The sequence below is a fragment of the Candidatus Flexicrinis affinis genome (genome assembly GCA_016716525.1).
GTDB lineage: Bacteria > Chloroflexota > Anaerolineae > Aggregatilineales > Phototrophicaceae > Flexicrinis > Flexicrinis affinis.
The window spans coordinates 1903158-2018500 of the sequence record JADJWE010000001.1; the positions used below are offsets into that span (position 1 = coordinate 1903158).

Here is a 115343-nt window from a genome sequence, read left to right on the forward strand (position 1 = left end):
TCGTTGGGCATGGGGCAATACCCGGTCAACATCCGAGCCGGCCAGTGGGGTGTTCTGCGCGCCGAAGTCGACAACGAGAAGATCCGCACGTTCTTCGACGGGCTGCAGATCAGCGAATACGAGCTGTTCGAGAGCACCTATGCCAACGGCTTCGTCGGGATCGAAGCCTCGCCCGGCACCACCATCTGCCTGAACAACATCACAGTGCGCTCGTTGTACCGCACCGCATCGGCGGTGACCGACGCGGTACCGCGCGGCGAGATGAACACCAACGCGAATATCCGCCTGTTCCCGGGTGCGGGGTTCAGCCGCGTCGGTGCGGCCAGCGCCGGGCAAGAGGTGTACGTGATGGCCGAGGCTGAGGGCGGCGAGTGGGTCTACATCCGCGTCGACCGGCCGCGCAACCCGTTTGAAGGCTGGACGATCGCGTCATCCGTCCGACGATAGCGCGGTCCGCTACGCCGTAGAGAAGACGATCATCTTGAGCGTCGTCATGTCCTCAATCGCGAAGCGTGGGCCTTCGCGCCCGACTCCGCTGTCCTTGTTGCCGCCGTAGGGCATGTGGTCGACCCGGAAGGTCGGGGCGTCGTTGATCATCACGCCGCCGACATCCAGCGCCTGCACGGCACGCATGGCACGGTTCAGGTCGCGGGTAAAGACCCCCGCTTGAAGCCCGAATGGGCTGTCGTTGACCTGCACCAACGCGTCGTCGAAGTCGTCGTAAGGCAGTACGTTAACGACCGGCCCGAACACCTCTTCGCGCATCACCTTCATATCGCGCGTCGCGTTGGTCACGATCGACGGGGCGAGCATGCGGCCCTTGCGCGGTGCGGTCGTCTCCACACGCGCACCGGCCTGTTCGGCCTCGTTCACCCACGCCTCGATACGGTCGGCCGCCTGATCGGTGATGATCGGGCCGATCTCGGTGCCGTCCTCAACCGGATCGCCCAGCTTGAGCCGCTTGGTGCGCGCAGAGAAATCGGCCATGAACGAGTCATAGCGTGACCGATGCACGTAGATGCGCTGCACGCTGATACACACTTGCCCACTGTAGGCGAAGGCGCCGGTCACCAACTTGTCGACCACGCCGTCGAGTTCTATCGTGTCGTCCACAACGACGGCCGCGTTTCCGCCCAGTTCGAACGTTGTCCTGCGCAAGCCGGCAACCTCGCTGATTGCGCGTGCCACCGGCGGGCTGCCGGTGAACGAGATCATGGCGACGCGCGGATCGGTTGTCAGCCACCGGCCAACGTCGGTTCCGCCAACGACAACCGAAAACGCGCCGTCCGGCAGGCCGGCTTCGGAGAACATCTCCGCCAAACGCAGCGCAGTGAGCGGCGTAGCCGGCGCCGGTTTGAGTACGATCGGGCATCCGGCGGCGATCGCCGGCGCGACCTTATGCGCCACGAGATTGAGCGGGAAATTGAACGGTGTAATGGCAGCGACGACGCCGACCGGGACACGTACGTAATATCCCATCTTCCCGACACCGCCTTTGGCCGCGTCGAGGGGCACAGTCTCACCATGTATGCGCTTGGCTTCTTCGGCGGCAAACGCGAACGTCTCCACCGCGCGCGCGACTTCGCCGCGGGCGTAGCGCATCGGCTTGCCGCTTTCGCGCGCCATCATCACGGCGAGGTCACCGGCATTGGCGTCGATCAAGTCGCTTACCCGGCGAAGGATCGCCGACCGACGGTGCGCTGGCATTGCGGCCAGCTTCGGCCGGATCGCTTCGGCGCGCGCAATCGAGTCCTTTACAACCTGCTCGCTGGACTCGAACACGCTCCCAACAACCGAGCCATCGTAAGGGCTATGAATGTCGGTTCGCATCAATATGACCTCCTGTCCCGCGTGTGAAAACGGGGAGCGCGGTTTACAATCAGGATGTTGATTGTAGCGACGCCGCGGTGGCTAGCCAACATCAAGGGAGTATCCCTCATGAGCACGACAGACCACCTTTCGCCAGTTTGGTCGCACCTCACGCACATGGCGCCGGTGCGCGGCGAAGGCATCAACTTATACGATTCGGCGGGCCGGCGCTACGTGGATTTCACGTGCGGAATCGGCGTTACTAATACGGGTCACTGTCACCCGCGGGTCGTCAAGGCGATCCAGACTCAGGCCGAGAAGCTCCTGTTTGCGCAGATGAACGTCGTGATCAATCCGCTTACCGCCGCGCTAGGCGACGCGTTGAATGCGATCACCCCCCCGTCGATCGACTCGTTCTTCTTCTCAAACAGCGGCGCAGAGGCGACCGAAGGCGCGGTAAAGTTGGCACGCCATGCCACGGCGCGTACCAACATCATCGTGTTTCAGGGCAGCTTCCACGGCCGTACCGCGCAAACGATGGCGATGACGACATCCAAGACGGTCTACAAGTACAAGTACCATCCGCTCCCGTCGGGGATCGCCGTCGCGCCGTTTCCGTACAGCTACTACCTCGGCATGAGCGACGATGAGGCGACCGCGTTCTGCCTCAAACAGCTGGACTACGTCCTCAAGGCACAGTCCTCGCCGGACGACACCGCCGCGATCATCATCGAACCGGTGCTGGGCGAAGGCGGCTACGTCCCCGCCCCGGTCGACTTCCTCAAAGAACTGCGCGCGCTGTGTTCGCAGCACGGGATCATGTTCGTCGCAGACGAGGTGCAGACCGGCTTCGGGCGCACGGGCAAGCTGTTCTGCTTCGAGCACGCCGGAATCGAGCCGGATATCGTCATCATGGCGAAAGGACTAGGAAGCGGCCTGCCGATCAGCGGTGTGGCGGCGCCGCGCAGCATCATGGAACGCTGGGTGACCGGCTCGCACGGCGGGACCTACGGCGGCGGATCGGCCGTCGTCATGGCCGCCGCGCTTGAGACGGTCAACGTCATCGTGGAGGAGAAGCTGGCCGACAATGCCGCCGCGCGCGGCGAGACGCTGATGGCAGGTCTCAAGGAACTGCAGGCGGAGTTCCCCGCGATCGGCGATGTGCGCGGGCGCGGGCTGATGATCGGTGTCGAGTTCACAGGTGCGGATGGCAAGCCGGACAAGCTCACGTGCAAGGCGGCGGCGGCAAGCTGCCTCAAACGCGGACTGCTCTTGCTGACGTGCGGCACATACGAAAACGTCGTGCGCTGGATACCGCCGTTGATCGTGACCGATGCGCAGATCGAGGATGCGCTGGCCATCTTCCGTGATGCGCTTGGCGAGGCAGTGGATGCGGCCGCCTCAACGCAGTCATAATCGAAGATGTTTGCCCTCGTGCGCGGGCCAGACCGGCACTGTATAATGATGCGCACGCCTGAAGACCGGGGTCAACCGACCGACTATTCTTGGAAAGGGATGGCGCAATGACGAAACGACTAAAGAACTACATCGGGGGCGAATGGGTCGAGTCAGCGGCGTCTGCCTCGACACCTGTGGTCGATCCCGCGACCTGCGAGGTACTGGCCGAATGCCCGGATTCCACCGTGGCAGACGTCGATCAGGCCGTCAAGGCGGCCCGGGAAGGGTTCGAGGAATGGCGCACTACGCCAGTGATGGTACGCGCGCAATACATGCACCATTTCAAAGTCTTGATGGAAGACAACTTCGACAAGCTGTCCGAAATGGTCGTGCGTGAGAACGGCAAGACGCTCGACGAGGCGCGCGGCGAAGTGCGGCGCGGGATCGAATCGGTCGACTATGCCATCGGCGTGCCCTTCCTGATGCGCACCGATGGCCTGGAAGACGTGTCTAGCGGGATCGACGAGACGACGCTGCGGCAGCCGGCCGGCGTGTTTGCGGCCATCACACCGTTCAACTTCCCCAGCATGGTACCGCTGTGGTTCCTGCCAACCGCCATTACGTGCGGCAACACATTCATCCTCAAGCCCTCTCCGCAGACACCGATCAGTGCCGAGCTGCTGTACGAACTGCTTGAAGAACTCGACCTGCCACCCGGCGTGGTCAACCTCGTACAGGGCGGCGTGACGTCGGCCACGGCGATCATGGAGCACCCCGGCGTCACCGGTGTGAGCTTCGTGGGTAGCACGCCCGTCGCCAAGATCGTGTATGAAACCTGCACCCGGCACGGCAAGCGGGTTCAGGCGCAGGGCGGCGCGAAGAATTACATCGCCGTGATGCCCGATGCGAATATGGAAGCCAGCGTACGCAACATCCTCGGTGCAGCCTATGGCTGCGCAGGCCAGCGTTGCCTCGCCGCGGCGGTCGTCGTCGGCGTCGGCGATGCGTATGACAAGGTGCGTGACGAGTTGGTCAAGCAGGCCAGCAAGCTGCGCGTCGGCTACGGGCTCAACGAGCAGACGCAGATGGGCACGGTCATTAGCCCCGCCGCCCGCGAGCGTATCGAGCGCATGATCGCGCGCGGGGTGGACGAAGGCGCCGAGGTCATCCTCGACGGGCGCAGCCTCAAGGTCGATGGCTACGAGGATGGAACGTTCGTAGGTCCGACGATCCTCGGTGAGGTCAAGCCCGGCACGACGGTCGCCACCGAGGAGATTTTCGGGCCGGTGCTCTCACTGATGCGCGCCGATGACTTCGAGGATGCCGTTGACCTCATCAACAGCAGCCATTACGGAAACGCCGCCAGCATCTTCACCAGCAGCGGCGGGCATGCGCGCGAATTCAAGTACCGCGTCAACGCTGGCAACATCGGTGTGAACATCGGCGTTGCCGCACCGTCGGCGTCGTTCCCGTTCGGCGGGCAGAAAGACTCGTTCTTTGGCGACCTGCACGGTCAGGGCAGCGACAGCATCGAGTTCTACACCGAGCGCAAGATCGTCATCGAACGGTGGCTGTAGATGACCGAACTGAATTCCTTTGGCTCGGTGCTGACGTTCGCCATTGAGCTTGAGGCTAGACTGGTCGACGTGTACGCGGCGGCAGGCAAACCAGACTGGGCCGCAGCGAGCGAGAAGCGCAAGCAGAAAGCTTGAGCGGGTCCGGCGAGAAAACGTCGTCGAGATCACGCTCGAGCCGATCGAGGGACTGAACGCGGCAGACTACACACTGCCGTCGGGCGCGTCCCCGTCCCAAGTCGCCACCATTGCCGCGCGCTTCTACGGAGATGTCGCCCCGAAGATCAACGTTCGGTCTGCGGCACGTTCGCTTGAACAGACCGGCAAGCAGCACGCAGAGTACGCCGCGTCCTAGCTCTACTCCTCACTCCGGCCGCCTGATTGACTCGAGGCGGCCGGTGACTTTCTTCGTGTTTGTTGCAAATCGTATTCCGCAGGAGTATTTTCTACGCATCCGCACGCATTTTTAGGTGTGTGGCATCCGAGGAGATATACCATGAAGAAGTTCTTGCTTTTAGTCGTGGTGGCGGCGTTGTTCGTTATGGCGCCTGCCGCTTTCGCACAGATGACTGAGGTTGGCCCCGGCGAGGGTCAGGTCGACATTATTGCGTGGCCGGGTTATATCGAGCGTGGCGAGACCGATCCCGCGTTCGACTGGGTAACCGGCTTTGAAGAGCAGACGGGCTGCATGGTCAACATCAAGACGGCAGCGACGTCGGACGAGATGGTCGCGCTGATGAACGAGGGCGTATTTGATCTCGTGACGGCCTCTGGCGACGCCAGCTTGCGCCTGATCGCAGGCGAGCGCGTCCAGCCGATCAACACAGATCTCGTCCCGAGCTGGAGTGCGGTCGACGAGCGCCTGCAGAATGCCCCGTGGTTCACGGTCGATGGCGTACATTACGGCGTTCCGTACCAGTGGGGCTCGAATGTACTGGCGTACAATACCGAAGTCTTCGGCGACGTCGTGCCGGATAGCTGGTCGGTGGTCTTCGAAGAGCAGACTCTGCCTGACGGCGAATCGAATGCCGGCCGCGTTCAGGCGTATGACGGCCCGATCTACATCGCGGACGCCGCCCTGTACCTGATGTACCACAACCCCGAACTGGGAATCACCGACCCGTACAGCCTTGACCGCGACCAGTTCAACGCCGTGCTTGACCTGCTGCGCCAACAGCGCGCGCTGGTCGGCCGTTACTGGCACGACGCGTTCATCCAGATTGACGACTTCACCAACGAAGGCGTCGCGGCGAGCAGCACGTGGCCGTTCCAGGTAAATCTGCTCGTTGCCGGCGGCGCTCCGATCGCCAGCACTGTCCCAGTCGAAGGCGCGACGGGCTGGGCGGACACGACCATGATGCATGTGAACGCGCCGCACCCCAACTGCGCGTACATGTGGCTCGAGTGGTCGATCAATCCCAAGCTGCAAGGCGATCTGGCATTCTGGTTCGGCAGCGTTCCAGTGAATTTGTCGGCCTGCGAGGGCAACGAACTGCTGGGTGACGAGGGCTGTTCCACCAACGGGTTGGACAACTTCGAGCGCATCAGTTTCTGGCGCACGCCGACCGCAGCCTGCCAGGATGGCCGCACCGACGTGCAGTGCGTGCCCTACTACGAGTGGGTCACGAGCTACATCGCCGTTATTGGCGGGCGTTAGCTTGCAGCGCCGTTTCGTGTGATAGTTTCGGAGGATGCCCGGTCGCGTGCCGGGCATCCTTTGGTTATTGATTCCCTCTAACTGACAGCCTTTTGGGAGCAAACGATGACGGATTTCAAGCTGTGGATTGACGGGCGCTGGCAGGACGCGGCCGACGGCGCACGCCGGGACATTGAAGACCCGGCATCGGGCAAGACGATTGCGACCGTCTCGGAAGCGGGTCGCGCAGATGTCGACCGTGCCGTACAGGCCGCGCACAACGCATTCTACGACGGGCGCTGGTCGAAGCTGATGCCAAAGGAACGGTCGCTTGCGCTGTTCCGCCTCGGAGACTTGCTGGCGAACCATGCCGAGCAATTCGCTCGCGTAGAATCGGACAACACGGGCAAACCATACGAGTTTGTCAGCATCGGCGCCGACCTGCCGTTTGCTGTCGACAACCTGCGCTTCTTCTCCGCCGCAGCGCGCGACACGCACGGCTACACGGCAGGCGAGTACCTTGCGGGCTACACGTCGATCTACCGCCGCGAGCCGGTGGGTGTCGTCGGCCAAATCGCGCCGTGGAATTACCCGTTGATGATGGCCATCTGGAAGATTGGGCCGGCACTGGCAGCAGGCTGCACGGTCGTGCTCAAACCCGCGCCGACGACCCCGCTCACGTCGCTCATGCTGGCCGAACTGACCAAAGAAGCCGGAATCCCTGACGGCGTGATCAATGTCGTCAGTGGGGGCAACGACGCGGGTCAAGCCATCGTGGAGCATCCGCTGGTGCGCATGGTCAGCCTGACCGGATCGACCGCCACCGGCAAGAAGATCATGAAAACCGCCGCGGACACACTCAAGCGCGTGCACTTGGAACTGGGCGGCAAAGCCCCGTTTATCGTGTTTGACGACGCAGATCTCGAAGCCGCGGTCGGCAACGCCTCGATCATGAGCACGTTTAACACCGGTCAAGACTGCACCGCCGCCACCCGTTTCTACGTGCAGCGCAGCCAGATGAACAACGCCGTCGAGGCGCTGGTCGAAGCCATGCGCGGCATCAAGGTCGGGTCGCAGTACGAAGAGGGCGTGCAGATGGGGCCGCTGATCAGCGCGACCCAGCGCGACCGGGTCGCCGGATTTATCGAACGTGCCAAGGCCAGCGGGGCGAAAGTGCTGACTGGTGGCGGTGTTCCGGCCGGTCGTGAGACCGGCTACTACTTCGAACCGACCGTGATCGTCGACGCCGATCAGAAGTCCGAGATCATCCAACAGGAAGTGTTCGGGCCGGTGCTGACCGTCAGCCCGTTCGATGGAGATGACGACGCCGTGGCGTTCGGCAACGATGTCGCGTACGGCTTGGCCGCGTCGCTGTGGACGAAAGATGTCGGCCGCGCCATGCGCATTGCGGCGGACCTCGAATTCGGCACGATCTGGATCAACGACCACATCCCGCTTACCAGCGAGACGCCGCACGGCGGGTTCAAGCAGTCCGGTTTCGGAAAAGACCTGTCTGCCGAAGCGGTATCCGACTACAAAGTCACCAAACACGTGATGGTCAAGAACGCATGAGCACGACATCCCGGTCGGGCGCCGAGGTCGCTGTCGCGCTAAAGGGCGTGAGCAAGCACTTCGGCGCCGTCAAAGCCCTCGACCACATCGACCTAGAGATCTTCGACGGCGAGTTCTTCTCGATGCTCGGCCCGTCCGGGAGCGGCAAGACGACCAGCTTGCGGATCGTCGCCGGCTTCGAACAGCCGACCGCCGGCTACGTGACGCTGTACGGGCGCGACGTGACCTCGGTGCCGCCGTTCGACCGCGACGTCAACACCGTGTTTCAAGACTATGCGCTCTTTCCGCACATGACGGTCGAGCAGAACGTTGGCTACGGGCTGATGATTCGCAAGATCGACAAGCGCGAGATCAAGCGCCGCGTGGGCGAAATGCTCGAGATGGTGCGCCTGCCGGGTACGCAGGCGCGCAGACCATCGCAGCTTTCTGGCGGGCAGCGCCAGCGCATCGCCCTTGCCCGAGCCTTGATCAACCATCCGCGCGTGCTGCTGCTGGACGAGCCGTTGGGGGCGCTCGACCTCAAGCTGCGCCAGCAGATGCAGATTGAGCTCAAGGCGATTCAGCGCGAAGTCGGCATCACGTTCATCTTCGTGACGCACGATCAAGAAGAGGCGCTGACGATGAGCGACCGCCTTGCGGTCTTCAACCACGGTCGCATCGAGCAGATCGGGACGCCGGCGGACGTCTACGAGCGCCCGCTGACGGCGTTCGTCGCCGGGTTCGTCGGCACGACCAACATCCTCACCGACAGCGTGGCACAGCGCCTCTCCGGACATCCCGCCGCGCTGAGCATCCGGCCGGAGAAGATCAGGCTGCTGCCGCAGGGCACGACGCCCGGACCCGACCAGGTTGGCGCATCCGGCACGGTGCGGGACGTGATTTACATCGGGATGACGACGCGGTACATCGTCGTGCTAGACGGCGGCGGTGAACTCGAGGTCGTCTCGCAGAACCTCGACACGCATGCCGAAGAGGTGTTTGCCGCGCGCGGGACGTCGATTATCGCCGTGTGGCACAGGTCGGCGATGCGCGAGCTTCTGCCGGCGGAGGCGTAACATGTCGGCAGTCACGTTCGAAGGACAGATTCCTCAGCCGCCGCAGTCCCCGCTGCGCCGCGTGAGCGCGTGGTTCTTCCGGCATCCGACCCTTGCCCTGCTCGCCCTGCTGGCAGTGCCGATGGCGTGGATGGTGGTCGTCTATCTCGGCTCGCTGTCGGCGCTTCTGGCCCAGAGCTTCTTCAGGCTGGACGGATTCACCGGTCGGATCATCCGCGAATTCGGTCTCTCGACCTACGAGCAGTTGTTTACCGCGGCGAACATCGACATCGTCGTCCGCACAACCGTCATGGCCGCAGCGGTCACGGTGGCCGGCGCGCTGATCGCGTTTCCGTTGGCGTATTACACCGCGCGGTTTGCGCCGCCGCGGCTCAAGACCTTCCTGTATCTCGCCGTGCTGCTGCCGCTGTGGTCGAGCTATCTCGTCCGCGTGTACACGTGGAAGATCATCCTCGCGCAGGAAGGCATCATCACGTGGGTGTTCGAGGCACTCGGCCTCAGAGGTGTACTGGACGGGATCCTCGCCATACCGGGCATCGGCGGGTCTTCGCTGTCCTTCAGCTACCTCGGCATGTTCCTCGTCTTCGTGTACATCTGGCTTCCCTACATGGTACTGCCGATCATGACGGCGCTTGAGCGGGTGCCGAACTCGCTGGTCGAGGCGTCGAGCGACCTCGGCGCACGGCCGCGCTACACGTTCCGCCGGATTATCCTGCCGTTGGCGTTCCCCGGTGTCGTCGCCGGGAGCATCTTCACGTTCTCGCTGACCCTCGGCGACTACATCATTCCGCAGGTGATCGGCAACAGCAGCTTCTTCATCGGTCAAGTCGTGTACGCGCAGCAGGGTACGGCAGGGAACATCCCGCTGGCCGCCGCGTTCACGGTCGTGCCGGTGGTCATCATGCTGTCGTATCTGCTGCTCGCGCGCCGCTTGGGGGCCTTCGATGCACTCTAGTACGCGTGCTGGCTGGGGGGTCAAGCTCGGCGCCGTCGGCGCGTTCGTGTTCCTGCACTTCCCGCTGTTGATCATCATCCTCTACGCATTTACGACCGAGGAAGCGTCGTTCCGCTTCCCGCCGCCCGGCCTCACCACGCAGTGGATCGGCGAGCTGTTCAACCGCGACGACTTCTGGCGCGCGCTGGGGCTGTCATTGCAGGTCGCCGTGATTGCGACGCTGCTGGCGCTTATCCTCGGGACGCTGATCGCGTTGGCGCTGGCCCGGGCAAACTTCTTCGGCCGCGATTCGATCTCGCTGCTGGTGATTCTGCCGATTGCCCTGCCCGGTATCGTGTCTGGCATCGCGCTGCGCAGCGCCGTCAGCATTCTCGGCGTGCCGTTCAGTACGTGGACGATCATCCTCGGTCATGCAACGTTCTGTATCGTGACGGTTTACAACAACACCGTTGCACGGCTGAGGCGCACGGCACACTCGCAAGTCGAGGCGTCTATGGACCTCGGCGCGTCGTCATTCCAGACGTTCCGCTATATCATCCTGCCGAATATCGCGACGGCGCTGGTCGCCGGGGGCATGTTGGCGTTTGCACTGTCGTTTGACGAGGTCATCGTGACCACGTTCACAGCAGGCAACCAGCAGACGCTTCCGATCTGGATCTTCAGCCAGCTCACGCGCCCGCGCGACCGCCCGGTGACCAACGTCGCTGCGTTGTTTGTGATCGCCGTGACGTTCATCCCGATTATCCTAGCCCATCGGCTCACTCGCGATCAGCGCGATTAGAACCGCAAACGCGGCCTGCGATGGGCTAGCGGCCTGCCTATAACCTGACTATACTTGGCGCGTTTGCCGGCCAAATATCGGGTCTCTCATGCCAAATCCCAAGCTGTTGGTGCTGCTTATCGTCGCGGCAGGAATGCTCATCGCGTGCGGATCGCCCGCCCCTGCTGCTGGAAACACGCCAGTCGCCCCTGAGATTACGGCGGAGCCATCGCCGGAAGTCACGGCGGAGCCTAGCAACGATCTGCTTCCCATCGTCTACGATCAGTCTACGCCGTCCCAGCCCGGGTGGCGACTGCGTCACCCGGACGGCTGGCAGGTGATCGTGGCCGATCCGAACAACATCTTCCTCTACAGCACCCCCAGCGCCGGCGAGAACCTGTTCGGTCAAGGGCTGCAGGCTGGCGAAGTCGTGTTCCAGATCACGCTCGACATCCCCACCCCGCCGGTCGGTACTGCCGCGGATCACCACAGCAGACTCGTGCGCGCGATCCCCGATACGACGATGGGCGCTCCCGCGGCAACAGTCATCAATGCGCTCGAGGGCGTCGCCTCCGAAGGCACCAGCGAACGCTACGGGTTCACTGTGTACGCATCGACGCGCCCCTACTTCTCTTCGACCTTTATCGACCTTCTCACGTACGTGCGTACCGACGAGGTCGATCGGTATCAGCCGCTGATCGAGGCTATTGTGAATTCGATCGAGTATGTGCTTGCCACGGAGTAGGCATTCATGACACCGGTTCGCGTCACCGTTTGGAACGAGTTTCGCCACGAACGTCGGTCTCCGCATGTTCAGTCCATTTATCCGAACGGACTGCATCAACCGATTATCGATCACCTTAACGGCGCGGGCTTCTCGGCCCGTGCCGCCCTATTGGACGATCCAGAGCACGGCCTGACCGACGACGTACTCGCCAGTACCGACGTGCTGACGTGGTGGGGCCACATGGCTCATGGCGACGTCAGCGATGCCGTGGTCGACAAAGTGCAACAGCGCGTGCTGCAAGGTATGGGCTTGATTGTCCTCCACAGCGGCCACTACAGTAAGATTTTCAAGCGGCTGATGGGGACGACCTGCTCGCTCAAATGGCGCGAGGCGCACGAGAAGGAACGCCATTGGATCGTCAACCCGGGCCATCCGATCGTCGACGGCTTGGGCGAGTACATCGAAATCCCCGCGCACGAGATGTACGGCGAGTTCTTCGATGTCCCCGCGCCGGATGAGACTGTCTTCATCGCGTGGTACCCTGGCGGCGAGGTGTTCCGTAGCGGCTTGTGTTACTATCGCGGGCGCGGCAAAGTGTTCTACTTCAGCCCCGGCCACGAAACCTACCCGGTCTACTATCAGCCGGACGTGCTGCGCGTGATCGAGAACGCGGTGCGCTGGGCTGCGCCCTCGGGTTCGAGCTACCGCCTCGATGCGGTCAAGTCGGCCCCGATCGAGCCGATCGCCAGCGCCGAGCCCATCACCGGAGACTGACCGACATGACGACAACACTTAAGGTCGGAGTCATCGGCGTTGGCGGAATCGCTCATACGCACATGCCGGGTTGGGCGGCCTCGCCACACGCAGAAGTCGTGGCAGGCGCAGACGTCAGCCTCGAAGCCCTCGAAGCGTGGGGCGCCAAGTGGGACGTACGGCGGCTTACGCGCCTTCCGCAGGACTTGATCACCGCGCCGGATATCGACATCATCGACATCTGTACGCCCAGCAATTTCCACGCCGAGCTGGCTATCGCTGCCCTAGACGCCGGCAAGCACGTCATCTGCGAGAAACCGCTGGCGCCGACACCGGCCGAGGTTCGCCGTATGATCGCCGCGCGCGACCGTTCGGGCAAGCTTTTGATGACCGCGCAGCACCACCGTTATCAGCCGGCGGCTATCGCCCTCAAGGGCGAGGTCGACAAGGGCGTATTGGGCGACGTGTATCACGCGCGGGCGTGGTATCTGCGCCGCAACAATGTGCCGACCCGCCCGGGTTTCGTGCTCAAGGCGCAGTCCGGCGGAGGCGCCTGCATCGACATCGGCGTGCACGCGTTGGACACGGCGTTTTGGCTGATGGGCAGCCCGCAGCCGATCACTGTGAGCGGGATATCGCGCACGGAACTCTCGAAGCAGCCCGGCGCGTGGTCGCCGTGGGGCGGCGGAACGCCGGTTCCACCCGAGATGGATGTCGAAGAACTGGCCGCGGGGTTCGTCCGCTTCGCCAATGGCGCAACCATGATGATGGAGTTCTCGTGGGCGATGCACGGCCCGCACCATGAAGACTTGCAGGTGTGGCTGTACGGCACCAAAGGCGGCTGTCACTACCCGAAGGCGGAGATCTACACCAGCGGGTCGGATCCCAAACAGCAATACGATATTGCCCTCAAGTACCTGCCTGCGCCGCTCGGCGCGCACGCGCTGGAGTGCATGGACTTCGCCGACGCGATCGTCAACGGTCGGCCATCGCCGGTACCGCCCGAGCACTCGCTGGCGATCATCACCATTCTCGACGCTGTGTATCAGTCGGCCGAATCCGGCCGCGAAATCCGAATGGACGGTAAAGCATGAACATCGGTGTGCAATTGTATTCGCTGCGCGATCAGCTTCAGAACGAGTTTAAGTCGACCATCGCCGCGATCGCAGAGGCCGGCGCTGAGGGCGTCGAGCCATGGGCAGGGCTGCCAATGCCGTTCGAGCAGGCGGCGGCGGTCTTTGCGCGCAGTGGGCTGGCCTGCCCCAGCATCCACCTGCCGCTGCTGGCCGGCGACGATCGCCAGCGCTGGCTCGATGCGTCGGCGGCGCTTGGCGTCAAGACGATCGTTGTTCCCGCAATCTCTCCGGATCAGTACACGTCGCTGGACGGCATCAAGCGCGCGGCGGACGACCTCAATCAATCCGCCGAGATCGCGCGCGCTGCGGGTTTCGGCTATGGGTATCACAACCACTGGTGGGAATTCCAGACAGTTCAGGGACGTCCCGCACTGTATCAGCTCGCCGAGATGACCGCGCCGGACATCATCTTCGAACTCGACCTGTACTGGGCGCAAGTGGGCGGGTTGGACCCGGCACAGGTCGTGCGCGATTTTGGTGCGCGCTCGCCCCTGCTGCACCTGAAAGACGGCCCCGCCGTGTCGAACGAACACGCGATGGTCGCTTGTGGCGAGGGCAACGTCGATCTGCCTGCCGCGATGGCGGCTTCAAGCGCACCTTGGGGCTTTGTCGAGCTTGATCGGTGCGATACGGATATGCTGGAGGCGGTCGTCGCCAGTTTGCGGTACCTGCGTTCGATCTAGTTCATCGGGGAGGGGCATGTCGGACAAGTCACGCGGGTCGGTACGCGAGGTTGCACTCACGTTTCTCCGTCTGGGCGCAACCGCGTTTGGCGGCCCGGCCGCGCATATCGGCATCTTCCGGCATGAACTGGTCGAGCGCAAGAAGTGGCTCGACGACGACCAGTTCCTCGATCTATTGGGCGCGACCAACCTGATTCCCGGCCCGAACTCGACCGAGATGGCGATTCATCTCGGCTACGTCCGGGCCGGCTGGGTTGGATTGCTTGCCGCCGGCGCGTGCTTCATTGCGCCGGCGTTTCTCATGGTGCTGGTGCTGGCAGCGCTGTATGCACAGTACGGGACCACGCCGGCGGCCAACGCACTGCTGTACGGCATCAAGCCGGTCATCATTGCGGTTGTCGCAAACGCCGTCTACATGCTGCTGCCCAAGGCATTCAAGAACCGCCTGCTCTGGCTCACCGGATTTGCCGTCGTCATGTTGTACTTCTTCGGCGTCGACGAGTTGGTGCTGCTGTTCGGCGCCGGCGCGGCGTACGTGTTTGTTCGGCGTTGGCTGGAAAACCGATCGGTGGCTTTGATCGCGCTTTTGCCGCTTCCCAGCCTGATCCCGCTGGCGCAGACGTTCGTGCCGATCTCGCTCGGCACCTTGTTCCTGACATTCCTCAAGATCGGCGCCTTGTTGTACGGCGGCGGTTACGTGCTGCTCGCGTTCCTGCGCGGCGACTTTGTCGACTCGTTCGGGTGGATCACCAGCCAGCAGCTTCTGGACGCTGTCGCTATCGGGCAGTTCACACCGGGGCCGCTGTTCACGACCGCGACGTTCATCGGCTATCTCGTTGCCGACGTACCGGGCGCCGTCGTCGCAACCGTCGGCATCTTCCTACCCAGCTTCATCTTTGTGGCGATCAGTAGTCCGCTCATCCCGCGCATGCGCCGCTCCAAGCTTTTTTCTGCGCTGCTTGACGGCGTCAACGCCGCGGCGGTCGGCCTGATGGCATCTGTCACCGTCGAGCTGGGAATCGCGGCGATTGTCGACCCGTTGACGATCGGGCTTGCAGCAGCGGCGCTCGTACTGCTTGTCCGGTTCAAGGTAAACGCAACGTACGTCATCCTCGCCGGTGGGCTAATCGGCGTGATCGCGTCTGCTGTCGGATTGGTGTCCGTCTAGCGGCGTTCGGCCGAGCCGATCATTTCCAACACGTCTGCGCGCACAACCGCGGACGCGGCCGGATCGCTTATTAGCGCCTGAAACACAGCCAGCACGTCGGCGTTGACCGTCAGGAATCCGGTTTGCAGCGCGCTTGTCGCGCGCGACGCGGCCACGGCTGAATTGTAGTACTCCAACGTGCGTGACGGATCGCCCGTGTCTAGCGGCAGCACCGACTCCCGAGAGAACCGGTCGTCGCCGGCGAACTGCGCAGCGCTGCCAAGGATACCGACCACGTACGCATCGATATTCCAGTTCGGGCCGATCCGCGCCGACGTGACACGAAGAATGGCACGGTCATCGGTACGCGTGAGCTGCACCACGTCATCATTGACCGTGTCGACGACCCACCCATCCGCCACGGTGAAACTGATCAGCCCAGCAGTAATCACTGCCGGGGCGGGGACGACTGCGCCGGGGCTGGCTGCCGCGTTCCCAACAGAAACACTGTCGACGATCGCGTCGAGGCGCTGCGCAACGTCGGCCGGCGGAATGCCAAGCAGCAGTGCAGACAGCGCGATAACTTCGCCGTCGATGCTGCGCAGCATCAGCCGCCCTGCGCCCACACCCGGATAGGCGACCGGCAGCGACAGTACGCCCTTGTCGTTGGTCGACCCGGACAACACGCGCACGCCGGACTGTTCTAGCCCTTGCGTGAGTGCCTGTGCCGCGAATTCCAAATCCGACGGCGCCTGACCGAGCAGCAGTTCAAGGTCTTCATCGGCGTAGATGGTGACGATGATCCCGTCATCGAGGTCGGACAGTCCGATCGAATGCGGGCCTTTCTCCTCGGCCAGGAACTCCGGGCCAAAGCACGCCGCCAATCCACCGGTAGTCGTGAGGGTCAGCGGAAGCGCCTCGCTTCCGCAGCGCGCAGCGGAGACTGTCTTCTCTGGCGCGCGGTAAGCCAAACCCGCTGCGACGACCTGTGCAGTATGTGCTGTTTCGGGCGTCAGCGGTTCGATTCGCAGCATCACAAGTGTGCCGCCTGTATCGACGGCATAAAGCGCACCGAGTACTCCAGCGCGCTCGTAAGAGAGCGCCGACGTGACGCCGGACCCCGCTTCGACCGCAAGACCTTCGTCGAAGGGGCGCGCGCCGATGCGACTCAATGTCTGACCGATGACTCTTGCACCGTCGAGGTCAGTTCCAATCACCTCGACAAGGATCACACCGCCGTTTTCGGGCGCCGTGAGGCCGATTGCACCGGGCCCAAGCTGGGCAAAGACATAGCCCAATGGTACCGGTATGCTCAGACCGTTTGACGACGCCCGCTGGGCCTGAGGCTGCTGGGCGACGGCCGCGCTGTACAAAAGCACGAGGAGAACCACTAAAGCACGCACGCCCGGCGATCTCAATTCTGTACTCCTCACCAAAAGTGTGGCTCCACTATAACATATAGGTTACGCTACAATAGTGCTCGGGCGCTATGCACTCGTCGTTCGCGTGTGTGTGGCGACAGGGAGATGCTTAAGCCGACCGGTCCTTCAATTCAGCGCGGTTGACCGGCCGACCAGAGACGAGAGGTTATGACGGACAACTTGCGCCGTGTCATGATTGTTGACGACGACATCATCATGCACGATGTCATGAAGATGATGCTTCAGCCGAAGTTCGACCTGCGGCTGTGCTTCAACGTCAAGCAGGCCCGCGAAGCGCTGGCGAAGTGGGTCCCGGATGTCGTCTGCGTCGATCTCATGATGCCCGGCGAGAACGGTCTTGTCCTGCTCCGGTACGCCCGCGAGCTTCCCGAACTCGAACATGTCCCGTTTATCGTAATCTCGGCGAGCAGCGACGAAAACTTCTTCAACGAGGCACGCCGCTTGGGGGCGACGTCTCTGCTCTTCAAGCCCTTCAGTCGTATTGATTTGATCCGAGCGATAGAGACCGCCCTCGAGCTTCCCGATGTCTGATCAGCACGAGATTGAGCATCAGCTAACCGGCCTCAGGCCGATTTGGAACGAGCTGTTTGGTGACGTGCTGTACGTGGCCTACGGCGACGATATGCCCACGACGGATGCGTTCGCGGTCTGCCACGAGATGGTGCCCGGCGCGTGGCTCATTGGTCGCATGCGCAGCGCCGACATGCGGACCGCAGCCAATGCCGTGCTGCAAGGCTGGGCGGCGACGCTGCAGACCGCTGCATCGGTCGAAGTCCGAACACAACGCCTAGTCGAGCAATTGGTGACGGCGTGGAACCGGCTCGGGCTAATGCACAAGGCGGCCCTGCTGATGCGGTCGCCATTGGACGCCGAACAAATCTGCATCGAGCTAATGGCGATGGCGTGCGATACCGTCGAACTCGAAGTCGCATTCGTCGGGTTTGGCCGCGATGGCTACGTGCGCTTCATGTGGACTCAAGCCGGGTTTACGAACTTCCAAGAGGCGTCTATTCTGCACGCCCTCATCCGAAGCGACGGGCTGTTGCGCTGCGACACGCCCGACCAGTGCAACCGCATGATTCCCGGCGGCGGTTTCAAGTCGTTCATCGGCCGGCGTCTGCTCACCGATGCAAGCCGCCCGGTCTATATTGGCATGGCCGCGCGCGAATCGGCGCACAATTTCAACGCGGGCGATATCCAGATCTTCGAAAGCCTCGTCGAGCAGTTGACGACCGTCATCGAGATCGACCGCCTGCACGAGCAGCAGGTCGACAGCGAGAGCATCCGCCGCGACATGGAGCTGGCGTCTGAAGTACAGACGGGCATGCTCCCGCTGACCCTGCCCAATCCGGACGGTTTCAGCATCGCCGCGATGCTCAAGCCGGCTTCGAAGGTCGGCGGCGACCTGTACGATGTGTACAGCGGCAACGGCTCGGTAAGCGTCATGGTCTGCGACGTTTCCGGCAAGGGCTTCCCTGCCGCGCTGCTCAGCTTCGAGGTGCGTGCGGCGATCCGGTCGCAGTTCCACAGCGCCAACCACCCCGGCGTGATCCTGCGCAACGCCAACCAGTCCTTGTACGAAGACCTCGTGCGCGTCAACCGTTTCGTGACGGTCACGCTCCTCAGCATCAGGCAGGATGGCAGTTCGGTAGTGTACTCCAACGCCGGGCACCCCTCGGCACTGCACTACCGTGCCAGCGATCATCAGATCCGACATCTCGAAAGCACGACGTTCCCGCTGGGTATCTTCGCCAACATCTCGGCGGCCGTGCAGCCCATCGATATGGAAGCCGGCGACGTCCTGCTGCTGTACTCCGACGGACTTACCGAGGTCGAGGACTACAAGGGACGTCTGCTTGGCCTGACCGGCATTGGTCAGCTCCTGCTCACGTTGAATTCACTGCCGGCGGAAGGCATCCTCGAACGGTTGCAGGCAGTGCACGGGCAGCATCAGGGCGAGTACGCCGTGTCCGACGACATGACGATCGTCGTCATCAAGAAGCTGCCGGAAAATCCGATCGAGCCTGATATTTATCTGCACTGGCGCATCGAAGGCGATCTCTCGCAGCTTGCCTCGGTCTCCGACTCGATGCAGCACTTCGCAGCCAACCTCGCCGTCGAGGTCGACCAGATCTGGTTCGAGGAAGTCCATCTGGCCGTTGCCGAAGCAGCGGCAAACATCATGAAGCACAGTGTCAGCGAAGGCGAAGGGTACATCAGCGGCTTGTATGCGCTGTACCCGACGCACATCGAGGTCATCTTGGTTGACAACGGGCGGCCGTTCAATTGGGACAGCGCGCCGATGAAGTTCGATAAAGACGCGCCGGCTGAGGGAGGCTACGGGATGCACATCATCCGTGATGTGATGGACTCGATCCAGTACCAGCGCCTGCCCGGCCAGTACAACCACTGGCGCATGATCCGCAATCTGCCGACCACCGTGCGCGCCCGCGACTAAGCGCCGTTCGGCAGACTGTGGCAAGCCGCGCCGTTTCGTGTCATGATTCCGGAACACGGCGCGGACCAGACTGTTCTAATACCCGTAGTCGCGCTATTATGTGTACGTGGATAACGCCGGTTGTCACGCGGGGCCACGGACAACCCTTCCGCTGGGAGTCGAGATGCAATACACAGTCGAGCATTTTCCGAACAAGCGCGCGGTCATCCACCTGAGCGGTCGTTTGGATGCCCACACTGCCGGAAACCTGCGCACGCTGCTGCAAGACACAGTCAACAGCGGCTACGTATTCCTGATCGTTGACCTGCAGCAGGTCAATTTCGTCGACTCCAGCGGCCTAAGCGCACTGGTCAGCGGTTTGCGCATCGTCAAGGAACGCAGTGGCAAACTTGTGCTCGCCCATGCCGCCGTCCAAACGCAGGTCGCCCTTAAGCAGACCCGCCTTAATCTCGTATTTCCGCTTTACGACGACCTCAACGACGCGCTGAAGAGTCTGAGCTAGCGGTACATCGCTTCACAACCGAATACTCTGAAACGGTCGCTTCGGCGGCCGTTTTGATTTGAACAGTTTTATCGGAATTGCCCGCCGGCGGACATAAAGCCATGGTACTCGCCTGACCGCCGATTCTTACGTCTCTCTCGCGGTAGGCTTGTCACCGCTATTTGTGACATCCATCACTAACTGCACCGGTTCTCCCCTGCCTACAATCGTCGTAATCCATATTGTAAGGAGGGTTCGCTATGGACGTGCTCGATCTGGCAAGGCTTCAGTTCGGGGTCACGACGGTTTACCACTTCTTCTTCGTGCCGCTCACCCTTGGCCTGTCGATCATGATCGCAGGCATGCAGACGATGTACGTTTGGAAGGGCAACGAGCATTACAAACACATGGCGAAGTTCTGGGGCAAGTTGTTTCTAATCAACTTCGCGATGGGTGTCGTCACTGGCATCGTGCAGGAATTCCAATTCGGCATGAACTGGTCGGAGTATTCGCGCTTCGTCGGCGACATCTTCGGCGCGCCGTTGGCGATCGAAGCGCTGGCGGCGTTCTTCATCGAGTCGGTGTTCCTCGGCGTATGGATCTTCGGCTGGGACAAGCTCGGCAAACGCGTCCATCTCGCGTCGATCTGGCTGGTCGCGTTTGCCGCCAACTTGTCCGCGTACTGGATTCTGGTCGCCAACAGCTTCATGCAGAACCCGGTCGGCTATCAGATGGCCGAAAGCGGCCGCGCGGAGATGACCGACTTTTTCGCGCTCATCACCAATCCCAACGTGCTGCTGCAGTGGCCGCATGTCGTGCTTGGCGGGTTGACCACCGGCGCGTTCTTCGTGCTCGGCATTAGTGCGTACCACCTGCTGCGCGGCCGGCACCCGCAGATGGAAATGTTCCGGACGTCCGCGCGCATCGCGCTGATCGTCGGCACCGTCGCGGTATTTGCGACGATGGGATTCGGTCACGCTCAGGGCCAGCGCATGGCCGACACACAGCCGATGAAGCTGGCCGCCGCCGAAGGGCTGTGGGAGAGCGCCGATCCGGCATCGCTCAGTCTCTTCCAAATCGGTAACGAGGCCGAACGCCGGCCGGAAGCGGAAGTCACCATTCCGTCGCTGCTCAGCTTCCTGACCTACAACACGCCTGACGGGCTCGTACAAGGGATTAACCAGCTTCAAGCGCAGTACGAACAGCAGTATGGTCCGGGCAACTACGTCCCGCCGGCCATCTGGCTGACGTACTGGAGCTTCCGGGCGATGGTCGGCGCCGGGGCTGCAATGTTCGTTATCGGTCTGCTGGGCATCGTGTTCGCGACCCGCCGTACGCTTGAGAAGCGGCGCTGGCTGCTGATACTGGCCGTTCCGGCGCTGTTCCTTCCCTATATCGCGAATACCACCGGCTGGCTGTTGACTGAAATGGGACGACAACCGTGGATCGTGCAAGGCATGATGCGGATCGAAGATGCCGTCTCGCCCAATGTCACGGCAGACATGCTGTTGATCTCGCTGATCGGATTCACCGTGATCTACGGACTGCTGATGATCGTCGACGTCTACCTGCTGTGGAAATACGCGCGAGCCGAGTCCGGTTCGTCGGAGGCGACAGCGTCCGACCTGCCCGAGCTTGGCCGGGTCTACTAGGCGGAGGAGTGAACCGTGGATCTGCAAACGCTTTGGTTCATCTTGATTACCGTCCTCTTCAGCGGGTTCTTCCTGCTCGAGGGCTTCGACTACGGCGTCGGCATCCTGCTGCCGTTCGTCGGCCGTAAGGACACTGAACGGCGCATCGTCATCAACAGCATCGGCCCGGTGTGGGACGGCAACGAGGTCTGGCTGCTCACGGCGGGTGGAGCGATGTTCGCCGCCTTTCCGAACTGGTACGCGACCCTGTTCAGCGGGTTCTATCTCGCGTTGTTCCTGATCTTGGTCGCCCTAATCCTACGCGGCGCCGCCTTCGAGTTCCGCAGCAAAATCAACTCGCCGGCATGGCGCAGGATGTGGGACTACGGCATCTTCATCGGCAGCGCACTACCCGCGCTACTGTGGGGCGTCGCCGTAGCGAACATCGCGCGTGGCGTCGCGATAGACGGCAGCATGACGTTCGTCGGCTCGTTTGGCGACCTTCTCAACCCGTTTGCGCTCGCCGGCGGTGTGGCGACCTTCCTGCTATTCACGCTGCACGGTGCCTTGTTCCTTGAACTCAAGACGGACGGTGTCTTGCGCAAGCGCGCCGAAGGGGTCGCCAAGACTCTCGCGATCCCTACGGCGGTCGTCGTCGTGGCGGCTGTTCTGATCGCCGCGCCGCAGTTGTTCGAACGGCTCAACGTCGTGATGGTCGTCGCGCTGCTCGGGGCGGTCGCCGGGCTTGGCGGCGCCGCGTGGTTCATACGAAGCGGCAGGTTCGGCCGTGCGTTCTTAGGGACGTCGATCGCGCTGGTCAGCGCTGTAGTGCTGCTGTTCAGCTTCCTGTTTCCGCGCGTCATGCCGAGCAGCCTCGGCGAGCAGTTCGACTTGACAATCTACAACGCGTCGTCAAGCGAATACACGCTCGGCGTCATGACTGTGATCGCATTGACGCTCGTCCCCCTCGTCTTGGCCTATCAGGCGTGGACGTACTACGTGTTCAGAAAGCGCCTGACCACGTCGAGCAAGCTCGAATACTAGTCCGTTGACCGTCATCCGGGGAGACGATGGACAAACGACTACTGGCACTTGCGCGGGCCAACCGCCCGCAACTGGCCGCGCTGACCGCTGTACACGCTGTCGGCGCGGCCCTGATCGTCGCGCAAGCAGGCCTGTTTGCGACAATCGTGAGCCATGTGCATCCGCAGCGCGAGACGGCGGCCGGGGTATCCGGGCTGGTCGTGCTGCTCGCAGTCACGGTCATCGGTCGTGCGCTGCTTGCTTACGCTGGCACAAGTCTCTCTGCCGCGCTCGGGCGGGTTACGAAAGCGGCGCTCAGGATGCGTCTAGTGCGCGAGTTTGCGGGCCGCGACCATCGCCTGCGCACAGTCGACCGCACCGGTGACGTCCTCGCAGCGTCCGGCGAAGGCACCGAGGCCATCGAGCCGTTCTTCCGCGACCTACTGCCTGCGATACTTCAGGCCGTTCTAGTGCCTCTCATCGTCCTCGCAGTCGTTGCGCCGATCGACCCGCTGAGCGCGCTCGTCCTTCTTCTGACCGCACCGCTGATCCCCCTGCTGGGCGCGCTGATCGGCAAGGCAGCAGGGGCGCAAGCGCGCCGTCGCTACGCGGATATGTCACGGCTCAGCGCGCACTTCTACGATGTCCTGCAGGGCCTCGTCACGCTCAAGCTGTTCAACCGCAGCCGCCCTCAGCGAAAGATCATCGGCGACGTCACCCGCGCCTTCCGCGAGTCCACCATGGCGGTACTGCGGACGGCGTTTCTGTCCGCGTTCATGCTGGAACTGATCGCTACCCTGAGCATTGCGATGCTTGCCGTGGAGATCGGATTTCGGCTTATGGACGGCGGCATCGACTTTGGACGCGCGCTATTCGTGCTGGTCATCGCGCCGGAGTTCTATCTGCCAATCCGGCAGCTCGCTGCCAAGTTCCACAACTCGGCAAACAGCTCGGCAGCGGCCGACAAGCTGTTTGCGATGCTGCTGTCCGGCGAAAAGGTCGAACGCCCTGCCGGTAAGCCCGCTTCAAAGCCGGCGCGTATGGGGCGCATCACGTTCGACGATGTCTCGTTCGCCTTTCAGCACGGCAGAACGGCGCTTGCGGGCGTAAGTTTCGCGATCGACCGCGGCGAATACGTTGCGATCACTGGGCCGACTGGCGCCGGCAAGTCGACACTTGCCGCAATCGTGATGGGCTTCATCGAGCCGACAAGCGGTGCCGTCACGGTGGACGGGACGCCTATATCGGAGTTCGATTCCGAATCATGGCGCAGATTGATCGCCTACCTCCCGCAACGCCCACACCTATTCAACCTTTCGATAGCTGACAATGTGCGGCTTGGTGAACCTGACGCCTCCGATGACGACGTATGGAATGCGCTGGTGCGTGCGAGCGCAGACGGCTTCGTGCGCGAACTCCCGCACGGGATCAATACGCTGTGTGGTGAACGTGGAACGCGCTTCAGCGGCGGGCAGGCCCATCGGATCGCACTGGCGCGTGCCTTGCTGCGTGGCGCACCGCTGTTGGTACTCGATGAACCGACCGCCCACCTCGACATCGAAACCGAGCGCGCGATCGCCGAGGTACTGAGCGCGCGACCGATCGGCACAACCGTGATCCAAATCGCCCACCGCATGCAGGCCATCGCCGGCGCCGATCGCGTGATCGCGTTGGAGGACGGTCGGCTTGTGACATCGGATCGCGACGAGCCCTTCGCGCAGATGGAGGTAGGTTATGCCCAGCCATAGCTCCACACTCCGGCTCGTCACGCTGCTCAGACCCTATGCGGGGCGTATGCTGATGGCGGCGGTTGTCGGCGCGCTCACGATCGTCAGCAGCATTGGCTTGATGTTCACGTCGTCATGGCTGATCGCAACCGCCGCGCTCCAGCCCACGATCGCCGAACTCGGAGTATCTGTCGTACTCGTGCGCGCGTTCGGCATCGGGCGCGCGGGTTTCCGATACCTTGAGCGAATTGCCGGCCACCAAGCAGCATTCCGCCTCTTGGGCGACCTGCGTGTTGCGTTCTACGATGCCGTCGAGCCGCTCGCGCCAGCGGTCATCCGTCAGTGGCGCACCGGCGACCTGCACCAGCGGGTAATCGCCGACGTCGAGTCGCTGCAGAACGTGTACTTACGCGCCCTCGCGCCCGCCGGATCTGCGCTGGTCGTGACGTTAGCCGCCGTGCTGTTCCTGTCGCTGCTCGACCCATGGATTGGCCTTACGGTGGCGTTGGTCATGGTGCTCACGGGCGTGGGGCATCCGCTGCTCACGTGGCGACTGAGCTGGCTTCCCGGCCGCGAGGCCGCGCAGCTGCGGTCGGCCTACAACGTTCAGATGGCCGACTATACGCTTGGCATGACCGACCTGCTGGCGAACGGCGCACATCTGCGCTGGCAGGCGCGGATCGCGACGACTCTGTCACGGCTCGAAGCGGCCGAACGCCGCAGCGCGCGGGGCGATGCGGTATCGCAGGGTGTCGGCATGCTGCTGAGCGGCGGCGCGATGCTCACAGTGCTGATCATCGCATCCGCACGGTTGGACGGCGTGCTGGTCGCCGCCTGCGCGCTGGCAACCGCCGCCGCATTCGAGGCGTTCACGCCGCTGTCCGCCGCGGCGCACCAATGGGGTCACTCTTCAGAGTCCGCGCGGCGGCTGTTCGAGCTTGAGGCGATGCCGCGCCAAGCCCCTCGCCTACTGGACCCATGCCCAGTTGGCGATCTGGTCTTCGAACACGTCGATTTCAGGCACGGCTCCGATCTGCCGCTGGTCGTTCGGGACTTCAACGCGCGCATACCGTATGGCGCGCACGTGACGATCACAGGGCCAAGCGGCGCAGGCAAGTCGACGCTGGTCAATCTGGTCGCGGGATTCGAGCAGCCGAGCGGCGGACGGATCGCGCTGGGCGGCGTCGACATCACACGGGTCGAACCGGAGGCGCTCCGTACGCGGCTCGGTATTCAGATGCAGCGCGCCGACCTATTCAATACAAGCATTCTAGAGAACATCCGCCTTGCACGGCCGGACGCGTCCGATGAAGACGTAGAGCGCGTGGCCGAGATGGTGCAGCTCGGGCCGTGGATCGAGCGTCTGCCCGACGGTATTCGCACCATTGTGGGCGAAAGTGGCGCGACGATCAGCGGCGGTCAGCGCCAGCGAATCGCGGCTGCACGCGTCATCCTACGCGACGCGCCGATTTGGATACTGGACGAGCCGACCGCCCATTTGGATCGGGCGACCGCCGACGCCTTAATGCGTGCGATCGAGGCGGCGGCAGAGGGGCGCACGTTGATTGTCATGCAGCATGAGGCCGACAAGGCCATCGAACCGGCAGAGGATCAGACACTTGTGCTTGCCGTGTAGCTGTTGTTCGACGATGGGCAAATAGAAAACGGCCAGCGTTTGTGCTGGCCGTCTGTGTCGGGAACGACGGGATTTGAACCCGCGATCTCCACCTTGACAGGGTGGCATGTTAACCGCTACACCACGTCCCCTGAACGAACCGCAGTTTATCATTAGCCACGGGGGGTGTCAAGGCTTTTCGCCTGCTCGCTGCAGAAGATTCGATCGATCGTCGGTTCGGCGTCTTCGGATTGCAGCGCCTCCCACGCCGCGCGTCGCCGCGCCCAGAACTCTCCCTCTGGCCGCCAACCGATCGCAAGCCGTCCGAGGTCGGCTCTCGTGAGCAGCCATACGTCGTCGCGCTTTACAATCAAGCTCTGCTCAACAAGCCAATTCGCGGCTGCCAGCCACGCCTGCCGCGCGGTGTCGAGGTCGCGAGCAAACGCTTCGCCAAGGCGCGACGCCCGCGCCAGCAGCGGCCGCATCAGGACACGCTTCAGGCCGTGCAGACCCTGTGGGCTGGCATCGACTTGGAAGACAACGTCGCGCAGGACACTCGCTGGCTGTTCGTGGTCGCGCATGCACGCAAGTTCGACCTCGTTGTCAGCGCGGATGCCCCAACGCCGTAAGTAGTCCCCCCAGATTACCTGAAACTCCTCTTTCTCGGGAACATCACCAAGATCGATCGACTTCCGTACTGATAGATAATCCGCAGCAAGGTCGCGCATCTTTGCCCGGGCGGCGAGCCGCGTAGGGTCGCCCATTCCTCGTAGGGCTGTGAGTATCGCCGTCTGACCGGCTTCACCAGCGGCCGCGGTCGCCGCGAGCCACAGATGCGACAATCGCCATATCATGATTCCGTACAGGTCCGCGGTCTGGTCGAAGAGATCCACGAGCGCCTGTGCATCGCGGGCAGGCGCGTCCAGAACGAGAAGACGCGGCATGGTCAAGATGGACATAAGGTGCGCCACGAGCAGCCGGAGCGCCGTCCCTCGCCCGAGGGAGCGGACCAGCCGTCCGGTACGGGGCGGAAGCAGGACCCGGTGCGCATCAGGCGCAAAGGGCAGCAGAAGGGTGGTCCCCAGCCCAAATGCTTGAAGCGCGGTGGCTACGTCTGAAGCGTCGACATACAGCCTGCCATGGGCGACACAGGCTGGCGCTGGCATTTCGGACAGCCCGCCCTCGACGTTTGTCGCCCGTGACCATGCCCCAACTTCGGCTTGCCGGCACACATCGGCCACCAGCGGCGTCAGCGGGCCGCCGCCGGACCCCGACACGGGAACGAGCGTCATTGTCGCGGCGCGGGATCGCCCGGATTCGCACGGATGGACGCTCAACAGCCAACATTTCGTACCATCGTCTGCCCATTCCACGTGCCAGTGCTCTCCACCAAGCCAGCGGCGAACATCGCGCAGAAGAGCTTGCACACGCGCCAGAATCGGCTCCAGATCTGGCGGGTTGGGTACGCGCTCCCAGCCGAAGAGCCGCTCTAGTGCTGTCTCGTGGTAGCGTGAGCCGGTCGCAATCGCCACAAGGTCGCGCCCGATGCCGGCAGATGTCCATGCCTGTCCGTGCTGCTCGATTGCGGGCGCGTGTTGGATCAAGACCGGCTGAATAGTGGCGTCGGCATGGACACGGAGGTGGTCCTGCCAAACTGCGACGACTGCGGACAGCACGTCCTCAGGCGAAACTCGCTGCACAACCTTGGGCTGCGCGACTCGCTCCGTGGCGTGGATCGGTTTCACCCACACTGCCGAGCTGGCTCCGCCGGCCCCGTCCAACCAGAGAGCCACCACGGACGGGTCGAGCACCTCGATGCGCCCGCCGTCGATTGACAACGCGCCGTGCAGCACGGCAAGGTCCGCTAGCGCCGGCAGGACGAGGTGACCGCTAGGGACCGGCATTCCGGCACGCACCGCCCGATCGAGTGCCCGAACACCGTCGTGGGCTGGAAGGCTCGCAGTGCCACGCCCACCTAGCGGTACAACGAACTTCTCGATCATGATCCAGCTACCGAACAGTCGTTCATCAGGTTCCGCGTACAGATTCGAATAGACACAATGCACAACACCTTAGTGGTACGAAGTGTACGAAATGAGTCGCGAAATTGCCGCGATTTGCGCCCAGTCTCTTGTTAACCCTTGCTCAGGGCAGTATCCTCAGGCTGGCTGTGTTATAGCCAACATGCAATCAAGGGAGTACTGGCATGATAAGACCAGTCGCAACAGTTCACGTTGTCCCTGTGCTGCCCAAGCCAATCGAACGCCTGAGCGATCTGGCGTACAACTTGCGGTGGTCGTGGGATCAAGCGACGATTGACCTCTTCCGCAGGCTGGATGGCGACCTGTGGGAGGAGACGTATCACAATCCGGTGCTGATGCTGGGCCGGATCGCGCAGGACCGGCTGAATCAGGTGGTGTCCGATCCGGCGTTCATGAACACGTACCACAAGGTCGTAGAAGATCACGACGCCTACATGAATGACAAGGAAACGTGGTATATCACCCACCGGACCGGCGGCAAGACCAAGTCCAGTCCGGTCATCGCGTACTTCTCGATGGAATACGGCCTGTCTGAGTGCCTGCAAACCTATTCCGGTGGCTTGGGCATTCTCAGCGGCGACCACCTCAAGAGCGCCAGCGACCTCGGCTTGCCGCTGGTTGGCATCGGCCTGCTGTATCAAGAGGGATATTTCCAGCAGTACCTGAATGCCGACGGCTATCAGCAGGAAATCTACCCGATCAACGACGTCGCCAACGTGCCGATTACGCTTATGCGCGACAGCAGGGGTGCGCCGCTCAAGGTCGAGGTTCCGCTTCCGGGGCGATCGCTGTACGCGCAGGTCTGGAAGGTGCAGGTCGGGCGCGTGCCGCTCTTCCTGCTCGACAGCAACATCGCGGACAATCCCCGTTCCGACGACCGCAACATAACCGACCGACTGTACGGCGGCGATCGTCGCCAGCGCATCCGGCAGGAACTCCTGCTGGGAATTGGGGGCATCCGCGCGCTTGAAGCGATGGGTATGCGCCCGTCGGTGTGTCACATGAACGAGGGCCACAGCGCGTTCCTTGCGCTGGAGCGCATCCGCATTTTGATGAACGAGGCGGGTATCAACTTCTCTCAAGCGAAGGAGATCCTGCGCACGAGCACGCTGTTCACCACCCACACACCGGTGCCCGCCGGGTTGGAGCGATTCGGCTACGACCTGATCGACGAACACTTTGGCGAGTATTGGGGACAGCTTGGCCTCAATCGCGACCAGTTCCACGACCTCGGCCGAGAGACGATCGACAACTACGACCTGTTCTCCATGGCCGTCCTTGCGATCCGACTTGCTTCGGATGCGAACGGCGTCGCAGAACTGCACGGAGACGTATCGCGCGGGATGTGGGCGTGGCTGTTCCCGAACGTCCCCATTCAGGAAATCCCGATCAACTCGATCACGAACGGCATCCACATTCAGACGTGGGTCAGCCGAGAGATGGCTACGCTGTTCGATCGATATCTCGCCCCGTCGTGGAGATTGGAAGAGCAGCTCGAAGATGCGTGGAGCGCCGTCGACAGCATCCCGGATGCGGAACTGTGGCACACCCACGAACGGCGGCGCGACCGGCTCGTCGGGTTCGTGCGCTCGCGCCTGCAATCGCACTTGCAGCGCCGCGGCGCATCGCAGCGCGAAGTGGAAGCAGCGGCTGAAGTCCTCAACCCGGATGCGCTCACCATCGGGTTTGCGCGCCGGTTTGCCACTTACAAGCGCGCCACGCTCATCTTCCGCGACGTCGACCGCTTGAAGGCGCTGGTCAACAACCCGGAACGCCCTGTGCAGTTTATCTTCTCAGGCAAGGCGCATCCCCACGATGAAGAAGGCAAGGCCTTCATCAAACGAATCGTTAATTTGGCCCGCGACCCCGATCTGCGTCAGAGTATCGTGTTCCTCGAGAATTACGACATGCTCGTTGCGCGGTACTTGGTGCAAGGCGTCGATGTTTGGTTGAATAACCCGCGTCGGCCGAAAGAAGCGAGTGGAACCAGCGGCATGAAGGTCGTCTACAACGGCGGGCTGAACTTCAGCTCGCTGGATGGGTGGTGGGCGGAAGCCTACACGCCGGAGGTTGGTTGGGCGATCGGCGCTGGCGAGGAATACAGCGAGCGCGCCGCCGAGGCACAGGACGCGATCGAATCCGAGGCGCTGTACAACGTGCTGGAGCAGGACATCATCCCGCTGTTCTACGACCGCAGCAGAGACAGTCTTCCGCGCGGTTGGATTCGCAAGGTGAAGTCGAGCATCAAGGCGCTAGCGCCGTTCTTCAACACGCGCCGAATGGTCATGGAGTATGCGCAGCGGTACTACTTGCCCGAGTTCGACCGTGCATACCACCTCACCCACCCTGACCTGAAGCGCGGTCTGGCGTTTGCCGCGTGGCGCGCGAGCCTCGATCAGGCGTGGCGGGGCGTGCGTGTACTGCGCGTCGACGTGCCGGGCGATACGATGAACGTCGGCGAACAGGTCGAGATCAAGGCGGTGATTTCACTGGGTCAACTGCAGCCGGGCGACGTGTCGGTTCAGCTCTACTCCGGCCCGCTGTCGACCGACGGCGACATCGACGAAGGCGAAGCCATCGAAATGGCGCACGTCTCCAACCGCAATGGCGAACACGTCTATGCGGCGACTCTCGGGTACGGCTTCAGCGGCAATCGCGGGCTTTCGGTGCGCGTGCTTCCTAAACACGACACCCTCTCGACGCCGTTCCTGCCCGGGCTGATAACGTGGGCCTAGGCTGAATTTTGCGCCAAAGCAACGGGCCGCGAGAAATACGCGGCCCGTTCTGATTCAATGGCGTGCTGTCGCTGACTACCCGCCAACCACATCGAACCCGGTATACGGGCCGCACTCGGCAGGGATCACCAGCGCCGTGCCGGGGATTACAAGCCGCGTGTTCGTGATGTTGTTCGCGGCGAGGATACAGTAGTGATCCTTGTTGAGCCGCGCGCCAATGCCGTCCACCGTCTCCTGAGGTTGGACGACCACAACGTTACCGGAGAACTCGGCGCCCTCGGCGCGCGATCGGAGCTGCTGCAGTTCCGCGGCGTTCGGGAACTGATCGTACGGCGTCGCGCCTTCCGGGATGAACAGCGATGTCCCGGGTGCAACGTTCGGCGCAAAGCCAAGCCGATTGACAACCCGCAGCGTCACGACCGAGATGTTGAACCGCTGCGCAATGCCCATCAGCGTGTCCCCGGCGACTGTCACGTATGTCTGGCCCGGGACTCCGGACATCTCGGGCGCGTTGGCCATCGTCAGCGCCGGGAACGTGCCGTATTCCGGCGCATTCACCGGCAGCACGATGACCGTACCGGCCTCAAGACGACGGCCATCGGCGACACCGTTGACCTGCTTGAGCGCCTGCACCGAGATATTGAAGAGCTGTCCGATCTCGTCGAGCGTGTCCTGCGGGCGCACGACATACGTCCCGTCCGCACCGGTACGTCCCGGCGCGTTGGGCCGCGGGTTGATCACCGGCGCGGCCCCGTCGTAGGCCGGGCACGCCGCACTGATGACAAGCTGGTCGCCCGGCTGCAAAATGGCGCCGACCGGGAGGTTGTTCGTCTCGCGTATGCAGGCCACCCGTACATCGAAGAAGGCCCCAATTCGATCGAGGTTGTCTCGGGCTACCACTGTATACGTTACGTCCGATTCAAGAATTTGCGCCGGCGCGTCGGCCTCTTGAGCCGCCACGGGCACGACCAACAGCACGACGAGCAGGAGTAGGATTACCCGCTTCCAGTTCATGTTCGCGCGTCTCCTGAGTAAGAACCGCTTTGAGTGTAGCATACCACACTGCTTGAGGCGCGACACGCAAGGTTGTACATAGGCGCCGCACCCGGTACCTGACGATCATCTTACGCGCCGCCCCGATTTCCGGCATCATGATAGAATAGCCTCGGGAAGTGTAACGGGGAATGCGCCGCATGCGCTCAGTTCGAATTCTATTGGTAGCTTTAGCTTTGTCCGCCCTGCTGGCTAGCGTCGGGTCGTCAGCCCAGCCGATACCGCTCGGCGTACCTGCCGCGCCTAACGCGTTGGCCCCAATTTGGGTGGCCGAGCTTGCGCCGGGGATCGACCCCGATCAGGCCGCGGCGCAGGTCGGTCTGGTGAATCGCGGCGCCGTACCCGGCAGTGCTAACCGTTACGTGTTCGGGCCGGCAGGCGAGCTTGACATCGCCGCGCCTGCGCCTCAGGCGATGTACACGCAAGAGGCGCGCCAGTCCGGCCTCGTGTTCTTGCAGCAGCAGGTGGCGCTCAATCGTTACCCGCGCGTGAGCGACCCGTTGTACGGCGATCAATGGCACCTGAAGAACACCGGTCAGGGCGGCGGCACGAGTGGAGTTGACGCGAACGTCGAACCGGCGTGGGCGAATGGCTACACGGGAACCGGAGTCGTCGTTTCGAGCGTCGACGATGGCGTGTGGCACACCAACCCCGATCTCACGCCGAACTACAGCCCTTCGCTCAGCTACGACTTCGTCGGCAACGACCCGAACCCCGAAGGCGGTTGGCACGGCACGTCCGTCGCTGGTGTGATGGCTGCGGCCGACGACGGGACGAACTGCGGTGTCGGCTCTGCGTACGACGCCACGCTCTCCGGCGTGCGGCTGCTCGGCGGCTTCACGACAGATGCAATGGAAGCCCAGGCCCTCGGTTTCATGCCGCAGGGCATCGACATCTACAACAACAGTTGGGGCCCGTCAGACAACGGCGCGACGCTCGAAGGGCCCGGCCCGCTCACGTTAGCGGCCATCGAAACGGGAATCACGTCAGGACGAAACGGCCTCGGGTCGATCTACGTGTGGGCGTCTGGCAACGGCAAGGCGTCGAACGACAACGTCAACGCCGACGGTTACGCCAATTCGCGCTACACCATCGCGGTCGCGGCCCTCAGCAACTTCGGGACAAACCCGTGGTACAGTGAACGCGGCTCGGCCATCCTGATCAGTGCCCCCAGCAGCGGCGGGTCGCTCGGCATCACGACCACGGGCGGCAGTTCCAGCGGGTGCACGAGTGGCTTTGGCGGGACAAGCTCGGCATCTCCGCTGGCTGCGGGAGTCATCGCCTTGATGCTCGAGGCCAATCCCAATTTGACGTGGCGCGACGTGCAGCACATTCTCGTCCAAACCGCCGCGCCGGTCGACCCATCTCACCCCGACTGGCAGACTAACGGGGCGGGACACGACTACAACCACTTCTACGGATTCGGCCGTATCGACGCCGATGCAGCGGTCGCGCTGGCGGAGTCGTGGGGCGGTGCAGGGCCGGAGATCGCCTATGACAGTGGAGCGATCAATACCAACAGCGCCATTCAGGACGGCCCGAACGGCGCATGGACGTCGATCCAGTTCAACGTGACCGACGCGATCAACGTCGAATCAGTGGATGTGTGGGTGACGGCAACTCATTCCAGCCGTGGTCAGCTCGTGTTCGAGCTCGAGTCTCCGTCCGGAATGGTCAGCGTGCTAATGGCGGGCCGGCCCGACACGGGAGACAACTACACTAATTGGCGATTCAACTCTGTCGCGCATTGGGACGAGCTGGCGATAGGCACGTGGACGCTTCGCGTGCGCGATGCCGTTGCGGGCACCACCGGCACGCTCAACAGCGTGCGCATGGCCATCTACGGCACCGACAGCGACAGTATCGTTATCACGCGCGATCCGCTGGACGCAATCGTCCTTTACGACGAGGCAGTCGAATTGTCCGTCGCTGCGGCCGGCCAGAATCTATCATATCAATGGTATAACGGGGCCTCGGGCGATACGTCTAGCCCGATCAGCGGCGCGGAATCGGCGACGCTCGTCACCGATCCTCTGACCTCTGGCGCGTTGTTCTGGGTGCGCGTCGACAACGGCGTCGTTTCGGTCGACAGCGCAACGGCGTCGGTCAGCGTCACCAACAGTGTTCAGGCACTGCGCGACCCGGCATTCGACCTCGGCCTCGGTGCGTGGGCGTTTGTCAGAGAGAGCAAGCTCAAGTGCTACAGGACGTACGTGTCGGCACCGTGCAGCATGCGCTTGAAGAACACCGCTTCGAGCGTAGGAGTAGCAAAGCAGACTCTTCAGGCGGCGACGTATGACTTCTCCCTGCGCAGCACCGACTCGTTCCGAGTGCGCTTCTTTGCTCTTGCCGATCCAGCCGTCAACGCGGTCGTGCAGGTCAAGGTCAAGCATGCCGACCCGCTTGCCAACACACTCAAGCTTTTGATTCCGGTACCGGCGGACGGCACGTGGCATCTCCTCGAGAGTCAAGCGTGGCTGTATCGCGATGACGTCACCAAAGTCGTCTTCAAGGTCAAGGATTCGTCGTCACAGGCTGGCGCCAAGCTGTGGGTTGACGACGCGGAGCTCTATCACGAACGCGGCGTGATCCGGCGCACGGCGGACCAAGACGTGCTCCCGCCGCCTGCCGCGCCAAGCGGATTCCGCAGTCCCGGCTAGGCTTCTTGCAGCTCGCGGGCGTGGGCAACGGTCGACAGAGACAGGCCCTGCCGGCTGAGGATGACGAAACCGTGGAGCGTTGGCGGCAGCCAAATGATGACGTGGGCGAGCAGCGCATAGGCGACGGCATCGGCCTGTGGTACGCCAAACGCGATCAGCACGGTGGAGGCGAAGTATTCGAACACGCCGACACCGCCGGGCGACGACGGTATGATCTGGCCGAGGTTCACCGCGCCAACCACGATCAGCATCAGAAGGTAGTTTACCGGCACGACGTTAAATGCGACGGCAACCGCCGTGTAAGCTAGCGCCTCGATCATCCACGTTAGGTAGGATGTGCCAATCGCGCCGATCAGGTCACGTGGCCGGCTGAGGCCGACTGTCCCGTTGATGATGTCGTCGGTGAGTATCAGCAGGCGCGCGCCGAAACGTTCCGGCAGGCGCTTGGCAAGCCAGCCCGACAGCCGACGAAACAAGCTGGGCCGCAGTGCAAGAAAGAAGAACATCAGCACCGCGGCAAGGAACCAAATGCCGGTCACCACTGCCCCGTTGCGTAAGATGTCACTCTCGAGGTTCAGCGCAATCAACCCCACGAGGACGAACGTGACCATGACGATGCCATCGAAGGCGCGCTCGACCAATACGCTCACGCCGCTTTGGGCGATCGGGACTTTGTGTGAACGCTGAAGTAGCACACAGCGCAGGACTTCGCCCGCGCGGAACGGATAAATGTTGTTGCCCATGTAGCCGATATTGACCAGCTCGTACAGGCGTTTGAAGGGTACCGGCTGGACGCCGTCGATCAGGTACTTCCAGCGCCGCGTGACGACAAGGCGCACAGCAAATGAAATTGCGAAGCCGACCGCAAGCCAACCGAACTGCGCTTTTCGAATGGCATCCCACGCGTCTTCGGGCCGCAGACCGCGAAATGCCAGCAGCAAGAAGACCGCGCTGATTCCAATACTCAGCGCAAACATCAGCATTCGTCTGCGGTTCATGTCAGCCTTTCAGGGAGCGCGCAGGCGCCTGAGAACGCGCTCAAGTTCATCGGGTAACGGCGCCGCAAACTCAAGCCGTCGTCCATCCCTCGGATGGTCAAAGGCGAGTCGGGCGGCGTGCAGAAACGTGCGCCCCAATTTTATCCGCGGCTTCCGAAAACCATAGGTCGTATCTCCGACAACCGGACACCCGACGTGTGCGAAATGGACACGAATCTGGTGCGTGCGTCCGGTTTCAATGCGGGCTTCGACGAGCGCGTATCCGCCAGTGAACGTTTCGACCACGCGATAATGCGTGACCGCGGATCGTCCATTGCGGACAACGGCCATACGCGTGCGGTGCTCGGGGTCGCGCGCGATTGGAAGTGCGATCGTTCCGGCGTCGGGCTTGGGTGCCGATTCGAGCAGCGCTACGTACTGCTTTGAGACCGTGCGCCCCGCAAACTGCTTGGCAAGTGCGTTGAGCGCCTCCTCCGTGCGCGCCACGACCATCGCGCCCGACGTCATCTTGTCGAGCCTGTGCACGATTCCGTGCCGTCGCTGGCCCTTCACCTGCGCCAGTTCAGGATAGCGGGCCAGTAATGCGTTGGCCAGCGTACCGCGCTCGACGCCAGCGCCCGGATGCACAATCATTCCGGCGGGTTTGTTGATCACGGCGAAAGACGGCTCTTCGTACAGCACATCAAGCGGGAGTGCGTCGGGGATTAGTTCGCTCGGTGGTGGCGGTGGAATGACTATGCGAATACGCTCGCCGCGCCCCTTGAGCTTGGCCGCCGGTTTTGCTGGTCGCCCGTCTATCGTCACGCCCCCGTCTCGAATTATCGTCTGGATCTGCGCGCGTGTCAGTCGGGCAATGCGTTCCGATAGCCAGCGGTCGAGCCTATCTGCCGGCTCGTCAGCGACGAGCTCAATTGTCTCACCACCGTCAATGCTCACTCGGACTCCCGCACTGTCAGCGTGAACGTCCCGCCGGTACTCGGGCTGACTGCTTCGACCTCGATGATGAGCGCGATGTCGGCTGGGATCTGCAGCCCGAGAAATCCTGCCCCCGGCTCACCGGGACTGAGCGCATAACTCTCGTCAAGCGGCCGGTTGTCGCCCGGAAGCAGCAAGCGGATAGCCAACCCGCGTGCCAGCGCGCCGTCGCCCAGCACGATGATGTCGAGCTGCTGGCCTCCTCGCGCGACAAGCTGATACTGTACCCGCCCGCCGGGCGCTACCTCACCCGTAACGGGTTGGCCGATTTCAACCGTGCCGCCTGACGCGAGGTTGCCAGTCGCCGCATCGGCGGGAATCGGACGATTGCCGGCGAGGTAGCTTATCGCGGCTTCAAGCAGCACATCGCGGTTGGAAAGCACGCTCTCCTCGGTCACAGGAACGCGCACAGTCGGACGTACCCCGATCCCTTCGATGTTGATGTTGCCTTCGGCGTCCACTGCGCAGCTTCGGGTGTAGTTGAACGTGGCGCCGTCCGGCATCGCAATCGGAACGACGCTGCCGCCAAGGCCCGCTGTGGGATAATGCCCCACGATGGCGGCCCGCCCCTCAAGCGACATCGCCCACGCAAACGATTCGCACGCGCTGGCGCAGTCGGGCGAAATGAGCACCGCGACCGGCCCTTCGTATCGCCGTTCTTGCGGCGGCAGCAGGAACCGGTCTTCGAGCAGCGGATTGATGACGAAGTCCTGTCGACTGACACTGAACTGTGCCGTGTTGCCGATCACGACAGGCTCATCGAAGAAGTATGCGGGAAGCTGATCCCCCAAGAAGCCCGATCCACCACCGTTTCGCCGTATGTCGATGATCAGCCCCGGCAGCTCGTTGAAGCGCGCTTGCAGCAGGGCGCGCTCCCACAGCGAGACCGTTAGCGGCAGGTCGTCGCTGAAGCTGTAGATGCTGACGATGCCGAATCCGGTCGACGGGTCGACGCGGAATTCGACCGGCAGCTCCGTGCCCTCGAGCGGGCCGTTTAGCGCTGCGGCGAAGAAGCTGTCAGTGTCGAGGGCCGTGGTGAGCGACGTCGTAAGCTCGGTGCCATCAGCACGCTGAATCGTGACCTTGACGGGTGTGCCGATCGGGCGACGGTGCACGAACCTAAGCTGTTCGAGCCGCAGCGTGTGCGGCGTGCTGAACGACCCGGTGTATGGCACGACCGCTGCGAGCGCCTCGCCGATGGGTTCGCCGTCAATCGACAAGACGCGATCACCGACGCCGATTCCAGCGGTCTGCGCAGATCCACCCGGCGAAAGATAGGTCACAATCACCGAGCCGTCGTCTAGCTCGCGCAGCACAAATCCAAGCCCGCCGGAGGCGTCGCGCTGGAAATCCTCGGCAACGCTCGGCCCAGACACATGCCCATCCGGAATGCTCCACGCGAGATCGCGCAGTGCACGACGAAATGCCAACGAACTGCGATTGCGCTGCGCTTCCTCGACACGCGGCAGAAACTCCGACCGTTTCGCTTCCCAGTCGATACCCTTGTAATCGGTGAACGCGTATTCCAGCGCCAAATGGTCGATCATTGCGTTGAACGCGTCGGTGTAGCTCATGGCGCTGAAGTCGGTTAACTCGGCCTCTTCGGCTTCCACCAACTCAAGCGATACGGTAGTTTCGCGCGTGATTGAGAACGGCTCGGCGGTGATGTCGATTAGCGACCACCCGGCCTCGACCGGCATGCTCGGGTCGTCGCTTGTGAACAACACGCCGTCGTCCCCGCGGCCCGATGGAAAGGCCTGTTCGCCATCCTCTGCGTAGACCATCAAGGAACCACGCTCGAATTCGAGGAAGCTATCGATATCGCTGCTGATAATCGCGCTGTTCAGGATGCCGGTGACGTAGTCGTCACGCTGCTCCAGAAAGGGCGTATCCCACGTGTTCGAGGTAACCGCGACGACAAATACCTGCACGCCGGTGTCGTCGGTGCCGTCGTTGTCGAGATCGATCGACTTGCCGCGCCCACTATAGGGCATGCTCAGTTCGTAGCGAAACGGCGATTGAAATGGATTGGTGGTAATGGCTCCGATGATCTGCGAATCTTCGGAGGGCATGAAGTCGATGTCTTTGGTGATGATGCCGTACGCGTCGTACAACACGATATAGGGATCGGGCAGGAACAGGCGGAAATACGGGAAGGTATAGGACGCCGAGCCACTGATGTGTTCGACCCCCGGGTTCCGGTCGTTCTGCGCGTGAATGGGCGCGAAAACGAGTACGGCGAGTACGATTGCTGCTAAAAGTCGTCGGAACATCGAACACGTCCCCGGTTCTGGTGATAATGTCATTCTAGCCGGGGTTGTGGCCGCCGAAAAGCAAGCACAGGCAAGACCTCACGAAACTCTGAGCATTAAGCCGACTGTGCGAGCCGAGAGATATCACCCCAGTGGAGTTCGTTGTGCTCAATTGTAAAGTACAGCATCTCACGCAGAGTGAGCATTCCTACGGCAGGGTGCGGCAGTTGGTATGTGTCAAGCTCGACCTCGTCAAGCTCGTCAAGTGCATCGAGCATGCGGTCGTTGCCCTCGTTCCATGCGACGAGGAGCGCCTCCTTCACGCTGGTCATGCCCTCAGGATAGCGATAGTCGACTGGATTCACGCTGGTAACGTCTTCTGCCCTCAGCCCTTCACCGAGTTGAATCTGATAGGTTTGCCGCAGCGCGTCAAATGACATCGACGGACGCTCCGGTCGGCCGAACATCGCGATCAAGCGTTCCTTAGGAAGCTGAAGTGCGCGAGCGAACGGCTTAACGGATAAGATGAGGTGTTTAAGGTAATCGGCGGCCGGCCATTCTCGCCCCGAATGCCGAACAAACGCGTTGTCCGTCATCGCGGAAACAGTAGCGGCCAGACCCTGCTGGATTTCTCGGAGTCGACGTGAGATCTCATGCTTGTCCACGGCACTGTCTCCATGGCGGGCAGTCCGCAGATTATAGCGAGGAGGTAGAGTTGGGAAATAGAAAAGCGAGGAAGATGAGTTGGCAGCGGCCTACTCTCCCACACCGTCGCCAGTGCAGTACCATCGGCGCTCGCGGGCTTAACTTCCGGGTTCGGGATGGGACCGGGTGTACCCCCGCGGCTCTAGCCACCAACACACCTCCCTCGCCTTTTCACGAGGTCGGGTATTCGTTTTGCGGTTTGTTTGCCGTCTACGAGTAACTTTCCACACGCTCCGGTGCGCGAAGCGATCTGCTCCCTGCATCACCACGCATTCTGAACAAGGTCATTCGACCATTAGTATCGGTTCGCTCCACACATTGCTGCGCTTCCACGTCCGACCTATCCAGCACGTCGTCTCCATGCGGTCTCAGGGGGAGTCTCATCTTGAGGCCGGTTTCCCGCTTAGATGCTTTCAGCGGTTCTCCGCTCCGAAGTTCGCTACCCGGCTATGCCACTGGCGTGACAACCGGCACACGAGCGCTTCGTCCATCCCGGTCCTCTCGTACTAAGGACAGATCCTCTCAAACTCCCAACGCCCACAGCGGATAGAGACCGACCTGTCTCACGACGGTCTGAACCCAGCTCACGTACCGCTTTAATGGGCGAACAGCCCAACCCTTGGGACCTTATCCAGCCCCAGGATGCGATGAGCCGACATCGAGGTGCCGAGCCTCGTCGTCGATATGAACTCTTGGACGAGACTAGCCTGTTATCCCCGGGGTAGCTTTTATCCGGTAAGCTACGGCCTTTCCACTCAGGGCCGTAGGATCACTAAGCCCGACTTTCGTCTCTGCTCGGCGCGTTGGCCTTGCAGTCAAGCTGGCTTCTGCCTTTACACTCTTCAGCGGGTTTCCATTCCGCCTGAGCCAACCTTTGGGCGCCTCCGTTACACTTTCGGAGGCGACCGCCCCAGTCAAACTCCCCATCTGCCACTGTCCCCCGTGCTGTCACACGTAGGTTAGGGCCAAAACGTTAACAGGCTGGTGTTTCATCGCTGCCTCCACGCACGCTAGCGCGCACGCTTCCTTGGCTCCCAGCTACCCTACACAATCAACGTCCTAGCGCAATGGCAAACTAGAGTAAAGCTCCACAGGGTCTTTTTGTCCTGCTGCGGGTAACGCGCATCTTTACACGTACTTCAATTTCGCCGGGTCCCTCGTTGAGACAGTGCTCCACTCGTTACGCCTTTCGTGCGGGTCGGAACTTACCCGACAAGGAATTTCGCTACCTTAGGACTGTTATAGTTACAGCCGCCGTTCACCGGGGCTTCGATTCAGAGCTTGCACCCCTCCTCTTAACCTTCCGGCACTGGGCAGGCGTCAGCCCCTATACGTCTGCTTTCGCATTCGCAGAGACCTGTGTTTTTGGTAAACAGTCGGCAGAGCCTCTTCACTGCGGCCTCCTCTCGGAGGCGCCCCTTCTCCCGAAGTTACGGGGCCTTTTTGCCTAGTTCCTTAACGAGGGTTCTCCCGTTCGCCTTGGTATTCTCTACCCCTCTACCTGTGTCGGTTTCTGGTACGGGCGGCTGCTTCGATGGATTGTGGCTTTTCTTGGATCTCGGTACCTCTCACTTCTTGCTTGCGCACGGCATCGCGGGCTCTCCCCGCTTACCACCGTCATCCACTGCGACGGCTGAGTCTCCCTTGACCTTCCACTTTCCCCTGCAACCGGTAACGGAATATTAACCGTTTGTCCATCACCTACGCTTTTCAGCCTCGGCTTAGGCCCGACTAACCCGACGCGGACTGACCTTCCGTCGGAAACCTTAGAGGTTCGGCGACACTGGTTCTCACAGTGTTCTCGCTACTCATGCCTGCATTCGCACTCCTGCGCGCTCCAACGAACCTTCCAGTTCGCCTTCTCCGCCCGCAGAACGCTCCCCTACCATGCTTTCGTCTATCCCTAGCTTCGGTGGTGTGCTTGAGCCCCGTTACATTTTCCGCGCAACCGCGTTTGACCAGTGAGCTGTTACGCACTCTTTAAAGGGTGGCTGCTTCTAAGCCAACCTTCTGGCTGTCTAAACACGGTCACATCGTTTCCCACTTAGCACACACTCCAGGACCTTAGCGGTGGATCTGGGTTGTTTCCCTCTCGACTGCGAAACTCATCTCACGCAGCCCGACTGCTCGACTTTCAGTGTCCGGCATTCGGAGTTTGGTTGGGTTCAGTAAGCTTGTCGGCCCCCTAGCCCATCCAGTGCTCTACCTCCGGCACTGACATCGAACGCTAGCCCTAAAGCTATTTCCGGGGAGAACAAGCTATCTCCGAGTTCGTTTGGCATATCACCCCTATACACAGGTCATCCCCCGTTTTTTGCAACAAACGTGAGTTCGGGCCTCCACGTGATGTTACTCACGCTTCCACCCTGCCCATGCATAGCTCACCCGGTTTCGTGTCGAATAAGTGCGACTGGCCGCCCTGTTCAGACTCGCTTTCGCTTCGCCTCCGGCTGTTACTGCCTTAAGCTTGCCACACCTATTCACTCGCAGGCTCATTCTCCAAAAGGCACGCCATCAGGACATCGCTGCCCCTCTGACTGGTTGTAAGCACACGGTTTCAGAGTCTCTTTCACTCCCCTCGCCGGGGTTCTTTTCACCTTTCCCTCACGGTACTTTTGCACTATCGGTCGTCTAGTGTGTTTAGCCTTGGAGGGTGGACCCCCCAGCTTCCCACGCGGTTAGCGTGCCGCGTGGTACTCAGGATTCTGACCCTCTGCTTTCGCTGCGTGTACGGGACTCTCACCCTCTTCGGTCGGCTTTCCCAAGCCCTTCTACTTCGCTTCCCGCAGATTTCCGTCAGTCCTTCAACCCCGGTGGAACGCGTCCACCGGTTTGGGCTGTTCCGCTTTCGCTCGCCACTACTCGCGGAATCCTCTCTCTTCCTCAGGCTACTTAGATGTTTCAGTTCGCCTGGTTCCCTCGCTTTTCAGCGTGATCCGGCATGACCCGGACCGGGTTTCCCCATTCGGACATCTCTGGCTGCTCGCGGGTGCACACCCCTGACCAGAGCTTTTCGCAGTGTACCACGTCCTTCGTCGGCACTAGACACCAAGGCATCCCCCGTGTGCCCTTACTTTCCTTGTTCGAGAACACAGTGATGATGCAAGGAGCACATCGCTCCCCGCTTCACCCTTGCGTGTATCGCGTTACTCGTATTCGGCTGTTAACCTGCGCCGGTCATCTGTCCGGCGGTAGCCTGGAACTTGCGCTCCATACCACCGTGAGAAACATGACCCTGCTTAAAAAGCATTCGGCCCGACTGACTTTGCCGGGCCGAACTGATCCACCGATGAGCGCAATACCGCCTTACCTGCGCCTGCATCCTGTCGTGATCAGTTCGGAAATCGTCAAAGTCGCGAAACCTCGTTCAAAGCTATACCGGTAGTCTAACGCCGCACCCGGGCCGTGTCAAGCCTGGCTCACCAAGTGGAGATGAGGGGACTCGAACCCCTGACCTACGCCTTGCAAAGGCGCCGCTCTCCCAACTGAGCTACATCCCCGTGCCTTGCTAGTGGGCCTGACAAGACTCGAACTTGTGACCTCACGCTTATCAGGCGTGCGCTCTAACCAGCTGAGCTACAGGCCCGTGGTGGCAGGTGGACTACCGTGGTAACGAACTGCGCTTAACAGCAGAACAGTGAGACAGACGAGACCTTCGGTCTTGAGCACCATGACCCGGATGGGTCTTGCTTGGTCGGGCAGTAAGCTTTCGCTCCCACCCCATTTGTGCTTAGAAAGGAGGTGATCCAGCCGCACCTTCCGGTACAGCTACCTTGTTACGACTTCGTCCCAGTCACCAGCCCTGCCTTCGGCAGTAGGCTCCTTTCGGTTACCTTCCCGACTTCAGGCGTGACCAGCTCCCATGACGTGACGGGCGGTGTGTACAAGCCCCGAGAACGTATTCAACGCAGTGTGCTGACCTGCGTTTACTAGCAACTCCAGCTTCATGCAGGCGAGTTGCAGCCTGCAATCCGAACTACGACGCGCTTTCAGGATTTGCTCCACCTCGCGGTCTTGCTTCCCATTGTGCGCGCCATTGTAGCGTGTGTGTAGCCCTGGATGTAAAGGCCATGCTGACTTGACGTCATCCCCACCTTCCTCCCACTTGTCGCAGGCAGTCGGTCTAGACACTTGTAACTAGACCCGGGGGTTGCGCTCGTTTTCGGACTTAACCGAACATCTCACGACACGAGCTGACGACAGCCATGCAGCACCTGTCTCCCTGCCTTTCGGAAACGTACTTTCATACGCCGTCAGGGGATGTCAAACCAGGTAAGGTTCTTCGCGTAGCCTCGAATTAAACCACACGCTCCGCTGCTTGTGCGGGGCCCCGTCAATTCCTTTGAGTTTTAGCCTTGCGACCGTACTCCCCAGGCGGTGCACTTACCGCGTTGGCTGCGACGCTCACTCCCCCGTAGAGGACCGAACATCTAGTGCACATCGTTTACGGCACGGACTACCGGGGTTTCTAATCCCGTTCGCTCCCCGTGCTGTCGCGTCTCAGCGTCTGGTGTCGTCCAGGGTGCCGCCTTCGCCTCTGGTGTTCCTCCGGATCTCTACGCATTTCACCACTACACCCGGAATTCCACACCCCTCTACGACCCTCTAGCTCGGCAGTCTCATCCGACCTCTCCCAGTTTAGCCGGGAGCTTTCACGGTTGACTTACCGTGCCGCCTACACGCTCTTTACGCCCAGTAATTCCGGATAACGCTTGCGTCCTACGTGTTACCGCGGCTGCTGGCACGTAGTTAGCCGACACTTATTCCTGCGCTACCGTCCTTCCTCGTCACGCAGAAAAGGACTTTACGATCCGAAGACCTTCATCGTCCACGCGGCGTCGCTGCGTCAGGCTTTCGCCCATTGCGCAATATTCCTCACTGCTGCCTCCCGTAGGAGTCTGGGCCGTGTCTCAGTCCCAGTGTGGGGGTCACCCTCTCAGGCCCCCTACCCGTCGTCGCCTTGGTAGGCCGTTACCCTACCAACTAGCTGATGGGCCGCAGCCCCCTCCTCAAGCTCCAAAGATTTTCTCACAAAGCCTCTGTACTCCGTGAGCTTATCCGGTTTTAGCCCTGCTTTCGCAGGGTTATCCCAGTCTTGAGGGCAGGTAAGCTACGTGTTCCTCACCCGTGCGCCACTCACCCCGAAGGGTCCGTTCGACTTGCATGTGTTAGGCACGCCGCCAGCGTTCATCCTGAGCCAGGATCAAACTCTCCATCAATTTCTCAAGGCCATGATCTCTCATAACCTCGGGGCTCTTCTGTCTCACTCTTCTGCTGTTAAGCTGCATCGCGCGCGCCCCGTCCATGCAAGGCACGCGCTGTAACAGAAGCGTATCAAATCACCCGATGCCCTGTCAACCCTCACCCGGACAATCTACCCAGATTGCTTGGGTTATTTGGGATAACAGGTGCGGGGGTGTCCGCCACGCCGCTGTCGTTTGTTAAGCCGCCGGAATTCCCGACGGGACGGGCATTATAGCCCCTCCAAACTGCGTGTCAAGGGCAGTTCGACGATCTGCTAGCGACACGCCCGTGCAAGCAGGTCTTGCAAGTCGTCGTAACCGTACGCGACCTCGACCAACGCGGCGCCGTCCATTTCCTCGACCCGCTCGGAGACCGCAACGCCGCCGAGCGACTCGTAGAAGCGCCGCGCCGGCGCATTCTCGCGGAGGACCCACGCAAGAAGCGAAGTCATCCCCAACGGGACGACCAGTGTGCCGACCGTCGACATCAACATGCGGCCTACCCCGCCGCCAAGATACTCAGGATGTACGTAGATTGAATACAACTCGTGTGAAAAGCCGAGCGCAGGCGACCGTGACGGACCGGCATGCAGAAACCCGACCACCCACCCATCCACCTCGGCAGTCTTCACGCCAACACGCTGCTCGAGATCCGATAGAATCCTGATCCACATGATCTCGCGGCGCTCCACGGTGCGCGCATCGATGACCGCATCCGGGATCAGCCCGCGATACGTATCGTTCCAACTTGCGACGTGAACCTCCGCAAGCGCGCGCGCGTCCGCCTCAACCGCTTGACGGACCCTTACGGCGTACCGGCGGCGCAGTTGCACGGAATCCCGTTTCCGTCCGGGTCAAGCGTCAGGTTGCCAGCAGCAAGGCACGCATACGCTTCCTGACACGTGAAGAACTGGTTGCAGGTGTAAGCGAGCGACGGGCACGAAATCTGCCCTCCGCCGAACGTTGACGACGCGAAACCGGGCGGCGTACCGAACGGCGTCGATGTCGGCAAGACGCCGGGCGCGGCACCTCCGCTGAGCGAGACCGTGTTGGTCGCTTCGTCGTAAACCAGCAGCGGTGTGACGCCGCTGACCACCGCCGTTATGACGATCGCGACCTCACCCTGCGGTGGTTCTGCTCCCGCGCCCGATCCCTCGTCGTACAGCAGCAGCAGATAGCGGCCATCGGCCGGAAGCGTGATCGGGTTCAGCAGAGTCAGACCGGAGGCCGACGACGTCGACGACTGCCCGACACCGAGGAAGTTCGTGGGGTTGTCGAATTGGCTGACCGCCACAATCGGGCTGACGTTGCCGCTAATCGTCAACACCTGCACCTGAACGATCAGTCCAGCCGTGCCGTCGAAACAGAACCCGACGGCGCGATCGTTCGGGGCGAAGAACTGCCGCTTGATCGTGCCGATCGGTAGAATCTTGAGGATTTCGCCGGTGTTGCGGAAAAGCAGCAAGCACTCGTCCGGGCCGACCTCGAGATCGCCGGGGATCAGCTCGTTCAGCCGGGAGCGCAGATTCGCGAATCCCTGATCGACAACCGCGACCAGCGCCAATGCATTCGACGCAGCGCCCTCGCCCACCGGGTTATTCGTACCCGGGAAGTCGCATATTTCGATGTACAGGTCGATTGCCTGCCGAAGGTTCGCCATCGCTTCGTTGAACTGCTGCTGAATCGGGAACAACTGCGGGTAGTTCTGCGCCAGCACAGGCTGCGGCACGATGTAGTCGCTAGGCCGCGCCGGATAGTCGCGACAGACGGCGAAACCGCTGAGTGCGGCGTCGGTCCACTTGCCGCGGATGTTGTCCAAAGAAGGCTGCGCGAGGTCGAGGCGCGACAAGAACAGCTTAAGGACGTCAAAGTATTCGTTGCCAGTTTCGCTGATGATCGGTGGCGCATCGGCCACGACACCATCAATTGGCGCGTCCGTCAACGGACGTTCCAGATAGCGGAAGAACGCCGAACGGCTCCAGCCGAGGATGCCGTTGTAATTGACCTGAACCCAATTATTGCTCACGGTGCGGCCCATAATCGGAACGACGGTCCCGGCAAACATATTGCCGATCGTGGGATAGCCCTGGCTCGGGCCTGAACGAATCCGAACGCCGTTGGTCACCTCGGCCATCAGCGTGCTGGTCTGGCTCGATTGGCCGGCACGAGGCGCTTCAAACCCGCCGTATGGAATCGTACGCGGATCAGCCACCGGCAGCAGGTTCACATCGCCCTGCAGGATGACCGTCGGCGTGAGATTAACCCACCCTTCGTCGCCGTTGAAATCGACGCGCACCCACTGCCCGTCGGCGCTGCGCGCGTTGACAATCTCGAACACATAGCCCCCGGGCACGGAGCCAAGCACATCGGCGCCGATCGCCGGCGTGATACGCACGTTGGCTGCCTCGTTGACGACAAGTATGCGCACATTGGACTGAGCCGCCGTCAGCAGCGCCGATACAGCCAGCCACAGCACAAGTACCAACGCCACCAGCGACTTACGCATTAGCCTCGCCCCTTGATGCACGGAAGCCCTTAACCTCAATACTGTAGCATGACATCGATGATGGTGCTAATTACGCTTCGCTTGCGGCGAAGTGCCGAATTGACTATCCTTAGGCTGTGTCCTTCTCCACCATATCGAAGCAGTATGAACATCAAGCACATTCGGCGTTTTAGTCCTCTCGGTACTGGCGCTTGCAGCCTGTGGGCCGCAAGAAGAGCGGGTGGTTCCTACCGCACTTCCCGCCGGCGACGCGTCGAGCGGGGAGGAACTGTTCCGTTCGCGTATCGGAAACCTGCCTGAGTGTTCGAGCTGTCACAGCCTTGACGGATCGCGCGGGACAGGCCCGACGCTGCTCGGATACGGAGAGGCCGCTGGCGCTCGCCGCAGCGGTGTGAGCGCGCAAGCTTACACCGTGGCCTCCATTCTCGAGCCCGGAGATGTCGTGACTCCCGGCTTCTCAAACATCATGCCTTCCAACTACGGTCAACACCTCAGCGACCAAGAACTGGCCGATCTTGTGGCATATGTCCTGAGTCAGTGAGGCTGCGGAATGTCGGCATATCGTCAGGCGATCGACCGCAAGGTCGCGGCACACGAAGCACACTTACTGCTGCAGAACGACTTCCTGATCCTCGATACGGAAACCACTGGGATCGACCGTGCCGCGCGCATCGTCCAGATCGCCGTCGTCGACGCATCCGGTCAGCCGGCAATCGACACGCTGATCAATCCGGGCATGCGCATTCCCGCCGACGCCACGCGAATTCACGGCATTACCAACGCCATGGTGAAGGAAGCGCCTTCCATGGCTGACCTGCTGCCGTCCCTTGAGTCGCTTTGGAGCACCCGCCCAACCTATATATACAATGCGGAGTTCGACGTACGGATGCTGCTGCAGCACATCGGACGGCGGCCCGGCATGATGCGCTCGACGTGTGTCATGAAGCTGTACGCGCGCTTTGTCGGTCAAACCGGCAGCTACGGCGACTACAAGTGGCACAAGCTGACGGATGCGTGCACGCAGCTCAGAATACCGAAGATTGACGCGCCGGCACACAGCGCGCTGGGGGATTGTCTGCGCACGCTCGCGGTGCTGCGAGCGATGTCAGAGTGGTATGTCCGCAATTCGGCCTAAGGAGGGGGAAAATGGACATTCTTGAAGTGTTGTTCCGCTGGATTCACGTTGGCGCCGCCGCTTATTGGGTGGCGGTCGGGTTCTTTCAATGGCAGGTCATGCGTGCCGAGGCACGCATGGAGGCCGCCACATGGATCTCGTACAACCGGAAGCTATACTCGGCAAGTAAGCTCGCGCTCGGTATGCCGATATCCGCGCTGCTGACGACTGTCGGCGGAATTGTGCTCTACGGCGTGGAGCAATACTGGAACCGCGGCTTTGGATCGATCGGCTCGATCGTGTTCCACATCGGTGTCGTCGCGGGTCTGTTGGCATTCGGTCACGGCGCCACTGCGATCGGCAAGTCGTCAAACGCGATTGCAGACGCGCTGAAGACCGCCGGAGACAACCCAACGGCCGATCAGATCGCTGGCGTGCAAGCTGCGGTCGACAAACAGATGCGCATGATGCCCGCCCATTTTGCACTGGCCGCTGTGGCCTTCCTGTCCATGATATTCGGCGCCTCAATCGCATAGTGCACCGGACCAATCGCACCGGTTGCACCGAAAACGCCGCTCCGCTAACATGGAGCGGCGTTTCTTGTTCAAGGACGGTTCGCCATGACTTTTCCACGCTCTAGCGGCGTGCTCCTGCATCCGACGTCACTTCCCGGTCGCTATGGCATCGGCGATCTTGGCGACTACGCTTTCCGGTTCATCGACGCGCTCGAAGCCGCCGGCCAGTCTTACTGGCAGATCCTTCCGCTCGGCCCGACCAGCTACGGCGACTCCCCGTATCAGTCGCTAAGCACCTTCGCCGGGAACCCGAACCTCATCAGCCTCGACCGACTCTTGCAGATCGGTTGGCTGCACCCGGACGACTTGCGCGACATGCCAGTTTTTCCTGACGACCGCGTCGACTACGGCCCGGTCATCACGTTTCACGACCAACTGCTCGATGTGGCGTTTCGTCGGTTTTCGTCCAGCGCTAGCGACGGCTATCGCGACGCGTTTGCCGCATGGACAGCGAGCCAGGCGAAGTGGCTCGACGACTTCGCGCTGTTCGTCGCGCTCAAGAATCGCTTCGGTGGACGACCGTGGACGGAGTGGGACACCCCTTATGCTCTCCGCGAGACTCGTGCGCTTGAGGCGGCATGGGAGCAGTTCGCTGGCGAGATCGAAGCAGTGAAGTTCCGCCAGTGGCTGTTCTTCGCGCAGTGGGAAGAACTCAAGCGTTACGCCAACGCTCACGGCGTGAGTATCGTCGGCGACATCCCGATCTTCGTCGCCCATGACAGCGCCGACGTTTGGGCGCATCGCGACCTGTTCTACCTCGATTCGCGCGGGAATCCGGAGGTCGTCGCGGGTGTCCCGCCCGACTATTTCAGCGCAACCGGCCAGCGTTGGGGCAACCCGCTTTACAAGTGGGACGTGCACAAAGCCCGCGGCTATCAGTGGTGGATCGACCGCGTCCGCGCCGTGCTCAACATGGTTGATCTGGTACGCATCGACCACTTCCGCGCATTCGAGGACTACTGGGAGATCCCAGCGACCGAAGCGACCGCCGTAAAAGGGCGCTGGCTGAAGGGGCCGAACACCGACCTGTTCGACGCCATCCGCGCCGAGTTGGGTGACGAACTTCCGATCATCGCCGAAGACCTCGGGCAAATCACGAAGGCCGTCGAGGACTTACGTGACGCGCTCGGCCTGCCCGGCATGAAGATCATCCAGTTTGCCTTCAGCGACCCGAACAACGTGTTTCTGCCGCACAACTTCACGACGGAGAACTGCATCGTCTACACCGGTACGCACGACAACAACACGATCGTCGGCTGGTGGCGCGGCGAGGCATCGGCCGGTGAGCGCGAGTACGTCATGGCGTACTTCAACCGGGACATCAGCGATTCGCCGCATTGGGAAATGATCAGGCTATCAATGGGCACAATCGCCCACACGGCGATCACGCCGCTGCAAGATATCCTCGGTCTCGATCAGAAGGCACGCATGAACACGCCCGGCGTCGAGGCGGGCAACTGGACATGGCGCGCGCTCGAAAGCCAGTACACGAACGGCGACGCATTCCGCACGTTGGCGCACTTCACCAAGGTCTACGCACGCTGGCCCGGCGAACGGGTCATGTCGCGCGGATAGCCGGTCTGCCCTATCCCAGAATCGCGCCGGGGCATCGACGTTAATGCCCCGGTGTCTTGCCGCCGCGCACGTTCACTTGAATCGGACGCAATCGCGCACCCGTTACGGTTACGACCCCGTTAACCAGTCCTTCGCCGCCGGATACCAGAAACGGTGCCCGCCATCGTGTACGACCAACGCCACTGCGTCGGCGGCCCCAATCGCCTCGTATGCGCGATTCACGGGCGCAAATGCCGAACGCGCATGTGCGACCGGATAGATGTGATCGGTCTGGCCATTGACGAACACCATGCGGCGCGGCGCCGTCAGCACCGAGATCTCCTCGATGCCGCATACCTTGAGCAGGCCGGGCACGTAATTGCACTCGCAGTGTTCAATGCCGAAGATCGAATAGCGATAGTCGCAGAAGTAGCCGGACACGACATTGGTCGTCACGCGCGGCTCGAGCGCGGACAGAAACAAACCGGTCGTTCCGCCGCCCGAATGGCCCACGCACCCGATCCAGCCCGGAATCACATCGGCCCGCGTTTCGATCAGGTTAATGGCAAGCACCGCATCGCGGATGCGCTCGCCGAGAAGCGTCATCCCGTATGCAAGATAGTTGAACGCGATATGCCGGCACGAATTGAGCGATCCGCCGACCAAGTTCGTTACCCGTTCGCCAAATGCGCGCTGCTCAACCGCCACCACGAGGTAACCGTCAAGCGCGAGGAGCTCGGCGAAGTTGGCGTGCATGGCGGTTCGCTCGCGCGCTGTCGCCTCGTCCGGGTACTTGCCGAGCATGTATCCGACACCCGGCGCGTGCCCATGAAACGCCAGAACCGCCCGATGCGGCCCCGGCGTTTTGGGGACGAGGACATAGATCGGCACGTTGAGTCCGTCGAGCGGGACGATGTACAGCTCTTCGGTAATCGCTCCGCGATCGGTCGTAGAGATATGCTCGACCCGCTGCGGCCGCCCGGCCGGAAGCCGTCCGGTGACGCCGAGCAGATCGCTCAGTTCGGCACGAAGCTGGGCCTGCCACGACGCGAGATTCGCGGCGGTCACGTCGGAAGCCTTGAACTTGCGTGAGCTCTGCTCGAATGTCGCATCAAGTTGCGACTGCATCCCAAACATGGCGTCTCCTTCCCGGCGCACGGCCGATGCCGCGCCATCCAGCATAGCCGATTCGAGCGTCTGTCAGCGAGTCCGCCATGTGCCAGCCGCATAGATTTACGCAGGTGGAGCGGTGTGATAGAATCACCGATCCAATTCGATTCATCTCAGAAAGACAACAGTGAGCGATAGCATCTCCACCAATGACTTCGAGTCGGTCCGCAGCGCGAAGGCCGATGCTGAGGGGGTCATTCGGCTTCCGGTCGTTCCCCTACTGAACACCGTCGTATACCCGAACGTCGTATCGCCAGTCGTGATCTTTGACGACCGCGGGCGATCTGCGCTGCGCTTCGCCTCAGAGAATCACAAGACGGTGATTGGCGTTGCAGTGCGCGACTCATCTGTCAGCGAACCCGGCCCGGACGACCTCTACACGGTCGGCACCGAGCTTGGATTGTCGCGCTTGCAGCACCGCTTCGACGCCCGTGAGGACACCGTTCTGGCGCAGGGCCGGCGGCGCCTGCAGATCATCGAGTTCGTACAGACCGACCCGCATCTGATCGCCAAAGCCCGCGTCATCACCGAGGACAACCCGCAGAGCGACGAGATCGACGTCTTGACACGCACGGTGTTCGAGATGTTCCAGCACGCGGCCGACCTCAATGAGTCGATCCCGGACGACGTGATTGACTACGCCGAGACGATTTTCGAGCCGGGCTGGCTTGCCGACTTTGTCGCATCCATGCTGACGATGACGCTGGACGAGCGGCAGAAGGTCCTCGAGACGTCCGACATCATGTCGCGTTTGCGGTTGGTGGCGTCGCTGCTGAACCGCGAGCTGAACATGCTTGAACTGCGCGAAGATATCGCGGGTCAGGTACAGTCGGAGTTCGCCAAGAGTCAGCGCGAGGCGTTCCTGCGCGAGCAGATTCGTGTGATCCAGAACGAACTCGGCGAAGGCGACCCATTCCAGCAGGACATCGTCGAACTGCGCGAGCAGATCCAGTCCGCCGGTCTGCCGCCCGATATCTTCGAGAAGGCCACGAAGGAGCTGTCCCGGTTGGCGGCGATGCCCCCGATGGCCCCGGAAGTCGGCATTATCCGCACTTACCTCGACTGGATCGTCGGGCTTCCGTGGAGCAACGCCAGCGAGGACGTCCTCGACCTGAAGCATGCACAGCGCGTGCTGGACGACGATCACTACGGCCTGAAGAAGATCAAAGATCGCATCCTCGAGCACATCGCCGTGCGCAAACTGGCTGCGGACAAGCAGCGGACACCGATCCTGTGCTTCGTCGGGCCACCGGGTGTCGGCAAGACCTCGCTTGGGCGAAGCATCGCGCGCGCGCTCGGTCGTACGTTTGTGCGCGTCAGCCTCGGCGGCGTGCGTGACGAAGCCGAGATCCGTGGACACCGCCGGACGTACATTGGCGCGCTGCCCGGTCGCGTGCTGCAGACGATGAAGCGCGCAGGCACGATCAACCCGGTGTTCATGCTGGACGAGATCGACAAACTCGGCGCCGACTTCCGGGGCGATCCATCGGCGGCGCTGCTCGAAGTGCTCGACCCGGAGCAAAACCACGAGTTCAGCGACCACTATCTCGATCTGCCGTACGATCTGTCACACGTGATGTTCATCACGACCGCCAACGACCTGTCAGGGCTGCCGGAAGCCCTGCTCGACCGCATGGAAGTGATCGAGTTCCCCGGCTATACCGAGGACGAGAAAGCCGCCATCGCCGACCAATATCTGGTGCCGCAGCAGATCGAAGCCAACGGCCTGAGCGATCACACCATCAAGTTCGGCGAGGATGCGATTCGCACGATCATTCGCGAGTACACGTACGAAGCGGGTGTACGCAACTTGAACCGCGAGATCGGCAACATCTGCCGGAAACTCGCGCGAGCGGTGGCCGAGAAGCGGCGTATGACACGCAAGATCACACCGGAAGTCGTCAACAAGCTGCTTGGCCCGGCGACGTTCTTGGAGAATCACACCAACCGTGACGACTCGGTCGGTCTGGCGACCGGCCTCGCATGGACTCCGAACGGCGGCGACACGTTGATGTTCGAGGTGAGTATCCTGCCGGGTAAAGGAACCATGATGCTCACCGGCAGCCTCGGCGAAATCATGCAGGAGTCGGCGCAGGCGGCCATGTCGTACATGCGCGCGCATGCTGCAGACTTCAACGTGCCGGACGCGGACTTTGAGGAGTTCGATGTCCACGTGCACGTACCGGAAGGCGCGGTGCCGAAAGACGGGCCGTCCGCTGGAATCACACTGGCGACCGCGATCATCTCTGCCTTCACCGAGCGCAAAGTCCGGTCGGACATCGCCATGACCGGCGAAATCACGCTTCGCGGGCGCGTGCTGCCGGTCGGCGGGGTGAAAGAGAAAGTGCTTGCAGCACATCGCGCGCTTGTCCCGACCGTGATCCTGCCCAAGCAGAACGGCAAGGACTTGATCGACATCCCGGCCAAGACCCGGCAGAAACTGACCATTCACCTCGTAGAAGATATGCAGCAGGTGTTGGACCTTGTACTGCTCGATCCGCCGAAAGAACGCGAACGCGACAAGGCGCGCGACAAGAAGGAAAAGCCCGCTAAACGCACGAAAGCCGAAAACGCAAACGGATCGGCGAAGCCAACTGCGAAGGTGAAGAAACCGGTACCCGCGGCGGAAGGATAGCAAATGAGCGACATTCAGGTGGACGACCTACAGGCGCGGCTTGCTTCGGGTCGCAGCGCCCAAGTGGACTGGCTCCCCGCGAGTGCGGAGCTTGCCCGGATCGCCGAATCCTTAATGTCGTTTGCCAATGCACGCCGCGAAGGTATGCTGCTGCTTGGCGTCAGCGCCGCCAACACCATCGAACCGATCGACGATTTCGAAGCGCTGATCGAAAAAGCACTTGCTGCCGCGCTGATGCTGACGCCGCCGCTGATCCTCCCCTACCCGACACGCGAGAACGTCGGTGGAACGACGATCGTCAAAGTGACGGTTCCGGCAGGGATGTCAAATGTCCACAGCCTGAACGGCCGGTACCTCATCCGCGACGGCATTTCGAACGTGCCGCTTGCGCCCAGCGCAATGCGCCAGCTTCTGATCGAACGGGGCGACATCACCTACGAGGCAGAGATCGCCCGGAATGCCACGCGCGACGACCTCGACCCGGAGCGCCTGCGCCAGTATGCGGCGTCCATCCGCGAAAGCGATGTCGATGCGGCGCTGCTCAAGCGCGGGTGCGTCGCGCAGGCAGACGGTAACCTGCTGCCGACCCACGCCGGCATCCTGCTCTTTGGCAAGGACCCGCGTCGCTTTGTGCGCGGCGCCGAGATCACCGCCGTTCGCTTCGCGGGCGACACGATGGGCGACACGTTCATGCGCGAGGACATTACCGGCACGCTGCCCGAACAGATTCGGCGCGTCGAGACCTTCCTGCGTGACGTTCTGCGCAAGGGCGTCACGTTGGGTGGGACGATGGCCCGCAGCGAGCAGTACGAATACCCGCTCGAAGCTGTGCGTGAACTGGTCGTCAACGCCGTAGCCCATCGCGATTACAGCATTCAAGGCGACGGCATTCGACTATATGTCTTCAAGGACCGGATGGAGATCACCAGCCCCGGACGCTTGCCGGGGCCGGTCACCGTCGCCAACATCAAGGACGAGCGATTCTCTCGAAACCCGGCGATCGTACAGGTGTTGGCCGACTTGCACTTCATCGAGCGCCTCGGCTACGGAGTCGACCGCGTGCTGGAATTGACGCGGCAGCACGGCCTTCCCGAGCCGCTGTTCACTGAGACTGACGGCGGCTTCAAGGTGACGATCTTCAACGCGCTTACGCCGGCGGCGGTCGCCGCAAAGGCCGAGGCCAGCGCCGAGAAACCCACCCTTGCAAGTACGATCGACCTGCTGGAGCTGTATCGCGGCGTGCCGCTCAATCCGCGTCAAGAGAGCGTGCTCGTCCACCTGAGTGAGCCGACCAACACGCGCATCACCAACAGCGAGCTTCAGCGCCTGCACCCGGACGTGCACCCGGAGACGATCCGGCGCGACCTGTCCGATCTCGTCGCCAAAGACATCTTGAGCAAGATGGGCGAGAAGCGCGGCTCGTATTACGTACTGCGCAAGAAGGCCTAGCGCCTACTGCAGCAAATCGCCATCGATTTCCGGCTGGCCGTTGACGAATGCCCGGACGTCAAGCGCCTGCCGCCCGGCCAACTGCAGACGTGTCGGCGCATAGACGCCTGAGCCTGTCCCGATCAGCATCTGTCCATCGACCACATCGACGCAGCCCGCCGGCAAGTTGCCCTGCTCGACGCGCCCGCTCAACACCTTGACCAGACGCCCACGCCACATGGTGAACGTCCCCGGCCACGGTGTAAACGCGCGCACCATGTGATCGATTCTTTCTGCCGACGCCGACCACTCGATTCGGCCGTCATCCTTGCGGATTTGTGGCGCGAGGGTGACGCCTTCGGCAGGCTGCGGGCGCGGCACGATGGTTCCTTCGACGTAACCTTTGATCGTCGGGATGAGCAGCTCGGCGCCAAGTTTGGATAACCGGTCGTGCAAGGTTGCGCTGGTCTCATTCGGGGCGATATCGACCTCCTGCGCCGTGAGGATCGGGCCCGTGTCGAGGCCGGCGTCCATCTTCATGATAGTGACGCCTGTGCGTGTATCGCCAGCTTTGATCGCGTGCTGGATGGGCGATGCACCGCGCCAGCGTGGCAGAAGCGACGCGTGAACGTTGAGGCCGCCCAGCCGCGGCAAATCGAGCACGACCTGCGGCAAGATTTGCCCGAACGCTGCCACGACGTACAAATCGGCGGGCCACTGCCTGAGCGCCTCGATGACTTCGGGTTTTCTCAGTCGTTCTGGCTGCATGACAGGAATCCCGAGCATGCTCGCGGCCACCTTCACCGGCGGCGGCACAGGCTCGCGCGAACGGCCCGCAGGCCGGTCAGGCTGAGTGACAACTCCGATTACATCGTATGCGGCAGCGAGGGCCTTCAGCGTGGGCACCGAGAATTCCGGCGTCCCCATAAAGACGATCTTGACCACAACATGCCGTCCTTTCGTAATAAACGGACTACTCTAGTGACATGATTATATCGCGCCAAGCGCACCTTGAATCATGCCACGGTCGCAGGTATGATATTTCGTCACACAGCATGATCCGCCGTACGCCTCGGGCTGGGCGTATTTTTTTGGAAGGACATTGACGATGAGTCAGCAAATCATCAGTGGCTTGGAGGCGCCCGATCGCGGGCACCCCGAACTCCACCCGGGCGACACCGTGAAGGTTCACGTGCGCATCGTTGAGGGTGGCAAGGAGCGTATTCAGGTCTTTCAGGGCGTGGTGATCCGCCTCCGCAAGGGCGGCAACGACGCCAATTTCACCGTCCGGCGCATCGCGTCGCACGGCGTGGGTGTCGAGCGTACGTTCCTGCTCAAGAGCCCGCGCGTCGACAAAATCGAAGTCACCCGCGGCGCGAAGGTGCGCCGTGCGCAGCTGTACTACCTGCGCGACCTGCGCGGCAAGAAGGCGCGACTCAAGGAGCGCCGCCGCAACAAGCAGATGGTGACCGAAGCGCCTTCCGACAACTAGGCCGTACGCCAAACCAATACGACCATGATGGGGCATCGCGCGATGCCCCTCTTTGATTGAGGAGACTGGTTCACATGGCTCGCCCGCTGATCGGCATTACGACTGCGCACCGCCCTGCAGGCACCGAACGCGAAATCCCCGTGTATTCGGCCTACACGGCCATCGCCGAGAACGTGGCGCGCGCAGGCGGCTTGCCTGTGCTGATCCCGTCCACGATCGACGACGACAGCTTGCGCGGTATTTTCGATCGGGTGGACGGTATCTTGCTTCCGGGCGGTGGCGACATCGACAGCAGCCACTGGGGCGAGCCGCTGCACGAAACAGTCTACGGGCTTGATCCCGCGCGCGACCACACCGAACTGACCATCGCCCGCTGGGCGGCCGAAGAAGATCGCCCGCTGTTCGGAATCTGCCGCGGGCATCAGCTGTTCAATGTCGCGCTTGGCGCCACGCTCATTCAGGACATCAACAGCCTGTATCCGACCGAACTATCGCACGGCAACTTCATGCCGATCCCGCGCGGCCAGCGTTCGCACGTCGTCGCCATCGAACCCGCGTCACGCCTTGCCGCTATTGTCGGCGAGACGCACGCCGTCCCTGTCAACAGCATCCATCATCAGGCGGTGAAGCACGCAGCGCCCGGTTTGCGCGTCGCGGCGGTTGCGCCCGACGGGTTGATCGAGGCGACCGAGCTGCCTGACGCCCGCTTTGCGCTCACGGTACAGTGGCACCCCGAAGACATCGCCGACGACGAGCGGATGTTCAACCTGTTTCGGGCGTTCGTGCAAGCGGCGTCAAACACCTAGTCCGACGCAGGCGGCGTCATCACGATCTTCTTGCGAATTCCGGTCTGCGACGACGGCTTCTCTGTCGCACGGTCCAGCGGGATGACGAACTGGAACACCGAGCCGGAGTCGAGTTCGCTTTCGACCCAGATGCGCCCGCCGTGCCCTTCGACCAGACGCTGGGTGATCATCATGCCCAGCCCGGTCCCCTTCTGCGTCCGCGCGCGCGTGTCATCGCTGCGGAAGTAGTCCTCGTTGAAAATCCGCTTCAGGTCGGCACTGCTCATGCCGATGCCTGAGTCCCGCACCGTCACGTACAGCGACGGCCCGAGTGTACGCCCGCCGGGCAGGTCGAAGCTGTCGACCGGCTCGACCGTGACGGCCATCTCCGAACCTGCAGGGCTGTATTTGTGCGCATTGCTGATCAGGTTGGTCATCACCTGAACGAGTTTCTTATGATCGCCGAACACGGTAGGAAGCTCTGACGGCATGTCGACCGAGACTGTCTGTTGTTTGTCCTCAAACTGCTGCTGGAACGATTCGAGCGTATCTTCGACTACCGTACGGAACTGGAGCGGCTCGTAGGCGATCTGCAGGCGGCCCGCGTCCGACGCCGCGATGTCGCGCAGGTCGTCGATGATGTCCTGCATGCGTTCGGCGTTCGAGCGAATCACAGCGAGAAACTGCTCGCGCTGCTGGTCGTTCATCGCGCTCGCGACGCGCGGGTTGAGCAGCGTGTCGCTGTATCCCTTGATCGACGTCAGCGGATTCTTCAGTTCGTGCGCTGCAAATGCCACGAATTCGCTCTTGTTCTCCGCCGCACTCACGATCCGTTCGTACAATTGCGCGTTGGCCAGCGCGATACTGGCACGCTCCGTCAAACGGTTGACGAAGTCGAGATCGGTCAGTCGGAAAGCTTCGCCTGTGGTTTCAAGCACCAGCAGTGCGATCACATCCTCGCCGGATCGCATCGGCACGGTAATCTGGCTGACCGCGCCGCGCAAGCTGGGGGCGTAATCCGGGTCGAAGCGCAGGTCGGCAAGATCGGCCACGCGGGTGCGCATCACGCGCTGCACGATGCCTCGGTCGATCGGCCATAGCGATCCCTGCGCGCCGTCCGGGTAATCTTCGGGGTCGTAGCCTTCGATGGCCAGCACGCGCATTGCCTGACTGACCACATTGACTTCGCCGAGCACACACGCCTCGGCCCCGGTTACCCTGCTGGCCCAGCGCAGCGTGATCTTCGCCACCTCTCGCTGATCTAGCGCGCGCGCCAGCTCGGAGTCGATGCTGGCGAGTGTTTGAAGTTCCTCGAGGCGCTGGTTCAGCGCGCTTCCGGTCATTTCGAACAGGCGGGCGTTTTCAATCGCTACCCCGGCCTGCGACGCAAACGTGGACAGAAGCTGCACCTCGTCATGGTTGAACAACTGGCCGTTCTTCTTATTCAGTACCTCGAGCACGCCGATAATGCGATCCTTGGCCAGAAGCGGCACTGCCACGATCGAATTCGACCGGAACCCGGTCTCCCGTGTAACCTCACCTTGCCAGCTTCGGTCGATACGCGTGTCGTTTGCGACCTGCGGCTGTTTTGTGCGCAGCACCGCGCCGATCAGGCCGCGGTCTTGCGACACGCGCGTGCCGGTCAGCTCCTGCTCCGCTTCGCCGAGCACCACGCGGAAGATCATGTCGTCGCTGTCCTCGTCCGACCGCAAAAGCAGCGATCCGGCCTCTGCCTCGAGGATCGCTACTGCGCTCTCGGTAATCAGGCGAAGCAGCGTGTTGACGTCACCCGCTTCTGCGGCCACCAACTGCTGACTGACTTCGTTCAGCGCAGCAAGCTGACGCGCGCGCGCGTTCACCTCATCGAACAACTGCGCCTTTTCAAGCGCAGTGGCGGCGAGACCGGCTAGGTTGATGAACGTCGCCATGTCGTCCGACGTGTACGGAATCGTGTCACGTTTGCCGAGCGCAAACACGCCAAGCCGGCGGTTCTGCGCCACAAGCGGCACACCCATCCACGCGCGGATACGCGGGCTGTCGTAGAGTGTGCCAAACGTGCCTATCTGCTTCTCGCGGTTGTAGTCTTCGTAGCGGCGCGACTCGCCCGACCTGAGGATTTGGCTGTAGATGTCGTTTCCGAGCGGCCAGCGCCGGCCTTCGCGCGCGTTGTAGCGTTCGTCCTCTTCGAGGAAGAATGCAAAGTACAACTGTTCCTGTTCGGCGTCGAAGAACGCGATGTACTGGAAGTCCGACTTGAGCAGGCGGTTGGTCTGCGCGCTGATAAGTTCGAGAAGGTCGTCCAGCGTGCGGGTGAAGTTCGACGCTTGGCCCAATGAGCTGAGCACGTCCAGTTCTTTCACGCGCTGTTCGAGCGTCTCGACCGACTGTGCGCGCTCAATGGCCACGGCAAGCTGGCCAGTCAACGCCGACAGGAACCGCAAATCCTCATAGTCATACGCGCGACGGCTGCCTTGCCTCGGCCCAAGCACCGCAAAACCGAATAAGCGCTCCGATCCGGGCAGCCCGGCGATGACGGACGGTGCGAGCACGTCGATACGCGCCTTGTCACTGAGCAAGTCGGGCGGGAGCGGCTGACCGGGCACGAATGTCACTGGCGCACCAACAGTCAGCAGATATGACGCAAGCGGCGCATTGGCGGGAAAACGAAGCTCCGTTTCCCCGCTTGCAGCCATATAGTCGCCGCCCGGCGCGCGCTGGACGAAGACCACGAGATGCTTCGGGCTAATCCCCTGATCGACAGCCTCGCGAAACGCAGCGATCGCTTTGTCGACGTCGGTCAATTCGGTCAGGCGTTGGCCGAAATCCTCGACGATCGACTGCAGCGCGCGGCGTTGACGGAAAAAGACGGTGTCGATGCGGACTTGCAGACGCGCTCGGATAGGCAGAAACAGGGCGGCGATCACAAAAATCGTGACGGCGATCAACACCGGGTTGTCAGGCACCATGCTCGACGCCATCAGGCCGAAGCCGAGCGTCAACAGGAAGTATCCAATCACCAGCGCAACGAGCAGAAACACGTACGTGATCGACTGACTGACCAGGGAATCGCTGTCGACACGGCGCGGCGCGTTGAGGGCAAACGGGAAGCTGAGCACCGTGGCCAGCAGAAACGGCATCGCGGCCTGCGGCGAGATCGGCAGCGTAAACCCCGGCGCAAGCAACCGGAGCACGACCGCAGCAATCCAGACGAGGAACGGGACGGCGCTCAACATCAGGCCGATCAAAACGATGCCGCTCTGATTGCGCGCTTCACGGCTTGCCGCGCGCCGGCGCTGCCACAACATCGTGAACACCAGCAGGACGGCACCGCCCAGACAGGCGCCAAGCGCGATCGAGACACCGGTCTCGTAACTGGCGGCACTCGACGGGCCGGAGATCATCACCGCGGCGACGACCCCGGCGGCAACTCCGGCAATCAAGGCTGCCGGACGAAGGATCGGCACGCGATAGGCGATCGGCAGTGGCGCTGGAATCGAAAATCCGAACAGGAGCATCAATCCGCCAGCAAGGCCGGCGGCAATCGCCCAAAGCGGACCGAGGATGCTGGCAGTCGACACGTCGTAGATGCCGCCGATCGTCACAGCCATCGCGGCACAAATGCCCGACGCGACAAACGCACCGACCGACTCGCGCCGCCAAAGGAACAGATAAACCGCGGTCAACAGCGACACGACACCCGCCACAAACGGAATGCCGAAGTATGCAAACAGATCTACAAACGGCAGACGGGTTAGTTGGACCGTGGCGCTGCGTGCCACGCCGGCTGTGGTCTCCGCTTCCACTGTAACGGTATCGCCTGCGGATAGGGTGCCCAGCACTTCGTTGAGACCTGTGCGGGCTGCCGCCGAGTCGACTCGAGAGAGCGCCGTCCCGTTCACGGCGACAATTCGATCGCCTGCAGTAAGGCCTGCATCGCTGCCCGGCCAATTCGACGTGCCGACCGGCCCGGCCTCGACGACCGTCAGCACGGGCGAGATCAAAACCCCTAGAAACGGGCGTGACGCCGTGATGAGAGCTGTGGCTAAATAAACAAGCATCGCCAACGCTGCGACCGCAATGAGCCCCCCGGACAGCGCGTAGAGCACGCGCTCTCGCGGGCTGGTCGGCACACGATCCGTTGTGCGCGGTAGCAGTCCTTGCAGCCGGGCAGTAATTGCACCCATGAGATACGCCTTCGCTCGTTGGCCCTGCGTGCAATTGTAACATCACCTCGCGTGTTTTCACCCTTGCCGCCTTAATTCACGAGAGGAACGCGATGTCACACGCCGTCCCCGACTCGATGAAGCGAGTCATTGTCATCGGCAGCACCGGCTCTGGAAAAACGACGCTCGCACGCGAACTTGCCCGGCTGATCGGTGGTGTTCATATCGAACTCGACGCCTTCAATTTCCTGCCCGGCTGGACCGACCGACCGCTGGATGACATGCGCGCGCTGGTCGCCGATGCAGTGCAGGCCGAACGTTGGGCCGCGTGCGGCAACTACGGCAAGATTCGGGACATCGTGTGGCCGCTGGCCGATACGGCGGTCTGGCTTGATTACCCCCTGCCTCGCATCCTGTGGCGTCTGACTCGACGTTCAATCACCCGCGCGATCACACGCGAAGACCTGTGGAATACCGGCAACCGAGAGAACTTCTTCCAGCATCTGAAATGGAACAAAGATTCGCTGTACTACTGGGCCATCACCACGAGAAAACGGCGTACGGTGCAGTATGAAGCGCTCTTCTCGTCCGAGCCGTACGATCGCATCCGGCTGGTGCGGCTTCCGAGCGTGAGGGACACGCAAGCGTGGTTGCAGTCGGTTCATGCCGTGTATTCCGGGCGTTCAGGTTGAATCGCATCTATCGGCCTGTTACTATCAGGGTCTGCGAATTTGACTGGTATATAGACTATGGCGAATCAGCGGGGCAAGCGCTGGATTGTGTCCGAGCCCGCCCCGGACGCATTGTTGGCCGGGTATCGCGGGATGACCCCGATCCTCGCACAAGTGTTGTTCAACCGTGGGCTGACCACCCCTGAGGACGCCGCGGAGTTCCTCGCGCAGCACGACATCCGTCATAACCCGTTCCGGCTTGCCGACATGCCGAAGGCCGTCTCGCGCCTGCGCGAAGCCATCAAAGCCGGCGAATCGATCGTGGTTTACGGCGACTTTGACGCCGACGGCGTGACCGCAACCGCCCTTATGGTGCAGGGACTGACGGCGCTTGGTGCGGCGCACGTCCGCGCGTACATCCCCAACCGCGTCGACGAAGGCTATGGCCTGAATGTCGGCGCCATCGATATGCTGTACGACGAAGGTCATCGCCTCATCGTGACCGTTGACTGCGGTATCCGCGCGCTGGACGAAATCGCACATGCGCGCCGCCGTGGCATCGACGTGATCGTGACCGATCATCACTCGCTCGGGCCGGAGCTTCCCGACGCGTACGCCGTCATCAACTGCAAGCGCCCCGGCTACGACGAGCCGATGCTGGCGGGCGTCGGCGTAGCGTTCAAGGTGATCGACGCGCTGCGCCGCGCCGAACTGCAGAATGGCGGGTCGGATCGCGCGCAGGCGCTCGATCTTACGCAGCTTCTCGACCTCGTTGCGATCGGTACCGTAGCCGACCTGATGCCGCTGAATCACCTCGAGAATCGTTCGCTCGTCCGGCAGGGCCTCGACGTGCTGCGCTCGGCCCGGCGGCCCGGAATTCAGGCGCTGCTGGACGTATCCGGTATTAGCCCTGAGTCCGTTACGACCAGCAGCATTGCGTTCGGGATCGGCCCGCGCATCAACGCCGCCGGCCGCCTCTCGGACGCCATCGACGCTTACCGCCTGCTCAGTTCAGCCACGTCCGACGAAGCCGAACCGCTTGCCGAGCTGCTGCAGCGGCTCAACACCGAGCGGCAGGAGAAGACCCGAATTGCCCAAGACCTCATCCGCAGTGAGATCGGCGAGACGTTTGACGGCCCATTGATCTTCGCCGGCCACCGCGACTTGGAGTCGGGCATCGTCGGTCTGGTCGCAGGCCGGATGGTCGAGGAATACTTCCTTCCGTCGATCATCCTCGAATACGGCGACGACGAAAGCCGCGCGTCCTGCCGCAGCATTCCCGAGTTTGACATCACGGCGGCGCTCGACCAGTGCGCCGACCTGCTCGTCCGCCACGGGGGCCATGCGCTCGCCGCCGGCTTCACTGTGCGCAATCCGAATATCCCGGTTCTGCGCGAACGGTTGTCCGACCTCGCCCGCGAGGCGCTGCGCGGCAAGACTGTCGAGCCGACGCTCGAGGTCGATGCGAAGATCAAAGTCCACAGCATCACAGACGGGTTGGTCGAAGAGTTGGCGCAGCTTGAGCCGACCGGCAACGGGAATCGGCAACCGGTGTTTGCCGTCGAGCGCGCGCACATCATGGACGCGCGCACGGTCGGCAAAGAGGATAAGCACCTCAAGCTGAAGATCGCGCGGGCAGGCATGGGCCAGCTCGACGCGATCGGCTTCGGCCTCGGTCCTGTGCTGGGTGAACTGGATCGGTTCGCGGACATCGCATTCACGCTCGAGTTCAACACGTTCCGGGACCGGCGCACCGTGCAGCTGCGCCTCGAGGACGTCAAACCGTGCTGAGGCGTTACACGCCGATCAGCGGTCTGAAGAACACCAGCATGATGTAAACGATGTAGGTAGCGACGAGCACGATGCCTTCAAGCCGGGCGATGCGGCCGTCACGGATGAGGAGTCCCATCAGGACCGTCATGAGCAGCATGAAGGGCGCGTCGAACGAGAGCGCCTGCCCGTTGATCTCGTAAGGGTGCAGGACACCGGTCACGCCGAGGATCAACAGAATATTGAAGATGTTCGACCCGATGACGTTGCCCAAAGCAATCTCGTGCTGTCCTTTGGTCGCCGCCACGACCGAGGTCGCTAATTCCGGCAGCGACGTCCCGACCGCCACCAGCGTTACTCCGATCACCAACTCGCTGACGCCGAGGAAACGCGCGATGTTCACGGCGCCGTCTACCGTAAGCTGTGCGCCGATCACCAGCAGCACGACCCCGACGGCGATCCGGCCCACTTCCTTCAGCACGTTATGCTGCTCGGGGTGCGCGGCCGACTCCCGTGACTCTGTCGTGTCCACGTGCTGTTCGCGGCTTTCACGAAATGCGCGCGCGATGTAGAGGACGATACCGCCGACCAGGATCAGGCCGTCGACGCGGCTCAAGTCGCCGTCGATCACCAGCAAGACGTAGCCGAGCACGGCCACGCCCAGCATGATGACCCAGTCGCGCTGAACATCGCGTGTACTCAGGGCACGTGAGGCAATTGCCGCGCTCATGCCGAGGATCAGGCCGATGTTGGCGATGTTCGAGCCAATGATGTTGCCGACGGCGATGTCATTGGTGTCGCGCACAACGGCGACCAGATTGGTCACTAGTTCCGGCACCGATGTGCCAAAGGCGACGATCGTCAGGCCGATAATGACGACCGGCACGCCCAAGACCCGCGCCAATCGCGACGCTCCCTCTACGAGCCAGTCGCCGCCGAAATACAAGCCAGCCAATCCGAGCGCGATGTAGATAAAGTCGAGCACAACCATTCGAGAGTCCGTCGGCTTTCATACGACACCGCGGGCGTGATGACCCGCGGTGTCTAAGGTACGCGCTGAAGTGTACCGCAAATCGCTCGGCTGGCGAGGGCCGCTAGTTCTGCCGCTCCAAGGAGCCGCAATCGGGCCGGTTTCCGACGATACTCACATTGAACTTGAACGACGCTTCGAGCGGCAAGTCGCTCCACGTTTCAAACGGGATGTCGCACTGGTAGGTATCGTCTTCGCTTGTCCTGAGCGTGATCATGTAGCGTTCTTCACGGCCCGACTCGCGTTCACAGCCCAGGCTCGGGAACACGCCAGTGCAGCCTCCCGCCGTGCTTGTGTTGAGTCGGGGGTCGGGCCATGCGGGCGTTTGATCGCGCGCGCCTGATGCATTCGCAGTCCGCGAATAGCCCCATCGGTTGACCATATACGTGCATACGTAGTCGTAAACCGGTTCGCTGCGATAGCGCGGCACGCATACCCGTTCTTGCCGGAATGTCCCATCACCGAGGTCGACCTGCCGCATGCTGCAGTCCTCGCCGTCGGGTACCTGCCGAGAGCCGACCTGCTCGTAATTGCGCGAGACGCTGTACGCGTCGGCCGGCATCACCGAGCATAGCCCCGAGCCAGCAACCGCGCTGAAGCGCTCGATGTTTATCGCACGTTCCCAATTGAATGCGGTGACATAGCCGGTTTGCTCGCGCTTGGCGAATATCGCAAACAGGGCAGCTGCGACGACGACGAGCACGATAGCGCCAATGACGTACGGCATCCACTTCGGCCGGGACGGCTTGGCCTGCGTCTTGGGCGGGCCATAGGTCTCGGCCATCTGCCGCGCAACAAGGTCCTCGCGCTCGAATCTCTGCCCGGCGGCAGCTTCACGCGCGGCCTGCTTCTTGACCTCTGCGGCGGCGGACTGCGGCGCACCGCATCGACCGCAGAACTCGGCATTCCCCGCCACGAGAGAATTGCACGCCGGGCAGACCTTATCCGCGCCGACGTACACGTGATCCTTGACGGCAATCTTCTCGTCGTCGGACGGGAAGTAACGCCAAGAGGCGTCCTGCTGCGCACCGCACACGGGGCAGAACTTGTGTGTCTTGCCGAGCAGCTTGGTGGTCCCGCAGAATCTGCAGTCCCACAGCATCTCGTAGATGCCTTCTTCGTAGACGGTCTGCTCGCCCACGCGGCTGATGACACGCGGCTCGTCGGGCTGGGCCTCGTCCGGGCGCGGCGCGACAGGAGGCGCCGATTGGGCACGGCGGGGCGGAGGCAGCCTGCCCATGTCGGCGTACATCTTTCGCGCCGGCTCGTAATTCGGGTCAAGCTCCAGCGCCTGATCCAAGCACTTGATCTTGTCCGCTTCGGCCTCGACAATCTCAGCCGCCAGCGTCCAGCCTTCCGCGCTCGGCGCGGCACTCAGAATCTGATCGACAAGCGACAAGGCTGCCTGCCGGTCTCCTTGCTGTAGGACTTGACGTACATCCTGCAGTGATGAGTCGGTCATTCAAGTTACCAGTCTTCAGTGAGTTCAAACTCGTTCTCGTCGCGACGTGGGTAAAAGCGCTTATGCACGTCACCAAACTTGATGATGTGGTGGTCGCTTTCCTCGTAGCTCACGCTGCGGGTAATCACGCGGCGCTGATGCCCGGCGACCAGCACCACGTCGCTTTCGATCATGCGTCCGGGGAACACCACCATCCCCGACCCGATGCGGCAGTTGTGGCCCACGGCGCTCCCCAGCACGATCTGGCCGACCGACTGCAGTTCGCCGTCGATGTTCGCCGCACGCATTGGCTTCTGCGCGATCAAGTTGAAGTCGGTAAAGGTACTGCCGGCGCCGACAAAGCTGTTGCGGCCAATCACGCACATTTGCAGGCACGTGTTCTGCGCGATGATCGTGTTCTCCATCACCTGTGTGAGATACAGCGACGCGCGAAAAGGCAGGAAGCAGTTGTTGGCGACGCTGCTCATCATCAACGTGCAGCCCGCGTCGATCGTCACATTGTCGCCGATCGTCACGTTGTCGAGGATCACCCCGGCGCCTATCGCACAGTTGTCGCCGATCCTCGCCGGACCGCGGATCACAGCCGACGGGTCGATGTCGCAGTTTCGGCCAATCTTGACTGCTCCCGACGCGGCGAGAAGCTGTTTTTGCTCGACAATGGCATGCCACAGTAACCGCAGCTTCGCGAACACGCTGTCCGCAATCAGCTTGTCGAGACGCGCCGCCCGCGCGAAATTGCTGAAGATGATGCTCGCGAAGTAGACATGCACCCAGCTCTCGATCGAGATGACGGCGCGCATCGGCGCGAAATGCGTGAGGTCGCCCTGCTTCATCGTCATGAAGTCGGGCACGGTGTAGAAGCCAATTTCACGCGCGTCGCTGGGCACGACGACCGGTTCGATTTCGGACGTATAGCCGTCGGGGAAGTACCACAGGTCGCACAGGAACATGATACTGCGGGTAGCAGGATCGAGCGCGACTTCGAAGCCTTTGGTCAGCGGGACGGTATACGTGTGAAACGCCTTGTCGCTGGCGGGAAAAGCTGCACGGCACGCCTTTCCAGTACGGCGTGCCTCCTGCACGAAGTAATCGAGAAATTCGCGGTCGAACCACAAGCTGTCACGGTAGACAATCGCCTCGCCGATCACCTGATCGAGGTCTTCGCGGCTGCGCAGCGTCGGGCCGAGCGTCACCTGAGGGCCAAAGACCTGAGCGACAATGTTCTCGTGGTGGATCTTGAGCGGTTCGGTGCCAACCGTAAGCTGGCTCGCTGGCTCGTTGAACGGGGGAACATGGCGCTGGTCTTCAATGATGAAGCGATACATATGGGATGCCCTGCGTCGGCTCATGCACTCCCATTATAACGCTTTAGCGCCGTGTGCGAACAAAGTGTTACGGCTGAATGGCCGGCGAGGCGCAACCTTCGACTGCGTCTCCATCCGTGACATCAGCCTCATAGTCGAACGGCGCATAGTCCTCGGTCTCGCCGATGTTCGCCAAAATCGTCCCGTCCGAGCTGGTCGTTGTCGGGTCGGCGACACGGATCAGCGTGACGCGGATCCAGTGCTTCCCGTAGGCTTCCGCCAGAGAGGGCGCGCTCAGGGTTCGAGAACCGTTGGGCTTCATCCACAACAGCACGCGGCGCACGACCCATTCGTTGCGGTCGTCCCAGTCGCCGTCGTCATTCAGGTCGACCCACGCGCTGATCTGCCGCTCGCCGATCGGCGCGTCGGGACCGGCGCTGATCGTGATCGTGCCGTCTTCGCTTAGGCCGTCGTCAAACAGGTCTGCATCGACCGGGCAGCGCTCCGTCTCTGCGCTTATTGCCGGCTCGCCCGGCGGACCCAGCCACTCCGAGCCTGCGTCCAGATGCACAGCAGCAGCATACGATTCGGGCGCGTCACCGTAGTCGGCGGCATCTTGTGCGGATGCGGAGAGCAGCGCCAGTGCGGCAATTGCAGCGCCCACTGTGGCGCGGGCGATCACGTTTCGGGGAATCATGGGAGGTATCCGCTCGCTAACCCACCGATGGACTCAGGGTACGCCGTCACATCGCCGCTGTCAACCAAACGGGAGATGAGCGCTACTTGTTGAGGAACTCGCGGAGCGTCTTGTGGAACTTCTCAGGTTCGTCAAGCATCACGAAGTGGCCGGCGTTTTCGAACCACGCGATTTCGGCGCTCGGCAGTTCGTCCTTAAGCAGCTTAGCCTGATTGGGGTGGACGATGCGATCCTTCGGCCCGTACATGCCCATGACCGGCATACCGAGTTCACCGATCTGCCCGCGCAGGTCGGTCTTGCGCAGCGTGCCGATACTCATGAAGTACGACTCGGCGGTAATCTTCGACACGTCATGCACCAGCATCTTGCTCATGGTGCGGCCGTCGTTGGCGATGAAGTAGGCATAGTAGCGCATGAACAGTTTGAGCAGCGCCGGGAATGTCCAGAACAGCCGGGCGATCGACTCGTAGCCGGACAGCTTTAATAGCGGCGCCAATGACGCGCCATTGATCGGCGATCCGATGACGGTCGCTTTGGCCACCTGATCAGGCCGGTTCTTGGCGACGCCCAGCGCAACCGTTCCGCCCATCGAGTGCCCGATGATGGCCGCCTTCTGGATGCCCTGCTTTTCCATGAACAAGCTGACCGACTGGATGTACTGGTCGACCGTAAACCGCCCGGCCCGATCGCGCGACTCGCCAAACCCGAGGTGATCGAGCGCGTAAACGCGGAACTCCGACGACAGCTCCTCTAGAGACCGACGCCACAGTTCCCACGAGCCAAGCCAGCCGTGCAGTAGCAGCACGGGTCGGCCGCGCCCGAGTGACTCGTAATGAATGTTGCCTTGATCGGTAGTGATTGTCGGCACGGGTTCTCTCGCCGTTCCGCGCTATTCGTCCATCTGCTCGGTGATCGCGTACAGCAGTTCCAGCAGGACGTCGCGCACGGACGCCCGCTCACGAGCAACGCACTTCAGCAGCTTCACGTCCGGGTCGATGCGCAGTGCAATACGCAGGTCGTCGGGCGACCACGCGTCCGGGTGATCCTGCTTGTTGGCGGCGACGACATACGGCGTTGCCGCGTACGCACGGAACGTCTCGAGGATGTTCTTCGCCTCGCGGAAAGTCTCGGGTTTGGAGCTGTCGACCATCACGATGAAGCCCAGCATGCCTTCAGCCAGAATCTCCCACATGAAGTCGAAACGGCGCTGGCCGGGCGTGCCGAACAGGTAGAGCACGAGGTCGTCATCGACGGTGATGCGGCCAAAGTCCATCGCGACGGTGGTAGCGCCTTTCTCGCGGCGTTCCGCCTCCGTCGTCACCTCACGTTCGGTCGAGACGACTTCAATCTCGCTGATAGACCGGATAAATTCCGTCTTCCCCGAACTGTATGGCCCCGTTATGACCATTTTGACCGTCTGCATGGCGTCTCCGTGAGATGAGGATGCGCGATCCTGACTGAATAAATCCCTGCGTTTGATAATCCCGCCCAGATGGTAGCGCCATCACCGGCGGGTGACAACCAATTCCGGCCCCAAGTACTAGCCTAGCGAACGCAGCTTCTCGATAATCCGGTTGACGACTTGGCGCTGCGGCCGCTGCGGTTGAAGCCTTGCCGAGCGATCCGCGGACTGCGTCGGTACCGGCACGGGCTTAGGTGCGACCGGACGTACGATCTCGACCAAGCCCGCGTGCTCAAGCCCGTACACGATGCGCCGGATTTCGGTATCGCTCATGTTGATCGCACGCGCAATCTGGCGAATCGTGTTCTTCGGATTGACGTATTTGACGACGTTCCACTCGTCAACGCTGAGATGAACGCCGGCGTACTTCTCTTTGGGATTCTCGGGGAACTTCAAGCAGAGGTCGAGGTTGTCGATATGCTTGGTGATCTCGTCAAGTTCTTTGAGCCGCCGGGCGCCCTCGACAATCACGTTCTGCAGGTCGATCGGCACCATAATGCGGTCGGCCCGATCGATATCGACGTTTTCCTCGAACCGGAACGGTTCTCGATTCCAGACCATGACGTTGTAGACGATGTCCAGAACATATTGCTGCACGCACGCGACAATGTCGTTGCGGGACACGTAGTTAGCCCCGATCAGGCGCATTGCCAGTGCCTTGTCGCCTGTCCCCTTAGCGCGTTCGCGCAGCAGCTTGGCCTGCGCATCACTCAGCTTTCCGCCCTGCTTCAACACGGCGATCAGGTCGTTGAGCTGTCCCGCGACCATGGCATAGACCAGCTTGCCCGCCTTGAACAGGATCTGCGCGCGCTCCCGCCCCGGCGCGATCTTCTCGTTGTTGTTCGCGTCGCGTTCACCCGTGCTGACGCCTTCATAGACCCGAAGGACGCCGGTGCGCCCCGACAGGTTGATCAGGTTCAGTAGCTGGGTCGTGCTGAAATCGCGCAGATTGCCTTGAATGGGCATGTGGTCCCTCACCTTGTCGCGGCTGACAGTACCGCCATGTTTGGTTCGCTGGGGATTTGCGTAGATTATAGTCTTTAGCCGTGATCGACGTCAACGTGCCCGGCCTTAATGCAACCACAACGAATCAGCCGGAGCAGCTCCTCGTCGTCCATGCCTGCTTCGCGTATGACCTCTGCGGTGTGTTCGCCGTAGCCCGGAACAGCGCCGTCGGCCCGCGTTGTTGACATCGCCAGCGGCGAACGCATCCACGGCAGGCCGTCACCGCCCAGCCCGAGCATTCCGCGTGCGGAGAACTGCGGATCGGTGTGGATGTCGCCGGACGGCAGCGCCACCGCAAAGCAGCAGTCGACATCCTTCAACAGCGCATCCCAGTGATCGGCCGGTTTCGACGCGAACATGGCCGCAGCGGCGTCGATAAGCGCGGGTTGGGCATCGCGTTCGCTGTGCAGCGGAATCCACTCCGGACGTTCGACTGCACCGCAGAACGCTTGCCAGAACTTCGGTTCAAGCGCCGCAACCGTGACCGTGCGGGCATCTGCCGTCGCATACGCACGATAGCACGCCCACTCGCCGGTCAGCGCACCCGCCCCCCACTCGTCGTACGGGACGGCTCGCTCCGCCCAGTTGAACATGCTGAACGGAAGCGCCGCCTCGGCAAGGCTGATATCGAGGACCGCGCCGTCCCCGCTGCGTTCGCGGGCATACAGCGCCGCGAGGATCGAGGCGACCGCCGCATACGCCCCGCCGATGTCGGCCACTTGCGCGCGCGGCACCTGCGCATCGGAGCCAATCGCCACCTGACCGGCACGGGCGACGTAATTCAGGTCGTGGCCGGAGCGGGCAACCTCGGGACCGGTCGCGCCCCACCCCGACATCCGGCACACGATCAGGCGCGAGTTTGCCGCGAGCAGGCGGTCAGGGCCGATGCCAATACGTTCCAGCGTGCCCGGCCTAAAGCTCTCGATCAGAACGTCGCTTGTGACCGCTAGCTTAAGCAACAGCTCCGGGCCTTCGGCGTGCTTGAGATCGAGGACGAGGCTGCGCTTACCCCGGTTGTTGACGGCGAAGATCGATGACACGCCGTTGACCAGCGGCGGCATCCAGCGCGCGTAGTCGCCGCCGTTCGGGTCTTCGACCTTCACGACATCCGCGCCGAGGTCGGCCAGCATCATCGTGGCGACGGCGCCCGGCAGCAGGCGTGTCAAATCGAGGACGCGGATACCCGCCAGCACCCCTACCATTTCAGGTGCTCGCCGCCGTTGACCGGCAGCAGCACGCCGGTCAAGAAATCCTCGCGGCACAGGTAACCGACCGCTCGGGCGACGTCTTCAGCAGAGCCGGCGTGGCCGACCAGCGTCTGATCCTCTCCGATCTTCTGCCAGCGGTTTTCGCTCATGCCGGGCGGGGCCATCACCGGCCCCGGCATCACCGCGTTGACGCGGATACCGTCCGGCGCATATGTGACCGCACTGGTCTGGGTGAGCATCCACAGCGCGGCTTTGCTGACGCCGTGGGCCGCCCGTTCGGGCCATGGGCGCAGAGTGCCGACATCGCAGATGTTGACGATCACGCCGCCTTTCGGGTCGTTCTTTGCATCAACTGCGCGGCTGCCTGTGTTACGAGAAACGGGCCGGTCACGTTCACGTCCAGCGCCTGCTGCCACGTCTCAAACGACGTCTCGGCAAGCGTGCCGGACGGGAACACAGACGCGCTGTTGACGACAATGTCGAGCGTACCGACGGAGTCCTTGATGCGCTCGAACATCGCTGTGACGTCAGCGGGTCTGCTGACGTCACCCTGCAGGGCTACCGCCTCAACGCCACAGCTCATGATCTCGGATACCGTCTCGGCAACGACGTCATCGGCGGTACGGTTGTAGTTGACGACGACGTGGACGCCGGAACGCGCCAGCTCCAGCGCAATGGCCTTGCCGACCCGATGCGCGCCCCCTGTAACCAGTGCGATTCGCCCGCGGAGTTCGTTCTGCATTGCAGCCTCCCCTACCCCAACAAAAAGCGGGCGACAAGCGCCGCCCGCACAGTGTTTCTCGATACGACCCGCCGCGTGTTCGCCTAATAGCTGCCCGGCGGCGTGATCAGCACGAACAGCATCGAAACCAGCGCAACGACCAGCGGTACGATCAGCGCGACCGCGAACAACCGGCTGTCGGTCTTGAGGTGCATGTAGTAGTACACCACCAAGTATGCCTTTACCGCCGCCAGTGCCAGCAATATGGGGATCTTGATCCCGCTGCTGAAGACTTCGGCGACCAGCACTTCGATGATCGTCAGTATGCCAAGGCCGAGGAATACGACCGTATACAGGGGGAACGGCAGCTCGCGCCCGAACACGACCGTTGTTTCGGCGTGTTCCGCGTGCGCGGCGTGTTCGCCGTGGGCGGCGGCCTCAGCCGCTTCAGCCATCTCGGGCGCGTGGGATTGTTCGCTCATGGATGCCCCCAGCTATACCAGATAAATCAGGGTGAACAGGATGATCCACACGACGTCGACGAAGTGCCAGTACAGGCCGAACGTCTCGACGCCGGTGTATCGCTTGCTGCTGAACTCGCCGCGTGCGCCGCGCCGCATAACGAGCAGGCACCAGATAACGCCGATGACCACATGCACGCCGTGGAAGAACGTCGGCGCGTAGAAGCGCATGCCGAACCCGCTGTACGCCTCGGCGCTGTTGGCGATGTCGAGCGTGATTCCCAGATGTGCCAGCTCGCGGTATTCGACCCATTGCAGGCCGACGAACAGCGTGCCAAGCGCGGCCGTTGCGCCGAGCCAGCGCAGCATCCCGCGGACGTTGTCGCGCTGAATCTCGCGCAGGCCCATGACCATGCACCACGAACTGGTCAGCAGCAGGAACGTGTTGATCGAGACCAGCGCAATGCCAAGCCCGTCGTGGGCGTTGCGCACCGCTTCTGGTTCATTGACCCGGAACAGCGCATAGCCGCCGATAAACACCGCAAACAGGATGACTTCGCTGGCGAGGTACAGCCACATCGCGAACTTGTGGTTATCGTTGCGGATCGCCTCTTCGTGCGGGTCGTGAATGACCGGCGCCTTCGACTCGTGAACGGTGATTTCGCTCATGAACTAATCCCTCTGGAACAGGAACGCCGGCAGACCGCGCAGCACCCGTGCCGTAAAGCGGGCGATGCGCCCGATCGTGAACAACACCAGCTTGGGGCGAAGGATCAACAGCGCGAAGATTGCCGCGTTGACCGCCGATAACATGATTCGCAGCCAGTAAGGCTGCGCCATGACAAGGCCAATCGCGACTTCGTAGAACAGGACGTACAACACCACGAACAGCACGACGAACGTCACAATCGGCCGCAGGCGCTGCACCACGTTGGGTTGCGGTGCAGGCTCGGCCTGCTCGCCGGCAGGCAGCGCACCCGCCACACCCGATCCAAGGGCCGCTGCGGTCAGCGGCTGATTGCCGATCGCCTGCACGGTCTTAAGCCCGCGGTTCATGCCGAACAGCGCGTAGGCGATCCCGCCGGCAGCGACCACCAGCGAGACCATCGTCACCACGCCGAAAATGACAAGCGCAACCAGCTTACTGAGCTGCACCGTCGTCCCGAACAGGTTGAATTCGATGAAGGCGTTTGCGTTGGCGTTCGCCGCCGGGTCACCACTGACGGTGTAACCGAGGCCGTTGGGCAGCGACGCAAACAGCAGCAGGCCGGCAAATAGGACGATGCTCCACATCGCCACCGTCCACACCTGACCGCTCAGGATCTCCACGGGCTTCTCCTCACCGTGGTGATGATCGTCGGCGACTTCGATCTCGTTGCCGAACTCGTCTTCCTCAGGCTCGTGCACGTGATGGGCAGCCATCTCCGACGAGAAGCTGCCGATTCCCCACAGAAAAAACACGACACCGAAGAAACCGGCCGAGATCAAGCCGAGCTGCGCATCCCAGACCTCGTCCATGCTCTGCAGCGCACGCAGCAAGATAACCAGCCCCGCGCCCGCCACAAACCCGATGACGGACATCGGAACTGCGCGGTTCAAGCCGTATCCCATACCAACCGCCCCCTTCAGTTACAGCCAATACAGTACGACGTAGAACATCAGCCAAGCGATGACTACGAAGTACCACAACTTCGCGCCGGCCTCGGCCGACCACGTATCCTCGGTCAGTCCCCCGCGCGCGGCCGTGCGCAGCACCCGAACCATGTAGATGCCGATCACCAGCGCGTGAAACGCATGGAACGCCGTCATCACGCGGAAGATCGCGTTGTACTGGGTGATGGCGGTGATTATCTCTTCACCGTTCGCCAGCACGACCCGCATTTCGGGGATCGGCGCGACCGACAGCCACTCGTATGCCATCACAGCAACGAACAGCGCGCCAAGGCCCAGCGCCGCCCGCCATTGTAACAAGAATCCGCCCAGCGAGTCACGCAGCAGCGTGCGCATCCCGCGACGCACCAGCACGGCGCTGGCAAGTAAGCCGAGCGTCGCAAGTGTCGGCAGGACGGGGTCGAGCCGTTCGACTCCCTCGGGCGGCCACGCGGGCGCCCCCCCGCGAAGCTGCAAATTCACCACGATCAGGCAGACGAAGACGAGAATCCACGACGCCTGAAAGACGGTCATCCCGTTGCGCTTGTTCTTGAGTCGGATCGCCGCCTCGCGGTCCTCGTCAACGGTTTCGTTGTACCACATATCGCGGTACGGCGTGTTACGCTGCATGTCTAGCTACCAGTAAATATCCGGAAGGGTCGTACTCACAGGCACCGGGTAAGGACCCGTGTGCCCATACCCGGTGCATGAAGGTTTCGACGGCGCGGTTAGTCACCGGCCACCGGCTCCGGCGATGGCGACGCAGGCCCTGCCGAGCGCCCCGACTTCAACTGAGAAGCCGGCGTCAAGCGTTCTTCCATCGCATCCAGATAGGCGTTCGCCGCCTCGCTGCCGTAGCCGTACGGGTCTTCGAACGGGACCGGCGTGCCGCGGAAGTTGTACGCCGGCGGCGGCGATGTCGTCTGCCACTCCAGCGTCAGCGCGCGCCACGGGTTGGGGCCTGCGACCTTGCCGCGGTATATCGACCAGATCATATTGGCCAGGATCATGAACGTGCTCACGCCCAGCACGAATGCGCTGATGCTGATGATCACGTTGATCGCCTGAAACTCCGGCGCGTATTCGGCGACGCGGCGCGGCATGCCCTGCATACCGGCCAAATGCATCGGGAAGAACGTGAAGAAGAACGACACGTAGGTGATCGCGAAGTGCACGCGGCCCCAGAACTCGTCCATCATCCGGCCCGTGATCTTCGGCCACCAGTGGTAGAGGCCGGCATAGATGGCGAATACCGAACCACCGAACAGCACGAAATGGAAATGGCTGACGACGAAGTACGTATCGTGCAGATGGATGTCAACAGGGATAGAGCCCAGCATCATGCCGGTGATGCCACCGATTACGAACTGGCTGAGGAAGCCGATCGCGAACAGCATCGCCGCCGTGAAGCGGATCTTGCCGCCCCACATCGTCCCGATCCAGCTGAAGATCTTAATGCCGGTCGGTATCGCGATGATGTACGACGTAATCATGAACGGCACGCGCAGTTCAGGCGTCAAGCTGGTGAACATGTGGTGCGCCCATACTGTGAAGCCAACCAGCGCGATGCCGAGGCTGGAAAACGCGATCAGCTTATAGCCGAACACTGGCTTGCGACTATGGATCGACAAGACCTCGCTGAGGATTCCCATGCCCGGCAGCACCATGATGTATACGGCCGGGTGGCTGTAGAACCAGAACACGTTCTGCCACACCAGCACGTCCCCGCCGCGGGCCGGGTCGAAGAATGCCGTGCCTGCGACTCGATCGAGGATCAGCAGCGTCAGCCCGCCCGCAAGGAACGGGGTCGCCAGCACCTGAATGATCGCGGTCGCGAGCGTCGCCCACGCGAACAACGGCATCTGGAACCAGCCCATGCCTTCGGGCCGCATGTTCTTGATCGTCACGATGAAGTTGATCGCGCCGAGGATCGAGCTGACGCCGAGAATGTGGATCGCAATCGCCCACAGCGTCTGACCGTCACCGCTGAACAATACCGACAGCGGCGGGTACGCCGTCCAACCGGTTTCGGCAGGCCCGACGAAGTAGCCGAGCAGGAACAGGATTCCGGCCGGCGGGATCAGCCAAAACGCAAAGGCGTTGAGCCACGGGAACGCCATATCCTTCGCGCCGAGCTGCAGCGGAACGATGTAATTGCCGAACCCGGCGAACATCGGGATGATCCACATGAAGATCATGATCGTCGCGTGAATCGTGAACAGCGAATTGTATGTCGAACCCGTCCCGCTGGCGTCTAGCGCCGGCGTGAGCAGCTCCCACCGGATCAGCATCGCAAGCGCGCCGCCGATGATGAAAAAGAACAACGCGGTGGCCATGTACTGGACGCCGATGATCTTGTGATCGACGCTCCAGCGCAGGTACTCGGCCAGCTTGGGCCTCGGCGTCGGTTGAACGCCCGGCATTGGAACGGTGATACTCGCCATAACCCCTACTTCCCTCTGTACCTAGCTTGCGCAGACTACTCGCTCTGGGCCGCGACGGCTTGTTCGATCATTGCCGTGTCACCGCAGGTGGGCGTCCCAGTCGCCGACTGCGTGCAGAGATACGAAACGATGCCCACCAGATCCTCGTCCGGCATGTACACGTAATACGCGCCATCTACTTGCGCAGGTTCTTCACTCAGCGGGCTGAACTGCGGCATTACGTTGTTCTGATAGCCGGGCACCGTATATGCGTTCGGATGCCGAATCGAGTTCGCAAGATAACCTTCAGCGCTGGCCTGCCCTGAGGTCGACGCGCGCCGCGCCGCGGTATCGGCGATGCCGTTCAAGTTCGGGCCGGTGACACCCGCCCACCCCAGATCGTCCAGCTTGTGGCACCCGGCACACGCATACTTTGCTTCTTCCAGCAGCGAGCGACCAACCACGACCGGGTCTGTCGGCGGGTTCAGGATGCGATCGACGCGAATGTCGATGAAACGCTCCATCCACTCCTGCTCGTTGGCGTAAACCTGTATGTAGCTGAACATCGCACCGTGACCGCCGCCGCACAGTTCGGTACACACGATGCGGTAGCGCCCCGCCAAAGTAGGCGTAAAGCGAACGTCGGTTGTTCGCCCGGCCAGCAGGTCCTGCTTGATGCGCATTGTCGGTACCCAGAACGCATGATTAACGTCCGACGTCCGCATCGATAGAACGACCGGACGGCCGACATACGTGTGCAGCACCGCATCGTTGAAGGATTGCGGGCCATCTTCAGGGAGCCGATCCAACGGATCTTCGTAGGTAAACGTCCACGCAAAACGCGCGCCCAGCACATCGACGTGCAGTTCGTCCGCCTTGGGTTCGCGGATGTTGACCCACACGCTGTAGCTGTAGATCGCTAGAAAGACGATCGTAACCGCTGGAATCGCCGTCCAGATAATCTCAAGCGTCGGATTGCCGCTGAAATGCGCGCCGTCGCTCTCGTCACCGGGCTTACGACGGTAGCGGACAATGGTGACGACAAGCAGGCCCTGCACCAGCAGGAACACGATGCCGCCAAGGAACATCAGGACGCGGAACAGGGCATCGACCTGTTCTGCCTCGCCGGAGGCTTGCACCGGCAGCAGCGAGGGCGTGAAACTGCTGATCACGAACCCGCCGAGGATGATAGCGACAGCCGCTACCACGATGATAATGATGGTCGAGCTACCGAGCCCGCCGCGTCCAACGCTCAAGTTCATAATGCGTTACCGCCTCGCCTCGTTACAGTCCGCTGTTGTCTGGTCAATCTGAGGGTGTGCCTAATTTGCGCAATTTTACACAACCGCCGCACAAACAACAAGCGAACGCCATGCACAGTTCGCTGCACCGGCGCGATTTTAACGTGATTGCTAGGTTCTACCAACCTCTAATCGCGCGCCCCGCAATGGAGCGTGTAATGTCGATTAGAGCTTCGGGATCCAACCTTGAATCACGCCGCGCTTGCCGCTCCATCGCCAACGGGAATCGATCGATTCGAGATGCTCTGCCTGCCCCGGCTGAAGCCCGACGATCGGATCGCTCTTTAGCGTTCGCAGACATAGAACCGGGATTCCAGTGCTGGTGACGACCTCATGAAACGGCGTTTCGTAAGGCCAGCGTGCGTCGCCAACGACGCGTCGATAGTTGGCATCTCCCTTGACGATCGTCAGCGGCGACTCGGACATGAACCCGTGCAGTTCGTCGGGCATGTCCCACCACATCGCCGCGCTATTCCAGAAGTAACGCGACGACAACCGCAGCGTCCCCGACCCCACCGCGCCGATCAGCCGCGCGCCAAGCCCGGTCGCGAGGTCGCCATACGCCCCGTCAACAGCGCGCCGCAAGAACTGGATGACGTCATCGGTGATCGCATCGCTGACGAACGTCGGGTGCGCCTTGACGTGCAGGACGACCTGCCCCGCCCACTTGTCGCGCAGCAGCCGGTCGATCAATACGAGATCGGCCGACAGCTCGCTGCCGGCGTTGTCGGCGACGAGGTGCACCGTGTGCGCCGCGCCGGCCAATGCCTCGATGGCCGCAGCACGGTCGTCCACAAGGAGGTCGTCGGTGCTGATCGATGCGCCATGCGCGCGGCTCTCGGCATAGCTGAGGTCCACACGGTTGCCCCATAGCGCAGCGCCGATCAGTGCGTAGAGCGCATCCTCACGGGTGCCGGTCACCGACAGCGCCTGTTCTATAAGCGTACGATGGCTGTCGCTGGCGTATTCCTCGGCTTTGATCGGCCCGAACGGGTCGTGCCGGTTGGCGAAGTACCCGACCGCGTCCATCAGCACGCGATACAGGTACGTTTCGGCAAAGAACCACTCGACGTCATGCCAGGTCCGCCCCGGTTGATCGCTTAGCGCCATCTGCCACTCGTCGACGTCCGGCGCACCTGCAGCCAACGCCGGCACGGGCTGACCGGTCGCGACGCCTTCGCGCAAGCGCTCGATCGCGTCGCGCTGACTCGTCGTCATGCCCGCGTTGACGTCGATCACCTGCTGCAAGATCGCCGGAATGCGCACCTGCATCGTGTGCGACGCGAATTCGTTGCTCGGGTCGGTCAGTATCGCGCCCGGATAGGCCGCCGGCCGGCGGCTGTCGTTAGCGGCCAAGCGGAACCTCGACACGCACGACACCGGCCCTATCGTGGCGCAGTGTCACACTGCGCCGTACCACCATTCGGAGAATAGATCACATATTCGACTTTCGCGCGGTCGGGCGTCGGCGCGGGGCTGCCCCACGTCGTCAGCGCGGACGGGAAGTACGCGCGGCCTTCGAGCTGGCCGATGTCCGCCCGAAGCTGACCGCTGCGCAGCTCGGCCCCGTCCGGCAGCGCGATCTCGGCTATGACGCCGCGTGTCACCTTGACTTGCAGCGCCTTCTTGGTGACATACGTCGGCAGATAACCGGTGTTCTTGACGCCAATTCGCACAAAGTACGCGCCGTCGCCCAGCGGTTCGACGTGGACGCTGTGCTGCTCGAGCTTGGGCGAAATCAGCGCGTGGTACGTCAGCCACTTCGGGAACAACGCGACTTCCTTTTCGAGGAACTGCGGTGGCGGATTGCGGAACGCATACATGCGGTCCCAACCGCCCAGCTCGACCTTGCCTAGCGTCGGATGATCGAACTCGTACCAGTCGACGTAGCCCTTGCCGCCCAACTGGTCGTCGCTCCACTTGAGCATCTTGAGATCGTCCTCGAAGGGATGGTCGGCGTACCACTCGATGAACTTGTACTCGGTGATCCCGGCCTGTCGCTGCGGCGACCAGATCTCGACCGTCCACGCGTACACGCCGAGGTGGTCGTACATCCAGTCGTCGAACACGCCGGTGATGACTTCCTTCGGGTTGTACTTGAAGTCGTGGAACACCGACACGTTGGGATAGCCGGTGATCTCGGTGCCGACCTTGCCGATCTCCTTGAATACGCGCAGGTCTTCGGGCGGAAACTCGTCGTCGGGATGCGTACCGTACGGGCGCAGCAGCACGCCGCTGAACGTATGGAACGTGATCGCGCCGGTGATGTTCGGATGGTCGACGATAAACTGCACCTGCGCGCGGATTTCCGGCTCGCTGGTCGGGTAGTCGCCGGCGCCGGACTGCTCGTATTCCTGCCGCCAATGTGCGGGATAGTTCCGGTTCAGGTCGAGCCGTTCCTTGACCCCTTCTGGTGTAATCGTCACGCCGTCATACGGGGCGTTGAAACGGCCCTCGGCCATCACGCGGTAGTACGTCCCGCCTACATCCAGCGGCCCTCGCTTGACGAGCAGACGCGGCTCGTTGGGGTGCGCCTTCCACGGGCCGTCCGGATCGACTATGCGCATATTCAACATGCGCCCGTCACCGTCGATGTCGTATTCTTCGAGTCCGGGCATTGGCTGTTCATCAAAAGGGTACGGGCGGGTGCTGCTGCGCCGGATGCGCGGCGGCGACTCCATCGCCCACTCGGCGCCGTCCGGGTTCAGCCGCGGGCAGATGTACAACGTGCGCGTGTCCAGCAGGCGCGTGATCTCGTCGTCTTTGCCGAACTGCGTGGTGACCAGATTGAGGTAGTACAACGCGGCGGTCGACGGTGACAGCTCGGTCGCGTGGATGTTGGCGTCGATCCACAGTGCGGGCTTTTCGTCATGCGGGCCGGTGCCGGTATTGGTGACCGTCACGACCCAGATGTCGCGCCCTTCGTAGCTCTTGCCCATCGACCCGACCGACACCAACGTGGGGTATTCGGCGGCAAAGTCGTTGAGCAGCTTGGTCAAGTCCACGTAACTGTAGTAGCGGTCAAAGGCGAGAGCTGGCATGTTTACGTCCATTTCGTGAGGTCATATGTGGTCGCAAGGAGCGAATTGTGGAACAGTCCGAGTGAAGCGTCAAAGCCTATTGGACTCTATGGCGTGTTGAGCGCCAGTTGGCTGGGAGCCAGCTGACCCTTTGACAACAGACCACTGTTTCCTGATCACTCCTCCAACTTACGCACGCGGAGTTCGGCGTCGTCCAGCAGCGCCTGACAGCGCGCCGCCAGTTTGCGACCCAGTTCGTACTGCGCGACCGACTCCTCCAGCGGCAGGTCGGCCGATTCGATTCGCTTCAGCACGTCTTGAAGCTGTGCGAACGCCTGCTCAAAATCCAGCGAGTCGATATTGTCCATCGTTGTTGTCCTCGTCGTCTCGTTCCACGCGCACGGGGAAGCTGCCATCCTGCACCCGGACGCTCAGCGAATCGCCCGCGCCTACGTCTTGCGTACTGCGCACTGCCGCCCCGTCGCTGCGCGTAACCACGGCATACCCCCGCGCCAGCAGCGCCAGCGGGCTCGCCGCTTCAAGCCGCGCAATCACGCTGTTCAGCCGTTCACGCCGAAGCTGGCGCGCAGACGCGACCCGCGTGATTAAGCCGTCCAGCAGGTAGTCGGTCGACTGGCGCAGCGCGGCGATTTTGCGCGCGGGCGCAGCAAGGCTCAGGCGAGTCGATGCCGCGTTGAATGTCGTACCGGCTTCGCTCAGCCGCCCATCGATCCACTCGGAGAGTTCGGCCTCAATACCCATGATGATCTGCGGGATCTGCGCCCAGCCTTGAGATACGATCTCGGCCGCGGCAGAGGGCGTCGGAGCGCGCACGTCGGCCGCAAAGTCGACCAGTGTCGTGTCGGTCTCGTGCCCCACGCCGGCGACGGTCGCGGTGATACAGTCCGCCGCGGCGCGCACCACCCGCTCGTCGTTGAACGCCCACAAATCCTCGATGCTGCCGCCCCCGCGCACGATCAGGATGACGTCGACCTGACCGGAACGATCCAGTGCCTGAATGGCCCGTGCTATCTGCGGCGGCGCTTCGGCGCCTTGCACCAGCGTGTGCGCCAGTACGACCTCGGCCAACGGGGCGCGTCGGCTCAACACGTTGAGCACGTCCTGAAACGCAGCCGCGTTTTCGGACGTCACGACTCCGATGCGTGCCGGCAGCGGCGGCAGCAGCTGCTTGCGCGCCGGGTCGAACAGTCCTTCTGCGTCGAGTTTGGACCGCAGCGCCTCAAGCTGCGCGTACAGGTCGCCGATCCCGACCGGCTGAAGGCTCGTCACGGTGATCTGCAGTTCGCCTCGCGCCACGTAAAACGTCACGTCGCCGGTGACGACCGCCGAATCACCTTCTTTCGGCAGCATGCGCTGTACCGCGGCGGTTCCTTTCCACATCACGCACCGGATTTGCGCGTCGGCGTCCTTGATCGCGAAATACCAGTGGCCGGACTGCGCCGGGCGCACGTTGCTGAACTCGCCGATGACGCGCACGCCTTGCAGCAGCAGGCTGCCTTCGACGACGCCTTGTATCTGCTGGGCGAGTTCGGTGACGCTGTAGGCCCGGTCGTCCGTCATGCGCGCACCGGCACCGCGGCGACCACCTCGGCGGCGAGGTCGTAACGACCGAACGCCGGGATAATGTACGCCCCGCTGACGTAGCTTGACGTCGCCTGCACCAGCTCCTGCGCGATGCGTACGCCTTCGTATGGCGCATCGTCGCCAGCCTGTTCCATGCGGCCGAGGATCGTCTCAGGAATGACGATGCCGGGTATTTCATTGTGCAGGAATTGGGCATGCCGCAAGCTGAACAGCGGCAGCACGCCGAGCAGCACCGGAAGGTCGAACGCACGGCCTGTGACTTCTTCGTATCGCGCGAGGAAGCGCTCGATGCGCCACGGCTCGTAGACGGGCTGGCCGAGTGCGAAATCCGCCCCTGCCGCTAGCTTGTTGCCGAGGATCTTGATCTCGTGGTCGAGGTCATCCGCTCCCATGTTGAGCGCACACCCCACCGTGAAGGTCGCCGGCGCGCCGATGCTATTGCCGGCCTGATCCACGCCGCGGTTCATGCTGTGCTTGATCAGCCCGATCAGCTTGGACGGTACGATGTCGTAGCTGTCGTTGGCGTCGGGATAGTCGCCAATGCGGGTCGGGTCGCCCATCGTCACGAACACATTGCGCAGGCCGAGCGCGTGCGCAGCGAGCAGGTCACCTTGAATGCGCAGCAGGTTGCGCCCACGGGTTGGAAAGTGCAGCACGGTCTCCACGCCGACCTGCGACTGAATGACGTGCGCGACCGCGTACGGGCTCATGCGCATACGCGCTGCAGGCGTATCCGCGACATCGAGGATGTGCGCACCGGCATCGCGCAGGAGGTGCGCGCTGCGGATCAGCCGTTCGACGCTGAAGCTGCGCGGCGGCGCCATTTCGACGGTGACGGTGAACTGATGGCTCGCAAGTCGCTCAGCCAAGTCGGTCGGCGCGGCGGGCGCGATCTGCTCCTCGCCGGAAGTCGCTTCCTCGACGTGGACGATAGGCAGCGGACGGTCGCCGCGCGCTGCCGCGTCGATTGCTGAGCGCATTGCCGCGATGTGGTCGGGCGTACTGCCGCAGCACCCGCCGACGATCCGCGCGCCGAGGGCTTGGAACGTCAACGCGTAGTCGCCGAAATACTCAGCCGAAGCCGGGTACATCACGCGGCCATTGACCGCCTCGGGGAAGCCGGCATTCGGCATCGCCGAAAGGCGCGCGCGTGGAACGCAGGTGTGCATCGTGTCGAGGATGTGCGAAATCTGCGACGGGCCGCCGGCGCAGTTCACGCCGATGACGTCTGCACCGGCGCGCACGAGGTCGGCCGCCACCTTAGCCGGCGTGAAGCCGGTCAACGTGCGATCGTCGCTGGCGAATGTGGCATGGGTGATCACCGGCACGTCCGGCGAGGCAAGTCGCACCGCCGCCAGCGCTTCGAGCAGTTCGTGATGATCGGCGAACGTCTCTAGCAGGATGACGTCGACACCGGCGTCAATCAAGGCAGCCGCCTGCTCGAAGAACATGTCGCGCGCGTCCTCGCGGGAGATCGGACCGTACGGGCGGATTTTCTGACCCAACGGCCCCATCGAGCCTGCGATATAAGCATCGCGCCCGCTGTCGGCAATCGCGCGGCGCGCAATCTCGACGGCGGCGCTGTTGATCTCGGCCAGCTTGTCGGCTAGGCCGTGCTCGCTCAACTTCAGCCGGTTCGCCCCGAAAGTGTTGGTCTCCAGCAGGTCTGAGCCGGCGGACAAGTACGCCGAATGAACCTCGTACACCTTGTCAGGATCGGCGAGATTGATGGCTTCGAAGCAGGTCGTCATCGGCAGGCCGACGCGGTGAAGTTGAGTCGCCATCGCGCCGTCGGCCACAATCGGAATACCGCTGTCCAGCCGTTCAAGGAACGGGAGCTTGGGCATGGGGGTTTGCCTTCACTTGTCTGAACGATTCGGGGACACGCCCTCGTGACTGACATTGTACGAGGATTGCGCGGCGGATACTAGCGGGGTGTTCGTCACAACCCTACAGTGTGTGTTACATTTGCTGCGAATCCGTGCTGGAGGAATGCGCACATGGTTGACGATCTCCGCCGCAGTGCGGCAAGCGACCTTGACGAACTGCTCGATGATGCCGAACGCGCCGGCAAGAAGCGCCGCCGTAAGTCCAAAGGATTCCTCGGCATGTCAGCGTTTGAACGTATGATCATCTCGATCCTGTTCTTCATGCTGGTGACGGTGCTTGGCGTCCTGCTTCTCATCGTGACAGGCCGCATCGTCCTCTAGGCACTCACAGCGAGTCAAAAGAAACCGGCGCACCTGATCGAGTGCGCCGGTTGTGATTCTCGCCTGTTAGTCCGCCGGTTCTAGCCTGAGCGTGTCGCGGGCTGAAGCCTCGACTGCCGCCCGGGTGAACAGCATCGGCTTGTACGTCCCGCTTGCCCAAAGGGGTATCTGGTTGTCGTAGTCGGCGCTGTACGGGTGGCCGCTTTGCCCCGTCGTATGGTGATTCACGCTGCGATCGAGATTGCCGAGGTCGTAAATCGTGCGCATCGAAGGCAGGCTGCCGAGGTCGTACGAATCGTCGCCTGTCGACCAATTGGTCGCGTTGACCGCGCCCGTCCATCCGCCGGTTGGCGCCGACCGGTTCACAAGGTCCTCGATCAGGCTGATTCCCGACTGGCCGAGCGGGTTGCTGACGAACACCGCCGAGTGCAGCTTTCCCCACTCCCACTGCGAGCGATCGGCCCCCAACGTCTGAACCAATTCGGCGTGCGCGTCGGCAAACAACGACGCAAGCAGCGCATCACGGTCCTCGACGGCGTCTGTGGCGAGGTTGTCCCACAGTGCATTGTCGGGCTGATCGAGCAGCAGGATCACCGCGTATTGTCCGGCACTCCCGCCGCTGACCGACCAACTTTCGCCGTAGGAGTCGTTGAATACCGCGGCTGGTATGCGCCGCCATAGTGCGCTGAACAACGCGGCCGGCCCGCTGTCGCGGCTGGCCTGATAGTCCCAATCCAGCATCCAGTCGCGAGCGGCGGCGAGGTCGGCGTCGTCAATCTGAAGCGCGGCAAGATAAGGCGCCATGGCCTCGGCGACGAGAATCTTGTTGTCCATGTGAATTGCTTGCATCGACTCGATGGTGTGCTGGTCGCTGGCTTCGAGCAGTTCGACGATGCGCTCGCCGCGGAACCCGAAGTCCCAGTAATGGTTGAACACGACGTTGATGTCTTCGCCATACTGCGGCGCGAGTTCGGCCTTCAGTTGATCGTAGTACTCCAGCGGAACGAGCGCCTCGTTGGCGCTGTGGATCCACCCGCGTTCGGGGTTGAAGATTCGCGGCAGCAGGTCGAACGGCACGTAGCCGAGCCATTCGGTCGCGCTGGTCGAGCCGTCCTGAATGACGAGGCCAGTATTGATCGCCGGACGAATCGGCACGAGGCCGGGGGTCTGATAACCGATGTTGCCGTCGACATCGGCGTAGACGATGTTTTGCGCCGGCGCGACAAACTTGCTCGCGGCAGCGCGGAAGTCCTCGAAGTCCCGGGCCGAGTTCAGCCCGAACAGCGCCTCAAAAATCGCCGCCGGGTCGAGTGCCGTCCAGCGCATCGCAAGCGCGACCTCGCCGTATCCTGACGAGCCCTCGGGCGTCACCACTTCGTTGTCCGTGATGATCGGGCCGAGGTGCGTCTCGCGGACCTGGATCGTGACCGAGCCCCCGTCGCCGAACTTGATCTCTTCGTTGTGCACGGTCATATCGCGCATCTCGCCGTCAAACTCGTACTGCAGCGGGTTGTCGGGGTTGACCTTGATCTCGTAGAGGTCGATCACGTCCGGGTCGATGTTGGTGAAGCCCCACGCGATGCGGCTATTGTTGCCCAGCACGATGCCCGGCGCGGCGGGGAACGAGTAGCCGCGAACGTCGAACGGGCACGCGTCGCTGACCGGCTGACAGTGCAAACCGACTTCGTACCAGATCGACGGCATTTGGATGCCGAGATGCGGGTCGTTGGCGAGCAGCGGCATGCCGGTGGCGGTCTTGCTCCCGTGGACAACCCAGTTGTTGCTGCCCAGCCCAGCGCCGGTACCAAAGCCAAATGCGACGTCGCCGTTGATCCCGCCCGCGAACGCCGTGTCCACAGAGGCTGCGGGCCATGCCGATACGACGGTTTCGGTCGGCGCGGCGGCGAGAGGCACCTTCTCCCAGATCGGCAGATCGTCTTCGGTGACGATGGTCGGGTGTCGATCGAACGGGTACTGGGGTTCGAGGATGTCGAACTGTTCGGCACTCAACGCCTCAAGCGCGTAGCTCCGGTCGTTGTCTTGCAGGCCGGTGCCGAGGTTCCACTGCATGGCCTTGATCCAGGCTTCGCTGTCAGCGGGAGTCCACGGTTGAACCGGGATCGTGACACCGGTCACGCCCAACAGCGAGTACTCAAGCGCCAGATCGCCACCGTTCTTGCCGGCGATGTAGGCGTTGACGCCATCTGCGAAGGCTTGCAAGTGGGCCAGTGTCTCGGCGTCATACGCCTCGGCGATGTTACGCTCCGCGGCGGCTCGCCAGCCCGCAGTGCGAATAAATACGTCGTTGCCCATCACATCGGCGTTTTGTCCGGTCAGCTCTTGGATGTGCCCGCTACCGATCGCCCGCGAGAACTCCATCTGCCACCAACGGTCTTGCGCCTGCGTGTAGCCCTGTGCAAACAAGAGGTCATGGGCGTTCGAAGCGTAAATGTGCGGGACGCCGTAATCGTCGCGGATTATCTCGACCGGTGCCTCCAACCCGGCAACTTGCAGCGTGCCGGAGTGTTGAGGCAGCGGACCGCGCGTGAGGTCGTTAAAGACGATGAATCCGCCGACGGCAACCACCACAATGACCAGCAAGAGACCAAGCAGAATAAAACGCAGCACTCGCATGTTCGTACTCCAATGTCAACAGCGCCCACAGCACAGCTACCGGTCGGTGCCGCAGACGGTTAAGCCCAATATCGGTATTTCACATCGGGGCCAATGCCCCACCATACCTACACTTCGCTGGCGGACAGGCCGGCCGTCTTAATCAGCTCCTTTGCCTTGTCCGACGTAATCGATACGTCGTTGAGCAGGCTGTACGGAAGCTCGTTGTCCTTGACGAACTGAGGCAGTTCGAGCAGGGTATCGCGGATGTCCATTTCGTCAAGCGTGTTCAGACGGATACCTGCGGCCAACATGGTGTCGCGGATCGGCTTTACTTCCTGATTGTGCAGCGCCATGGCGAGCAGAATGCCCGGGCCGACGAGTTCGGCGTACGGCTTCTTGCCGCGGCGGCTCGTGCGCGGCTGGATGGCTTGCGCAAAGAACTGCTCGCTTCCCTCTTGCGGGCGAGTGTGGCCGATTTGAGTCGTCAGTCGGACTTCCATGCTAATCAGGTCGAGCAGCTCGCGCAGCGCCTGAACCTGTCCCTCGCCAACCCCTTTGGCGATACGAAATGCCTGCTGGGCGATGCCCGCGGCGATCGCTGCGGCCCATGGTTGGAAGCGCTCGCTGAGCGCGTTCTTGCCTTTTTCGGCCGCGTAGCGCCAGTCGAGCAGACCCGTTACGATGCTGAGCAGTTCGACAATGCCTGCGCCGCGTATGTGTGCGGGGGCCGAGCTGACGACATCCCAATCGATGATGACGCGCTCTGCCGGGCCAGTCTCGAGATACACGCCGGCGCCGCCGTCGCGCAGGGAGACAGTGGCGGTGAAGAAGCCGTCGACGCTCAGTGCCGTCGGCACCAGAACGGCCGGGAGCTTGCGCTTCCACGCGATGTATTTCGCCGCGTCGGACGCCAACCCGCCGCCGACCGCGTACACCACCTGCACCTGCTTGGGCAGGTTCTCCGACAGAAACTCGAGATAGCTGCGGTCGGCGCTCTCAGGTTCGGCCTGAACCACGACCGGAAACTTGAGCATGGTATTTACCGCCTGCCAGCTGCGCTTGCCGGTCAGGAGGGCTGCAGGGCGCTGTTCACGCAGGCGCGACAGGTCAGTCAGCTCGATGCGCGGCATGTTCCAGATTGTGGTCATTGGCGGCGGTGCTCCAACGCGGTCAACGAGGCAAACACTCGCGTCAAGTCTACTCAGACCGGCCGGATTTGCCAACTGCGAGCGTATTCGCCAATGGTCCTATCGCCCCCTTGAACCACCTCGCGCCCTACCGTACAGTACGTTCATACCGAAGGGAGACCATCCGTATGGGAGCAGGCGTGGAAATCGGCATTCTGGCGCTGCAGGGCGCATTCATCGAACACCGGAAGATGATCGAGACTCTGGGCGCGACGGCAAGAGAGGTCCGGTTGCCCGAGCACCTCGACGGCCTGGGCGGCTTGATCATCCCCGGTGGTGAAAGCACGACCATCGGGAAGCTAGCAGTTAGCTACGGGCTGATTGGCCCGCTGCGCGACTTTGCGCTGAACAAGCCGACGTGGGGCACATGCGCCGGCATGATCTTTCTCGCCAAGGACATCGGCGGCGACCGCCAGCCCCTGCTCGGCGTCATGGACTTACGAGTCAACCGCAACGCGTTCGGGCGGCAGATTGACAGCTTCGAGCGCGATCTCGATATCGCCGGCATCGAAGGCGGCCCCTTCCACGCCATCTTTATCCGCGCCCCGGTCGCAACGTCCGCGGGCACGGGCGTCGACGTGATGGCACGGTTGGACGACGGCTCGATTGTCGCCGCCCGGCAAGGGCATCTGCTGGCGACGGCGTTCCATCCCGAACTGTCCGGCGATTCCCGCGTTCACCAATTCTTCCTTGAGCTCGTGGCCTCGACGCGTGAGTCGAATCTTCGTCGCGATGTAGGCTAGACAGAACAGACGGATTGGTTAAAATACCGCGCGACCAGGGAACAGGTGTGGGGACTGCCATGCTCGACGAAATCTTCCACAGCACGGGCCTGCCCGTCATGATCGAAGACGACCTCGGGGACGATCTCGAAGACGACGAACCGTTGGCCGACGACGACGAACTGCTCGACGATGACGAGGATTTCGACGAAGAGGACGACGACGATCTCGTTAACCTCGACTTGATCTTCAGCGTCGACGAAGACCCGGACGAAGAAGGGTACGACGAGTTCGACGACGAAGACGATGACATCGACTTGTACGGCGATGACGACGAGGAAGAGGACGAAGAGGACGAAGAGGACTTCTACGAGGACGACACCGACTTCTAGGTCGCGACCTCCCCGATCCGGCTAACGCCCCCTACGCCGGGAAGATCTTGCCCGGGTTGAGAATCCCGTTCGGGTCGAGCGTGTGCTTGATCTGGCGCATGACGTCGAGCGATGCGCCGTGTTCGCGCACCATGTGATGCACTTTTCCGACTCCCACACCGTGCTCACCGGTCGCGGTGCCACCCAGCTCGATGGCCTTCTGCACGATCAGGTCGTTTACGTGGCTCGCCCTGGCGAACTCGGCCTCATCCTTGTACGGGAACTCGCAGTGGATGTTGCCGTCGCCTGCGTGCCCCTTCATGAATGCCTTGATCCCCGCCTCTGCGATGGCGTCGTCGGCAAACCCGATCAGGTCGGGATAGGCGCTGATCGGCACGGCTACGTCGCCGATGTAGATTTCCTGCCCCGGGTGAAGCCGCTGCAGCAGTTCATAAGCATGATGCCGTGCGTTCCAGAGCTTGGTGCGTTCGGCGTTGTCAGTCGTCGTTTTGATGCGCGTCGCACCCAGCTCTTCACAGATCTCCTTAACCTGCTCCAAACCGAAATCAAGCGCTTCCGGCAGCACGGCATGGAACTCCATGAACAGAGTCGGCGCTTCCTCAAGGTCGACGCCGTTGTGGTCGCGCAGAAGCGCGGACTGTTTTGCGTCGATGAACTCAAGCGCAGCAGGGTCAAGACCGCTCCCGCGCACTGCCACCACGGCCTCGATCGCCGTTTCGACACTCGGGAACGACGCGACGACCGCACTCATCAAGCTGGGGACAGGCACAAGTTTGAGCGTCGCCTCGGTGATGATGCCCAGCGTCCCTTCGCTGCCGACGAAAAGGTGCAGCAGGTCATAACCCGACGCCTGCTTGATCGACCGCGAGCCGACGGTGATGATCCGACCATCGGCCAGCACGACCTGCATCTTGAGCACGTTGTCTTTGGTCGCGCCGTACTTGACCGTGCGAATGCCGGCGGCGTTGTTCGCGAGCATGCCGCCAACGGTCGCGTTCGCGCCCGGGTCGGGCGGGAAGAACAAGCCGTAGCGTGCTAGCTGCGCGTTTAGGTCTTTATGGCCGATCCCCGGCTGAACCGTGACTTGAAAGTCGTCAACATGTACCTCCACGATCCCGGTCATACGCTCGAAGCTAAACGAAATACCGCCGAAACGTGCCAGCGGATTGCCTTCCAGAGACGTGCCGACGCCCCACGGCGTAACCGGGATGCGGTGTTGGTCGCAGTAGGCCATCACACGGCTGACCTGCTCGGCATCAGTCGCAAAGATCACCGCTTCGGCGTTGCCTGCGGGATGACGCGACGAATCGCGGTTGTGCAGGTCGAGCATGGCCTGTGCGGTCGTTACGTTATCTGCACCGGCAAGGCCGCGCAGCGCTTCAAGGTGAGTGTCGGTGACACGTGTAAACGTCACAGGCTCGGCGATCATGGTTCACCTCCTGAACAGGCCGCGCCGGGCAACCGGCACGACCGCGTGCGTCAACGAGACCGGCCCGCCGCCCCATGCGTCGTATACCGGCCTAACTTCGTCTAGGATGAGTTTCACTGCGCGTACGGTGCCGCCGTTCTTGCGGTTGACCATTTCGAGGAAGGCCGCGTGCTCCCTGAACTGCGCCTTCACCAAGTCAGGTTGCAGTCCATCGAACCACGGCCATTTCTCGGGATAGTAGAAGTAGTACAGCGGGTAGAGTGCCGCGGTCATCACGCTGACCCCTCGCCGCTCGTACGCCCACAGGTCGACGCCCGCCTGCGCTGCAATCTCCGCGGCAAGTACAAGGCCATGCACCGCCGAAACCGTGCGCGTCAGCGTGCCCTCATCGCGCGGTTCGACAATCGCGCCGATGTATCCATGAGGCTGGATGGAATCTACGATGCGCTGGAGGCTGTCTGCGCCAGTGGTGAATACCGGCTCACGATCCAGTACGACTCCAGCAGCGAGGTTGACTGCAGCGAGCCACGCGCGTTCGTGAATCGCGGGCTGCACCAACCGGTCATTGAGTGCGGACACGCGTTCGTGCCAATAGTCGATGATCGAGGCGCGCGCCAGGTCCGACATCGACTGGTGGTCCCGGACGCACTCGAAGGCCTGCGCAAACCCGATCGCGCGGCGGCACCCGTCGATCAGCGGCAGGTCCGAGTCATTGGTTCGGATCGCATCACCTGCAAGAACGGCAGCAGCACGGGCGGCCGCGGCGGCATCGCCCGTCAGCCGCCAGCTTACCGCGTCAACGACGGCCTGCCGCAGCGGGTCGGGTGCCGTTTGCCCAAGCAGCGACTCAAACGCCGACCAAGCCTCGGCGAGTTCCGGTGTGGACTGCCGCTCGCGCGCTTGCGCAGCTTCTGTGGGTGAGAATGTCAGGCCGAAGTGGTGGACGATCATCTGAGGATCATTTTTACTGAATCGGTGAAAGAGATGTTACACTGACCGCATCTGAATTGCGTTCGGCTCAGTGTCCGCGACTTATGGCGCAGCAAAGCAACCGAAAAACGCCGCTCGATCCACGGCAAACATTAGACCACATCCGGCACAAGATGGAAACCCTTGCCGGAGACTTTGCCGAGGGAAAAATCAATAAGGATCAGTTCAACGCCGTCTACCATCATTACGCGCAGCAGATGGAGATTGTGCAGCGCCTGATCGAAAAGGACCCTGAAAGCGACGCGTGGCGCAAGGCCGCTGCCCCGGGCGTGACCGAATTCCTCAAAGAGGAGTTTCGCCCCGGCGTCATGCTGTGCGCGACACTGCGTCTCAAAGAGGACAAGCCGCTTTACATCGAGGGCAAAGTAACGCCCGATGTCGCGCGTGCAATCTACAGCGCCTTCAAGACCCTGCGATCCAGTGGCAAAATCGGCCTCGTAAGCCGCGAAATCGTCAACGGTTGGCTGGTCGCGTTTGTCGGCGATCTGGCTGTGACGCTGGTCGTATTTACCGGCGAACCTACGGCCGAGCAAGTGCGCCGCGTCGAAGACATTCATCGCGTGTTCGAACGGGCCAACGGAATCGCGCTGCGCACCAACGCGCCGGTCCACCGCTACGTGTTCCCGCAGCGCTCGCTGTCGAGTTGACCCGCCGCACGCCGTCCCCTACAATGGCGGCCTTACATTGCATTCGGAAGTGAATCCATCGATGCCATCGCATCTCGCCGCCCAGCGCGGCGAACCGAGCTATGTTTGGCGCGCGGGTCAGGAACGCCGGCTCAACATGGTCGCCAAGTGGTCGAAGCTCGACGGCACGACGATCCTCGTCGACGGCTGCGGAGTCGGCATGTACAGCACCGAGTTCGTCAAGCGGTTCTCGCCGGACGTTCATGCCATGGACATCGAGCTGGAGCGGGTCGCTGAGGCCCGCGACGGGACGCCTCACGCGGTTGTCAGCACGGCGGAGAACCTGCCCTACCCGGACGACGCGTTCGACACCGTGTACTCGCACGAGGTCATCGAACACGTTGCCGACGATCGCGCTGCCGTGCTCGAAATGGTGCGCGTAGCGCGCCCCGGCGGTCGCATCGTGATCTTCTGCCCGAACCGCTGGTACCCGTTCGAGACGCACGGCCACTACTGGCGCGGGCAATATCATTTCGGCAACACGCCGCTGATCAATTACCTGCCCGACGTGCTTCGTAACCGGCTTGCCCCGCATGTTAAGGCGTATACCAAGCGCGGCCTGCTCCGCTTGTTTGCCGGCACGCCCACAAACGTCGTGCATCATCGACGTGTATACGGCGGATACGACAACATCATTGCGCGATTGGGCCGCCCGGCGCAGGTCATCCGCGATCTACTCTACCGATTCGAAGGCACGCCGCTCGACACCTTCGGGCTGTCGCACTTTCTGGTCGTCGAGAAACGCGCGCGCTAAACCACCGCTCGAATGCCCTTCGCGGAGCTACGTGAGCAACTTGGCGTGGCGCTTACTCAGCATTCAGCGCGTTCGACTGCGTACTTAGCCCTGTCCGTCTATAAACACGGGCAGGTGGCCCAGCGCAATCACGCCGGTCCACTTGGCGCGATCGCCTTCGGTAAAGATCGCCGCATCGGCCACGACCGCGGCGCCGGCCTTGCCCATGATCAGCCGCATGCCTTGCAGCGTCGATCCGGTCGAGATCACGTCGTCCAACAGCACGACCTTCTTCCCGGAGACCAGCGCGCGATCCTTTTCATCGAGAAAGAGCGTTTGTGGCGCCCCGGTCGTGATACTTAGCGTCTCGCTCTTGAGCGCATCGCCCATGTACGGTTTGTACGACTTTCGTAGGACGATGTAGGGCAGGCCGGTGACGCTGCTGACGGCGTGTGCCAGTGGGATCGCCTTGGCCTCGGCCGTAACGATAACGTCGGCCCCTGTGCCGGTCACGTGCGGCGCCAACTCCGTCGCTGCCGCGTTGACCAGCTCGGTGTCGCCGAGAATGTTGAGAATCGCGATCCGCACCCCCGGCTTGATCTCGAAGAGTCGCAGATCACGTTTGACGCCCGCAATGCTAACCGGCAGAGTCTCGTGGGTCATTACTGCTCCGTGCTTCCGTCGTGAAATACAATTTTCGCTTCGCCGATGTGGACGATGTCGCCAGCGCGAATCGGATGGCGGCCGCTCAACGCCGTTCCATTGACAATCGTGCCATTGGTGCTGCCGGTATCTTCAAGCCAGTAGATTTCGCCTTCGCGCCGCAGCACGCAGTGAAAGCGCGATACACCGCGCTCGTCCACGACGATGGTATTCTCGACCGCTCGACCAAAGTGCATTTCGTCGCCTTCGACCGGATAATCGCGGCCACCGTAATGGACAAATCGCGGCGAACCGCGCTGCGGCTTGGTGTCCACTTCCTTCGCGCTCTTGGTAGGCGGCGGACCGTCCGGTGTGCTCATTCGCTGGCGCAGGACGACCGTCTCGCCGTGACGGCTGGTCATCGTGTAATGCGCCTGAGACGCCATTGATTTCCGGTGGCGCAGGAACTCCGGTGAACGCACCGAGTCCGCCGACGTCTTGCTCAGTTCCTCGGCCTGCTTGGAAAGTGAATTCTTCTCGTCCTCAAGGACGGGCGCGTCTGCCACGCTGGACTCGTCGATCTCGGCGATCACGGCTTCCAGCACTTGCGACGCTTCGCTGAACTTGCCGTGGTCCGCCAATTCGACCGCCCGCCGGCGTGCATGAGCAGCCTTCAGCAGCATCACCTGCTCGACCACCTGCGAATTCGATTCGCGGCCTTCCGTAATTGCGTCCGCTTGGATGGTGATGGTGATTTCGCGCTTGATCTCCTCGCGCGTGACGCCGGAGTCCGTGAGCTTGTCATACGTAATCGTCAGCGCTGCCGCGCGCTGCGGTCCTGCCTGTTCAAAACCCGGCAGTTCGAGCTCTAGCACCAGTGCCTTGATCTCGTCTCCGAACACGTCGCCGAGCCGGAACGTCTTGCCTGTCGTGCCGGGTTCTTCGGCATAGGCGTTCATCTGCCGGATCGACGCCGGGGCTACTCCAGCAACACGAATCGCCATGTTCTGCCCGACAAGCTTGAGCAGGCCGGTCAACTCCTCGTTGAGGATGGTCGGCATCGCTTCGGGGCTTTCGATATAGTAGTATGCCCCGCCGCCCGCGTTGGCCAAGCTGATCAACAGTTCCTCGTTGAAGTCGTCACCGAGGCCCATCGTCGTGGTGCTCACGCCTTCGCCATACTTCTGCGTGGCGAACGCCACCAATTTGGAGCTGTCGGTCACGCCTCGATTCGCCAACCCGTCTGAGATCAGGATCACGCGATTGGTTTGGGACTTGTCGAGGTTCTGCGCCACGAAATTGACGCCCTGCAGCCACCCACCGCTCAGGTTCGTCGCCCCGCTGGGCGTGATTCTGCTGATCTGCTGGTTAATGATGTCCTTGCGCTGCACCTTCTCCGGGTTCAGCAGCGTGTCGACAAGATCGTTATAGAGCACGACCGACAGCGTATCGGCGGCGCCGAGGTTCTGCACCAGCATCTGCGCCGCGCGCCGCGTATAGTCGATCTTCGGCCCGGCCATCGATCCGCTGCGGTCGATCACAAGGCTCAAGTTAAGCGGACGCCTGCGCGCTTCGCCTGTGGCGCTTTCAGCCTTGATCAGCACCATCAAGTAGACGTGCAGCGGTTTGCCTGCCGGGAAGGTATCGAACTCGAGCGCGGTATCGATCTGCATGGTGCGGATCCCTCAACGACTGCCTGTAAACATTATAACGGGGCTTCAGAGCACAGGCCGCCGGGTGTGGAAATCGGTCGACTCCTGATAGACATGCCCGACGCGCAGCACCGCCGATTCGCCAAGCGCCGGCCCGAGCAGCTGCATACCGATCGGCAGCCCGGCCCGATCGAAACCACACGGCACGTTCAAGCCGCACACGCCGCCCAAGTTGGCCGAGATCGTCAGTACGTCAGCCAGATACATCGCCAGCGGGTCCTCGGTGTTCTCGCCGAGCTTGAAGGCCGTCGTAGGAGACGTAGCCGACACCAGCACGTCAACCTGCTCGAAGGCCAAATCGAAATCGCGCTTGATGAGCGTACGTACCTGCGAGGCTTTTCCGTAGAACGCGTCGTAGTAGCCGGCGCTCAACGCATAGGTTCCGAGCATGATGCGCCGCTTGACCTCAGCGCCGAACAAGGCGCGCGTTCGCCGGTAGTTGTCCCACATATCGCCGGTCTCGACGCGCTTGCCGAAGCGAACACCGTCGAAACGCGCCAGATTGGTGCTGGCCTCGCTGGTCGCCAGCAGGTAATAGACCGGCAGGCTGTACTGGGTGTGCGGTAGGCTGACCTCGACGATCGTCGCGCCGAGCGATTCGAGGTGCGCGATTGCCGCGCGGATCGCCGCTTCGACATCAGGCTGCATGCCCGCGACGAAGTACTCTTTGGGCACACCAACGCGCACGCCATCGAGCCGTGCGCCCCCAGCCGTCATGTCAGCCAGATAGTCCGGTATCGCCGCGGGTTGGCTCGTGCCGTCGCGCGGGTCGTGTCCGGCGATCACCTGCAACAAACGCGCCGCGTCCTCGACGGTGCGCGTCATCGGCCCAGCTTGGTCGAGCGAAGAACCGAACGCGATCAGCCCGTAGCGGCTCACCCGTCCGTAGCTCGGCTTGAGCGCGGTGATCCCGCACAACGAACCGGGTTGGCGGATGCTGCCGCCGGTATCCGTGCCGAGCGTGCCGGCAGCCAATCCGGCCGCGACCGCCGCCGCGCTGCCGCCACTGCTGCCGCCGGGGACTCTTTCCGTATCCCACGGGTTACGCGTCACGCCGAAGGCCGAATTCTCGGTCGACGAGCCCATCGCAAACTCATCCATGTTGAGCTTGCCGAGCATCACCATGCCGGCGCGATACAGCCGCTCGACCACCGTGGCGTCGAAGATGGGCACGTAGCCTTCCAAAATCTTCGAGGCACAGGTCGTTTCGACCCCGCGCGTGGACAGCACGTCCTTTATTCCGAGCGGTACACCGAGCAGCGGCGCGTCCTCGCCTGCCGCCCGGCGCTGGTCGGCCCGACGGGCATCTTCGAGCGCGCGCTCCGGTGTCACAGTAATGTACGCGTGGATGGTCGGCTCAAGCCGCTCGATCCGGTCAAGAAAAGCCTGCGTCAATTCAACGCTGGAGAACTGGCGGTCACGCATACCGGCCAGCATCTCACCAATCGTCAGCGCGGTAATGTCGGTCATGGAGTTCCTTCGTCAGGTGGGTGCCTCACGCCGCGGTCAGTATAGCACAGGCGGCCTCGGCCACGGCGAACAAATACGACAAGGCAGCGCAGTTCGGTTTATCCCAAACGATATCCCAACCCTGTGGGAAATTTGGGATAACGCTGGATAGGGATATCGAACGTCCGCATTTGGGATAACGCAAGCAGGGCGGCCCTTCCGACCGCCCTGCTCTCGTTCGCTATGAGAAGCGTGCCTTGAAGATGAACTTCTGGCTGCTCTTCTGCGTGCCGGACGGCGTCTCGGCCTTGACGTGCCACTTGTAATTCTTGCCGTCCTTGAGCGCGTCGCGCAGCGACTGCGGCACTGTGAACGTGCATATGTCGACGTCACAAGTGGTATCGACGCCGAGCGTTACAAACTCCTTGAAGATCTTGTCGCCGTTGTCGATCCGCTTGACGACGACCTTGTAGGTCAGCGCCTCGGTCGTGTTGCCGGAACGCCAGACCAGCGTCGTCAGTTCGGACGGGTCGTTGAGTTTGGTATTGTCTGCCGGCGACTGCAGATTCGGCTTGCGCGGGAACTCGGTGTCGAAGGCGAACTTCACACTCTTGGCCTTGCCCAACGCATTCTGCGACTTCACGAACCACTCGTAGACGCGGTCGTTCTTGAACACGCCGGCGGGCTGCGCAAACGTCGTGCCGAACACAGTCGCCTTGACGACCTTCTCGCCGTTTTTGGTGTCTTTGACGATCAGCTTGTACGAGTCCGCGTCGCTGACCGTGCTCCATTCGAACGTGACGTTCGCGTCGTTGATCTCCAGCCCGTTCGCCGGATCGATAAGCGCCGGCGGCGCGGGCGACTGGATGCGGAAGATGCGCGGCAGGCTCTCGCTCTTGCCCAACGAATTCTCTGCTCGCACTGTCCACCGGTAGTCGGTCTGGTTCTGCAGCAGCGTCAAGTCGACCGGCTCGGGCGTCCATGTGCAGGTCCCTGCCGCACAGCCGATCGAACGGCCGGGGACGGTGTATGTCACGTCGATGATCTTGTTGTTGTTCGAGTTCTTCCAGATTCTCAGCCGGTATTCCTCGGCCGTTGCGACTTCCGTCCAGCGCAGCTCGATGTCGTTCAGCGCGTTGAACGTACCGCCGTCGTCCGGATAGGTCAGCAGCGGCGCGGCCGGGAACTCGGTGAAGATCTTGAATTTCTTGCTCTGCGACGTGTCGTCGCCGTCGATCGACACGACGTACCATTTGTACTTCTTGTCGTCGAGCAGCTGTGACTGCTCGAACGCCTGCACGTTGTAAGTGCAGACCTGCGCGGCACAGACCGCGCCCTCGGCCAGCGTCGCGTTGACGATCACGGCGCCGTCGTCGGTGTCGAACAACGTGACACGGTAGCTGGTTGCGAGGTTAACCTCACCCCACTGCAGCACGGCCAGCTCGGCCTGCGTGTTGATCGTAACCTTGTCCGCCGGCGCGAGCAGCGTCGCACGGCCCGGGGTGTCAAACTCGAACGACCGCGTGACACTCTGTGATTGGGACCCGTTGTCCAGATTCTTGGCGATCACGAACCACGTGTAAGTGGTATCGTCCTCGAACGCGTAGGTCACGTTGACGGCGCATACGACCTTGTTCCCAAAATCGGGATCTTGCGGGCAGTTGTCCGGATCGTTGACGTTCTCCTTGACGACGCGCGTATTCCCGTCGTAGATCTCGAGCGTCGCGCGGTCGGTGAACGCGCCGGTGCTGAACTTGAACGTGATCGGTGTTTCGGCGAAGGCCGCCCCATCGTCGGGCAGGCGCAGTTTCGGCGTGTCGGGGACATCCAGCTCGCCAATCGCGCCGTCGACGTCGATGCGCTTGAACGTTCCGCCAATGTCGGAAATGTTCACGGCCGAGTTCTTCAGCGCATCGATAATCTGTGTGATTCCGGCTGTCGGGCGCAGGCTGAGCAGCGCAGCGATCGCGCCACTGACGTGGGGCGCCGCCTGGGATGTGCCGCTGCGTGGAAAGTAGGCTGGTGGGGGGCCCGGATCTGCGGAATTGATGTTGACGCCCGGCGCGACGAACGTCAGGAAGGACGCGGAATTGGTGAAGGTGGCGATCTGATCGAAGTCGGTCGATGCCCCGACCGAGATCACGCCGGTGATGCACGCGGGTGCGTTCATCGAAATCGTGCTGCCTTGATTGCCCGACGACGCCACAACCGGCACGCCGATCGAATTGAGGCCAGCCACCGCAACGACATACGCGGGAAGTGACGCATCACACGATGCCTGCGAAGGGTACGACTCGTTTCCGAGGCTCATATTGACAGCCGCGATAGGGAATGTGTCGGGGTTGTGCAGCAGGCGCGCGAAATCCATCGCCGCGATGATATCGCCGTCCGCCGCAAGGATGCACACGTCACTTTCATAACCATCTCGACGACAGACCGCCGGTGTCGCTGGATTGGTATCGTCTTGGATCCGACTAAAAACCTGCAGAGAGACTAGGCTGGCCTCCTTCGCAACACCGTTAAACGTGTCGCTCGGCGGGCTGCTCTTGCCTGCGATGATGCCGGCGACGTGCGTACCGTGGTTGCACTCACCGCCGTATGCAACGTTGCAGGGTTCACCTGAGCCGGGTACATCTGTAAACGACACGTTTCCGGGACAGAACGTGGTGGCCGTAAAGCCGGTGAACACACCGGTCGTGCCCCAGCACGCCTCACGGACAACCTTGCCGGTCAGAAACTGGTGCGACTTCTGGATGCCGGAGTCGATGACGACCACGTTGGTGCCTGAGCCATCGGCCCCTTGCGCCCAGGCGCCGCTCCCGCCCTGCATGCCGATGATCGCCGTCGACTCGATCAACGACGGCTCGCGCCAGCGGTTCTCTTGTATGAACGACACGAGTGTCGATTCGAGCAGAACGTCGAGCTCTTCGGGCGTCGCGCGCAGCGCCATCATCGGGAAGGTCACGTACCGCTTGACTTCCGGCGTGCTGCGCGTCTGCCCGATTTGAGCCAACACCGCGTCCTGCATCTGCGAGATGACGGCGCGTTGAGCCCCATCGTCCATGTCCGCAAACGGCATGCGCCCCGGCAAGTTGACAACCAACCCGACGATGACATTCACGGTACCGTGCTGGTCGGCCTGCGCACGCAGATAAACGCGGTCGACCGCACTGGCTTCCGGTGCTGCACGCAGGGCGGCTAAGCCGTCACCGCGCGTGCCAGCCTGCGCGGATGCGGGAACGACCGCGAGCGCAACGAGCAGGGAAATGCAAAGCGCCGCCGCGGCGACAGCGAATAGACGACGAAGGTTCATGCCAATGGCCTCAAACTCAACGTAAAAATAGTGCCTAAAGGCTTTCTAGATTCTATCATACGGTTGTAACGCGGCGAGTCTTCACGGCCTACGATTGCACTACGCGCCCGTGCCTTGACACTCGTGTGAGCGATCCTGTATCATGATGCTACCTGCCACGGTAGCTCAGCTGGTAGAGCAATGCACTGAAAATGCATGGGTCGCGAGTTCGACTCTCGCCTGTGGCACACCCCCGAACGGGTCCGTTCGGGGTTTTTTCTTTACGGTCGTCCTCCGCGAACGGAAAAGCGGTGTATCCTAGTCTTCGATACCCCATATCTCAGAGACGAGTGGATTGAGAGACCGGATGTACCGTCGAATTCGCGCTTGGATCACAACCCTATCGTATGCCCTGCTCGGGGTTACGGTCATCAGTACGGCCGCGCAGCCTGCGACCTGCCCTGCGCTGGTCGCTCAGGCAATGCAGTCCGTTGGCGACAACTGCGGGACGATGTCACGGAATAGCATGTGCTATGGGTTCAACCGCGTCGACGCCACCTTCTTCCAAACCGTGGACGAAGACTTCTTTAGCGCCCCTGCCGACCGCGCCGCGCTGACCGATGTCGCAGCCGTCCAAACCGCGCCGCTCGACGCGGCCCTCGAACAGTGGGGCGTCGCGCTGCTGAACGTACAGGCCAACGTGCCCAACACGCTGCCGGGTCAGGCGGTCACCTTCATCCTGCTCGGCGATGCGCGTGTTGAGAACGCGGTCGACCCGGATTCTGACTTCGAAGCCGTCGATCCAGTACGGGTATCCGTCACGACTGGCGGGCGCATCAACGTGCGCAGCGGCCCCGGCACCACGTTCAACGTGAGTAGCACCGCCGACCCGGGCCAGTTGTTCGATGTCGATGCTCGCAACGAAGCCGGAGATTGGCTGCGCGTCGCGGGTCAGGCGCCGTACGAGTGGATCTTCGCCGATCTGGTCGGACCGCAGGACGGAACACGGGCACAGTTCGCCGATCTTCCGGTCGTGCCGGAAACGGCCGCGTCGCCCATGCAGGCATTCTACTTCCGCACCGGCATCGGCCGGCCCGCTTGCGAGGAAGCACCCGACTTGTTGGTCATCCAAGGCCCTCAGGAAGTGCGCGTCGCGCTCAACGTCAACGGAGCGGAGGTCGAACTCGGATCGACGATTGCGCTCAAGTCGAGCGAGCTGACATTCGGTACGCTACTGGGCGACGGCAGCGTGCGCCCCGTGCTGCAGAACGTCGACCTGCCGGAGAACTTCGCGTGTCTGCTGACCGAGATCACGATTCTTCACGGCGATATGCTGGCCAACGGCGGGGGAACGTTCGTGCCGCTCGGCCATCAGAGCAAGAGCGTGACGTGCCTGAGCGAGGAACGCCAACCGCTGTTCACAACCGAGTTCACCCCACCGGAAATCGTCGAAGACTTTACGCCGTTTGAGGTCCTCGAGCAGTTTCCGTTCCCGCGCTATCCGTTGACGCTCCCCAGCCCGGAGGAGATACAGCAGTCGATCCAGAACGGCCCCAACGTCAAGCCGACACCGACTCGGCTTCCGCGCGTCGCGCCGATCATTCCTGTCCAGCCGACCAGCAGCGGGCCGCGACCAACCTCCGTGCCCGGCCAGCAGGTGACGCCACAGCCGACCACCGACCCGAATCAACCGTCATGCGCCGGATTCAACCTGATTGGCCCCGGGCAGCAGGTCGATCCTTACGATCAGCTGTTTGCATGGACTCCCGCCACCAACGTCGCCGGTTATCAGCTCGCGATTCAGGCAGTCGACTTTAGCGGCAACATCGTCAGTGGATCGCTCAAGCTGTACCGTGTTGGCCCAACCGAAACCGGCATCTACACGTCGCTCTTGCGTGACATCGGCCAGTTCGAACCCGACGGCATCTCCTGGGTCATTCAGGCGCTCGTCAACGACGCCGGCGGCAACTTGACGACACTATGCGAACTGGGTCCGTACCGGTCGTATCTCTTCTGGGGAGAATAACCGGCTGACCTACCGCTGGTAGCGCCGGCGCGCAGGACCATTCGCTGCGCCGGCGCTGCCGGGGATCGGCACACCCGGTGGCGCACTGCTGCGGACATCCAGTGCCTCGACGCCGTCGATTGCGCGCAGCTCTGCCAGTAGTGTTTCGTCACAACGCGTGCGAACGTCGAACTGAATCCATGACGGCATGCCGTCGACCTCTGCCCGCAGCACGCAGTAATCGCGCCCGCGGTGTTCGAACACGACGTGGTGCACCCGCCTCAGAAGCTGCGTATCCCGTTGATAGTCGCCACTGCGCCGCAGCGAAATGATAAGCCAACGCGCCGTGTCGGGGGCGCCGTTCGAGCGCATCCAATCCGGAGCATCCGCGGGCAGATCGGCCTCGAGGTCGCCCTCCGACGTCATCTCACGATCCGGCTCGTCGGCGGCCGCTTGGACCACCGGCGACGCCACTGCATCCGCCTCGACGTCCGGCGCGGGTGTGCGATCTACTCGTGGCAGCATGTCCCAGTCCGGCTCGGCGCTGGGTTCAGGACGCGATGACATCGGATCGATCGGATCAAGCAGGTGCAGGTCCTGACTGACACGCTCGCAAATCACCTGCGGCTCGCCCCGCGAGTTGTCGAACTTGCCGAAGAACACGTACACCTCGCCGTCTCGCAGCGGCGTGATCTCCTCATGCTCGATCAACGCCTCGACGCCAGCGTATGCGCGCGGGAACAATACGACCTCGATGGGCGACGCGCTCGCGTGCCAGTCCTCGACATGAAGCACCGCCATCGCCTTCTGCTGCTGGGTGAAGATCTTGCGCATGGTCACGATCTCGCCTGCAATCGCGACGGGTTGGTCGTGATGCTCAGCGGCGTTCTGCTTCAGCTCGAAGACCTCGTGCGTATTCAGGCGTTCGAGGTCGCGGCGGAACTTGTCGACCGGCCTCCCGCTGACATACACGCCGAGCAGTTCCTTTTCCCACATCAGCAGTTCGCGGGTTGACTTGCGCTCGCGCGGGTCTATCGGCTTGAGGACGACGTGATCGTCGATCGATTCGCCGCCGAACAAGCTCATCTGCCCGCGTTCGATGTCGGCATGAATCCGCGCGCTGACCTCGATCAAGGTGCCAGACTGCTCGAACAACTGCTGCCGGTCTGCATGCACCGAGTCCATCGCGCCGACCTGCGCCAGCGCCTCGATGGTGCGCTTGCCGACCTTGCGCAGGTCGACACGCCGCGCGAAGTCTTCCAGTCCGGTAAACGGCCCGCCTTCGTGGCGCGCATCGACAATCGGCCCGAGCGCCGCTTCGCCCGCGCCCTTGATGGCGACCAACCCGAAGCGAATCCCGCGCCGTTCGCCGGGTTTCCCCTCAATCGTGAAGTTCAGCTCGCTGGAGTTGATGTCCGGCGGCAGAATCGGAATCTTCATGCGCCGGCACTCTTCGAGGAAGCCTGCGACCTTGGCCGGGTCGGTGCGCTGTACGGTCAGCAGCGCGGCCATGTACTCCTCGGGGTAGTGCGCCTTGATGAACGCCGTCTGGACACTCAGCACGGCGTAGTCTGCGGCATGCGCCTTGTTGAACCCGTAGTTGGCGAACTTCTCGACTTGATCGAAGATGGCGTCCGCGATCTCCACCGAAACGCCGTGGGACGGACCGCGCTCGCGGAAGATCGCGCGATGTTTGGCGAGGTCGGCCTCTTTCTTCTTGCTCACTGCGCGACGCATCAAGTCGGCCTCGCCCAGCTTGTAGCCGAACAAGTCGCGCGCGATCTGCATGATCTGTTCCTGATACACCATGATCCCGTACGTCGGGGACGTGATTCGCTCCAAGCCGGGATGGATGTACTCGACTTCCGCCCCGTGCAGGCGTTCGTTATAGACCGGGATGAACTGCAGCGGGCCGGGGCGATACAGCGAGACCGCCGCGACGATGTTCTCGAACTCGCGCGGGCGCATGTCACGGAGCATGCCCTGCATGCCCCCGCTTTCTAGCTGGAACACGCCCACCGTCTCGCCGCGGGCAATCAGAGCGTACGCCTCGTCGAGCTGCTTTCGCTGCTCGTCGGTCAGCCGCGGATCGTCGTGGCGGTACGGGATCGTGTCCATCGTGTAATGCACGCCGTGATAGCGGCCGACAAGTTCGCACGCCGTCCGCAAGATGTTGAGGGTTGCCAGTCCGAGAAAATCGATCTTGAGCAGACCAATCTGCTCGCACGTCTCCATGGTGAACTGCGTTACCTGCTTAATCGGCGACTCGGCGTTCTCCTTGCCCGTCATGCGATGCAGCGGCAGGTAGTCGCGCAGGTCGCGGTCGGCGATGATGACGCCGGCGGCATGCACCGAGGCGTGCCTGCGGATGCCTTGCACCTTCGCCGCCGTGTCGATCACAGACTTCAGTTCCGGGTCGCTCTCGACCATCGCGTGAAGGTCGGGGTTCTCGGAGACGTACACTTCGATCGGCTTCGGCTTCGGCTCCTGCGGCACCAGCTTCAGCGCGCGGTCTACCTTCTGCAGTTCGACACCCAGCGCGCGGGCGACGTCACGCACGGCGTTCTTCGCGCCCAACGTCCCGAACGTGATGATCGAGGCGACCTTGTCCGAGCCGTATTTCTGCACGCTGTAAGCGATCATCTCGGCGCGGCGGTCGTCCGGATAGTCGATGTCGATGTCGGGCATCGTATTGCGCTCGGGGTTCAAGAATCGCTCAAAGAAGAGCACGTTCTGAATCGGGTCGATGCTGGTGATCCCCAGCGAGTACAGCGCGAGGCTCCCCGCGCCCGACCCGCGCACGTTGAACCAGATGTCGGCGTGCCGGGCGTACTCACACAGGTCCCACACGATCAGGAAGTACGTGTTGAACCCCATGCTGTCGATGACATCCAGCTCGAAGTCGAGCTGTCTGCGCAGCTCGGAGTCTTCGGCGCGCGATCCGAATCGCCACTCCATTCCGATTTGGCACAGGTGCCTCAGGTAAGACCGAGCGTCGTGGCCGGGCGGCACCGGAAACTGCGGGAAGTGGTATTCCTTCTCCGGCATGTCGTAGCGGCACATCTCGGCAATATCGAGCGATGCCCGCAGCGCATCGGGCACCTCGCCGAACAACCCGGCCATCTCGTCCGCGCTGGTCAGGTGGTAACTGGGGTCGGACATCGCCATTCGTCCGCCGCCCCCGCCCTCTTCGTTGTGGTCCTCACGCTTGGGCGTCGACTTCAGTTCGCCGGTCTGTATGCAGAGCAGCGTGTCGTGCGTGTCGAAGTCTTCCTTGAGGATGTAGTGCACGTCGTTGGTGGCGAGCAAGCGCACCGGCGTATGGCCGCTGCGCGCGTAGTCGATCAGCCAGCGGTTGACCGTCTCCAACTCCGGAATGTCGTGCTTCTGCAGTTCTAGATAGAAGTTCTCCGGACCAAGCACGTCGACGAACTTGCCAATCCACTCACTCGCTTCGTCATCCTTGCCTGCCATGATGAGCTGCGGCACGCGGGCCGCGAGGCAGCCGGTCGTGGCGATAATCCCTTCGCTGTGTTCGGCCAAGTAGTCGAAGTCGATCCGCGGACGGTAGTAGTAGCCTTCGAGCTGCGCGGCGCTTGCGATTCGCAGCAGGTTTCGATACCCCGCGTAATTGCGCGCAAGCAAAAGCAGGTGAAAGGGCCGGCGGTCAAGCACGCTGTCACGTTCGGTCATGCCGCGCGGAGACATGTACGCTTCCATGCCGAGTATCGGCTGGATACCGGCGTCATTGGCCGCCGTATAGAACTCCTGCACGCCGTACATCGTGCCGTGGTCGGTGATCGCAAGCGCCGGCATTCCAAGCTGTTTGGCGCGTGCGATGAGCTTCTTGATCTTGCTCAAGCCGTCAAGCAGCGAATACTCGGTATGTACGTGCAGATGGACGAAGCTATCGGTTGCTGTGCTGGTCATGGATGTCAAAATGGGGCCTCAATCGCGTGACCCCATTTTAGCGCATCTTGACCGGTGCCGGACGGCCCGCCACGGATTCTAAGGACTCGTTCGACTCAGGCTAGGCGCCTGTGGCAGGCGTCCTTGTCGGGGTCGGCGTCGGGGTGCGCGTTGGTCCGAGGATGATCGGCAAGGTCGGAAGCGGCGCGATCAGTGTCGGAAGCACGTTGCACGGCAGTCCGAGGCAGGTTTCGCAGACACCGTCACCGTCGCTGTCCACGCAGGGGTCGAGATCGTCGCATCGCCCGTCCGCATCGCGATCGGTGCAGTTCGAGCAATCGCCCAGCGTGCAGACGACTTCGTCCACGTCGCAGATCCCGTTATTGTTCAAGTCGAGGCACCCGCAGTCGGCCGCCGAGCCGGAACACGGGTCGAGGATGTCGCAGCGCCCGTCGCCGTCACGGTCCTCGCAGATCGCCCCATCACATTGGCCGTCCATGTTGAGGTCGATGCACACCAGCGGATCGCAAACCCCGTCACGGTCGCGGTCTTCACACGTGATATCGCACGTGCCATCCCGATCGGCATCTGTGCAGCCGCACGTCGCCGGATCGGCGCCGGCAGGGCACGATGGCAGCAGCACCGGCAGGTCCACATCGATCACGGTCGTCGTGTTGGCCCGTTCAATCTGCGGCATGGTGGCAGGAGGCGGTACGTCGATCGGGCGCTCCATCGCGTCCATCGCCTCCGATGCCATTGCGAACATCTCTGGCGCGATCGGCTGCGGCATGGTCGGCGCTTCGGCCGCGTGGAATTGCTCGTCCATCCGCACAATCGTTTCGGATCCGGGCACGAGGACGCGCATCACGCCCTGAGCGCGAATCATGCCCCGCCCTTCCATCAGCGCAAACGAAAGCCCATCCTCGGTGTCGGTGATCACAGCCGTAGAGCCGAGCGACACGTCGACGCCGTTGACGTTGAACGTCACCATGCCGACTCCTTCGGGAGTCTGCACCACCACCCCATCAGACGGCGCCTCCTCGCACGTCTGACGCCCGATGCCGGTGCGGAAATAGAACGCCTGCATCGGGTTGGCGACGAGCGACGTGCGTTCGACCTCGGGCAGCAGCTCTGCGTCGACGTCGATCAGTTCGCCCAGCACCCACCCGGTGCGCGTTCGGTAGTGATCGTATTTCACCCGGTACCACAGGCTGCCGGTGGTGCTCTCTGCTTTTCCGGTGACAAGCGCCGTCTGACCGCGGCGCAGCGACCCGACGACATCGGCATCGCCCGACGGCAGATAGCGCACGTTTGACGCAACACGCACCTGACCGGGTACGCGCGCTTGATCGCGGGTGGCGTCCTCGATGGTGACGTCGCCAAACAACACGAACGTGACGTTCTGACCCGGCAGCGTGTCCGGCAGATTGGCCTGCAAGCGCATCACCGCGACGCCCCATTCCTGCCTGACTTCGTTGAGCGGGCTGAGCTGAAGCGCGCGGATGCTGCCGACCGGCGCGATATCGCCGACCTGATTGAAAACCAGATCACTGACGCCGACAGCCGGTGTAGCCATGCCCGACACGTTGCCGTAACAGACTTCGTTGCGCCCGGTCGCCTCGCACGCGGCGTCTGCTGCTTGGAGAGCGGTCTGGACCAGTGCAAAGCAAGGGGCGGGCTGCCTCGGCTGCGCGCCGACCGACGTGCCGACCGCCAGCACAATGAGCGTCCAGATCGCTCGCCTTATGCGGGTGGTGAAGGATGTCATGGCATTTCCCCGGTTACCACTTCCATGGTTCGTCCACTTACGGAAGACTCTTGACGATCGGGTTCGCGTCAGGCACCGTGACCTCGTAGACAATCGCAGACGTCGCGCGGTCAACTGCGTACCAGTGTTCGCCCAAATAGACGCCGCTACTATATGTTGTGTTGCCGGAGTCTAGGACGGCCAGGTTCGATGGGTTGCACCACTCGTCCTTCCTGCCTACGTCAAACGACTCTGAAGTTCCAGTGAAGTTGAACTGAATGGTGCTGATGAAGCTGCTGAAATCAATCGCACAGGGCGGCACGTCGACTCCGAACGGCTGTTGCAGGCAGAATCCGTCCGACCAGCACGCCTCGACGAGCGCGCCATAAGTGGCCGGCCCGGCGTACGTGTGGCTGGCCGTCACGCCGCCGCCGAAGGTGCCGTCGCCGAAGTTCCAGTTGATCGTCGAGGGCGCATCGGGCCCGGCGTTGGCCGTGAAGTTGGCGGTGAAGTAGTTGCGCGAGTATCCGGCGCTGACGAACCGCGACGGTCCGCCCGGCGTCACTGTCGGGCCGCCCGGCGTAGCGACAACCACAGGGCTCCCGCCCGTTCCCGGCGTTGCACCCGGCGCCGAACTCGCAGGCACGTCACTTTCGACCGGCGTGGGTGTGCGGCGAACGGCTGGTGGCGGAATGGTCACGTCCTCAGGAAGCAGTTCGAGGACCGGTTCAAGCAGCGCGATTTCCTCGGCATCGAAAGGCCGGACCGGTCCCGGTGGGCCCTGCACCAGATGATCAGGTGTACGCGAGCAGCTGCTTTCGCCCGGATTCAAATTGACCAAGATGCCTGCTGAGCGCAAATCGGCATCGCCGCTAATCAAGGACACGCAGGTCTGATCGACGTCGCCGCGCGAGTTGATGTACGCCGTCGATCCCATCGCGATCTCGATGCCGTTGACCGTGAAGCTCACCTTGCCCGCGCCGGCCGGAGTCTGCACGACCACACCGTCAGCCGGCGCGGCGGCGCACGACGGCCGGCCGATGCCGGTCCTAAAATAAAACGCCTGCATCGGGCTATAGGTGAGTGAATCGGCAGTGACGGCAGGAATGTCCGTCAGGTCTGCATCGACGAGATCGCCGAGCACCCAACCGGTCTTGGTGCGATAGTCCTCGAACCGTACGCGCAGCCACAACTCGTCGAGGCTGTTGGTGTACTGACCCGTCACGACAACCGCGCCACGCGCGCTCAACGAACCGACGATCGGGCTGGTGTCGTTCGGACCAATGCGGATGTTGGCGGCGGTCCGCGCCGTGCCTTCCGCCCGGCCCTGCACCCCCGTGTCGGCTTCGATCGACGTATCGCCGAACAGGATGAACGTGACGTTCTGCCCCGGCAGCGAATCGGGCAGCGTGGCCTGCAGCTTCATCAGCGCAACGCCCCACTGGTTCAACGCTTCATCGAATGGGCTGAGTTCGAGCGCTTGCACCCGCAACAGATGCTCAATGTCACCGGCCGACTCAAACGCAAAATCGTCGACGCCGTCAAAGGGCGTCGCGACGTTGAGGACGTTGCCGTAGCACACTTGATTGCGGCCAGTCTCGGTACACAGCTGATCGGCAGCTCGAAGCGCGCCTTGAACGAGCGTGATGCACGCTTCGGGAGTCTGCTGGGCGAGCGCCATCATGGCGACCAGTGCGAGGGAAACCGCACCGCCAAGCTTGCCAAGTCTGCTGAGTCGTAACCACTGCCGCATGACTACCTGCCTCTACTTGGGACGTTAAGGGGTCGGTGTGATAACTGCCGTGACCGCTGGCAGCGGCGTTTCGGTCGGGCCGCGCGTTGGCTTCGGCGTCTTTGGCGGCCGTGTAGGGGCCGGCACTGCGTTTGTGGGCAGCTGCGGCGGCGCATCAGACACCGGAACGCTGGTTTCGCCGGTCGCGATCGGGACGTCCGCGGGGACGCGGGTCGAAACCGGGCGGAACACCGGGCGCGGCGTATTGGTCGCTGCCGGTTCCGGAATGTCGACATGCTCCGGCAGAAGATCCAGCACCGGCTCGATGAGCGCGATCTCGTCGGGATCGAAGGCTTCCGGCTCATTCGGCGCGCCGGACGCTACACCCGAAGAATCGACCGGTACGCAGCTTCGCTCGCCGGGCAAAACCACCTGCGACACGCCGCCGCTCTCCACCCCGGCCGAGCCATCGAGCAGCGACACGCACATCTGGCCCCCTGACCGTGTAGATGATACGTAGGCCGTCGACCCGAGGTCAATTGCCACCCCATTCAACGTGAACTGGACGCGCGCAGCCCCGCGCGGGCTTTGGATCACCATGCCGTCACGGGGCGCTTCGGCGCACGTCGGGCGGCCGATACCGGTGCGGAAATAGAACGCCTGCATCGGGCGCGGTCGGAAGGCGTTTGGATCGATGTCCGGCAGGCGGTCGAACGCAGTGGATAATGCCCGTCCGGTCACCCAGCCCGTGACAGACGCATCGCGCTGCTGCCCGACGCGCACCCACAATTCGCCGTGCGGGTCGACATACTTGCCGGACGCGTACACCGCGGAGCCAGCCGTTAGCCGAGCCAAAATCGTGCGCTCGTCGCCCGGGCGCGGAAGCACCATCGCCGTCGCCGTCACGTCCGCGCGGTAGTCGAGCGCATTGCCCACCGCGTTCTCGACCTCGACATCGCCGAAAAGAACAAACGTGACGTTCTGGCCGGGAAGCGTGTCGGGCAGGCTGGCCTGCGCCTGAATCAATACGACGCCCCAATGCGACGAATCGACATCGAGCGGGCTGAGATCGAGGATTTGCACGTCGTCAAGGGGAACCTTATGCCCCTGTGCCTCGAAGATCAGGTCGGGCGCGTCCGGTTGAGGCACAGCGGTGTTCAGCACGTGGCCGTAACACGCGTGGTTGCGCGCGGTGTCCGAACACTGTCGATCGGTAGCGGCAAGGGCCTCAAGCACGAGCGCACTGCACGACGCCTGCGGCGGCGCCGTCTGCGCCGAGGACTCGAGCGCCAGAGCAAAGCCGACGGTCAACACGACTGCGAACACACTGAGGTAAGCCGCCATCGTACGGCGAATACGTCTTGCCCTCAGACTGCCTGTATCACCCATACCAAACCTACCGCGCGGCGCGTCAATGGAACCCCAATCCATTGTAAAGTGTTTCATTACCGTAATCCGTTGACGAATTGTCAGGGTTCATGTGCATCGCTGTTGATTCGGCCGGCGAATCCCGGGATACTTGCCCAATTGGGTTTGATCGAACGCGCAGTTAGGCAGGATATGACCGTCGAGCGCCAATTCAATTTCGTCGCCGTTGCGGGCAATATCGGCGCCGGAAAGAGCACGCTGACCGAAATGCTCGCGACCCGCTTCGGATGGCAGCCCTTCTACGAGGCTCACGCCGAAAACCCGTATCTCGCCAAGTTCTATAAGAACATGCGGCGCTGGAGCTTCCACTCGCAGGTGTTCTTTTTGGCGAAGCGGCTCGAACACCACCGCCTGCTGGCGGACTACCCCGGCAGCGTCATACAGGATCGCACCGTGTACGAAGATGCGCAGGTGTTTGCGCGCAACCTCTACAAGCAAGGCAACATGAAGAAGCGCGACTGGAAGACGTACTGGTCGCTGTATCAGGCCGTGAGCGCGTTCCTGCCCCACCCGAACGTGATCGTCTACCTCAAGGCCAGCGTCGACACGCTGATGAGCCACATCGAAAAGCGTGGCCGCACGTACGAGGCGGAGATTCCGCGCAAGTACGTCGCGCAGTTGAACGCCCAGTACGACAAGTGGATCGATACGTGGACGCGCTGCCCGATCGTGGTGGTTGACATGGACGTGGTCGACTTCCAGCACGATCCCGCGCAGTTCGACATCGTTTGCGAGGACGTTCGACAGGCGCTCCATCCGGGCATGGTGCCACTGCTGTAGCCGTTACCTGCTCACTCGCGTAGTGGCAGATTCGGAATAGGACCCGCGACCGAGAGCAGTTGCCGTGCGATCCATCCCGTCTTTCCCTCGTAACTGACCTGAATCCAGCCGTCTGCCTTGCCGACGGCGGTCACGGCAGTCCCGCTGGGAACCGACATGAGGATGTCGCCAGTCAAACTCGGCTGTGCCCGCACCCGGGCGTCGACGCGCACCGATGCGGCCGCGGTAAACCCGTCGTATCCCTGTGAGGACGCGGGAGCCGCCCCCAACGAGACCGGCATGGTTCCCGGCCGATCCCCGCCGCGGGGAAGCGCGTGAAACGTTGCCCCTGCCGCCTGCAGCTCACTCAGGATGGTGGGCAGCACACGGCCGGTAACGCGGTTGAGATCGTGAAAGATGACGATCACGCCGTCGCCGTAGTCGTACGCGTTGTACGGATTATGAAACGCCCCGACCGAGACAGGCGTTCCGAGCACATTGGCGATGACGGCACGGTCGAACTCGAACGAGTCGAGATTGATCGTGGACGGCATCGCCCATCCGCAGTCATCGCTGTTCACGTTCCAGTTGTAGGTAATGATCGCCTCGTCACCCTGTGCAGGAAACGGGCGCGCCGCGCCGCCAGGCTGCCAGAACATCTTCTGCTGCGCATCGTAGAGATGTACGACGTCGCCGAGCGCCGCCCTCATCGCATCTTCCGTGCGCCAATAGGACTCACGCACCGCGTCGGCCGGCGCACCCGCGTATACGCCCTGCTCTTCCCACAAGTGATTGATGAGGGCATGGCCCTCGCGGACCTCGCGCTGCAACAGATGTTCACGGCCGGCGATCTGCGCGCCCGAGATCACGAACGATGCGCGCGCGTTGTACTGCGCCAGAGTATCGAGAATCTCGGGGGTATAGGTGTCGGTCGGGCCGTCCTCAAAGGCGAGATAGACCCGAAACGGTGGCGTATCCTGCGCGTTAAGGGGCAACAATAGCAAAAGTGTGAAGAAAAGCAGCCAACCAATGCGGTAACACGCGCTGGCCCGAAACATGAGTGTGCATCCTCCAAAGCTCTAATTGCAGTATATTGCCTATTAGTGTAGAGGGCCTTAATGCAATTGGGTTACGTGCTTTGACACTGTGTTCCCTACGCCTGTGATACGATCAAGACACTGACGTCGGCCTGGAATCGCAGTACCGCGAAAAGCGCGGGCGCGGCGGGCCATAAACGTCGCGGAGGTATTCGGCATGGTCGACCAACGAGATCTTGAGGCATGCACTGCTCTCGGCTACGTCCTGATCCGGCGGGGCAATCCGGAATGGTATTGGTCAGCGCCCCTTCTGCCATCCGACTTGATCAGTTTGTCACGCTGCATTTCCCGATTTCGGCTCGATCTGTTTTGGGGCTGGTCGGACAGGTATGCGGAGGAGGTGTCAGCGTTCGGCATCCCCGACGCGATGGTGGACGAGTTTCGAGAATGGTGCGGATCTGGACATAGAGCGGACGGATCACCATGGGCGGTTTTTTCGAACCCCGCCGCTGCACGGAAGTTCGCGGTTCGGTTTCATCTGCCGATGGACGACTTCTGGCTGATTGGCGTGGGCTGGCCCAATGTTCAAGGTGGCAAAGCTCTACCGAATCTTCTCGTCGTCCGTGAACGCGCTGATACGGTTTGGCACGCTCCGGTGCCCGAATTGGATCGTACGGGCATCGTGCTCGGATACGACGTCGTAGGTGTTGAAGGAGGCGATTTCAGCCACTCGTGGCTGTGCAGCAATCTTCAGGTCGACATGAATGAAATGTACGGGATTCGGCCCAATACATACGGCCTGATCGACACGTACGAGGACGCGCGGCGCATTAACGACTGGATCGATGAAGACGAGATGCAGGGGTTCCGCGCCGAGCCCGAACCCTATTCCACGTGGCTCCTCGTTTCATATCCGTTGGTGTAGATAGACCAATACCCCGTTGTATGGCTCGCGGGGACGGTGTTATGATGATTAACGCCTCAACGAATTGAGACACCTTCGTCCGATTCACGCAATAAACGCAAGGAGCAAGCGCGCATGTGCGCTCTCAATATTGGACCGTCACCCCGAGTCAAACCTGCGGACGATGGTTTCATCTACAACGATTTCGCCTTTACGGTCGCTACCAAGAACGGTTCTGGCAGCCAGACCTCCAACAACACGTTGGTCTACGCCTTGTTTAAGATGGGCATTCCGGTCAACGGAAA

At 62.2% G+C, this 115343-nt stretch carries 87 protein-coding genes, 4 tRNA genes, 3 rRNA genes and 1 pseudogene (2 of these 95 cut by a window edge); 42 read left to right on the top strand and 53 right to left on the bottom strand.

Annotated elements, in window-relative coordinates:
- On the top strand, positions 1-447 hold the final stretch of the coding sequence (locus IPM16_08170; GenBank protein MBK9123087.1) for a protein kinase. It extends 3417 nt beyond the left edge of the window; the window shows 447 of its 3864 coding nt (coding positions 3418-3864); its start codon lies off the left edge, out of view; it ends in the stop codon at positions 445-447.
- Positions 448-456: 9 nt separating this feature from the next.
- Here the strand turns inward: IPM16_08170 and IPM16_08175 are convergent, their stop codons facing one another.
- Positions 457-1830 carry an aldehyde dehydrogenase family protein gene (locus IPM16_08175; protein MBK9123088.1) on the bottom strand — a complete coding sequence of 458 codons (1374 nt, stop codon included), beginning with the start codon at positions 1828-1830 and terminating at the stop codon, positions 457-459.
- Positions 1831-1938: 108 nt separating this feature from the next.
- On the opposite strand from IPM16_08175, the gene IPM16_08180 reads away from it, so the two are divergent.
- From IPM16_08180 to chrA, 12 genes are all read left to right on the top strand, one after another.
- Positions 1939-3225, top strand: a complete 1287-nt coding sequence (locus IPM16_08180; protein ID MBK9123089.1) for an aspartate aminotransferase family protein — start codon at positions 1939-1941, stop codon at positions 3223-3225.
- A gap of 107 nt (positions 3226-3332) precedes the next feature.
- Entirely contained in the window at positions 3333-4784 is a 1452-nt protein-coding gene (locus IPM16_08185) for a CoA-acylating methylmalonate-semialdehyde dehydrogenase (protein ID MBK9123090.1), read from the top strand.
- A gap of 493 nt (positions 4785-5277) precedes the next feature.
- Positions 5278-6438, top strand: coding sequence for an ABC transporter substrate-binding protein (locus IPM16_08190; protein ID MBK9123091.1), 1161 nt, complete (start codon positions 5278-5280; stop codon positions 6436-6438).
- Between the two features lie 105 nt (positions 6439-6543).
- Entirely contained in the window at positions 6544-7989 is a 1446-nt protein-coding gene (locus IPM16_08195; GenBank protein MBK9123092.1) for a gamma-aminobutyraldehyde dehydrogenase, read from the top strand.
- Positions 7986-9044, top strand: a complete 1059-nt coding sequence (locus tag IPM16_08200; GenBank protein MBK9123093.1) for an ABC transporter ATP-binding protein — start codon at positions 7986-7988, stop codon at positions 9042-9044. Before IPM16_08195 ends, IPM16_08200 begins: the two co-directional genes overlap by 4 nt.
- Position 9045: 1 nt before the next feature.
- On the top strand, positions 9046-9999 hold the full coding sequence (locus IPM16_08205) for an ABC transporter permease (protein ID MBK9123094.1): 954 nt from the start codon (positions 9046-9048) through the stop codon (positions 9997-9999).
- Complete coding sequence (locus IPM16_08210; GenBank protein MBK9123095.1) at positions 9989-10780, top strand: ABC transporter permease; 792 nt, start codon at positions 9989-9991, stop codon at positions 10778-10780. The genes IPM16_08205 and IPM16_08210 overlap by 11 nt, the downstream gene beginning before the upstream one ends.
- A gap of 88 nt (positions 10781-10868) precedes the next feature.
- Complete coding sequence (locus IPM16_08215) at positions 10869-11504, top strand: hypothetical protein (protein MBK9123096.1); 636 nt, start codon at positions 10869-10871, stop codon at positions 11502-11504.
- A 6-nt stretch (positions 11505-11510) separates the two neighbouring features.
- On the top strand, positions 11511-12260 hold the full coding sequence (locus IPM16_08220) for a ThuA domain-containing protein (protein MBK9123097.1): 750 nt from the start codon (positions 11511-11513) through the stop codon (positions 12258-12260).
- A gap of 5 nt (positions 12261-12265) precedes the next feature.
- Entirely contained in the window at positions 12266-13333 is a 1068-nt protein-coding gene (locus tag IPM16_08225; GenBank protein MBK9123098.1) for a Gfo/Idh/MocA family oxidoreductase, read from the top strand.
- A complete protein-coding gene (locus tag IPM16_08230) occupies positions 13330-14058 on the top strand; it encodes a sugar phosphate isomerase/epimerase (protein ID MBK9123099.1) in 729 nt (242 codons plus the stop codon). Before IPM16_08225 ends, IPM16_08230 begins: the two co-directional genes overlap by 4 nt.
- A gap of 16 nt (positions 14059-14074) precedes the next feature.
- Positions 14075-15226, top strand: a complete 1152-nt coding sequence (chrA, locus tag IPM16_08235; protein ID MBK9123100.1) for a chromate efflux transporter — start codon at positions 14075-14077, stop codon at positions 15224-15226.
- Here the strand turns inward: chrA and IPM16_08240 are convergent.
- Positions 15223-16623 (bottom strand): hypothetical protein, encoded by a 1401-nt coding sequence (locus tag IPM16_08240; protein ID MBK9123101.1) that lies wholly within the window; start codon positions 16621-16623, stop codon positions 15223-15225. The genes chrA and IPM16_08240 overlap by 4 nt on opposite strands.
- Positions 16624-16794: 171 nt before the next feature.
- Here IPM16_08240 and IPM16_08245 point away from each other — a divergent pair, with 171 nt between their 5' ends.
- The 7 genes from IPM16_08245 (at position 16795) to cydC (ending at position 25603) form a co-directional block, all read left to right on the top strand.
- Complete coding sequence (locus tag IPM16_08245) at positions 16795-17178, top strand: response regulator (protein ID MBK9123102.1); 384 nt, start codon at positions 16795-16797, stop codon at positions 17176-17178.
- Positions 17171-19105, top strand: coding sequence for a SpoIIE family protein phosphatase (locus IPM16_08250; GenBank protein MBK9123103.1), 1935 nt, complete (start codon positions 17171-17173; stop codon positions 19103-19105). Before IPM16_08245 ends, IPM16_08250 begins: the two co-directional genes overlap by 8 nt.
- 163 nt (positions 19106-19268) lie before the next feature.
- Positions 19269-19607, top strand: coding sequence for an STAS domain-containing protein (locus tag IPM16_08255; protein ID MBK9123104.1), 339 nt, complete (start codon positions 19269-19271; stop codon positions 19605-19607).
- A 239-nt stretch (positions 19608-19846) separates the two neighbouring features.
- Positions 19847-21238 (top strand): cytochrome ubiquinol oxidase subunit I, encoded by a 1392-nt coding sequence (locus tag IPM16_08260; GenBank protein MBK9123105.1) that lies wholly within the window; start codon positions 19847-19849, stop codon positions 21236-21238.
- Between the two features lie 15 nt (positions 21239-21253).
- A complete protein-coding gene (gene cydB, locus IPM16_08265) occupies positions 21254-22261 on the top strand; it encodes a cytochrome d ubiquinol oxidase subunit II (GenBank protein MBK9123106.1) in 1008 nt (335 codons plus the stop codon).
- Between the two features lie 26 nt (positions 22262-22287).
- Positions 22288-23988, top strand: a complete 1701-nt coding sequence (gene cydD, locus IPM16_08270; protein MBK9123107.1) for a thiol reductant ABC exporter subunit CydD — start codon at positions 22288-22290, stop codon at positions 23986-23988.
- Positions 23975-25603: a thiol reductant ABC exporter subunit CydC gene (gene cydC / locus IPM16_08275; protein ID MBK9123108.1), complete on the top strand. Its 1629-nt coding sequence runs from the start codon at positions 23975-23977 to the stop codon at positions 25601-25603. The genes cydD and cydC overlap by 14 nt, the downstream gene beginning before the upstream one ends.
- Before the next feature lie 58 nt (positions 25604-25661).
- Here the strand turns inward: cydC and IPM16_08280 are convergent.
- Positions 25662-25734: transfer RNA gene (locus tag IPM16_08280), tRNA-Asp, on the bottom strand.
- 21 nt (positions 25735-25755) lie between these two features.
- A complete protein-coding gene (locus IPM16_08285; protein ID MBK9123109.1) occupies positions 25756-27585 on the bottom strand; it encodes a hypothetical protein in 1830 nt (609 codons plus the stop codon).
- A 206-nt stretch (positions 27586-27791) separates the two neighbouring features.
- Between IPM16_08285 and glgP the strand changes: the two genes are divergently transcribed.
- Entirely contained in the window at positions 27792-30359 is a 2568-nt protein-coding gene (gene glgP, locus IPM16_08290; protein ID MBK9123110.1) for an alpha-glucan family phosphorylase, read from the top strand.
- A 75-nt stretch (positions 30360-30434) separates the two neighbouring features.
- Here glgP and IPM16_08295 read toward each other — a convergent pair whose 3' ends face one another.
- Positions 30435-31373, bottom strand: a complete 939-nt coding sequence (locus IPM16_08295) for a LysM peptidoglycan-binding domain-containing protein (protein ID MBK9123111.1) — start codon at positions 31371-31373, stop codon at positions 30435-30437.
- Positions 31374-31552: 179 nt separating this feature from the next.
- Here IPM16_08295 and IPM16_08300 point away from each other — a divergent pair, with 179 nt between their 5' ends.
- Positions 31553-34072: a S8 family serine peptidase gene (locus IPM16_08300; protein MBK9123112.1), complete on the top strand. Its 2520-nt coding sequence runs from the start codon at positions 31553-31555 to the stop codon at positions 34070-34072.
- Here IPM16_08300 and IPM16_08305 read toward each other — a convergent pair.
- The 11 genes from IPM16_08305 to IPM16_08355 all read right to left on the bottom strand — a co-directional run bounded on the left by IPM16_08305 (position 34069) and on the right by IPM16_08355 (position 46751).
- On the bottom strand, positions 34069-35070 hold the full coding sequence (locus IPM16_08305; protein ID MBK9123113.1) for a flippase-like domain-containing protein: 1002 nt from the start codon (positions 35068-35070) through the stop codon (positions 34069-34071). The genes IPM16_08300 and IPM16_08305 overlap by 4 nt on opposite strands.
- Positions 35071-35079: 9 nt before the next feature.
- Positions 35080-35982: an RluA family pseudouridine synthase gene (locus IPM16_08310; GenBank protein MBK9123114.1), complete on the bottom strand. Its 903-nt coding sequence runs from the start codon at positions 35980-35982 to the stop codon at positions 35080-35082.
- 20 nt (positions 35983-36002) lie between these two features.
- Positions 36003-38318, bottom strand: coding sequence for a PDZ domain-containing protein (locus tag IPM16_08315; protein ID MBK9123115.1), 2316 nt, complete (start codon positions 38316-38318; stop codon positions 36003-36005).
- Positions 38319-38413: 95 nt separating this feature from the next.
- Positions 38414-38962: a DinB family protein gene (locus IPM16_08320; protein ID MBK9123116.1), complete on the bottom strand. Its 549-nt coding sequence runs from the start codon at positions 38960-38962 to the stop codon at positions 38414-38416.
- Positions 38963-39039: 77 nt separating this feature from the next.
- Positions 39040-39156: ribosomal RNA gene (gene rrf, locus IPM16_08325) — 5S ribosomal RNA — on the bottom strand.
- A gap of 121 nt (positions 39157-39277) precedes the next feature.
- Positions 39278-42086, bottom strand: a 23S ribosomal RNA gene (locus IPM16_08330).
- Positions 42087-42429: 343 nt separating this feature from the next.
- Positions 42430-42502: transfer RNA gene (locus IPM16_08335), tRNA-Ala, on the bottom strand.
- A 12-nt stretch (positions 42503-42514) separates the two neighbouring features.
- Positions 42515-42588 (bottom strand) — tRNA-Ile (locus tag IPM16_08340).
- Between the two features lie 148 nt (positions 42589-42736).
- Positions 42737-44221: ribosomal RNA gene (locus tag IPM16_08345) — 16S ribosomal RNA — on the bottom strand.
- Together the 16S, 23S and 5S rRNA genes with 2 tRNA genes alongside form the textbook arrangement of a ribosomal RNA operon.
- Before the next feature lie 299 nt (positions 44222-44520).
- Positions 44521-45078 (bottom strand): GNAT family N-acetyltransferase, encoded by a 558-nt coding sequence (locus IPM16_08350; protein MBK9123117.1) that lies wholly within the window; start codon positions 45076-45078, stop codon positions 44521-44523.
- The gene (locus IPM16_08355; protein ID MBK9123118.1) at positions 45051-46751 is read right to left on the bottom strand and encodes an SH3 domain-containing protein; all 1701 of its coding nucleotides are present in this window, start codon (positions 46749-46751) and stop codon (positions 45051-45053) included. The genes IPM16_08350 and IPM16_08355 overlap by 28 nt, the downstream gene beginning before the upstream one ends.
- A gap of 220 nt (positions 46752-46971) precedes the next feature.
- On the opposite strand from IPM16_08355, the gene IPM16_08360 reads away from it, so the two are divergent.
- The 4 genes from IPM16_08360 to malQ all read left to right on the top strand — a co-directional run bounded on the left by IPM16_08360 (position 46972) and on the right by malQ (position 50015).
- Positions 46972-47292, top strand: a complete 321-nt coding sequence (locus IPM16_08360) for a cytochrome c (protein ID MBK9123119.1) — start codon at positions 46972-46974, stop codon at positions 47290-47292.
- A 9-nt stretch (positions 47293-47301) separates the two neighbouring features.
- Complete coding sequence (locus IPM16_08365) at positions 47302-47886, top strand: 3'-5' exonuclease (protein ID MBK9123120.1); 585 nt, start codon at positions 47302-47304, stop codon at positions 47884-47886.
- 11 nt (positions 47887-47897) lie between these two features.
- On the top strand, positions 47898-48401 hold the full coding sequence (locus IPM16_08370) for a hypothetical protein (protein MBK9123121.1): 504 nt from the start codon (positions 47898-47900) through the stop codon (positions 48399-48401).
- 84 nt (positions 48402-48485) lie between these two features.
- Complete coding sequence (gene malQ / locus IPM16_08375) at positions 48486-50015, top strand: 4-alpha-glucanotransferase (protein ID MBK9123122.1); 1530 nt, start codon at positions 48486-48488, stop codon at positions 50013-50015.
- 108 nt (positions 50016-50123) lie between these two features.
- Here the strand turns inward: malQ and IPM16_08380 are convergent, their stop codons facing one another.
- Positions 50124-51122: a hypothetical protein gene (locus tag IPM16_08380; GenBank protein MBK9123123.1), complete on the bottom strand. Its 999-nt coding sequence runs from the start codon at positions 51120-51122 to the stop codon at positions 50124-50126.
- A 238-nt stretch (positions 51123-51360) separates the two neighbouring features.
- Here IPM16_08380 and lon point away from each other — a divergent pair, with 238 nt between their 5' ends.
- Together lon and IPM16_08390 are read left to right on the top strand one after the other, a co-directional pair.
- Positions 51361-53799, top strand: coding sequence for an endopeptidase La (lon, locus tag IPM16_08385; protein MBK9123124.1), 2439 nt, complete (start codon positions 51361-51363; stop codon positions 53797-53799).
- A 3-nt stretch (positions 53800-53802) separates the two neighbouring features.
- The gene (locus IPM16_08390; GenBank protein MBK9123125.1) at positions 53803-55248 is read left to right on the top strand and encodes a transcriptional regulator; all 1446 of its coding nucleotides are present in this window, start codon (positions 53803-53805) and stop codon (positions 55246-55248) included.
- Positions 55249-55251: 3 nt separating this feature from the next.
- Here the strand turns inward: IPM16_08390 and IPM16_08395 are convergent, their stop codons facing one another.
- Positions 55252-56154: a methionyl-tRNA formyltransferase gene (locus tag IPM16_08395; protein ID MBK9123126.1), complete on the bottom strand. Its 903-nt coding sequence runs from the start codon at positions 56152-56154 to the stop codon at positions 55252-55254.
- Positions 56155-56335: 181 nt separating this feature from the next.
- Here IPM16_08395 and rplS point away from each other — a divergent pair, with 181 nt between their 5' ends.
- A complete protein-coding gene (gene rplS / locus IPM16_08400; GenBank protein MBK9123127.1) occupies positions 56336-56719 on the top strand; it encodes a 50S ribosomal protein L19 in 384 nt (127 codons plus the stop codon).
- A gap of 74 nt (positions 56720-56793) precedes the next feature.
- Positions 56794-57525 carry a gamma-glutamyl-gamma-aminobutyrate hydrolase family protein gene (locus tag IPM16_08405; protein ID MBK9123128.1) on the top strand — a complete coding sequence of 244 codons (732 nt, stop codon included), beginning with the start codon at positions 56794-56796 and terminating at the stop codon, positions 57523-57525.
- On the opposite strand, the gene IPM16_08410 is transcribed toward IPM16_08405, so the two are convergent.
- Positions 57522-61688, bottom strand: coding sequence for a GAF domain-containing protein (locus tag IPM16_08410; protein ID MBK9123129.1), 4167 nt, complete (start codon positions 61686-61688; stop codon positions 57522-57524). The genes IPM16_08405 and IPM16_08410 overlap by 4 nt on opposite strands.
- 116 nt (positions 61689-61804) lie before the next feature.
- Between IPM16_08410 and IPM16_08415 the strand changes: the two genes are divergently transcribed.
- Complete coding sequence (locus IPM16_08415) at positions 61805-62359, top strand: adenylate kinase (GenBank protein ID MBK9123130.1); 555 nt, start codon at positions 61805-61807, stop codon at positions 62357-62359.
- Positions 62360-62416: 57 nt separating this feature from the next.
- Complete coding sequence (recJ, locus tag IPM16_08420; protein MBK9123131.1) at positions 62417-64129, top strand: single-stranded-DNA-specific exonuclease RecJ; 1713 nt, start codon at positions 62417-62419, stop codon at positions 64127-64129.
- Positions 64130-64133: 4 nt separating this feature from the next.
- Here recJ and IPM16_08425 read toward each other — a convergent pair whose 3' ends face one another.
- The 21 genes and pseudogenes from IPM16_08425 to IPM16_08525 form a co-directional block, all read right to left on the bottom strand.
- Positions 64134-65099, bottom strand: coding sequence for a calcium/sodium antiporter (locus tag IPM16_08425; GenBank protein ID MBK9123132.1), 966 nt, complete (start codon positions 65097-65099; stop codon positions 64134-64136).
- A gap of 103 nt (positions 65100-65202) precedes the next feature.
- Positions 65203-66600 (bottom strand): zinc ribbon domain-containing protein, encoded by a 1398-nt coding sequence (locus IPM16_08430; GenBank protein MBK9123133.1) that lies wholly within the window; start codon positions 66598-66600, stop codon positions 65203-65205.
- Between the two features lie 5 nt (positions 66601-66605).
- A complete protein-coding gene (locus tag IPM16_08435) occupies positions 66606-67949 on the bottom strand; it encodes a multidrug transporter (protein MBK9123134.1) in 1344 nt (447 codons plus the stop codon).
- 43 nt (positions 67950-67992) lie between these two features.
- Positions 67993-68601, bottom strand: coding sequence for a hypothetical protein (locus tag IPM16_08440; protein ID MBK9123135.1), 609 nt, complete (start codon positions 68599-68601; stop codon positions 67993-67995).
- 82 nt (positions 68602-68683) lie between these two features.
- Entirely contained in the window at positions 68684-69469 is a 786-nt protein-coding gene (locus IPM16_08445; protein MBK9123136.1) for an alpha/beta hydrolase, read from the bottom strand.
- A gap of 21 nt (positions 69470-69490) precedes the next feature.
- Positions 69491-70024 carry an ATP/GTP-binding protein gene (locus tag IPM16_08450; GenBank protein MBK9123137.1) on the bottom strand — a complete coding sequence of 178 codons (534 nt, stop codon included), beginning with the start codon at positions 70022-70024 and terminating at the stop codon, positions 69491-69493.
- 117 nt (positions 70025-70141) lie between these two features.
- Positions 70142-71029: a DUF4388 domain-containing protein gene (locus IPM16_08455; protein MBK9123138.1), complete on the bottom strand. Its 888-nt coding sequence runs from the start codon at positions 71027-71029 to the stop codon at positions 70142-70144.
- A gap of 74 nt (positions 71030-71103) precedes the next feature.
- Entirely contained in the window at positions 71104-72270 is a 1167-nt protein-coding gene (locus IPM16_08460) for a CoA transferase (protein ID MBK9123139.1), read from the bottom strand.
- On the bottom strand, positions 72264-72599 hold the full coding sequence (locus tag IPM16_08465) for an SDR family oxidoreductase (protein MBK9123140.1): 336 nt from the start codon (positions 72597-72599) through the stop codon (positions 72264-72266). The genes IPM16_08460 and IPM16_08465 overlap by 7 nt, the downstream gene beginning before the upstream one ends.
- Positions 72596-73018, bottom strand: a complete 423-nt coding sequence (locus IPM16_08470; GenBank protein MBK9123141.1) for an SDR family NAD(P)-dependent oxidoreductase — start codon at positions 73016-73018, stop codon at positions 72596-72598. The genes IPM16_08465 and IPM16_08470 overlap by 4 nt, the downstream gene beginning before the upstream one ends.
- A gap of 83 nt (positions 73019-73101) precedes the next feature.
- On the bottom strand, positions 73102-73479 hold the full coding sequence (locus IPM16_08475) for a cytochrome C oxidase subunit IV family protein (GenBank protein MBK9123142.1): 378 nt from the start codon (positions 73477-73479) through the stop codon (positions 73102-73104).
- 12 nt (positions 73480-73491) lie between these two features.
- Complete coding sequence (locus tag IPM16_08480) at positions 73492-74127, bottom strand: heme-copper oxidase subunit III (GenBank protein MBK9123143.1); 636 nt, start codon at positions 74125-74127, stop codon at positions 73492-73494.
- Positions 74128-74130: 3 nt separating this feature from the next.
- Positions 74131-75069 carry a hypothetical protein gene (locus IPM16_08485; protein ID MBK9123144.1) on the bottom strand — a complete coding sequence of 313 codons (939 nt, stop codon included), beginning with the start codon at positions 75067-75069 and terminating at the stop codon, positions 74131-74133.
- An 18-nt stretch (positions 75070-75087) separates the two neighbouring features.
- Complete coding sequence (locus IPM16_08490; protein MBK9123145.1) at positions 75088-75738, bottom strand: cytochrome c oxidase subunit 3; 651 nt, start codon at positions 75736-75738, stop codon at positions 75088-75090.
- A 98-nt stretch (positions 75739-75836) separates the two neighbouring features.
- The gene (gene ctaD / locus IPM16_08495) at positions 75837-77552 is read right to left on the bottom strand and encodes a cytochrome c oxidase subunit I (GenBank protein MBK9123146.1); all 1716 of its coding nucleotides are present in this window, start codon (positions 77550-77552) and stop codon (positions 75837-75839) included.
- 35 nt (positions 77553-77587) lie between these two features.
- Complete coding sequence (locus IPM16_08500) at positions 77588-78793, bottom strand: hypothetical protein (GenBank protein ID MBK9123147.1); 1206 nt, start codon at positions 78791-78793, stop codon at positions 77588-77590.
- 204 nt (positions 78794-78997) lie between these two features.
- On the bottom strand, positions 78998-80203 hold the full coding sequence (locus IPM16_08505) for a protein-glutamate O-methyltransferase family protein (protein ID MBK9123148.1): 1206 nt from the start codon (positions 80201-80203) through the stop codon (positions 78998-79000).
- Positions 80178-81873, bottom strand: a pseudogene (locus IPM16_08510) (carboxypeptidase). The gene IPM16_08505 and the pseudogene IPM16_08510 overlap by 26 nt, the downstream one beginning before the upstream one ends.
- Positions 81874-82028: 155 nt before the next feature.
- Positions 82029-82220 (bottom strand): exodeoxyribonuclease VII small subunit, encoded by a 192-nt coding sequence (gene xseB, locus IPM16_08515; protein ID MBK9123149.1) that lies wholly within the window; start codon positions 82218-82220, stop codon positions 82029-82031.
- A complete protein-coding gene (gene xseA, locus IPM16_08520) occupies positions 82192-83433 on the bottom strand; it encodes an exodeoxyribonuclease VII large subunit (GenBank protein MBK9123150.1) in 1242 nt (413 codons plus the stop codon). Before xseA ends, xseB begins: the two co-directional genes overlap by 29 nt.
- A complete protein-coding gene (locus IPM16_08525) occupies positions 83430-85304 on the bottom strand; it encodes a bifunctional homocysteine S-methyltransferase/methylenetetrahydrofolate reductase (protein MBK9123151.1) in 1875 nt (624 codons plus the stop codon). The genes xseA and IPM16_08525 overlap by 4 nt, the downstream gene beginning before the upstream one ends.
- 153 nt (positions 85305-85457) lie before the next feature.
- On the opposite strand from IPM16_08525, the gene IPM16_08530 reads away from it, so the two are divergent.
- Entirely contained in the window at positions 85458-85667 is a 210-nt protein-coding gene (locus IPM16_08530) for a hypothetical protein (protein MBK9123152.1), read from the top strand.
- A gap of 66 nt (positions 85668-85733) precedes the next feature.
- Here the strand turns inward: IPM16_08530 and IPM16_08535 are convergent, their stop codons facing one another.
- Positions 85734-88301 carry a penicillin acylase family protein gene (locus tag IPM16_08535; GenBank protein MBK9123153.1) on the bottom strand — a complete coding sequence of 856 codons (2568 nt, stop codon included), beginning with the start codon at positions 88299-88301 and terminating at the stop codon, positions 85734-85736.
- Positions 88302-88408: 107 nt separating this feature from the next.
- On the bottom strand, positions 88409-89431 hold the full coding sequence (locus IPM16_08540) for an iron-containing alcohol dehydrogenase (GenBank protein ID MBK9123154.1): 1023 nt from the start codon (positions 89429-89431) through the stop codon (positions 88409-88411).
- Positions 89432-89610: 179 nt separating this feature from the next.
- On the opposite strand from IPM16_08540, the gene pdxT reads away from it, so the two are divergent.
- Both pdxT and IPM16_08550 read left to right on the top strand, forming a co-directional pair.
- Positions 89611-90213: a pyridoxal 5'-phosphate synthase glutaminase subunit PdxT gene (pdxT, locus tag IPM16_08545; protein MBK9123155.1), complete on the top strand. Its 603-nt coding sequence runs from the start codon at positions 89611-89613 to the stop codon at positions 90211-90213.
- A 59-nt stretch (positions 90214-90272) separates the two neighbouring features.
- Complete coding sequence (locus IPM16_08550; protein ID MBK9123156.1) at positions 90273-90584, top strand: hypothetical protein; 312 nt, start codon at positions 90273-90275, stop codon at positions 90582-90584.
- A gap of 31 nt (positions 90585-90615) precedes the next feature.
- Here IPM16_08550 and IPM16_08555 read toward each other — a convergent pair whose 3' ends face one another.
- Both IPM16_08555 and IPM16_08560 read right to left on the bottom strand, forming a co-directional pair.
- On the bottom strand, positions 90616-92013 hold the full coding sequence (locus IPM16_08555; GenBank protein MBK9123157.1) for an FAD-binding oxidoreductase: 1398 nt from the start codon (positions 92011-92013) through the stop codon (positions 90616-90618).
- 3 nt (positions 92014-92016) lie between these two features.
- Positions 92017-92964 carry a hypothetical protein gene (locus IPM16_08560; GenBank protein MBK9123158.1) on the bottom strand — a complete coding sequence of 316 codons (948 nt, stop codon included), beginning with the start codon at positions 92962-92964 and terminating at the stop codon, positions 92017-92019.
- A gap of 83 nt (positions 92965-93047) precedes the next feature.
- Between IPM16_08560 and IPM16_08565 the strand changes: the two genes are divergently transcribed.
- On the top strand, positions 93048-93650 hold the full coding sequence (locus IPM16_08565) for a hypothetical protein (GenBank protein MBK9123159.1): 603 nt from the start codon (positions 93048-93050) through the stop codon (positions 93648-93650).
- Positions 93651-93711: 61 nt separating this feature from the next.
- A complete protein-coding gene (locus tag IPM16_08570; GenBank protein MBK9123160.1) occupies positions 93712-94443 on the top strand; it encodes a class I SAM-dependent methyltransferase in 732 nt (243 codons plus the stop codon).
- 84 nt (positions 94444-94527) lie between these two features.
- Here the strand turns inward: IPM16_08570 and IPM16_08575 are convergent, their stop codons facing one another.
- From IPM16_08575 to IPM16_08590, 4 genes are all read right to left on the bottom strand, one after another.
- Positions 94528-95085 carry an adenine phosphoribosyltransferase gene (locus IPM16_08575; protein ID MBK9123161.1) on the bottom strand — a complete coding sequence of 186 codons (558 nt, stop codon included), beginning with the start codon at positions 95083-95085 and terminating at the stop codon, positions 94528-94530.
- Positions 95085-96737: an FHA domain-containing protein gene (locus tag IPM16_08580; protein MBK9123162.1), complete on the bottom strand. Its 1653-nt coding sequence runs from the start codon at positions 96735-96737 to the stop codon at positions 95085-95087. The genes IPM16_08575 and IPM16_08580 overlap by 1 nt, the downstream gene beginning before the upstream one ends.
- A 45-nt stretch (positions 96738-96782) precedes the next feature.
- Positions 96783-98246, bottom strand: coding sequence for an Asp-tRNA(Asn)/Glu-tRNA(Gln) amidotransferase subunit GatA (gene gatA / locus IPM16_08585; GenBank protein MBK9123163.1), 1464 nt, complete (start codon positions 98244-98246; stop codon positions 96783-96785).
- Between the two features lie 220 nt (positions 98247-98466).
- A complete protein-coding gene (locus tag IPM16_08590) occupies positions 98467-101538 on the bottom strand; it encodes a S8 family serine peptidase (GenBank protein ID MBK9123164.1) in 3072 nt (1023 codons plus the stop codon).
- A gap of 154 nt (positions 101539-101692) precedes the next feature.
- On the opposite strand from IPM16_08590, the gene IPM16_08595 reads away from it, so the two are divergent.
- Together IPM16_08595 and IPM16_08600 are read left to right on the top strand one after the other, a co-directional pair.
- Positions 101693-101765: transfer RNA gene (locus IPM16_08595), tRNA-Phe, on the top strand.
- 119 nt (positions 101766-101884) lie between these two features.
- Positions 101885-103543, top strand: coding sequence for a hypothetical protein (locus tag IPM16_08600; GenBank protein MBK9123165.1), 1659 nt, complete (start codon positions 101885-101887; stop codon positions 103541-103543).
- Between the two features lie 9 nt (positions 103544-103552).
- Here IPM16_08600 and dnaE read toward each other — a convergent pair whose 3' ends face one another.
- The 4 genes from dnaE to IPM16_08620 form a co-directional block, all read right to left on the bottom strand.
- Positions 103553-107452: a DNA polymerase III subunit alpha gene (dnaE, locus tag IPM16_08605; GenBank protein ID MBK9123166.1), complete on the bottom strand. Its 3900-nt coding sequence runs from the start codon at positions 107450-107452 to the stop codon at positions 103553-103555.
- Between the two features lie 100 nt (positions 107453-107552).
- Positions 107553-109199 (bottom strand): SH3 domain-containing protein, encoded by a 1647-nt coding sequence (locus tag IPM16_08610; GenBank protein ID MBK9123167.1) that lies wholly within the window; start codon positions 109197-109199, stop codon positions 107553-107555.
- Positions 109200-109236: 37 nt separating this feature from the next.
- Positions 109237-110931 (bottom strand): SH3 domain-containing protein, encoded by a 1695-nt coding sequence (locus tag IPM16_08615; protein MBK9123168.1) that lies wholly within the window; start codon positions 110929-110931, stop codon positions 109237-109239.
- Positions 110932-110955: 24 nt separating this feature from the next.
- Complete coding sequence (locus tag IPM16_08620) at positions 110956-112299, bottom strand: hypothetical protein (protein MBK9123169.1); 1344 nt, start codon at positions 112297-112299, stop codon at positions 110956-110958.
- A 171-nt stretch (positions 112300-112470) separates the two neighbouring features.
- On the opposite strand from IPM16_08620, the gene IPM16_08625 reads away from it, so the two are divergent.
- Entirely contained in the window at positions 112471-113118 is a 648-nt protein-coding gene (locus IPM16_08625; protein MBK9123170.1) for a deoxynucleoside kinase, read from the top strand.
- An 11-nt stretch (positions 113119-113129) separates the two neighbouring features.
- Here IPM16_08625 and IPM16_08630 read toward each other — a convergent pair whose 3' ends face one another.
- Positions 113130-114155 carry a polysaccharide deacetylase family protein gene (locus IPM16_08630; protein MBK9123171.1) on the bottom strand — a complete coding sequence of 342 codons (1026 nt, stop codon included), beginning with the start codon at positions 114153-114155 and terminating at the stop codon, positions 113130-113132.
- Positions 114156-114351: 196 nt separating this feature from the next.
- On the opposite strand from IPM16_08630, the gene IPM16_08635 reads away from it, so the two are divergent.
- Both IPM16_08635 and IPM16_08640 read left to right on the top strand, forming a co-directional pair.
- Entirely contained in the window at positions 114352-115059 is a 708-nt protein-coding gene (locus IPM16_08635; GenBank protein MBK9123172.1) for a hypothetical protein, read from the top strand.
- A gap of 114 nt (positions 115060-115173) precedes the next feature.
- Positions 115174-115343 carry the 5' portion of a 2-oxoacid:acceptor oxidoreductase subunit alpha gene (locus IPM16_08640; GenBank protein MBK9123173.1) on the top strand. Its footprint extends 1678 nt past the window's final position, so 170 of the gene's 1848 nt are visible here — the first part of the coding sequence; its start codon is at positions 115174-115176; the stop codon falls past the right edge of the window.

Coding starts and splice junctions, on each gene's coding strand:
- IPM16_08175 (MBK9123088.1), bottom strand. CDS start 1,830: ATGCGAACCGACATTCATAGCCCTTACGATGGCTCGGTTGTTGGGAGC.
- IPM16_08180 (MBK9123089.1), top strand. CDS start 1,939: ATGAGCACGACAGACCACCTTTCGCCAGTTTGGTCGCACCTCACGCAC.
- IPM16_08185 (MBK9123090.1), top strand. CDS start 3,333: ATGACGAAACGACTAAAGAACTACATCGGGGGCGAATGGGTCGAGTCA.
- IPM16_08190 (MBK9123091.1), top strand. CDS start 5,278: ATGAAGAAGTTCTTGCTTTTAGTCGTGGTGGCGGCGTTGTTCGTTATG.
- IPM16_08195 (MBK9123092.1), top strand. CDS start 6,544: ATGACGGATTTCAAGCTGTGGATTGACGGGCGCTGGCAGGACGCGGCC.
- IPM16_08200 (MBK9123093.1), top strand. CDS start 7,986: ATGAGCACGACATCCCGGTCGGGCGCCGAGGTCGCTGTCGCGCTAAAG.
- IPM16_08205 (MBK9123094.1), top strand. CDS start 9,046: ATGTCGGCAGTCACGTTCGAAGGACAGATTCCTCAGCCGCCGCAGTCC.
- IPM16_08210 (MBK9123095.1), top strand. CDS start 9,989: ATGCACTCTAGTACGCGTGCTGGCTGGGGGGTCAAGCTCGGCGCCGTC.
- IPM16_08215 (MBK9123096.1), top strand. CDS start 10,869: ATGCCAAATCCCAAGCTGTTGGTGCTGCTTATCGTCGCGGCAGGAATG.
- IPM16_08220 (MBK9123097.1), top strand. CDS start 11,511: ATGACACCGGTTCGCGTCACCGTTTGGAACGAGTTTCGCCACGAACGT.
- IPM16_08225 (MBK9123098.1), top strand. CDS start 12,266: ATGACGACAACACTTAAGGTCGGAGTCATCGGCGTTGGCGGAATCGCT.
- IPM16_08230 (MBK9123099.1), top strand. CDS start 13,330: ATGAACATCGGTGTGCAATTGTATTCGCTGCGCGATCAGCTTCAGAAC.
- chrA (MBK9123100.1), top strand. CDS start 14,075: ATGTCGGACAAGTCACGCGGGTCGGTACGCGAGGTTGCACTCACGTTT.
- IPM16_08245 (MBK9123102.1), top strand. CDS start 16,795: ATGACGGACAACTTGCGCCGTGTCATGATTGTTGACGACGACATCATC.
- IPM16_08250 (MBK9123103.1), top strand. CDS start 17,171: ATGTCTGATCAGCACGAGATTGAGCATCAGCTAACCGGCCTCAGGCCG.
- IPM16_08255 (MBK9123104.1), top strand. CDS start 19,269: ATGCAATACACAGTCGAGCATTTTCCGAACAAGCGCGCGGTCATCCAC.
- IPM16_08260 (MBK9123105.1), top strand. CDS start 19,847: ATGGACGTGCTCGATCTGGCAAGGCTTCAGTTCGGGGTCACGACGGTT.
- cydD (MBK9123107.1), top strand. CDS start 22,288: ATGGACAAACGACTACTGGCACTTGCGCGGGCCAACCGCCCGCAACTG.
- cydC (MBK9123108.1), top strand. CDS start 23,975: ATGCCCAGCCATAGCTCCACACTCCGGCTCGTCACGCTGCTCAGACCC.
- IPM16_08285 (MBK9123109.1), bottom strand. CDS start 27,585: ATGATCGAGAAGTTCGTTGTACCGCTAGGTGGGCGTGGCACTGCGAGC.
- IPM16_08295 (MBK9123111.1), bottom strand. CDS start 31,373: ATGAACTGGAAGCGGGTAATCCTACTCCTGCTCGTCGTGCTGTTGGTC.
- IPM16_08300 (MBK9123112.1), top strand. CDS start 31,553: ATGCGCTCAGTTCGAATTCTATTGGTAGCTTTAGCTTTGTCCGCCCTG.
- IPM16_08305 (MBK9123113.1), bottom strand. CDS start 35,070: ATGAACCGCAGACGAATGCTGATGTTTGCGCTGAGTATTGGAATCAGC.
- IPM16_08315 (MBK9123115.1), bottom strand. CDS start 38,318: ATGTTCCGACGACTTTTAGCAGCAATCGTACTCGCCGTACTCGTTTTC.
- IPM16_08355 (MBK9123118.1), bottom strand. CDS start 46,751: ATGCGTAAGTCGCTGGTGGCGTTGGTACTTGTGCTGTGGCTGGCTGTA.
- IPM16_08365 (MBK9123120.1), top strand. CDS start 47,302: ATGTCGGCATATCGTCAGGCGATCGACCGCAAGGTCGCGGCACACGAA.
- IPM16_08370 (MBK9123121.1), top strand. CDS start 47,898: ATGGACATTCTTGAAGTGTTGTTCCGCTGGATTCACGTTGGCGCCGCC.
- malQ (MBK9123122.1), top strand. CDS start 48,486: ATGACTTTTCCACGCTCTAGCGGCGTGCTCCTGCATCCGACGTCACTT.
- IPM16_08380 (MBK9123123.1), bottom strand. CDS start 51,122: ATGCAGTCGCAACTTGATGCGACATTCGAGCAGAGCTCACGCAAGTTC.
- IPM16_08390 (MBK9123125.1), top strand. CDS start 53,803: ATGAGCGACATTCAGGTGGACGACCTACAGGCGCGGCTTGCTTCGGGT.
- IPM16_08395 (MBK9123126.1), bottom strand. CDS start 56,154: ATGGGGACGCCGGAATTCTCGGTGCCCACGCTGAAGGCCCTCGCTGCC.
- rplS (MBK9123127.1), top strand. CDS start 56,336: ATGAGTCAGCAAATCATCAGTGGCTTGGAGGCGCCCGATCGCGGGCAC.
- IPM16_08405 (MBK9123128.1), top strand. CDS start 56,794: ATGGCTCGCCCGCTGATCGGCATTACGACTGCGCACCGCCCTGCAGGC.
- IPM16_08410 (MBK9123129.1), bottom strand. CDS start 61,688: ATGGGTGCAATTACTGCCCGGCTGCAAGGACTGCTACCGCGCACAACG.
- IPM16_08415 (MBK9123130.1), top strand. CDS start 61,805: ATGAAGCGAGTCATTGTCATCGGCAGCACCGGCTCTGGAAAAACGACG.
- recJ (MBK9123131.1), top strand. CDS start 62,417: ATGGCGAATCAGCGGGGCAAGCGCTGGATTGTGTCCGAGCCCGCCCCG.
- IPM16_08425 (MBK9123132.1), bottom strand. CDS start 65,099: ATGGTTGTGCTCGACTTTATCTACATCGCGCTCGGATTGGCTGGCTTG.
- IPM16_08430 (MBK9123133.1), bottom strand. CDS start 66,600: ATGACCGACTCATCACTGCAGGATGTACGTCAAGTCCTACAGCAAGGA.
- IPM16_08435 (MBK9123134.1), bottom strand. CDS start 67,949: ATGAGCCGACGCAGGGCATCCCATATGTATCGCTTCATCATTGAAGAC.
- IPM16_08440 (MBK9123135.1), bottom strand. CDS start 68,601: ATGATTCCCCGAAACGTGATCGCCCGCGCCACAGTGGGCGCTGCAATT.
- IPM16_08450 (MBK9123137.1), bottom strand. CDS start 70,024: ATGCAGACGGTCAAAATGGTCATAACGGGGCCATACAGTTCGGGGAAG.
- IPM16_08455 (MBK9123138.1), bottom strand. CDS start 71,029: ATGCCCATTCAAGGCAATCTGCGCGATTTCAGCACGACCCAGCTACTG.
- IPM16_08460 (MBK9123139.1), bottom strand. CDS start 72,270: ATGGTAGGGGTGCTGGCGGGTATCCGCGTCCTCGATTTGACACGCCTG.
- IPM16_08470 (MBK9123141.1), bottom strand. CDS start 73,018: ATGCAGAACGAACTCCGCGGGCGAATCGCACTGGTTACAGGGGGCGCG.
- IPM16_08475 (MBK9123142.1), bottom strand. CDS start 73,479: ATGAGCGAACAATCCCACGCGCCCGAGATGGCTGAAGCGGCTGAGGCC.
- IPM16_08480 (MBK9123143.1), bottom strand. CDS start 74,127: ATGAGCGAAATCACCGTTCACGAGTCGAAGGCGCCGGTCATTCACGAC.
- IPM16_08485 (MBK9123144.1), bottom strand. CDS start 75,069: ATGGGATACGGCTTGAACCGCGCAGTTCCGATGTCCGTCATCGGGTTT.
- IPM16_08490 (MBK9123145.1), bottom strand. CDS start 75,738: ATGCAGCGTAACACGCCGTACCGCGATATGTGGTACAACGAAACCGTT.
- ctaD (MBK9123146.1), bottom strand. CDS start 77,552: ATGGCGAGTATCACCGTTCCAATGCCGGGCGTTCAACCGACGCCGAGG.
- IPM16_08500 (MBK9123147.1), bottom strand. CDS start 78,793: ATGAACTTGAGCGTTGGACGCGGCGGGCTCGGTAGCTCGACCATCATT.
- xseB (MBK9123149.1), bottom strand. CDS start 82,220: ATGGACAATATCGACTCGCTGGATTTTGAGCAGGCGTTCGCACAGCTT.
- xseA (MBK9123150.1), bottom strand. CDS start 83,433: ATGACGGACGACCGGGCCTACAGCGTCACCGAACTCGCCCAGCAGATA.
- IPM16_08525 (MBK9123151.1), bottom strand. CDS start 85,304: ATGCCCAAGCTCCCGTTCCTTGAACGGCTGGACAGCGGTATTCCGATT.
- IPM16_08530 (MBK9123152.1), top strand. CDS start 85,458: ATGGTTGACGATCTCCGCCGCAGTGCGGCAAGCGACCTTGACGAACTG.
- IPM16_08535 (MBK9123153.1), bottom strand. CDS start 88,301: ATGCGAGTGCTGCGTTTTATTCTGCTTGGTCTCTTGCTGGTCATTGTG.
- IPM16_08540 (MBK9123154.1), bottom strand. CDS start 89,431: ATGACCACAATCTGGAACATGCCGCGCATCGAGCTGACTGACCTGTCG.
- IPM16_08550 (MBK9123156.1), top strand. CDS start 90,273: ATGCTCGACGAAATCTTCCACAGCACGGGCCTGCCCGTCATGATCGAA.
- IPM16_08555 (MBK9123157.1), bottom strand. CDS start 92,013: ATGATCGCCGAGCCTGTGACGTTTACACGTGTCACCGACACTCACCTT.
- IPM16_08560 (MBK9123158.1), bottom strand. CDS start 92,964: ATGATCGTCCACCACTTCGGCCTGACATTCTCACCCACAGAAGCTGCG.
- IPM16_08565 (MBK9123159.1), top strand. CDS start 93,048: ATGGCGCAGCAAAGCAACCGAAAAACGCCGCTCGATCCACGGCAAACA.
- IPM16_08570 (MBK9123160.1), top strand. CDS start 93,712: ATGCCATCGCATCTCGCCGCCCAGCGCGGCGAACCGAGCTATGTTTGG.
- IPM16_08575 (MBK9123161.1), bottom strand. CDS start 95,085: ATGACCCACGAGACTCTGCCGGTTAGCATTGCGGGCGTCAAACGTGAT.
- IPM16_08580 (MBK9123162.1), bottom strand. CDS start 96,737: ATGCAGATCGATACCGCGCTCGAGTTCGATACCTTCCCGGCAGGCAAA.
- gatA (MBK9123163.1), bottom strand. CDS start 98,246: ATGACCGACATTACCGCGCTGACGATTGGTGAGATGCTGGCCGGTATG.
- IPM16_08590 (MBK9123164.1), bottom strand. CDS start 101,538: ATGAACCTTCGTCGTCTATTCGCTGTCGCCGCGGCGGCGCTTTGCATT.
- IPM16_08600 (MBK9123165.1), top strand. CDS start 101,885: ATGTACCGTCGAATTCGCGCTTGGATCACAACCCTATCGTATGCCCTG.
- dnaE (MBK9123166.1), bottom strand. CDS start 107,452: ATGACCAGCACAGCAACCGATAGCTTCGTCCATCTGCACGTACATACC.
- IPM16_08610 (MBK9123167.1), bottom strand. CDS start 109,199: ATGACATCCTTCACCACCCGCATAAGGCGAGCGATCTGGACGCTCATT.
- IPM16_08615 (MBK9123168.1), bottom strand. CDS start 110,931: ATGCGGCAGTGGTTACGACTCAGCAGACTTGGCAAGCTTGGCGGTGCG.
- IPM16_08620 (MBK9123169.1), bottom strand. CDS start 112,299: ATGGGTGATACAGGCAGTCTGAGGGCAAGACGTATTCGCCGTACGATG.
- IPM16_08625 (MBK9123170.1), top strand. CDS start 112,471: ATGACCGTCGAGCGCCAATTCAATTTCGTCGCCGTTGCGGGCAATATC.
- IPM16_08630 (MBK9123171.1), bottom strand. CDS start 114,155: ATGTTTCGGGCCAGCGCGTGTTACCGCATTGGTTGGCTGCTTTTCTTC.
- IPM16_08635 (MBK9123172.1), top strand. CDS start 114,352: ATGGTCGACCAACGAGATCTTGAGGCATGCACTGCTCTCGGCTACGTC.